This window comes from Pseudomonas brassicacearum subsp. neoaurantiaca (assembly GCF_013608025.1).
GTDB lineage: Bacteria > Pseudomonadota > Gammaproteobacteria > Pseudomonadales > Pseudomonadaceae > Aquipseudomonas.
This window is the reverse complement of sequence record NZ_VDLV01000001.1, coordinates 1-113,880: the sequence shown is the minus strand read 5'-3', so window position 1 is coordinate 113,880 and position 113,880 is coordinate 1. Positions and strand designations below refer to the sequence as shown.

The window sequence follows — 113,880 nt, the reverse complement described above, 5'->3', positions numbered from 1 at the left end:
CGATCAACGGGCCAAAGCCTCCGATGCCGACCCAATCGGCCAGTTCCTGGACGGTCCATTGCTTGTCCGGGTCGGCGGTCGAGAACGTCTCCACGGCCGACTGAATGGCGTTGGTATGGATGTGCTTGAGCACCTGGTCGGGCCGGTACTGACCGAAATCGATGCCGGTCCAGCCGGAAATCAGCGCCAGCGCGCCCTCGTAGCTGCTGTAGGATTTCAGTTCCTGCCACTTGGCCTGCGCCTGGGCGTCGGTCTCGTCGACGATCACCGTTTGCAAGTTGAAAATCAGCACCTTGCGCGGATCACGCCCGGCCTCGGCGGCACGTCGGCGGATATCAGCCACGGTCTTTTTCAAGATGACCTTGGACGGCGCCGCGACGAATACACATTCCGCATGCCCTGCGGCGAAGTCCTTGCCGCGACTCGATGCTCCCGCTTGATAAAGCACCGGCGTGCGCTGCGGCGATGGCTCGCACAGGTGGATGCCCGGCACCTGGAAGTGCTTGCCCTGGTGACGGATCTCATGGACTTTGCTCGGGTCGCTGAAGATGCCGCGCTCACGATCGCGCACCACTGCGCCCTCCTCCCAACTGCCTTCGAACAGTTTGTAGAGCACCTCAAGGTATTCATCGGCGTAGTCGTAGCGCGCATCGTGATCGCTCAGCGCCTTCTGCCCGAGATTGCGCGCCCCGCTGTCGAGGTAGGAGGTGACAATGTTCCAGCCGATCCGCCCTTTGGTCAGGTGGTCCAGCGTGGACAGGCGGCGAGCGAAGGGATAGGGATGCTCGAAGGTCAACGAGGCGGTCAGACCGAAGCCGAGGTGCTCGGTCACCAAGGCCATCGGCGTGATCAGCGCCAATGGGTCGTTGACCGGGACTTGCGTCGCCTGACGGATAGCGGCATCGCCGTTGCCGCCGAGCACGTCATAGATTCCGATCACGTCGGCGATGAAGATGCCGTCGAACTTGCCGCGCTCAAGCAGCTTGGCCAGGTCGGTCCAGTAATCGAGGTCTTTGTACTGCCAGGCCCGGTCCTTGGGGTGTCGCCAGAGACCCGGAGATTGATGGCCGACGCAGTTCATCTCGAAGGCGTTCAAACGAATTTCACGTGGCATGGAAACTCCTGCTCGATGGATTCAGCACCACGTCCGGGCGCTGCTCATCGGGTCTCAGTGGTTAAAGGCTTGGCTGAAGGACGTGTCGATAATTCCAGCAGTGGCCAGCGGTGCCGGCAGGGCCTTGACCTTGAACAGGAAGTCCGCCGTGCTTTGCAGATCCGAGGCAGCCTGCTGGTCCACCGGACCGACGCTCATGTGAACCTGGCGCAACCAATGGCGTGAGACCTCCTGATCGAGGTTGGCTTTTTTCGCCCATAGGTCGGCGTATTGGTCGGTGTGGTTGTCGACCCAGGCGCGGGCCTGTTTCACGCGGCCAAGGAAATCGGCGATGGCTTCGCGCTTGCTGTCGATGGCCGGCGCCGAGGCGGCAATGGCGCTGAGGCCGGGCATCAGGTTCTTCGCCGTCAGGATCGGCCGGGCGCCGGAAAACAGGATCTGTTGCGAGATGTAGGGTTCCCACACCGGAAAGGCGTCGATGCTGCCCTGGGGCAAGGCGGCAGCCGCATCGATGGGCATCAGCTTGATGAACTCGACATGGTTATCAGGCAAGCCAGCCTGTTCCAAGGCGCGCAGCGTCAGTTGCTGGCTCCAGGCACCGGGCCAATAGGCGACCTTCTTGCCCTTGAGGTCGGCGATGGTCTTGACCGGTGAATCCTTGGGCACCAGGAGCGCAATGGTGTCCGGGTTCTGCCGCGAGACGCCGATCAGCTTCACCGGTGCCTGCTTGGCAGCGAGGAACAGAAAGCCCGAGTCGCCGAGAAAACCCAGGTCCAGGTCACCGGCATTCAGCGCCTCGGCCAGGGGCGCAGCGGCTTGGAAGTGTTTCCAGTCGACGCGATAAGGGGCGCCTTCCAGCACGCCCGACGCCTCCACCGAAGCCCTGACGTTGTAGTAGTTCTGGTCGCCGACGTGCAGCACCAACGGCTCGCCAGCTTGGACCAGAGGTGCGGCGAACAATGTGCCGATAAGCAGACGGCGCAGGGATTGGATGAACGTCATGACAGCATTTCCTGAATGATTTTTTAGAACATAACGCTCCTATCAATCCCTTTAGAAATTCTTTTAGGGCATAAGCTCATAGTCGTAATTCATCCAATGTTCATGGGGCAACAGCACCGCAACAGACTGTTGCCCGATCAACATTTTTTCTGATGCTTTTCACGGTTCAGCGCCCATTGCTGGGCCTTTCCGGACTGTGGCACAGAGCCTGCAATATTCCTTTCAAGCGCGATCTTCTCTCGCTGTCCGATCTTTCGGAAATAAGAACATTGCCTTCTCGCCGCCTTGTCTGGAGCTGTTCCATGAATCCCGCCCTCCGCTTCTCCCTGGCCCACGCCAGGCACCTGTTCAGCGCCTGCGCCCTGGCGCTGGGCCTGCCGTCCATGGTCCTGGCCGCCGAAAGTCCCCCGGCCGAAGTGCACCTGGACTACGCCTATTACTCGCCGGTCAGCCTGGTGCTCAAGCACTTCGGTTATCTGGAAAAAGCCCTGCCGCAGACCAAGGTGAGTTGGGTCTTGAGCCAAGGCAGTAACCGATCCCTGGAATACCTCAACAGCGGTGGCGTCGACTTCGCATCGTCCGCCAGCCTCGCCGCAGTGCTGAGCCGGGCCAACGGCAGCCCGATCAAGTCGGTGTACGTCTACAGTCGGGCCGAATGGACCGCCCTGGTGGTGCGCAAGGATTCGCCGTACCAGACGGTCGCCGACCTCAAGGGCAAGAAGATCGCCGCCACCAAGGGCACCGATCCCTACCTGTTCACCCTGCGCAGCCTGCAACAAGCCGGGCTGAAAAAAGACGATGTGGAACTCGTCCACCTGCAACACCCGGACGGCCGCACCGCGCTGGAAAAAGGCGACGTCGACGCTTGGGCCGGTCTCGACCCGCATATGGCGGCCAGCGAAGTCCAGGCCGGATCGCGCCTGCTGTATCGCAACCCCGCCTTCAACAGCTATGGCGTGGTCAGCGTCACGGAGAAATACGCGCAGGAGCATCCGCAGACCATCGACACCGTGCTCGCCGCCTACGAGCAGGCCCGGACATGGTCGGTGGAGCATCCGCAGGAGTTGGCCAAATTGCTGGCCGACGAATCCGGACTGCCGCTGGAGGTTGCCAAGCTGCAACTGTCACGCACCGACCTGGGCAGCCCGCAGTTGAGTGCCAAGGATGTACTGGCTTCCAAGGCCGCCGCGCCGATCCTGGTCTCCGAGGAACTGGTACGACGCGGGGTGAACGTCGATCAGGTGATCGATCAACTGCTCGACACCGGCCGCCAGCAAGCCGTGGCCCGTCAATAACCCCTAGGCCAGGCGACAACCGATCCGCGCCTGGCGCGGATTCGGCATTGCCGGAGAATCGCCATGAGCAGCAACAGCAAAGACCTCTCCAACCCGCACCTGGCCCTGCCCGCACCGGACAAAGCGCCGCTATTCGATTCCGATCACTGGCGGCTGCGCCTCAAGGGCTTGGCCCTGCCGGTGTTGATCATCGTGTTCCTGGAGATCATCGTGCGCATCGGTTGGCTGCCCGCCTACCAGATGCCGGCCCCCAGCGAGATCGCCCTGACCCTCGGCGACCTGGCCGAAGGCGCCTTGTGGAAGCACATCAGCGCCAGTCTGCTGCGGGTGCTGCTGGGCTTTGCCATCGGCGCCAGCCTGGCCTTGGTCTTCGCCGCGTGGGTTGGCTTGAGTCGGGAAGCCGAAGCCTATCTGGAGCCTACCTTCGCGGGCTTGCGCTCGATCCCAAGCCTGGCCTGGGTGCCGTTGCTCCTGTTGTGGCTGGGCATCGACGAAACCTCAAAAGTGGTGCTGATCGCCATCGGCGCGTTCTTCCCGGTATACCTCAATGGCGTGGCAGCGATTCGCAACATCGACCGCAAGTTGGTGGAAGTCGGCCACATGTACGGTTTCAACCGTCGCCGCCTGGTACGACGAATTCTCCTGCCCGCCGCCCTGCCCGGCCTGTTCACCGGATTGCGCAGCGGCATGAGCCTGGCCTGGATGTTCCTCGTGGCCGCCGAACTGATCGCCGCGACCAAAGGCCTGGGCTATCTGCTCAGCGACGGCCGCGAAATCTCGCGCCCGGATATCGTGCTGGCAGCGATCATCGTGCTCGCCGTGCTGGGCAAGCTCAGCGACGGCATCCTCGCCGGCCTGGAAAAACGCTTCCTGGCCTGGCGCGACACCTTTAACGGCACCGAGGACTGAACCATGCCCCACGCCCTGCTGGATATTCACGTGGCGCGCAAGACCTTCGCCACCACCACCGTACTCAACGATATCCACCTGCAACTGCAACCTCGGGAGACCGTGAGCCTGCTGGGCCCCAGCGGCTGCGGCAAAAGCACCTTGCTGCGCATCGTTGCGGGCCTGGAAAAAGACTTCGAAGGACAACTGCTCAGCCACACCGAACAGCTGGCCTTCGTGTTTCAGGAAGCGCGGTTGATGCCTTGGCTGACCGTGCAGCAGAACATCGGCTTCAGCGACGATGACCATTACGACAAAGCCTGGGTCGCGCAGTTGATCGAAGAAGTTGGCCTAAGCGGTTTTGCCGACGCCTTGCCCAAGGCGTTGTCCGGCGGCATGGCGCAACGTGTGGCGATTGCCCGCGGCCTGTATTCGCGACCAAGGGTGCTGCTGCTGGACGAACCCTTCAGCGCCGTGGACGCTTTCACCCGGATGAAACTGCAAGACCTGTTGCTGCAACTGGCCGAGCGTCACGCCATCGCCCTGCTGCTGGTGACGCACGACGTCGACGAGGCGCTGTACCTGAGCGATCGAGTCATGGTCATGGACAACCGCCCCAGCCGCATTCGCCAGGAACTGGCGGTGCAACTGCCGCACCCGCGAGATCGCCGCGACCCGTTGCTGGCTCGGCTCAAGGCATTGGCCCTGACTGAATTGCATCGGGCTCATGTGATTTGATCGGGGCACTTCGCTAAGCATTTAAAAGCATTAATAAATAAACAATCAGTATTTATGGTTATAAAGATAACCACGTACTCTCAGCACATCCCGCCCATCGGTCACGACAGTGAAGTGCCTTATGAAACCGACTGACAACGTTATCGACTTCGTCCAATTCCGCAAACGCAAACAGGCCCAGCAACGGGCCCGGGCCATGTGGGAAATGTACGCGCGTAATGCCGGTTACCAGGCGTTCCAGTGGGTCCAGGCATCCCAGCCAACCGCGACGTACCAGGCGTGAGCGCCCAGGAACCCTCGCGCTTTTTGGCGAGCACCGACGAACCCGAAGTGGATCTGAACAATCTGGAAGCCTTGGATGAGGATCCGATCTGCGAACGGGTTGCGCAAAACCTGCAACGCCTGCGCGGCAAGCGACACTTGTCCCTCGACGCCCTTGCTCGCCAGTGTGGGGTCAGCCGGGCCATGCTCGCCCAGATCGAATCCGGACGCAGCGTGCCGTCGATCAAGGTGCTGTGCAAGATCGCCAAAGGCTTGAAGGTATCGGTCGCCGCGTTCCTTGAGCACCGGGCATTCGAAGGCGTGGCGGTGCTGTCGGTCAGCCAGAGCAAACGCCTGGTCAGCGCCAGTGGTGCCTTCGTCAGTCGCGCCCTGTTCCCGTTCGACGTGGCACGCCAATCGGAGTTCTACGAACTGCGCCTGGGCCCCTTGGGCGAGGACCAGTCCGAAGGGCACGGGCCTGGTGTCCAGGAGAACCTGGTGGTGTCCCAAGGTGTGCTGGAAATCAGCGTCAACGACGAGCGCTACTTGCTTTCCACGGGCGATTCGATTCTGTTCTACGCCGACCAGCCGCACCGTTATCGCAACCCGGCTGATAGTGAAGCGGTGGCGTATCTGGTGGTCACCTATCCGGAACGCCTGGACTGAAAAAGCCCGGCATCAACGCCTGATGCTGTTCAAGGCAATCGACAAACCCGTGGCGAGGGAGCTTGCTCCCGCTGGGCTGCGAAGCGGCCCCAAAACCTGCCAGATGCGGAACATCAGAAACACCGCACCTGCCGATTTACGACTGCTTCGCAGCCGAGCGGGAGCAAGCTCCCTCGCCACAATAAATTCGTGCCCGCCTCAGGAGCGAACCCACTCGGTTGTCATCAGCAGGTGCAGCACATCATCGGCATGCCATTGCAGCTCATCATCATCGGCATGCCGCAGTCGCCCATCATCTTCATCATCAAGGCGCAGCAGTTTTTCATCATGTCCATGTTCATGCCGGCCATCGGCATGACTTTGCACATCATGCAATCCGCCATCACCGTGCATTCCATCACGCACTTCATCGACGGCATCGGCATGCCCATCATTGGCATTGGCATCATCATGCTCGCCATCGGCATGGCCATGCTCGCCGGGGACATGCACATCATGCTCATGTTGCCGCAGTGCATCATCATCGGCATGCCGCAGTTCATCATCATCTGCATCATTTCGGCGTTGTTCTTGAACATGGCCATGTCCATGCCGGCTGCGGGCATCATCTTGCACATCATGCCGTCGTCCATCATTTCGCAGGTCATGGTCGCCATCATCATCGGCATGCCCATCATCGGCATCATCGGCATGTTGGCGTTCATCGGCATTGGCATCTGCATGGCGTTCATCATGGTGGTATTCCCTATACGTTCGAGAGTTGGACAAGCTGATGGGGCGGATTCTAAGGATTGGCCCAAGCCCGACAAGATGGCGATCGAACAGCGGGAATCAACGTTCAAGCAGGCTTACCGGAGTGACGCGCGCCAAGCCCTCTGTCGCTGCATGCCCTTCGCTTTCATTGCAGACAGTTGTTGAACCACAGCGTCGATTCCCCGGTCATGGATATGCCATCCAACGCTATATAAATAACCGTAAGAAATAATCGATCTAGACTTGGACTCAAAGTGTTCAGTCACTAAAGAAATGATGCAGGGAAACAACCATGACGGAGCTGCAACATAGAGGCGATAACCTCCCAGCGTCTGATGACATGAGTTTCGCCGCCTGGACTCGTGTCTGGGCGGAGCTTGGCGTCAAAATGCGCACCGCAAGAGACCTATGAACAACTCATTCGACATTATTGCGAGCCACACCGTGTTTATCACAACCGCCAGCATCTGGCTGAATGCCTCCAAGTGCGACGACTCATCAACGCCGCCTGCCAAGCCCCCGCCGAAGTTGATCTCGCGCTATGGTTTCATGACGCGATCTACGACCCCCTTCGCTCCGACAACGAGCTGCGCAGTGCGCAGTGGTTGGACGACGTGGCACGTGATAACGGACTGGACGAGGAAACACGACGCAGGCTTTACGAGCTAGTCATGGTCACTCAGCACAACTGTGCCCCTGCGACGGCAGATGAAGCGGTGCTGGTGGACACGGATCTGGCGATCCTGGGGGCATCGTCCGAACGTTTTGAGGAATACGACCAGCAAATCCGCCTTGAATACCAATACGTGCCCCCGCCTGTGTACCGTCAGAAGCGGCGCCAGGTCCTGGAGCGTTTCCTGGCGCGCGAGCGTATCTATACGACCCCCTCGTATTTCGAGGCATTCGAGCAGCAGGCACGGGCAAATCTTGTACGGGCTATCCCCCGCCTGTCGTAACGCTGTGCTTTTAAGCCAAACGAAGGCCCCGTGGCGAGGGAGCTTGCTCCCGCTAGGCCGCGAAGCGGCCCCATAACTGCCAAATGCGGAGCTTCAGATACACCGCACCCGCCCAACTCATGTTTCCTGCAGGCCGGTATATGCTAACGTGCCATCCGCCCGGCTGGTCTGGCTTGCAAGGAATGCGTCATGGAGTTCGTGGTTCATAGCTATTGCCTGAAAGGTGCACGCCAAGAGCCTTTGCTGCCACCTGTCACCCTGACTCCGTCCTCGTTGACCTTGACGGTCGCCGAGTTGATTCGCCTGGCCGTTGCCGAGCAGATCGCCGCATTGTTGGCTCAGCACTCGCGGCAACAAGAGTCGGTGCGTGAACTGCTCGACCGCCAATACCTGAGCGAGCGGGACATTCTTCAGCAAGCCAGCGAAGGCGCGATAGCCATGCCTCAAGCCAGCGCGTCTCTGGATTTGGATGTCGGCGTTGAGGCCGAGCGAGCCTTGAAGGGCTTTGAAACCCGTGCGTTCCGCATTCTGCATAACGGCGTCATGCTCCAGAGGCTCGATGAGTCGATTGAATTGAGCGCGCCGTCCACACTCGCGTTTATCCGCCTGCTGCCGCTGATTGGCGGTTGATCCTCGTCGCTCGCTCCCTCGGATACCCTCATGCAATCACGCCGTCCTTTGCCCGAACAAGCCACGCGCCTCGCTGCACTGCGAGTATTCTGCGACAGAGCGCTGGATGAGTATCCCGAGCTCAGCCCATATGACCAATTCGCACCCGACTTCTGGGACGGCATCGACGTTCTGCGCATCGCCGAGGACTGGGTCAGGCAGCATCCCGAGGATGGACCCGAAGCGCTGGCTGACGGTCTTGTGTTCCCCACCGTTTGGGACGACCTGGAGGACCTTCGCGATCAGCAGCGCTACGGCCTGCAATATCGAATCTGCGATGCCTGGATCACCGCCCACCCGGACACTTATGCGCTAGGGCAGATTGGCGCGCGGCTGCAGCACATGCTGCAATTTGCCCTCGAAGACAGTGACTATCCATTACCCACTGACGAAGATGGCCCCGCCTATTACCGCAGAAGCCCGGACCAGGCCTGGGCCTTGCCTGACGTCCAAGCCTGTATCCATCGCTTGAGCAACTACCCGTCCACCCCAACCTGGCAGACCTTCGCCGGATGGTTGCTGGATGGCAGCTGGAATCGCGAGCAGCCCCCTTCAGCGCCTGGGGAAGAACAACGGAAAATCGCTGACGCCTATATCTACGTGCATCAGGAAATCAAGCGCATCGCCTTGGGCTTGGTGGAAGCAGGCCGCCTCGATTACCCCCGCTTCGTCCGCGGGGCCAATACCTGGGGCAGCGCCATGATGTTCTACGCAGCCGACGCCGGGTTGGACAGCGATGATGTGGACCCGGATCGGTACACCCACGAAGCATTCGGTGAGGAGGACTCAAGCGATGAGAGTCCCGAAGACGAGGACGTCGATGATGAGTCGTTCCAGAATGATGATCTCCCCAATGAGGAACGCGCACCCGTGCACCCCGAACTGGCAAGCTTCACCGTTCGTTATGTCGAGGAAGCCTTGGCTGGATTGCCCGATAACGCCGAGAAGCTGGCTGACATCTTCCGTTCGGTAGAGGTGTATGACACCCGATGGATGCTGCAGGCCCTGGCGGTCATCGAGCGATTGGGCGCGACGCCCGATGACTTTTTCGACCGTTTCGGCGATACCGCCGCGGTGCTCGAACGTTTCCTGCTCCTTCAGGAGTTGTCCGAGGACCAATCGGCAGCACTGCTCGCCGCGCTGACCGACTTTTCCAGAAATACCCTGCTGACCGCCCTGCCCTATGCAGGACACGCCAGCCGCGTGGTGCTCGACGCGCTCGGTTGGAGTGATCTGCAAGCCTTTCAGCGCGAATATTTGAGCATTGCCCTGGCACCTCGGTCCGGATGGGGCACCGACCTGCCCAATACGCTTGATGAAACGGTGGGCGTGGTGGACCGCTACCTGCTGGACAAGGCGCTGGCCGAGGCGGACCCGGAGCACTTGCGCGACTACCTCGTGGCACTCAAACATTCGCACTGGGCGTTTCCCGAGACGCGTGTGCTGCTCGACGCGTACCGAGGCATCGGTCGACCGGCATTGGAAAAGAAATTGGCCCGACATGCACAGTCGGCCATGCGCATCTATGGCGTGCTGCCTGTCATGGATTCGGATGATGTACGCCAGCGCTATCTGACGTTGAAAAAATTGCACAACGAGGTGCGCAAATACGGCGCTCAACGACAGGCCAACTCCCACGCAGCGGTGCAGGCGGGATTGGAAAACCTGGCGCGTGTCGCTGGCTACCCCTCGGCGATTCGCCTGGAATGGGCCATGGAATCGGAGATCGCCGAATCCGCCCTGACGGCTGTCACCATCGATGGCTATGACGTCACGATCGTCATCGACGGCTTGTCGCCGATATTGCACATCTGCAAAGCCGCAAAGACACTCAAGACCGCACCGCCTGCGATTCGCAAACACGAAGACTTCATCGCCCTCAAAACGCAGCAGACCCGGCTCAAGGAACAGATCGCACGCTTCTGCAGAACATTGGAAACGATGATGAGCAGCGGCGAAACCCTGGCGTTGGCGGAGCTGAAGCCGCTGTTGAAAATGCCTGCGGTTCGCCTGCTGCTGGAACAGCTTATCGTGCAGGTCGACGACACTGCGTTGGGCTGGCTCGATGCCGCAACGCTGACCGTGACAGACCTCGAAGGCCGCCGACGCGTGGCCGAGAAGCACCTGCGTATTGCTCACCCTTTTCACCTGTTCACGGCAGGACAACTGTCGGCCTGGCAGAAAGAAATAGTGACCCTTCGCCGCGTGCAGCCATTCAAACAAGCCTTTCGCGAGTTGTACCTGCTGACACCGGCTGAGCGAGAGACCGCTTTGTGGTCCAACCGATTTGCCGGCCACCGCCTCAAAGGCAAAGTAGCCGCCCGGTTGTTGCAGGTCCGCAATTGGTCGACCTCAAGCGTCGAGGACATCTATTACGAGAGCAAAGAGCATGGCATTTACGCCCGGTTCAATTTTCTGGATACCGGCCACTACCTCTCCGAAACAGAGCACTTTACCTTCGACAGGATCGCGTTCCACCGCGACCGCAAAGCGATCCCCCTTGAGCAGGTACCGCCGCTGCTGTTCTCGGAAGTCATGCGCGACGCCGATTTGCTGGTCTCCGTGGCCTACGCTGCGGACGGCTACACCACCAGCAACGAAACCTTGCAACGACGCGCCGAACTGGTCGGCGAATTGATCCAGGGGCTTGGGTTGCAAAACGTCAGATGTGACGGGCATTTCCTGCACGTCACCGGCCAGCGCGCCAACTACCGCATTCATTTGGGCAGCGCAGCCATCCATATCGAACCCGGCAACTACCTGTGCATCGTGCCCGTAGACGTCAGCGCCGAAGCGTTCTACCTGCCGTTCGCCGATACCGACAGGAAAATGGCCGAGGTACTGAGCAAGATGTTCCTGTTGCTGGACGATAGGGACATCACTGATAGCCAGATATTGGAGCAGATACAGCGCGGCGGTTGATGCCGGTCTTCGGCAGTGCGGCAGTAAACTTCAAACCGCCGCAGCCGCAACCATTCTGGAACGCCAGGCGAAAGCCAACACCATCAACAACCCCAGACCCGCCATTGCCGCGCCAGCCAGGGAAATCGCCGGATACCCCAGCCCCGCGTTGATCACCGCGCCGCCCAGCGCCGCGCCAATCGCGTTGCCGAAGTTGAAGGCGCCGATGTTCACCGCCGAGGCCAGGTTAGGCGCGTCCTTGGCGGCTTCCATCACGCGCATCTGCAAGGGCGGCACCAAGGCGAAACTGGCGATACCCCAGATCAGGATGGCGATCGCCGCCGGGAGCGGCCAGCGCATCAGTGCGGTAAACGCCAGCAGGACGAGAATCAGCACGCTCAGCGAAACGATCAGGGTGCGGTCTATCGAGCGATCCGCGGCCTTGCCGCCCCACATATTGCCCAGCGTCAGCCCCACGCCGAACAGCACCAGCATCGCCGTGATGAAAGTGGCGGAGGCATGGGTCTCGCTGCTCAGGATCGGGGCGATATAGGTGAAGACGGTGAACATCGCACCCGAGCCGACCACGGTCAGGGCCAACGCGCCCAACACCGGGCCACGGCCCAGTACTCGAATTTCGGCCAGCACGCCGATGCTTTGCGGCGCCGGCACGTTGGGCAAGGCGAACCACAGCGCAGCCATCGCCACTACGCCCAGACCGGTAATTCCCCAGAATGCCGTACGCCAGCCGAACAGTTCGCCAAACCAGGCGGCCAGCGGCACGCCGCCGATCGTCGCAAGGGTCAGGCCCATGAACATGGCTGCGACCGCCCCGGCGCGTTTCTGCGGGGCGACCACGCTGGCCGCGACGATGGAGCCTACGCCAAAGAACGCGCCGTGGTTCAGCGAGGTCACGACCCTGGCGACCATGAGGCTGTAGTAGTCGGTTGCCAGCGCTGACATCAGGTTTCCCAGGGTGAAAATCGCCATGAGTCCGATCAGCAGGTAGCGCCGGGGAATCCTGCCGGTGGTCAGGGTCATCAGCGGCGCGCCGAGCAGTACGCCCAGGGCGTAGGCACTGACCAGCAGGCCGGCGGCGGGAATGGAAACGCCGAGATCCGCAGCGATCCCCGGCAACATGCCCATGGGAGCGAACTCGGTTACGCCGATGCCAAAGGCACCTATGGCGAGTGCGACAAGTGGTGGATTGATACGCATTGGAAGACTCCTCATCTATGCGGCAAATGCTACGATGCGGTCCTCTTTGGCGGTAGATAGCCTTTCCTGCAAACACCTTTGCGTACGGAGCACAAATGGACGTCAACGGCAGATCGGGTGAAATGGCTGTGTTCGCCACAGTGGCGCAGGAAGGCAGCTTGTCAGCCACCGCGCGTGCGTTGGGGCTGACGCCCTCGGCGGTCAGCCGGATCATCGCGCGAACCGAACAACGTCTCGGCACCCGCTTGCTGTTGCGCACCACACGAGCGATCACGTTCACCGTCGAGGGCGAGGCTTACCTGCGCGGCGCCCGGCGTATCCTGGCCGACATGGCCGAGGTCGAAGAAGCCGTTGCCGACCAAGGCGTACCCAAAGGCCGTTTGCGGGTCAGCGCCGCCCTCGGCCATGGACGACAGACAATCGTGCCTTTGGTGGCCGCCTTCAGCGCCCGCTACCCGAACATCGTCGTCGACCTCACCCTTGGCGACGAAGTGGTCGACATTCTCGGCGGCCAGGCCGACGTGGCGGTGCGCTTTGGTCATCTGCCCGACAGCCCGCTGACCGCGCGCCGGATCGGCGACACCGGCCAAGTGGTGGTGGCTTCGCCCGACTATCTGGAGCGCCACGGCACACCCCAGGAACCGGAAGACCTGCTGCGCCACAACTGCCTGCGCTTCAATTTCCGTCGCGCCGAACCCAACTGGCCGTTCATTCGCGACGGCAGGGAATTCTCCCTGAAGGTCAGCGGCAACATCGAATGCAGCAGCGGCGAGGCGCTGGCACAACTGGCACGACTCGGCGCGGGTATCGCCCGTATCGGCGAGTTCACCGTAACCAAGGATCTGCAGCGCGGCGACCTGGTGCCGCTGTTGGATACCTGGAACCCTGGGGACCGGGAGCCGATCCATGCGGTTTTCGTTGGAGGGTCGGCAATGCCGGCGCGGGTGCGGGTGTTCGTGGATTTTTTGCTGGAACATCATCGGATGTGAGCGCCGATCATTTTTTTGAAAATCAATGATCGCAATGCAGGCTATTGACCCGACTGTCCGCCAGTTTGAACACCACGCGTTGGGGATGGTTGATCGAAACCAGATACTCCACCGGCTGTCCTTGGCGGTCAAAGATCACACCTCGGTAGACCAGCGCGGCCGTGCCGGGCTCGACGTCGAGCAAGCGGGCCTCCTGGTCGCTCATCGTGGCGATGCTCAGCGTGCCCTCGTCACTTTCCATTTCGATCTGGTAGCGCGATAACAGCAACGCATACAACGAGGCCCCTTCGATCAGGTCTCCCGCCACGAGGTCCGGTGCGCGGGCTGCTGGGATGTAGCTGGTCTCTATGCAGAATGGCTTTTGATCCACCGTGCGCAGTCGCCTGATGGTCAGCAACAGATCGCCTTCCTGGATCTTCAGCAGTCTCGCCACGCGGGCACTGGCCTGGGTTTGTTCGAAGTAGAGCAATTTACTGCCCGGCCTGGCCCCCGCTTGTTCGACCACTTCGGCGATGCCTTTGCGCGCGACGGTATTGAGTGGCCGCTCGACGCCCGGACCGGTCACAAAGGTGCCGCGGTTGCCACGGCGCTCCAGTACCCCGCGATCGATCAGCGTTTGCAAGGCCTTTCGCAGCGTCATCCGGCTGATGCCCAGGTGCTCGGCCAGGTCCCGTTCCGCCGGAATCCGTTCACTCGGCCCGAACTCCGGGCGCTCCAGCATTTCCAGCAGGGCCTGGACGGCCTGCCAGGCCACCTGCTTGCGTTCGGGCGCCAGCAGGGCCACGTCGGAGGATTTGGAAGGACTAACTTTCATGGTCTACATCCTGGATTTATTTTTCTGTGCAACGGCGTGCCAACAGTACCCACTGAAACCATCGCAAACCCGCCAGCTTGATAAGCAGACCAAATAAACGGCCCATTGCCAACCTTGAGAACCGCGCTGGCAGCGCATTAGACCACGGAGAAAAAATCTTGTAATGGTATTTTTGGTGGTATAGCTTTTGGTCTACATGGTGATCATGAACCGCAACATGAACACCGCAACAAAGCCCCCAGGAGCTCACATGGCGATCCAGTTCAACCGGGAAGCATTCACCACTTCCTTGCAGCAATCCGTGCAAATCGTCGACGACGCGCAGCAATTCGGCCAGGAACTGGCCACGCGAATCGACCGCATCTACTTCGTCAGTTGCGGTGCGCCCAACCGCATCATGCTCGGCTTGCAATACTGGCTGGAGCGCTACAGCCACACACTGGAGGTACGCCGTTATTTCCCCGCCGACTTCATGGACATCGATCCGCCGCGCCTGGATGAACGCACCTTGGTGGTCCTCGCCTCCAAGTCCGGGACGACCCAGGAAACCATCGCCGCCGCGCGTTTTCTGCAGGACAAGCCCTGCCTCACCGTCGGCGTGACGCAAACCGCCGAGCTGCCGTTGGCCCAGGCTGTTCAACATTGCTTTTTGCTGGGACGTACCGATGAGGCGTACTTCGGTTGCTTCATGATCCTCCAGGCACTGGTTGGCGGGATCCTGGCCAAGCGTGAAGGCTGGCCACTGCTGGACAAGCTCACTCGCTCGCTCAAGGCCCTGCCGCAGGCCCTCGCCGACGCTGCGATCAATAACGACCGGCGCGCCACCGAAGAGGCGCGCCTGTATAAGGATGATCGCGTGATGTACTTCCTCGCGTCGGGCCCGATGTTCACCACCGCCTATGTATTCGGTGTCTGCGTGGTGATGGAAAGCCAGTGGTTGCATTGCCTGCCGGTGGAAGCTGCAGAGTTTTTCCACGGCCCGTTCGAAGCCATCGACGCCACCACCCCGCTGCTCCTGCTGGTGGGCGAAGACCCCAGCCGGGCGCAGATGGAACGTGTCGTGCGCTTCTGTCAGCGATACACCGAACGCGTCATGGTCTATGACGCCAAGGATTTCCCAATGGAAGGCATCGACCCGGAAATCCGCGCCATTGTCGCGCCCTACATCGTCGGTATCGCCGTGGAACGTATCGCCGCTCATCTCGCGGTCTGGCACCAGCAGCCGCTGACGACGCGCCGCTACATGTGGAAAACGGAGTACTGAGCATGGCCAGCCTGATCGCGGTCGGCGACAACACTGTGGATGTTTATCTGGACCGGAACATCGAGTATCCCGGTGGCAACGCACTCAACGTGTCGGTGTTTGCCGCCCGGCTGGGGGCTCGCAGCGCCTATCTGGGCTGCGTTGGTCATGACCGGCACGGCCAGTACCTGCTCGATTGCCTGCAACAGGAAGGCGTCGATGCATCCCATTGCAGAGTGCTGGTGGGAGCCAATGGCTGGGCCTGTGTCGACAGTATCGACGGGGAACGGGTATTTCTCGGCAGCGATTCGGGTGTCTGCCACCAACTGCGACTCGATGGTGGCGACTTGAACTATCTCGCGCAATTCCCGCTGGCCCATAGCAGCCTCTATAGCGGGCTTGAGAACCAACTGGCGCAGATCCGCCAGGCCAGTGGCTGCCTGTCATTCGACTTCTCGGACAACTGGATCGAGTTCGATTGGCAAGCGTTGATCCGGCACGTCGACATCGCCTTTTTCTCGGCGGCCCACCTGTCGCCCAGCGAAGCCCGTGAACTGGGAGATTCGATGCGGGCGCTGGGCCCGGCAACGGTGGTCATCACCCGCGGCGCCCAGGGCGCGCTCGCAGTCGATGCACAAGGAGTGCATGAGCAGGCTGCGCGGCCCTGCGCGTTCATCGACAGCATGGGTGCTGGCGACGGCTTTATCGCCGCGTTCCTGCTGGCATGGCAAGCGCGGCACAACCTTGCCGAGTGTCTTGCACGAGGTGTCGATTATGCCGGTCAGGTGTGCGGCTGGACCGGTGGCTTTGGCCACGGACAAGCCGTGGACGACCAACGCGCTCGACAACTGAAAAACGCCTTGAAGACTCAAGGCTGATGCGTGCTGCCCGGGCCCCGTCCCGGGACGCTTCTACCAACCTGTCGTGGATACCCTGTCGATGAAAAAATGTCTGATCGGTTTGATGCTCGTGGCCAGCCCGCTGATGACCTGGGGCGCCAGCGAAGAGCTGCGTTTCGGGGTCGACCCCACCTACCCACCGTTCGAGTCCAAGCGACCGGACGGCTCCCTGACAGGTTTCGATATCGAGTTGGGCGAAAGCCTGTGCAGCGAGTTGCAACGTCGTTGCGTCTGGGTCGAAAACGCCTTTGACGGCATGATCTCGGCCCTTAAAGGCAGGAAGTTCGACGGCATACTTTCTGCGCTCTCGATCACTGAAGCGCGCAAAGCCGAGATCGCCTTCTCCGACACCCTGTACGACACCCCGGCACGCCTGGTGGCCCCGCAAGGCAGCCAACTGCAACCGACGGCCGAATCCTTGCGCGGCAAGCGCATCGGCGTGCAGCAAGGCAGCGTGTTCGAAGCCTATGCAAAACGGATGTGGGGCCTCAAAGGCGTGGAAGTGGTGCCGTATCAAAGCAGTGACTTGACCTATTCGGACTTGATCAATGGTCGCCTGGACGCGGCGTTCGACGATGCCATCGCCGTTTCCGAAGGCCTGCTGAAGAAGCCTATCGGCAAAGGCTTCGACTATGCCGGCGAGGTGGTCAAGTCACCGGAGATCTTCGGTCCGGGCACTGGCATCGGATTGCGTAAAAACGATACCGCCCTCGCTGGGGAAATCAATCAGGCGCTCGAACGGATCCACCGTAACGGCACCTATGAGCGCATCGCCAGGAAATACTTCGACTTCGACATCTCGCCGAAATAATCCATCCGTGCGGAGCCCGAAAGCATGTTTCTCGAAGGGTACGGTTATCTGATTTTCCAGGGTGCGTGGCTGACCGTCCAGGTCGCCACCTGGGCCGCCTGCGTCGCCATCGTGCTTGGCCTGCTCGGCGCCTTGGCGAAACTCTCGCCGGTGGCGCCGCTGCGGCTGGTCGCGACGGTCTACACCACGCTGGTGCGCAGCGTTCCGGACCTGGTCCTGATGCTGTTGATCTATTACAGCGCGCAAATCGGAATCAACCAGATAGCCCAGGCGTTCGGCCGGGAATCGTTGCAGTTGAATCCCTATGGCACCGCGATCGGTACGCTGGGATTCATCTACGGTGCCTACTGCGCCGAAACCTTTCGCGGCGCCTTCAGGGCCATTCCGTTTGGCCAACTGGAAGCGGCTCGGGCCTATGGCATGAGCCATTGGCAAGTGCTGCGGCGGATCCGCTTGCCGCAAATGATGCGGTTCGCCTTGCCCGGCATCGGCAACATCTGGCAAGTGCTGTTGAAAAGCGCAGGCCTGATTTCGCTGCTGGGCCTCAATGACATGGTCCAGGTCGCCAAGCAAGCGGGTAACGCGACCTCACGGCAGATGTTCTTTTATCTGGTGATCGCGGCGATCTTCCTCGCCTTTGCGATCCTCTCCAGCCTGGCCCTCAAACACCTTGAACGACGCTACAGCATCGAACCGCAGCGGAGCGCGTAATGATCGAGATACTGAAAGAGTTCGGGCCGAACTTCCTCTGGTCCGACGGTTACCGCTGGAGTGGCCTGTCCGTCACCTTATGGCTGTTGGTGACATCGGCCATTATCGGTCTGGTCGGGGCGATACCCCTGGCGCTGGTTCGTACTTATGGCAATCGCTGGCTGACGTTGCCTGTCCAGTTCTACACCTTGGTATTTCGTGGCACGCCGCTATTCGTGCAGCTGCTGATCATCTACAGCGGCCTGGCCAGCCTGAGCCTGATCAGGGAGTCGCCGAGCCTGTGGTGGTTCTTTCGCGACGGCATGCATTGCGTGATCCTGGCGCTGGCCTTGAACACCTGCGCCTACACCGTCGAGATACTGGCCGGCGTGCTGCGCACCACCCCACGCGGTGAAATCGAGGCGGCGCTGGCCCTGGGCATGACCCGCCGCCAATTGTTCGTCCTGGTGCTGATCCCGAGCATGCTGCGCCGGGCACTGCCGGCCTACAGCAACGAAGTGATCTTCGTCCTGCACGCCACGGCCATTGCCTTCACCGCCACCGTTCCCGACATCCTTAAAATCGCTGCCGATGTGAACGCCGCCACCTTCAAGACCTTCCAGGCCTATGGCATTGCCGCCCTGCTCTACATGCTGTTGGCGTGCGCGCTGGTGGGTGTATTTCGATTGGCCGAGCGCCGTTTGTTGGCTTATCAGCATTGAACAGTCTGGGGGGCTGGCTTGCGTCCCGGGCATCACCTACGGAGCATTCTCAGGCGCCCCCGCGTTCTTCTTCAAACTTTCAGGACTGCCCGCGCACAGGCCACCCATCACCAAGTCCATCAATCTGTCGAGACGAGTACGCCATTGGCTCTGGGAATCGATTTGCCATATGCCGGCAGTGGCGAGAAAAAGGTCGTCGTGGGTGACGCCGCCACGAATCGTCCCGGCCTCCTCATTAGCCCTCAGCAGTAGCTCGGCTGCCGCCTGGACTGGCGCATATCCAGATTTCTCCGGAAATTCGTAGGCAGAAGCGGCCTGTCGTATCGCAGTCGCGAGCCCGGCCTTGGTCATCGCATATTCAGCGAGGCAACTCACATCGCTGCCCAGGCGAATAGCCAGCGGCTACGCCCCCTCGCCGCTCGGCGCTCCCAGTTCCTCTACGCTGATTTCACGCATGCGGAATTTCTGCACCTTGCCACTGACGGTCAAGGGGAAATCGTCAACGAACTTGAAATGGCGTGGCGTCTTGAAATGAGCGATCCGGCCTTTGCAGTATTCGCGCAACTCGTCGGCGCTGGCCTGATGTCCCTCATGCAACCTGATCCAAGCCACGATCTCTTCTCCGTAGACGTTGTCCGGCACACCGATCACCTGCACGTCGGCCACCGAAGGATGGGTGAAGAAAAACTCCTCGATTTCGCGCGGATAGACGTTTTCACCGCCGCGAATGATCATGTCCTTATTGCGGCCGATGATCCTCAGATAACCCTCCTCGTCCATGATTGCCAAGTCGCCGGTGTGCATCCAGCGTGCATTGTCGATGGCTTCCGCGGTCGCTTGCGGGTTGTTCCAGTAGCCCAGCATTACGCTGTAGCCTCGGGTACACAATTCACCGACCTGACCGCGAGGAACGATCCGGTTTTGCTCGTCGACAACTTTGTTTTCCAGATGCGGCTGCGTGCGGCCGACACGGGTGACACGGTGCTCGATATCATCGTCCGGCCCGGTCTGGGTGGAGACCGGGCTGGTTTCGGTCATGCCGTAGGCAATCTGCATTTCCTTGAGATGCAGTTCCTCAATCACCCGCTTCATGACTTCAATCGGGCAGGTGGAGCCGGCCATGATGCCCGTCCGCAGGTGACTCAAGTCCAACGACTGACGTTCCGGGTGATCGAGCATGGCAATGAACATCGTCGGTACGCCATACATGCCGGTCGCTTTCTCCTGTGCAGCGGCCCGCAGGGTCTCCAAAGGATCGAAGGCTGCACTGGGATAGATCATTGTCGTTCCGTGGGTGAGACAACCCAGATTGCCCATGACCATGCCGAAGCAGTGATACAGCGGCACCGGTATCACTAACCTGTCGTGCTCGCTGAGCTTTAGACTTTCACCGACCATAAAACCGTTATTCAGGATGTTGTAGTGGCTGAGGGTGGCCCCTTTGGGAAATCCGGTGGTACCCGAGGTGTACTGGATGTTCACAGGGTCATCGAACTGCAACTGGTCGCCGCATTCGCGCAGTTGCTGCGGCGCCACCCGTTCAGCCAAATCCAATAGCCCCTCCCAGGACAACATGCCGCCCACCGGCTCGTCGCCGAGGCTGATCACACCGCGCAACTCGGGCAAGCGACCACTTTCAAGTGCGCCAACGCCGCAGCGCTGGAGTTCGGGCAGCAGCTCTTGAAGCATTGCGTGGTAGTTGGAGGTCTTGAACGAATCGGCACAGATCAGCCAGCGGCACCCCGATTGCTTGAGCGTGTACTCAAGTTCGCTCGACCGGTAGGCCGGGTTGATGTTCACCAACACCGCCCCCACCTTGGCGGCCGCAAATTGGGTGATGCACCATTGCGCGCAGTTCGGCGACCAGATGCCCAGCCGCTCGCCCGTCTTGAGCCCCAGCGCGAGCAGCCCTCGTGCGCAACCGTCCACCTCCTCGGCCAATTGCGCCCAGGTGTAACGTAGACCCTGATGCCGCACCACCAGCGCTTCGCGCTCGGAGAACCGCTCGACCGCTCGATCAAAGGCGGCGCCAATAGTCATCGCCAACAAGGGCGTTGTCTGCGGCCCGCAGGTGTAGCTTGGTAAACTCATATCGAATCCTTTTGTACGATCCGGTGCGCCGTGGGTTGCATCACCACGGCGCCCTGACTGAATGACAGCTGCCCTTCCCGGCTTTCCTCAACGCATGAATATCTGCGCCGTGGTAATTGCCATATCACCGCCGGGCAATCTGATGCTGCCGATCTGCTTCAAACTGTCGGCATCGAACACCGCTACGTCGTTGAAGGTCCCCGCCAGGTAGATCTTGCTGCCGGCCTTGTTGAACGAAATGCAGTAGTAGGAGTGATCCAGGGTCGCGGCCTGGAGCAGCTTTTTCTGCTTGATGTCGTACTTGGCCAGGCGGTTGAGCACGCCGAACATCAGGTTCGGGTCCTTGGGTGAGCGCATGCCACTGAAGTAGATTTCTGTCAGCGGACCGAAGTCGATGGTTTCGGTCTTGCCGGTTTTAAGGTCGATGCTGAACAGCCCATAGAGGTACTCGGCTGTGGCCGGGTCCTGCTGCTTGTCCTTGAATTTCGCAGCGGTGTAGAGCAGCGAAAAATCATGACGGTAGGTCTGCTGGTTCCAGACATAGAGCACGTCCGGTGCGCTGTAGTTTTCACGTTTCCAATGGCGACTGGGGATCAGCACGTCGAACTTGCCGGTGTTCACGTCGACCTTGTAGACATCCGCCCCGGCCACATACAGCGCGCCATCGTCCCCACTTTGCATGATGGTCAACTGGCGCGGTGCCGGAAAACTGCGTACGGGTCTGGCGTCCATACCGGCATCGGTTGCGTAGACATCGAGCCGGGGTTGCTGCACCTCGTAGCGATCGTTGAGCATCAACGTCGGGTTGGCGATGGCGAAGAGTTCCTTGCCGTCGTGGCTGAGGGTAAAGGCGAACATCGACTTCGCTTTCTCGCCGGGTTTCTGAGTGATGCTGGCGTGGAAGACCTGCTTGCAGCTGTCGAGCTCAACGCCGTAGATATCTGCGTAATGGTTGTTCAACACGTAAGCGGTCTTGCGATCCGGCGACAGCTGCACAGTGCCGGGACCGAAGGCATCGGGCATCTTGCAGGTCTTGAACAGGCTGTCGGTGGCCAGGTCGATCACGTGCAGGTTGTTCGGATAATTGGTGGTCACCATGTATTCGTGACCGCTTTGGAGCGCGGTGTTTTCATCGGCCAGGACATTGAGCGACATGGCGCCCAGGACACCGAACGCGGCCAGGCCGCAGGCTTTGATGCATTGCATGCTGGAATCCTTCTTCGTGACCGATCATTTGTCTTTTGGAAAGACAGTGCCAAGGTTGCGCCAGTTTTCGTTGGACGCCTGGGCATCCTTGTTCCAGTCCGGATAGGTGCTCATCATGTCCGGCACCTGGGCCGGCCACCAGCAGGGGTCGGAGCAGCCATACAGGTCCGCTTCCATGGGCTGGCAGAGCGACGACACACCGCCAAACGCATCGATTTCCCAACCTGGGTCGGTCGTCGAGGCGCAGCCGGCGACGGAACTCATCGCCACCACTTCTTCGATACGGTTTTCGGCCGCGGCCTGATCGAGTTTCTGGGCTTTGTTGTTGATTGCCTTGAGATGTTTCATATCAGTGAGCCTTGCGCGGAGTGATGTAGCTGCTGATAAACGCAGGGTTGTGAGCCATGATCCGGGTGTAGACCTCGATGCCGAAGTCGACCCAGTCACGCATCAGTTCGCAGTAGTGATAGGTCGGATGAGTCGGGTCGCCGTATCGGGCGTAGCTCTCGTGGTAGCAGCCGCCGGAGCAGAGATTGCGGATCTGGCAGTCTTCGCAACCGGTGTTGGTGCGGTCCAGGCGCTGGGACAGGAAGTCGTTCAACTCGACCTGTTTCACCCCGCTGTGGACGTTGCCGAACGTCGGCAAGCTCGAACCGGTAAAACGGTGGCACAGGTTCAATTCGCCCTTGTGATCCACCGCCAGCATCTTCAGGCCCGCGCCGCAAGGCAGGGCCTTTTTGTGGCCTTCATGAATGTCGGTGATCAACTGGTGCAGGTTGGAAAAACCAATGTTGCGGTGTTCGAGCGCCGCCTCCAGATAACGCCGACCGAGCTTTTTCATGTTGGCGAAGACTTCGATCAGCTCGTCGCTGGACAGGTTGAAGCTGCTGATATCGCCAGACGTCACCGGAGCGAAACCGACTTCGGCAAAGCCCAGTTCGTTGAACAGGTGGTCCCAGATCGTTTCAACGTCGGTGACGCCCGTGGTCAGGGTTACCCGCGCACCAACCGGGCGGCTGTTGTAGCGCGACAGCAGCATCTCGGCCTTGCGCCGCACCACGTCATACGTGCCCTGCCCGCCCACGGTGATGCGGTTGCGGTCGTGCACGGTTTTCGGCCCGTCGATACTGACCGAGAGCCCAAAACGATGGGCGTTGAGGTAGTCCACGGTGTCTTCGGTGAGCAGCGTGGCGTTGGTGGTCATGACAAATTCGACGAATTTTCCCGCCTCGGCAAAACGCTTTTCGCAATAGTCGACCATGTACTCAATCAGCTTGCGATTGCTCAGCGGCTCGCCCCCAAAAAACACCACGGTGAAACGCTCTTCATCCGGGGATTCGCGCAATAGCATTTCTACCGAAGCGACCGCCGTTTCGACGTCCATTTTCTTACCGGCCGAGGGCTTGTCCAAGTCCTCTTTGTAGCAGTAGGTGCAGCTCAGATTGCAGCCCGTGTTGACGTTGAGCACCACGGTATTGATCGCGGTGCGCTCGACGCGTTTGGCAGCGATGTCAGGCGTCAGCGGCGAGCCGTCACTGACCAACTCCAGGGAGATCAGCTCACGCAGGGTCTCGGTGATTTCTTCGCCGTTGAAGCGTTCGGCCAAGCGCTGGATCAGGTCGTCCGACGAACAACCGGGACCGCGCAAGGTATCGATGATGGTGCCGGTCAGCTCATCGCTGGCGAACAGCGAACTGCTGGGGATATGGAACAGCATGCGGTCGGCGTCGACATGCACTTCGTGCAGATTGCGCTCGACCAGATTCAAGATAGCGCCCATTGCAAACCTCCTGTACAAGCCCGTATTCAGGGCTTGCGGTCATTCCGAAAAGTGTCTGGAACCGTTAAAAACAGCCAACTTATGGAATGGGTGGATTGTTCCAGCGTTGCACGGTGACGATCATGTGGCCTTCGCCGGTCAGGGATTTCCCTGCATCATCGACGGCGGCGATCACCTTGAGGTTGCCGGCATTGTTGGTGGACATCTTGCGTTGCGGGTTCGGCCCGGCATCGCCTGGGGTGAATACGCCGCTATCGGCCTGCATGGTGCCGGCAAACTTGACGTCTTCATCCTCGTTGGCGCGGTCGTCGAAAGCCTCGACCTTCCACTGCGCCGGGAATACGCCGATGCGATAGGGCTTGCCGCCAGCCCCTTTGCCCCACGCCTCGGCATCGAAACGGCCCTGGACTTTCGGCGTCGATCCACCGCCCTCGCCGATCCGCGCCACCGAAAACTCGGGCACGACTTTGACTTCAGCGATCTTGCTGTAGACGGACAGGGTCGGGCCTTTCAGCGCGCCAACCGTGACATTGCGCAGGCCCGGTTGCGCATTGGCTGCGGCCTTGAGCTTGACCCGTAGGCGCTCGGGGGTTTGCTCCAGCACCTTGACCACTTCCACGCCTTTGCCAAAGTTTGGTTTGCCAGTGAGACCGCTGCCGATCAGGGTGACTTCGGCTTCGCTGCCCGCCTTCAGATAACCCGGCTGCACCGCCAGCAAACGATTGGAACCCTGTTTGGCGGCGACGAAGTCCAGGCCCCGCTCGTCGTGCTCGGCCTCGAACATCCGGCCCTGCATGGCGTTGCCTTGGGCCGCGAATACCTGGCGCATGGTCACACCATCGATGGTCACGTTGCCGCGCCATTCGTATCCGCTGTAGAGAATCGCGCTACCGTCACCCTCGAATGGACTGCCGTCGGCGTATTGGCCTTTGACGTTGACCTTGAACGTATCGCTGCCATCGGCAGTCACGCTCATGACGCCAGCCAGTTCGCCTTTGCCCGGCAGGTGCCCGCTGAAGCTCCAGTCGCCGACCAGCGCCTCGGCTTTCGGTGCGCTGGCCAGCCATTTTTTCCAGGCCGGATTATCCAGCGCATAACGCTTGGCCAGCAGCGGCACCATCTCTTTGCGGGCCAGGTCGAACCAATCGCGGTCACGGGACAGGGCCTGGTATTCCAGCGACGGCCATTGGCCGAGGTGAAAATTCACCAGGCGCTCCCATTGCTGAGCAGGTCGACGTTGCAGCGCAACCCGCGCCCCCGAGTGGCAACGGCCGCACATCTGGCTGGTCTGATCATCAAATTTTTCAACGGTATTGAGCCGGCGCTCCAGCGCATAACGCACGCCGTCTGTTTCGCTCGGTGCCAGGCCCTGGGTGTCGGCCAGGTATTTGACCAGGGCTCGGCGGTCGTCATCGCTGATCTGCAAACCGTGCATGGTCTGCATCCGGGCGATGCTCATCAGCCAGCCCTCCGGGGTTTTGCGTTGGTGGCTGATACGGCTCAAGGCGTTATCGGCTTCGGGGGTGTGACAGCCCTGACAGGTTTCCTTGAGGATGGTCTGGGCGTCGCGAGCTGCCAGGCTATGAGGCGAATGCAGCGCCACACAGGCCGCCACGGCCAGCAGACTGACGCTCAGGCCTGATCGGAGTTTTCTCTTCATCAACGTCGAACCTCGCACGGTGCTTTCTTATTTTTGTGGCTTATCGTTTTTATGGTTTCTGCCGTCGGCGACAAGCCGCTGACGGAGGCAAGAGAAACGTCTGCGATGAGCAATACACGGAGCGTGCCAGCTAAACGAACATCATTTAAATCAAATAGTTATGTGAATATCGTGGCTTTTTCGCGCATCAAAACGAGAGGGCCTGCGTCTAATATCGCGACAGCTGTTGCAGTCTGAGACAAGCATAGATGCCTCCGGCTGGAACACTTCATAGCCCTCGACGATGTTTCGGTACAAACGGGAATGACTCGTCGTCTCATGCATTGTCGCGATTTGCGACAAAACCCTGGTTGCCAACCTTCCTCTTTCATCGCTGAAACCCCACCAACAAAGGGCTCTCCGCCCGTTCCTGATACTTGGCACAGCCATTGCCAACCTTGGAGAAATCCACGTCCTCACGCACAACAAGAGGTCTCATCATGCCCCTACCTTTTCTGCTCCCCGCCACCTCGGCCTTCGTCCAACGCGCCCCACGCATGCTCATCGGCGGCGACTGGGTCGAGGCCGCGGACGGCCAGACCATGCCGCTGCACAACCCAGCCACTGGCGAAGTGTTGTGCGTGGTGCCAAGGGCCACGCCCGAGGACGTTGATCGCGCGGTGCTCGCCGCCCGCCAGGCCTTCGACGACTCCGCCTGGACCCGCACCCGCCCTCGGGAGCGGCAGAATCTGTTATGGAAACTTGCCGACTTGATGCAGCGCGACGCCGAGCTGCTGGCGCAACTGGAATGCCTGAACAACGGCAAGAGCGCGGCGGTGGCGCAAGTGATGGACGTGCAACTGTCCATCGACTTCCTGCGCTACATGGCCGGTTGGGCCACCAAGATCGAAGGCTCCAGCGTCGACGTGTCGCTGCCGTTGATGCCCAACGATCAATTCCACAGTTTCATTCGCCGCGAAGCGGTGGGCGTGGTCGGCGCCATCGTCGCCTGGAATTTCCCTCTGTTGCTGGCCTGCTGGAAACTCGGCCCTGCCCTGGCCACCGGGTGCACCGTCGTGCTCAAACCCGCCGACGAAACGCCGCTGACCGCGCTGAAGCTCGCCGAACTGGTGCTGGAAGCCGGTTACCCCGAGGGCGTGTTCAACGTGGTCACCGGCACCGGTATCACGGCGGGCTCCGCCCTGACTCACAACCCGTTGGTGGACAAGCTGACGTTCACCGGTTCCACCGCCGTGGGCAAGCAGATCGGCAAGATCGCCATGGAATCCATGACCCGGGTGACCCTGGAGCTGGGCGGTAAATCGCCGACCATCGTCATGGCTGATGCCGACCTGAAGACCGCTGCCGCGGGTGCCGCCAGTGCGATCTTCTTCAACCAAGGCCAGGTCTGCTGCGCCGGCTCCCGGCTGTATGTGCAGCGCAAGCATTTCGACAATGTGGTGGCGGACATCGCTGACATCGCCAACGCGATGAAGCTCGGCAACGGCCTGGACCCTAGCGTCGAAATGGGCCCGTTGATCTCCGCCCGTCAACAGGAACGGGTTTATGGCTACATCGAAAAAGGTCGGGAAAGCGGCGCGACCATCGCCTGCGGCGGTGAGCAATTCGGGCCGGGGTTCTTCGTCAAACCCACGGTGATTGTCGACGTCGACCAGCAACATGCATTGGTACAAGAGGAAATCTTCGGCCCGGTGCTGGTAGCAATTCCGTTCGATGACGAAGCCGATGCGTTGCGCATGGCCAATGACAGCCCTTATGGCCTTGGGGCGAGCATCTGGTCGAATGATTTGGCGGCGGTGCACCGGATGATTCCGCGGATCAAGTCGGGTTCGGTGTGGGTCAACTGCCACAGCGCCCTGGACCCGGCGTTGCCGTTCGGCGGTTACAAGATGTCTGGGGTCGGGCGGGAGATGGGGTATGCGGCGATCGAGCATTACACCGAGTTGAAGTCGGTGTTGATCAAGTTGTGATTGGCGGCGTGCTTTAGACCGCTATCGCGAGCAAGCTCGCTCCCACATTGGCTTTATGTTCGACGCAAAACCACTGTGGGAGTGAGCTGCTCGCGATAACGCCAGCCCAGACAAGCAAATGTCAGGGCTTGAACCCCTGCCCCAGCAACCAGCTCCGAACCATCCTTCCCTGCTCCGCCGACAACCCCTCCAACACCCGCTCCGCCGGCTCGCTGCGCAACCGTCGTACCAATGGCGCCAGCTCAACCCCTTGCACATGCCAGATCCCCAGCGGCTGATCCGCCGTGATCACCACCTCGGCCTCATCCACAAATCCATCCTTGAGCACCGGCGCAGACTCGATTCTCAGCGCGGAAAAATCCGCCTCGGCGTGGGTGACCTCGGCATCCGGCCACAGCCGCCGCGCCTGCCAGAACGGCTGGTCCGGCCAACGCTGCTCATCGGCATAAAAGTCCCGGCCAATGCGCGCAAAGCGCAAAAACAACTGCTTGACCCGCCGCTGATGAAAACGCTGTGCCAGCAAGCTCCGCTCAGGTTTGCGCAACAGCGTGTTGATCACCGCAGGCGCCTGCAAGGCCGAAGACAATGACTGGAAGATGCCATTACCCGACAGCGGGTCCACTGCCATGGCCGCATCCCCCACCCGGATCCAGTTATCGCCACAGATCTGCGAAGACAAAATCGCCGTGCTGCTGCGGGCATGCAGGTGCAGATTGGTTGGCGGTTCATCCCCGAAAAACGCCCGGGCCACTGCCGATTGCTGGCGGCGCTGACGGCAGTAATCAAGTAACAGCGCCTTCCCCGGCAACTCGGCACTGGCCACGTCCATTGTCCATTGCCAATAACACTGGCCGTCGGCCCGACGCGCCATCCAGGCCCAACCGTCTTCAAGGCTTTCCACAGCGCTGGCGGTGATACCCGGCGCACCTTGCCAGCGATTGAGCAAACTGACTGTCTCTGGCCCCCTCAGGCCTTTGCCAAGGGCGGGCGCCTGGCGTCCACGAGCCTCCACCAGGAAATCCGCGAGCAACGCTTCGCGCCCTTGCAGTTCGATTCGATGCCCCGAGGCTTGCGACTGCACCGTCAGCACCCGGCTTTCGATCAACTCGACGCCGGCCAGCCGCAAATCCTCGCGCAAGCCTCGATCGAAGCTAGGACGATCCAGCAAGAATTCGACGTTCTGCGCGTGCTGCTGACCGTTCCAGGACACCTGCCGCTGGGAAGGCTGCGCCGCATCCGTCAACGCTTGTTGCAACCCAGCACCGCGCAAGGCATCCAGCACTCGTATAGACACCCCTTCGAGCGCCGCAAAGCGCCGCCACTCACTGACCAACGTGACGGGGTACCCGAGCCGCCGCAGCCCCAGGGCCACCGCAGCCCCCGCAGGCCCGGCGCCGAGAATCACAATCGGCTTCATGGGCCGACACGCCGTTCAGGGCCTTGATAACAGGCGTTCTTTTGCAGCCACTCGACAACGTGTTCGTTGCTCGCCTCGGGATTTTCAACGAGGAAACTTGCAATGTGCCCGCTCAACGCCGCACAGCCGAGGCTCGCGCCCGACTGCCCCGGGTGGGTGCCGTGAACACATGCGGCGAAATCTGCCTGGGCGCTGTTGAGCCACGACCATTGCTGCTCGGTGCAACGCGCATCACCCGTCGCTCGCAACACCTGCGGATAATTCGCCGGAAACACCCCTTCACCCTGGGCCGGGCTGGACGCACACAACAAAATGCCCTGCGCCACCGCTGCGGCGCAGGCTTCACGCAACAGGCTACGATCGTGCCGCAAACCGAGGCTCAGGTTGATCAGCCGCACCTCTTGCGCCACCAGCCAATCGATGGCGGTGGCGATCTGCAAGGCGCTGGTGATACCACGCTGGTCGAATACCTGAGCCACGCAGAAAACCGCCACCGGCGCCCGTTGGCTGATGGCCTCGATCACGGCACCGCCGTGGCCCAGCGGATCATCGCGTAAATCGCTTTCGGCCAGGCCATCCTCCAGCAGCGAGAACCGTCTGCCGGCAATCACCCGCATCCGTTGCGCTGGCGAATGACCGCTGTCCACCACGCCAATCCGCAGTTCAGGCCTCATGTTGCACCGTGTCTGAAGTGAGCACGCCATCGAGCAGTTCAAAGCGCAGGTCGGCATCGGCCAGGGTCGAGGGACGGTGGCTGATCAGGATCCGCGTGCGCCCGGCGAACAGGTGGTCGATGGCCTCGATCACTTCGCGTTCGGTGGCTTCGTCGACCGCCGAGGTGGCTTCGTCCAGCACCAGGATCAACGGGTCCTGCAGCAGCGCCCGGGCAATGGCAATTCGCTGCTTCTGCCCACCGGACAGTTGCTGGCCACGCTCGCCCAAAGGGCTGTCGAGGCCTTCGGGCAGTGACTCGATCAGGCTGTCGAGCTGCGCGAGCCGCGCCACTTCGGCAATGGCTTGGCGGCTGGCGTCCGGCACGGCGTAGGCCAGGTTGTCGGCGAGGCTGCCACGAAACAGGACGATGTCCTGGCTGACCACGGCAATGCGCCGGCGCAGTTGGAACAGGTCCAGTTCTCGCAGATCGACCTCTCCCAGCAAGACCCGACCGGACTGCGGATCATGGTGCCGTTGCAGCAGATCGATCAGGGTCGATTTACCGACACCCGAACCGCCGCTCAGGGCGACTTTCAAACCGTAAGGAATTCGCGCTTCAATGCCACGCAAGGTGGTCGGGCGACCGGGGTGGCCGAAGTGCACGTTGTCGAAACGCAGTTCGCCAGAAGCCGGCATTGGCTGTGGCGTAACCGGTGTGAAAACAGTTGGCTCTTCACCGCGCAATTCCATGACCCGCCCGAGGCTCACGGTCATCCGCTGAATCGCGACATAGAGCCCGAGCAAGCTTTGGACCGGCCCCACCGCCATGCCCAAATACGTCGAAAACGCAATCAACGCGCCCAATTGCCAAGTCCCTTGCACCACCCAGTACCCGCCAATCAAGAACGCACAGGCACGGGACAACGATGTCAGCGTGCCGGGCACCGCCTGCGTGAAAAACTCGGTGACTTGCAGGCGCAAGAGTTGACTCATATAGCCTTGGCCCAACGTCTCCAGCCTTCGCGCTTCACGCTGTTGCTGACCCGCGGACTGAATGAACTTCATCACTGGCAAGGTCTCGACCATGAATGAGGACATATCCGCCGAACGCTCGCGCAACTGCCGCACATCGAGCTCGACCTTGCGCCGCATCCAGCGTAGCCAGAGCACGTCGAGTGGAATCAGCACCAAGGCCAGCAGCGAAAGTTTCCAGGACAGGGTCACCAACATCGCCACGGCGACCACCAGGCCGATCACGCTCGATACCGCAGAGAACAGCGAGTCCACGGCAAAGCGCTGGATTTCCGCGATGTCGCCATCGAGACGCGACATCAAATCGCCGATTCGCCGCTGCCCATAGAAGCCTGGCGAGAGCGTCTGCAAATGCCGATAAAGGTCATCGCGCAGGGCAAACAGAATCCGTCCGGACAATCGCGTGTGTAGATATCGATTAATGCCCGACAGTGCCGTACCCACCAACCCGGCGGCAATCATCAACCCGGCGACCAGCACCAGCATCGCGAAGTTGCGCGCCAGCAGGCCGTCATCGATCAGCAACTTGGTTAGCCAAGGTTGCACCAATACCAGCGACGAGGCGCAGACCGACAGCCCAAGCAGCCCGACAATCGCCAACCGGTGCGGGCGCACGAAGCTGTAGAGCCAGCGCAACGCCGTTTGCAAATTCGCAGAGTCCTGGCTGTCGATCAGCCGAACGATCAAACGCAGCATCACGAGCGCAGCTGTTTAAGCTTGCGATACAGGGTCGCGCGGCTGATGCCCAGGGCGTCGGCGGCGGCTGAAACATTGCCTTGGTGCGTGTCCAGGGATTGACGAATCAATTCCAGTTCCTGCTCTCGAATACTGCCACTCGCAGGGCGCTCGCCGGCGGTCAGTTCGTCGAGCATGCTGTCGGGCAAATGGTCGAGGGTTAGCACGGTATCCCCCGGTTCACGCATGGCCAGTGCGGTGCGCAAGACCATTTCCAGTTGGCGAATGTTGCCCGGCCAGTGATACCCGCCTAGCAAGCGGATCAAATCCTCGTGCAGGACTACTGTCGGCGCATCGAGCTTGGCCAGCAAACGGTCGATCAGGCCATTGAAGTCGTCGCGCTCGCGCAGGGCCGGGAGCATCACGCTGATGCCGTTGACCCGGTAGAACAGATCCTCGCGAAAGTGTTTGTCTTCCACCAGGCGCTTGAGGTCGCGGTGCGTGGCGCAGATCAGTGCGATGTCGATGTCCTGCTCTTCGCCTGCGCCCAGCGGCGCGACTTTGCGATCCTGCAATACCCTGAGTAAACGAGCCTGCAAGGCCAGCGGCATGTCGCCGATTTCATCGAGAAACAACGTGCCGCTATGGGCCTGCTGCAGGCGCCCGACCATGCCGCCCCGGCGCGAACCGGTAAAAGCACCTTCGCGGTAGCCAAACAGTTCCGACTCGATCAAGCCTTCGGGGATTGCCGCGCAATTCACCGCGATGAAAGGCTTATCGCAGCGGGTTCCGGCCATATGCAGGGCTCGGGCAATAACTTCCTTGCCGGTGCCCGTTTCGCCCAGCAGCAGCACCGGCAGATCATTGGCCAGGCCTTGGCGGGCCATGCGCAGTGCCCGGGCATAGCGGGCATTGTTGCCGGCCAAGGACTCGAGATCGGGTTGCGGCGTTGCGGTTTTAGTGGGGGTGCGCGGTGCGGTACTGACGCTGAGCGAGCGCTGCGGCGCCCGCAGGGCTTTGTAGAAAAGTTCACCTTTGGCGGTTTGCAGGCTGCCGATGCCGCCCTGATTCAGACGCGATAACAATTGCAGGCCATCGACACCCAGAAACGCTTCACAGGGCCGACCCACGAGTGCCGAACGCTCGGCGTGGAGCAACTGACAAGCTTGGGCGCTGGCCGCGAGAATCTGCCCCCCGAGACTCACCGCGAGCAAGCCCTGCCAAGGGGATTCGAGGTATTGCCGACGGCTGTGGAAAGCGAGGACGATCTGGTCCGGGTAATAGGCATTGAACACACGACTTTCGATCTGGTTGACGGCCATCGTCAGCAGTGCGGTGCCATCGCGCAAGTGACCGAGCGGGCCTTCGCGAGTCAGGTCAAGGACGCCGAGGATGTCGCCCTGGGGACAATGGATGGGGACCGAAGTACAGGAAAAATCGGTCAGCCGGTCGAGGTAGTGTTCCCCGCAATCGATCATCGTCGGACGCGCTTCCACCAGTGCGGTACCCAGCGCATTGGTACCGCGTGCCGCTTCGCTCCAGCAAGCGCCCAGCGCGATATCTTGAAGGTTGCTACTTTTGAAACGGTCGGCGCGCCCTTCGGCGGCAAGGATGGTGGCGTCGGAATTGGCAAGGATGACAAGCCCTTCCTTGCCCTGGCGCTCAGCCAGGTAATCTATGGCCGGCATCGCCGCATCGATCAACAACCGATTGCTTTCCAACAGCACCTCAAGGCTCGCGTTCGACCCCAGCGCCAGTTCTTGCGTGGCGTTGAAATGCACGCCATGGCTGAGACTGCGCCGCCACGACGCATCGATTTCCGCCCGTAATACGCCATCGGGAACGGTGCCTTCGAGGTGCAGCTTTTCTCGGGCCAGCCGGGCTTCACGATGCAGTTTGGGATGAGTTGTTTTTATCAGCGTCATCAAGCGCTCCGGATCGGTCCGCCCTGCGCTCTTGCAAGCCAGCGCCTTGTCGCCATCTTTACGTTAACGTCAGGGTATTGGCAAGTGCCTTACGGCGTTTGAGCTTGGTCCGAGGGCACTGGTTCGGTGTCCATCACTTACCCAGCGCAGCATCAACGGGAATATCCAGGATAAAAGTCGCCCCCTGTCCAACCCCGTCGCTGCGCACGGTCAAGCTGCCGCCCATTTCCTGCGCGGCGAGTGCGCAGCTGTGCAGGCCGAAACCGTGGCCGTCCTTGCGAGTCGTGAAGCCATGGGAAAAGAGGCGCGCCATGTGCTCAGGCGCAATTCCCTTGCCGTTGTCGGCCACCGTGATACGCAATGCTGTCTCGTCAGCGAGGGATGCGCTGAACGTGACGCATGGGCTGCGATCGATCACGCCGTCCAGCGCCTGCCTGGCATTGCGGATCAGGTTCACCAGGATCAGCAGCACTCGGTGCCGGTCCAGCGACAGCAGAGGCAGGTCGGCAATGTCTTTGACCACCGTCACCTCCTGGCGCGACCGCGAACCGGCACTCATGCGCAAGGCGTCATCGATCAGCTCCGGGACCGGCACGGTCTCGACAACGCTGACCGCAACGGCATAGGACTGCTGGGCAGCGACAATGGTCTTGATGTGGTCAATGCCCTTGGTGAGCTGTCCGAGCTCTTCGATGATGCTTTGTTGCTCTTCCGCCACGACTTGCGCCAGCTTGAGCAGGTAATCGGGCAACATCTTCCCCTTGTGGTCGTGGGTCAGGAAATCACTCAGGTCATGGACGTGTTCCTTCATCAACTGAGCAACCTTGCCGAGTCCCTGGGACTTGGAGCTGCGCATCTGGCTGCTGACCAGTTCTGCCGATACGTTCACGCTGTTGAGCACATTGCCGACGTTGTGCAGCACCGTCGTGGCGATTTCGGCCATGCCCGCCTGACGGGACTTGGCATGCAGTTCGTTTTGTACCTGGCTCATGCGCAGCGCCGCGCGTACGCGAGCCTGGAGTTCCAGCGGCGAGAAAGGCTTGGCGATATAGTCATCTGCGCCACTCTCCAGCCCGGACACACAGGCCTCGCTACCGCCGCGAGCCGTCACCAGGATCACCGGCAGATGGGCAAAACCGGCGCCGGCCTTGATCCGGGCTGTCAGGCCAAAGCCGTCGAGTTTCGGCATCATCACATCCGAGACGACGACATCGATGGGCCGACGTTGCAGGATCTCCCAGGCCTGTTCCCCATCAGTTGCGGTGGCGACGATGTAGTCGTTGCGCAGAAGCTCACTGAGATACGCAAGCATTTCAGGACTGTCGTCCGCCACCAGCACTTTGGATCGCGCGGCGTGTTCCGGGTGCTGTTCGTCGTCTGTGCTTTGCGCCGAAGCCAAGTCGTTGCGATAACCCTGGCGGCCATCGTCGAAACGCAGGTGGCGCTGCTCGGTTGTGCTTGCTGTGTTCGCCGACGATCGCTCGTACACATCGCTGGCTTCGGTCGGTACGGTGTTTTGCCCATCCCCTATCGGGAGTCGAACGAAGAAGCGTGAGCCCCGCCCGGGCTCGCTGCTGACGCCGACTTCCCCGCCCATCAGTTCGACCAGATCCTTGACCAGGGCGAGACCGATGCCCGTGCCGCTGTAATGGCGCGTGGCGGAATTGTCGATCTGGGAAAAACGCTGGAACAACAGCGGCAACTTGTCAGGCGCGATACCAATCCCCGAATCCTGCACCGCAAACTCGAATCGCTCGCCATCCATCGGCGTCGCCGCCAGATGCACCGTGCCGCCAGCGGGCGTGAACTTGATGGCGTTGCTCACCAGGTTGAGCAGGATCTTCTCGAAGTGTCGCGGGTCGAGGAACACCGTGCCGAGCGCGGGATCGATGCTGCAGGTCAAGCTGCAGCCTTTACCCTCGGCCACCATGGCGGCATCCTCGGCCAGCACACCCACCACCGCGTTCAAGTCGATAGGAATTGGACACAACTCGTACTTGCCCGCTTCGGCCTTGGAAAAATCGAGAATGTCGTTCACCCGGTTCATCAAGCGCAGCGCGTTGCGTTGGGCGCGCTCGATTTGCACGCGCCAGTCCTGCGGCGGGCTGGCTGCCGCCGAGAGCTGCTCCAAGGGGGCGAGAATCAGGGTCAGGGGCGTGCGCAATTCATGGCTGACCGTGGCAACGAAATCGCTTTTCGCCTGGTTAGCCGACTCGGCCTGGTTGCGCGCCTGGATCAGTTCGATGGCCTGCGCCTCCAGCTCCTCAGTCTGTTGGTGCAACGTATCGGTCCGTTCGGCGACCATTCTTTCCAACGAGGCCTGGACTTGCTGTCGTTCGGCCTCGGCCTCGGCCTCCAGCACCCGAATACGCAGGGCATTCTCCTGGAACACCCGTACGGCGCGGGTCATGACGCCAATTTCGTCGCCGCGTCCGGCACTGGCGATCTCGGCGTTCAGGTCGCCCGCCGCCAGCCGACGCATGACCGAGGCCAGGGCCACGATGGGTTGCGCGATAAATCGCGAGGTGCTCCAGGCAATGGCACCGGCGAGCAGGATGGCAACGGCACCGGCCAGGATCGTCGCCAGCATGCCGCGATCATTGTGGACCAAGGCGTCGGCGCGCGCTTCGCCGGCAAAGCGCGCCACCAACAGGCCAGCGCTCCGTGCCTCGTTGCGAACCTGGTCGCGTGCGCCACTCAGGGCATTGCTCGCCTGCTGGAACCGGGCGAAGGCTGCCCGGTAGCCGGCAATCTGATCGTTGACCGTCAGGGGTGCAGCCTTGGCTTGCAGCCCGACGGACGAAGGCAGAACACGCGCGAGACGGGAGAGCTCATCCAGGATCGCGCCGACAGCGCTGGCGATTTCGGTCGACGGTGAGAGCCGAAACGACAAGGTCTGCGCCTCCAGCGTCGCCACACGCTCGGCGAAACGCTTGGACAACGCGGCTGCATTGTTCAGCAACCCGGTGGCCGCTTGAATGTCGCTCGCGTCATGGGCGACACGCCCATCCACTTCACCCAACATCGCCTCGAGGCGCTCGGCCAGATTGCCGATGGCGGCGAGATACCGCAAAGCCTCGCCTCCGCGGAGTTTGGGCGCCTCACCAAGTTTCTCTACCGTCGCACTGAGTGCAGTGATCGCAGCCACCAATTGGCCCAGGACCTCTACTTCCTGTGGCGTCCCCATTACCTCGCGTAATTGTTCCACCACAGGCTGCAGTGCCGCGCAGGCATCGCGCGCCGCGCTGGCGGCTGCCGCATCACCCGTCACCAGCATCTGCGCCACATGCGCGGTGATGATCTGTTCGCCGTTGCGCAGGACATCCAGGATGCGGTGGGCGCTATCAATGTTGCTCACCCGCGCTGTGTGCTCGGCGGCGCGGGAGTCCAGCCCCTTCAGCCCATCGGCGATGCCCTGTTCGACAAGGATCGTCGCCTCTCGCATGCGACCGTAGTGGGCCGTCATGTTCTCCGTTTCACCGTCCATGGTCAGGGTTGCCGCGCGCAAGACGGCGATCGCCGCGGTGAGCCTTTCCAGACCGCCCTTGAGCGATTGCGCCTCTGCCTGCGGAATAGCGCTGAGACCGGCGATCGCCGTCGCCACCATGCCTTCGGCCTGGGACAGGCTTTCCTGGTCGCGGGAGGCGATGAAATTTTCTACCCGCTCGGTCGCCCCGTTGACCGACGCCAGGATTTCCGCCGAATGGCTGGCGGAATCCACCGCCCCTACCATGCCTCGCAGGCCGTAGAGGTTCACGAGCGATACCGTGAGCATCAGGAACACCAGCGCTGCGACCGCCAGCCCGATCCTGACGGCGATGGGCCTGTCAGTGGCGAGTCTGAATGTCACCATGGCCTCTCGCCTCTTGCTTCACCGCCCGCCACTACTGCTTCGCCACCTCCGGCAAAGGCGCCGGCGGCGGCGCCGTATTGTTGATGGCCGCATCGATCATCGCCGCAACGGAAGCCTGGCTATACAAAGGATTGGCAGCGCCGCCCACCGGCATCGTGGCGAGCCAGGCATCCAGGTCTTTCGCATCGATGCGTACCAGCGGCACCTCGACGAACTTCGGTACCGGCTTACCCGCCAGGATCTGCTGGGCCACCCAGAACCCCACCTGGGAGACGCTTGGCGAGGCGGAAACAGAAACGGTCTCGTAGCCATTGGCATCGCGTTCCTGTTTCCACAGGGCAAGTTCGTCCTGACGGTTGCCCATCACGATGATCGGCAAAGGGCGCCCCGCCGCCTTGAACGCCATGGCCGCGCCATAACCATCGCCGCCCTGCGTCGCGACCGCATCGATGCTGGGCAGCGACGGCAGCGCGAGCGCCACCTCCTTGCGTGCGACGGACGCCGTCCAGTTCCCGTAGACGGCCTTGGCGAACTTCAGGCCCGGATAGTCGCTGGCAGCCTTGCGAATGCCGTCGCTGATGTTTTTATCGGTGGCATCGCCGGCAATGCCGCGGATTTCCAGCAACGTTCCATTCCCCTTGAGGCGCTTGGCGATGTAATCGATTTCCACCCGGCCCATGGCGGCCCAGTTGTAGTCGACGGTATAGACACAGCCTTCGGTGACCAGGCTGGCCATGACGACCACTACGATACCGGCGTCGCAAGCAGCGCGGATCACCCCGTCGAGCGCCGTGTCGGACGCGGCCAGGATGACGATGGCGTCCACGCCTTCGACGATCATGTCCTGGATATGGGCGGCTTGTTCCGACGCGGAGTTGTTGGCGCTGACCACCGGAGCCTCCCGGATCAAGCCATCCTTTTGCGCCTGGAGCGCAATCTCCTGCCAGTTGCGCACCATCACCTTGCGAAAATCGCTGCCTGCGTAGGAGTTGCTGAAGGCAATGCTATGGTTTGCGGTAGGGCCGCTGGCGATGCCGCTTTCGGCCGCCTGGGCTGGATGGGTGGCGGCCATCGCCAGCCCGATCGTGCAGGCGGCGAGGCGCCACAAGACTTCGTGGATCGGTTTAGTGTTCATGCCGCACTCCTTGCTTGGGATCTACTAACCGTAATCCACCTGCATCTGCCATGAGCATAGTCTCGACGCGCTCGCTTCGCGCGGGGCATGCCCGATTTAGTCCAACGGTGCGCGCCACACCTGGCCTCCCTACTCCGATCACATGCTGCCCTTCAGCATTGTTCTGCGCTCGTTCTTCCACCATTTGGATACATCTGCACTTGCATCCAGAAACTGCGGCTACACTCGATCCTGCTAGCCAAGAAGGATCGACGGCAGCCGTGAGTTTTCGTTGGTCCGTTGATATTTATCTTCGAGACAAGGAGCAGTCATGACGTCGCTAGACTCACTTCAGCAAAGACAAATCAATCTTACCCACGCGTACGTGGTGAACAATGCGGCGCTGTCTTCGCCGGATTGGAAAAACATGAAGAACCCTTCGCCGAGCCAGGTCAAAGACAACATTCTTACCCGCCTTAATGGCTCCAAATTTGGCGGCGGCTATGGCGTAGCCTGGGGACCTGCCCTGGTCCCGGATGGCGAGCATGTGGCTCACATCACGGTGGTGCTCATCGGCGGGCAGAACGAAAACGACATCGTCGTGGTGACGAGTGGGACCCTTGCCGATTCCATCAAGGATCAGATAGATGATCTTGATATTTCTCCAATGGTGCCGCTGCAGAACCTCATCAAGAACTGCCCGGTACCGGCTCACGTGGCGCAAGGGACTTTGGACGGTGTAAACGCGATATTGGGTCAGGAATCAAAAATCGGTAGCCAGGGCAAACTCTGCGATTTTCTGGCAAAACAGCGCAGTGGGGCAACGATCCGGTTGGTCGGGCATAGCCTCGGCGGTGCCTTGATGTCGGTTCTTGCACTTTATTTGAAAGATAAATTTTCGAACTTTGATTTCCACTGCGAAACGATTGCTGCACCGACGGCCGGCGACGGTGTTTTTGCGAGCTATTTCAATCAGCAGATGGCCGGCAATGCGCTACGCATCTACAACACGCTGGATGTCGTTCCGATGGCATGGTGCGCAACCTCCCTCAACTTCTCCTTGACGCTCTATGAGCCCACCAACGTCATCGATGAAAAGATGAAGGAAATGGTTTGCTCCAATATCGATACCGTCACCCGTAATAACTTGAACTACACGCAATGGGGCATGGGCGGTGCAAACATGGAGCTGAGGCTCTGTGGGAAACTTCAATCCCCGTGCCCTAGCTATGAAGCGCAATCCGGCTATCAGCACATCTACGAATACATGACGCTGCTGGGGCTGCAACTGGGTGATATTCCGATGCCGGCGCCGTCTGGCAGCTAGGGCGCTTTCATCGATCAGGGAAGAAATCGGGACAGGCACGATTATGAGACGGTCCGATTACAGATAAGTCCAAATCGTAGTCTGTCCCCGGTTTCCCGTCCCCGGTTTCCCACATGTTGCCCAGCGCCCTGGCACAACGCGCCCGGCTAGGCGCTGGCATCACCCGTATCGGCGAGTTCACCGTAACCGAGGATTTGCAACGCGGCGATCTGGTACCGCTGTCGGATGCCTGGCCCCCCGGGGACCGGGAGCCGATCCATGCGGTTTTCGTTGGGGGATCGGCGATGCCGGCGCGGGTACGGGTGTTTGTGGACTTTCTGCTGGAGCAGCATCGATTGAGAGCGTTGCCCGACGTTTTTTAACACTCGACAGACTGTCTGTCGGACATACCGACTTCATTAGAAGGAGTCGTTGTGCTGACTGTATTTTGGATCTCGGCCCGGTAGTTGCGTCGTGGCAGGCAGCAAACGGCCCAGCATTGTAAAAACACAACTACGCTCAGAAGCCCCGCATCGAATTTTTATATTATTAGAAACCCCTCTGATATTTTGCAAACGCTCAGCCACAAGCAGCCGTTCGCCGGCGACTAACAGTTCAGCGCCGACTCACTACATCAATGGGAGCGCGGCCAATCTGTTTGCAGAATATTCATTCCTGATGACCTGCATAAGGGTATCAATTCCAGCGACCCCATAGGCTCGCATTATTCCGTAGTTTGGATCAAATACGGTAAACGTATCCCCCGCCGAGCCCCCAGGCTCTGATACAACGCCTATCGCATGCGCGCCGCTGCCGACTGAGGTCCACAGCCATCCATCCCATTCAATATGTACAAGGCACATTGATCTAACTGATTGGTTCAGTGCACTACGCACCGCCCCGCCCGGGGTGCCTGCTGCCTGTGGACCAAGCCAGGTAACATTTACTGCGCCGGTATTGACGGACAGGACCCCCTGAGTCACCTGCAAAAGATGAACGTTCGCCATCTCGAGCGCGTTAAGGCTGCCTATTTTATCGGTATCTTCCTGAGACTTGGCAATGGTCCCCAAATTTCCAACATGGGACTTTATCAATGACTTGAAATTGTCCGCCACTGAGATTTTCTTATGGAGGTGTATATCATATAACCAGTAAATGACCAGCGCCCTGCAATACCCATCGCTAACACCAGGCAAATTATCAATATAGTCACCCTGCGACCATTCACTCCCTTCGAGAACATGATCCTTTATGCTCATAGCCGTGCTCCATATTGTGAGGCAGCTTTCAATTGATGGCCGATAAAATAGCGCTTCCAGCGTAAACGAGTATAGGCGCATTTTTTAGTGCCGCTTGAATCGTGCCGAGTCTTTCGTAACGGCCGAAAAAATAATCAAGACAAGAAAGAAGACCTGCACGCAATTTGAACGAACTGGTTCCCCAGACATGCCCGAGTGGGTCCTTTTGGCCGAACCTGCCTGTCGCGAAAAGCTGCAATCGATCTAAAGTCCCCCTTGATGGAAAGGCAGCGACAGGTCGTCCAAGAACCTCTCTTCGTCTCGTCAAGTGGCGACCTGACTGAGCGATGTCTATTGTCTTTGTCGACAAAAAGCTATCAGAGGTTATGGACATGACTCAGAGCACTTCGCCCGCCACTTCAACCGTGCGGAACACCGGCACGGTAGCCACGACCCTATGGGGCTCGGACACCGTCGCAGGTATCGCGGTCGATCCCGACGGTACTATTTGGATGGGCGCTTATAGTCGCCTGGGACTGGGAGGCGAAGAGGATTCAGGCTTTACCGGCAGCCTGGTCCGGTTCAATGCCGAGGGTCGCCTGGACCGCAACTTCAGTGGAGACGGCAAGTCCCTCCTGCCTGTGTCGCTCGATATCGAGGATGGCGGTAATGGTGCGGTGCAGCCGGGAGGGGGCTATCTGGCGGCGCAGTACGTGAAAGTCGGCGACGCCTGGGTGTCGGGCATCAGTCGTACCTTGGCCGACGGCAGTCTCGACGGGGGTTTCGGGAACGGCGGCACCGCGACAGTGCCTTTCTACTGGAATGAGGATCTTGGCCAGCAAGCGTCGTTCTCCGTGCAACGCGACGGCAGTTTCTTCGCAAGCGCCGGGTATCCCTCCGGGGAGATCCATATTGCCCGTTTCGACGCGATGGGAACCCTGGTCTCGTCCTTCGGGGAGACTGGGGTCCTGCACTTGCCAGCGTCCGTCGGCATCCACCCCAGCGGCGCGCTCGACGTTTCGCTACAGGAAGACGGCAAGGTATTGGTCACGGGGCAAGATACCCTGACCCGCCTCAACCCGGACGGTACGCTCGACAGCACCTTTGCCAACGGGGGCAGCCTGGTCCTGGATGTTCATGCAGACGCCCTCGTCATTCAGGATGACGGCAAAATCCTGCTGGCGGGCGCCTCGGGTGGCGTGGCGAGCGTTATCCGACTCAACGCCGACGGCTCGCTCGATACCGATTTCGGTGATCAGGGTCAGGTGCGTTGGGGCTCGGAAAGCGCGCCTTTCGCCGTCGCCGACATGATCGTGCGGGCCGACGGCAAGCTATTGATTGGCGGAAGCCAAGGCACGAGCGCAGACGGCTATCTGGCCGCCTTGGTTCAGTTGAACCCCAACGGCAGCCTGGACCACAGCTTCGGCAATCCCGACGACGGCTATTACCACCTTGACGGTGGCCGCGATGATGACTTCTTGTTGGGCACCGCTTCGTTCGACGATGCGATCCTCGGCGGGGCCGGTAACGATCTGATCGACGGCCAGCAAGGTCGTGACTTGCTGTCGGGCGGTACCGGGGCCGATACCTTCCGTTACGAGTCAGTCTCGGACAGTTTCCGAACCACAACCACGGCCCATAGCGATCGAATCACCGATTTCGACCCCGGCACCGATACGCTCGACCTCTCCTCCCTGGGCTTCCTCGGGCTGGGCAATGGACATGACGGAACCCTGGCGATACGCGTCAATGAAAGCGGGACGCGGACCTACCTCAAGAGCTTCGAGGTCAACGCGCAAGGGGAACGCTTCGAAGTGGTCTTCGACGGCAATCTGGGCCAAGCGCTGGATGAAACCAACATCCTGTTCCAGCAAGCCAAGTTGATGGGCACCGAAGGAGCCGATCTTTTACAAGGCAACGCTCGAGGCGAAATCATCGAAGGGTTCGCGGGTGACGATCACATTTATGGAGCGCTAGGAAACGATGCATTGGTTGGCGGAGAAGGCAGGGACTTATTGATGGGTGGCGGCAACAACGATGTGTTCCGCTTCGACCTATTGAGCGACAGTTACCGTACCGCCACCGAAAACCACACTGATCGCCTGATGGACTATACCGCCGGTGAAGACACGATCGATGTGTCCGCCCTGGGCTTTACCCGGCTGGGAAATGGCTACAACGGCACGTTGGACGTGGTTTTCAATGAAGCCAAGAACCTGACGTACTTGAAGAGCTACGAAGCCGACGCCTCCGGGGCGCGATTCGAATTGAGCCTGGTAGGCGATCACTCCGGTTACCGTAACCTGGACATCACCTTCGCGCCCTCGGAAGAGGAAGTTTTTCAATTGGTCGGCGTGGCTGACTTCCAGGTGTAGCGCGGCCAACGAACGAGAAAGGAGCAAAAACCCAACAGTCCGAGCAAGGCTGCCAAAGAGACGCACGTCAAAAAGCAGCAGAGTTGAACCGTCGAAACGACTGACAACCACTGCTTGGAGACCTGACATGACTCAATTCAATCCAACCCCTGATGAAGTTGCAGGCAAAGTAATCCTGGTGACCGGTGCCGCCAGTGGCATCGGTAAAGCCATTACCGAGCTGCTCCATGCGCGCGGTGCCAAGGTGATTGCCGAGGACATCGACCCGTCTGTAAACGACCTGGAGCGAGACGGCATCGTGCCCTTCGTCGCGGACATCACCGTGGATGGCTCCGCTGAAAAAGCCGTCGCCCTGGCAGTTGAGACGTTTGGCAAGCTGGACGTGCTGGTCAATAACGCTGGCCGGATTCTCTACAAACCGATCGTGGAGATGACGCGCGAAGACTGGACGTGGCAGATGGAAACCAACGTCACCGGCGCCTTCCTGCATTCTCGCGAAGCGATGAAGGCAATGATGAAAAACAAATCCGGGGCAATCGTGAACATCGCCTCCTACGCCTCGTATTTTGCCTTCCCCGGCATCGCCGCCTACACCGCCTCCAAAGGCGCCCTCGCCCAACTGACGCGCACCCAGGCGCTTGAAGCAATCGAGCACGGCATCCGGGTAAACGCCATCGGCGTCGGCGACGTGGTGACCAACCTGCTGAATCATTTCATGGACGACGGCCGCGGTTTCCTGGAAGAGCACGGTAAATCGGCACCCATCGGCCGGGCAGCGGCGCCAGAGGAAATTGCCGAAATCGTCTCCTTCCTCGCCTCCGAACGCGCCAGCTTCATCGTCGGCTCGGTGGTCATGGCTGATGGCGGCATGAGCATTCCCGTCGGCTGATGATTGTCTCGATCCGCGCGGTGCGGCGTTGCCTGCACCGCGCTTTTTATGGAATCCGCGATTACCAGCTCATCGGGAACGGGTTCACTTGCGATAGTGGCTCGGCGTCACGCCCACTTGACGTTTGAACACTTGGGAAAAATGGCTTGGGCTGCTGTAGCCCACGTCCATGCCGATATCGATAATGCTGCGATCCGTCTCTAACAGGAGCTGCCGGGCACGGGCCATTCTCAGTCGGATGAAAAACTGCGAAGGCGAATGCCCCGTCGCTTTCTTGAACAGCCGGCTGAAGTGGAATTCGCTCATGTCGGCGGCTTCGGCTAACGCCTGCAAGCTGAACTCTTTTTGCAGATTGCCTTCCATGTCCGCCAATACGCGCCGCAATTTATAAGCGGGCAAGGCATTGCGACGGGCGAGATCGTCCGCCGAATTGTCCAGGTACTCACGGGCAAGGTGAACGGCCAGGCATTGCGCGAGGCCTTGCAGAAAGAGCGCGCTGCTGCCATGGCGAACGGTCAGTTCCGCGCGGAACTGTTCCAGCAGCATGGACAGCACCTCATCACGACCACCCGACACCTCACGCAAGCGGACAGCGCCAGGGCCGCCGAGCGTCTCCTCGATGGCTTTTTCCAGCAACGCGATGCCCAGGTAGATATGCATCACGACAAAAGCGTCTGCGCCAGACACGCTCCAGCGCATTTCGTAGGGCTCAGCCGATGTGGTCAAAAAGAAATCGCCCTTGGACACCACGCTGGTTTGCCACTCGCCGCCCAGGCTGCGCTCCTGTACCGCCGCGGTTCCCGACATGATCCATACCAGCAAGGGCTCAGCGACGGCCGGGACGATAAAGCTTTCTTCCTGGGGCTCGCGGTTGAATATCTGCACCAACACGTCGCGGCCGGCCAAATCATCCGAAGCCGCCAAGCGCTCGCCGCGAATGTATGCCTCCAGTCCTTGGGGCGAGGTTCGCTCTATTGATTTCATGCTCATCAACGCCCCTTTATCGATACCCCTCGGTCAGCGCGCCTGACGTTGAAAATCTATTCCTAAGCGACACCTTTCATACGCCAGTACACCGTCGCTGCCATCACCAGCACGACAATCACGACCACAAGACCTTGGTGTTGCAGCGTGTGCCAAGGCAGCCGCCCGACCCGAAGTTTAACGGCGCGCCATGCTCGGGCCCAGATGGAAACCTTTCCGCCGCTCAGCGCTTGGTTGGTGAAATAGAGGACACCAAGGAACACAGCGACCGCGCTTCCCCACCGCAACCATGCAGGGCCGCCCGACCATATGTACGCCAAGAAGGCGGGCGCTGCGCTGGGAAGGATGTGGCGCAGCAACAGCAGCCCGGCGCCCTGTCGGTACCAACGGCGCGGGACCAACCACTGACTGAGCAGCACGTCCAACCGGGCCGCTGCCACGGCCACCAGCGCCCATATTCCGTAGGCCTTCATGCCGACCCAGTTCACTGCGATCATCAGCACCGGCATGACAACCGCCGAGCTCAGCCCATCCTTTCTTATCAGACCGGTGAACACCGACGTGATCAGCACCATAGACAGCGCCACCCACAGAAACAGGTAGATGCCTCGATAGCTTGTCGGGGGTAGCCAATCCCGCCAGTTGTCGACAGGTTGCAATCCAAGCTGCTCGGGCACCTCTGGATACTGATATTCGATCGTTTGAGCGAGCTGGGCAAAACGTTGCCAGTCACTGCCGTCAAAGCCATCGGCCAATTCACGGCGGTCACCGTCCGCCAAGGGTTTCAGCAGCAGAGCGGCCGGCCGCCCGTGGAATTTATCGGTGTCAAACCTGACAAGGTCCGCCCGCACAGACTCGGCAAAGGCTTGCGCCTCGCACCGTCTGATCAGGCGGTCCCAGCGCCAATATTCACAAGGCAGCGTGGCCTGGGCTTCATCCCACCCCATGACCTTGCACACCCCATCGAAAAAGGCAGGCGACCAACCTTCCGCGGACTCGAGCCAGTCCAGAACGCTCTGCTCGAACTGCTGACGGCGCTCGAACGGCAACAGCCAGTCACTTGCCAGCCAAACGCGAAGCCCGTCCATGACCTGGCGGTCCCGGCCTTCGGCCAACCATTGCTGCATCTGGTCAAGGGACGGTTGCGGCGGGCTGATAGGCGTTGGGGCGTCGATATCGTCCAAAGAAATGGCGAGCGCAGGCGCCTGCACAACAGTGGGAGATGAGTCCGGGGTTGGCTCGCCGATGTCTAGCGAAACATAGCTGTCCTCATCATCAGCCTGCGCGCGCCACTGTGCCTCGGCCAGCGTCGCCTCGTACGCTTGGCGCAGGCGCTGGAACTCATCAGGGTTTTCGTCAGGACGATGAACTTTGAGCAGCCGTGCATAGGCGCGCTTGATACTGCGTTCGTCCGCGTCCGGGGCAAGGCCCAGCATTTGCCAATGACTCATGACTTACCTCTCCATCTCGAAGTGGGCAAGGCGCTGGCTGATATCGCCACGGGCTTCGCGGATCCGGTGTTCATCCTGGGTGTCGAGCATTTGCTGGAAGTGGTTTGCCAGCGCGGCAATATGATCTCGTCCGTCGCCAAGGCTTTCCTGATACAGGCGGTCCAGCCGAGCCAGCAGCAACGTATTGACCTGCTGGTCCCGCGGATGCACTTTCAATGCTTCAAGGGCGGCCAGCCGTCGGGCGATGTCTTCCGGGGCCAGCACGCCAGGGTTGTTCTCGATGACCAGCCGACGAGTTTCGCCATTGATCGGCAGATGCACCTGGGCTTCGAGCAGGCCGTTGTTATCGTAAGTGAAGCGCACGTCCAGGGTGATCTCCCCGGCCTTGCGCGGCGGCACCGGGATTTCCAGCTCACCGAGAAAAATATTGTTGGCCACCAAGCGACTTTCGCCCTGGTAGATACCCAGCCTGACCACTTTCTGGTTGTCGCTGAGGGTCGACACGTTACGGGAGCGACTCACCGGCACCACCGTGTTGCGCTCGATGATGGGCAAGTAGTGACCGCTTTGGTATTGGTTGCCCAGCTGTACCGAGGTTTCGATGCCCAGCGTGTAGGGGCAGACATCGGTCAGCACCACTTCTTCCAGCGAAGCATGGCGTGCTTTCAGTGCCGCCTGGATAGCCGCGCCCTGCGCCACGACTTCGTCCGGATTGAGCTGCATCGCCGGGATCCGCCCAAACAGCGTCGCCACCAACTTGCGCACCAGCGGCATGCGCGTGGTGCCGCCTACCAACAATATTTCGTCCAGGTCCGCGACTTTGATCCGGGCATCACGCAGCGCGCGTTCGATCGGCGCACGCAGGCGATCCATTAACGGCTGGGCGATGTTCGCCAGATCGCTCTGGGTCACCTCCAGACTCCACTCACGTGTCTGCTCGCGCAGCACAAAGCGCGCAACCGGCGCCTGGCCCAAGGCATGGCGAACACGCTGCGCCTCGCGCCGCAATCGCTGCGCCATGCCAGGCTGTGAAGTATCAGGGAGGTCGGCGGCACCGATACTGGCGATGAAGTGCTCGACGAGTCGATCATCGAAATCTTCGCCACCGAGGAAGTTGTCGCCGGCACTGGCGCGCACTTCCATGACCCCTTCAAACAGCTCCAGGATGGAAACGTCGAAGGTGCCGCCACCCAGGTCGAACACCAGGAAAGTGGCCTCATCCCGCTGTTGTAGCCCGTAGGCCAACGCTGCGGCGGTGGGTTCGTTGATCAGTTTTTCGACCTTCAGGCCCGCCAGTTCTCCCGCAATACGCGTGGCCTTGCGCTGGGCGTCGCTGAAATACGCCGGCACGCTGATCACCGCTTCGAGCACAGGCACGCCCAAGGCACGCTCGGCGTCAGCCTTCAGACTGCGCAGCAGCATCGCCGAAAGCTCCTCGGCGCGGTAGGCCCGCCCGCCCAGCAACGTTTCACGGGCACTGCCCATGTAGCGCTTGAACAATGAAGCGGTGAGGTGCGGATGGGTGTGCAGCCTTTCCCGAGCGATATCGCCGGCGATCAACTGGCCATCGTCGTCGAGGCCAACGACGCTCGGGGTAAGAAGATTGCCAAGGGCATTGGGCAATAGCCGGGCATGTTCGCCGTCCCAGGCCGCCACGAGGCTGTTGGTGGTGCCCAGATCGATACCTATGATCACTGTCACTTTTCCTTAATTGACGCGGTCGGCAAGCAAAACATCGCATTTCGGCTCAGTCAATACTGATGCGGACGCGGTTCGCGGATTCATGATCGGGGGTATCGGCGGCGGAGGCGATGGCTTTAGGTATTGGTGCTAAGAGGCAACGCGCCTGTTGGATTTCGATAAATCACGGCTTGATATTTTTCAGCTCATTGAGCAAAGCCAGCAACTGCTCCATTTTTTCCGCGCCAAACTGCTCCTCGATTCGCAGGTAATTACTTTCCATGCCCTCGCTCATCGAGACGAAGCACTGTTCGCCTTGCTCCGTCAGGGACACGAAAACCCGTCGCTGATCCTGGCTGGACTTTTGCCGGCGCACCAGGCCGTCCCGCTCCAGGCGGCTCAAAACCCCGGTCATGCTCGGTTTGAGAATGCACGCCTGCTGGGCCAGTTGATGGCTTTCCAGCTCGCCTTGCTGGCGCAGTATCCGGATGACCCGCCACTGCTGCTCGGTCAGGTCGTGCTTGTTCAGGGCGGGGCGAAAGAAAGCCATTGCTGCTTCACGGGCTTGCAGAAGGGTCAGGGTCAGCGAAGGTCTGGGATTGGCCATACGGCACCATTTGGATGGGCGAGTCGGCAGCTTAGTGTCGGCATTCAGCGCACGCAAGCCTATGAAAAGTACAAGCGGTTCCGCCTAAAAGCCATTCTGTCGCACCGTCGCAGTCGTCATGCTGATCCGAACAAGATCAACAAGACCAAGGCGAAACATATCAATGCCTGGCTCAACGCAATTCCAGTTGCCGCTGGCGATATTCCCCCGGAGTGAGCTGCGCGTAACGCTGGAAAAAACGGCTGAAATAGGCCGGGTCCTTGAACCCGAGCTGGTAGCAGATTTCATTGGCGGAGCTGCCGGTGAACAGCAGCAGTCGCTTGGCCTCTTGCATCAGGCGTTCCAAAACCAGGCGTTTGGACGGCAGGTCGGCAATGCGTCGGCACACGTCGTTAAGCCGCGCCTCTGTTACGCCGATGCCTTGCGCATATTGCGACAAAGGCCAGTGCTGCAAGTAGTGCGCTTCAATCAGCTCGTTGAAGCGGTGGAAGATTTTCAAATCTTCGTGTCGCGCAGGCGTGGCTTTCAACGAGTGGGAACACAGCCGCAACAGGCTGATCATGATCAAGCGCGTCAAGCTGTCCAAGGCGGCACTGTGCCCTGGGTGCTGGGCGCCCACCTCTTCGCTCAACTCATCGAACAGGAAATCAAGCCGGCGGATCTCGTCCGCATTGTGTGGCCCCAAGTTCGCCAGCGCGACGCACGCTGCCGGCAATTGCGCGCCGGCTGGCGCGAGGCTGGGGTCGGTATCGATCAGTTGCCAGACCAACTGTTGGCGCACCGTCAACACATGGCCGTCACTGTCGGCCTCGGTCACAAAGGCGTGCGGCACGGTGGGCGGCGTGAGAAAGAACATCGGGCCGGATTCGACGTATTGCTGGTCATCCAGGTACACGCGCACCGTACCGCTTTTCACGTAGTGCACCTGGAAAAACCGGTCATGCCGATGAACCGGCATGTTGCGCCCGAAAAAGCCTGCGAGGTTTGCCAACCGGTCGTAATGCACCTGCGCGTCGCTGTAGCGCTGGTCGTACACCTGGCCAATGTTGATGTTCGGAATGGGTTGACGGTCAGTCATCGCGCGCTACTCGTTTTTATTTTGATTGCCGTGGTGCTCATCCTGCACCGGATCGCTCAGCGCAACCACTGCGATGAAAGTGTGCCACGCTTGACGATAGTTAACATCTTAATTATAACTGTTAACACATTAACGAAATCCGGAGCCGCCCCATGGCTCTGCCAGGAGAAAGCATGAGCCGTGCCTTGCATGACGTTGCGACCGGCACCCTTTTCGGGGTCGCGTTGAACTTCCAGGGTTTGTTGAAGCAGCGCCTCGCCGAATTCGAACAGCCGCCGTATCAGAAACCGCCCGTCAAACCGGTGCTGTTCATCAAGACGCCCAACACGCGCAATCAGCACGGCGCCGACGTGGTGCATCCGGGCCAGGGCGAACGCTTGCAAGCGGGGCCGGCCTTGGGTGTGGTGATGGGGAAAAGTGCCAGCCGTGTGAGCGCGGCCGAAGCACTCGATTACGTGGCCGGCTACACCATCGTCAACGAATTCAGCCTGCCGGAAGACAGCTACTACCGCCCTGCCGTCAAAGCCAAATGCCGTGATGGTTTCTGTGCCATCGGGCCCGAGCTGATCCCCACGGCACAGCTCAAGGATCCGCACAGCCTGGCGATCACGCTGTACGTCAACGGCCAGATTCGCCAGCAGAACACTACCGCCAACTTCGTGCGCACCATTCCGTTGCTGATCGCTGAGATCAGCGAATTCATGACGCTGCATGCCGGCGATGTACTGATCACCGGCACCCCGGAAGGTCGCGTCGATGTGCAGCCGGGCGACATGCTGGAAGTTGAAATCAGCGGTCTGGGCCGCCTCGCCAACCACGTCGTGGCCGAGTAACAGGAGCCTCCATGAAACACGCCCGTATCCAGTTTGAAGGCGAAGTCCACCTCGCCCATGTCGAAGACAACAACGCTGTACGCCTGGCCGATGGCCGACTGCTGGCCGAGGATCAGGTGCAATGGCTGCCACCAGCCATCGGCAGTATGTTCGCCTTGGGCCTGAACTACGCCGACCACGCCGCTGAACTGGCGTTCAAGCCACCGACCGAGCCGCTGGCCTTCATCAAATCCCCGGGGACCTACACCGGCCATAACCAGGTGACCTGGCGCCCGGATAACGTCGCCTACATGCACTACGAGTGCGAACTGGTGGCCGTCATCGGCAAGCCGGCACGCAACGTCAAGCGCGAAGACGCCTTGGATTACCTCGCCGGCTACACGGTGTGCAACGACTACGCCATTCGTGACTACCTGGAAAACTACTACCGCCCAAATCTGCGGGTGAAAAACCGCGACGCCACCACGCCGGTCGGCCCATGGATCGTCGACGTGGCCGATGTGCCGGACCCCAGCAACCTGACACTGCGCACCTGGATCAACGGTGAACTGCGCCAGGAAGGCAGCACCAAGGACATGATTTTCGACATCCCCTACCTGATCGAATACCTGTCCAGCTTCATGACGTTGCAGCCCGGCGACATGATCGCCACCGGCACGCCCGAAGGACTGGCCGATGTCGTGCCCGGTGATGAAGTGGTGGTGGAAGTCGAAGGCGTGGGTCGCCTGGTCAATCGAATTGTCAGCGAAGCGGCGTTTTTCAGCGCCCGTAAAGAGGCTTGAGCAGCATGATCAAACACTGGATCAACGGCCGTGAGGTCGAAAGCAAAGACGTGTTCGTCAACTACAACCCGGCCACCGGTGAGGCGATCGGCGAAGTCGCCAGCGGTGGTGCAGAAGAAGTGGCGCAAGCCGTGGCGGCGGCCAAGGAGGCCTTTCCGAAGTGGGCCGGCACACCGGCGAAAGAACGTGCACGCTTGATGCGCAAGCTCGGTGAGCTGATCGAACAGAACGTGCCGCGCCTGGCCGAACTGGAAACCCTCGACACTGGCCTGCCGATCCACCAGACCAAAAACGTATTGATTCCACGCGCCTCGCACAACTTCGATTTCTTCGCCGAAGTCTGCACGCGCATGGATGGGCACAGCTATCCGGTCGATGACCAGATGCTCAATTACACGCTGTACCAACCCGTGGGTGTCTGCGCACTGGTCTCGCCGTGGAACGTGCCGTTCATGACTGCGACCTGGAAGACCGCGCCGTGCCTGGCCCTGGGCAATACCGCCGTTCTGAAGATGTCCGAGCTGTCGCCACTGACTGCCAACGAGCTGGGGCGCCTGGCCGTCGAAGCCGGCATCCCCAATGGCGTGTTGAATGTCATCCAGGGCTACGGCGCCACAGCGGGCGATGCGTTGGTGCGCCACCCCGATGTTCGTGCGATTTCCTTCACCGGCGGCACCGCCACCGGCAAGAAGATCATGCAGACCGCCGGCCTGAAAAAGTACTCCATGGAACTGGGCGGCAAGTCCCCGGTGCTGATCTTCGAGGATGCCGATCTGGAGCGCGCCCTTGACGCCGCGCTGTTCACGATTTTCTCGCTCAACGGCGAACGCTGCACCGCTGGCAGCCGGATCTTTATTCAAGAGAGCGTCTACCCGCAGTTCGTCGCCGAGTTCGCCGCGCGCGCCAAACGCTTGATTGTCGGCGACCCGCAAGACCCGAAGACCCAGGTCGGCTCGATGATCACCCAGGCCCACTACGACAAGGTCACCGGCTACATCAGGATAGGCCTGGAAGAAGGTGCCACCCTCCTCGCCGGCGGCCTGGAGCGCCCTGCCAACTTGCCGGCGCACCTGAGCAAAGGCCAGTTTATCCAGCCAACGGTGTTCGCCGATGTGAACAACCGGATGCGCATCGCCCAGGAAGAAATCTTCGGCCCGGTGGTTTGCCTGATTCCGTTCAAGGACGAAGCCGAAGCCCTGCAACTGGCCAACGACACCGAATACGGGTTGGCGTCCTACATCTGGACCCAGGACATCGGCAAGGCGCATCGTCTGGCCCATGGCATCGAAGCCGGCATGGTGTTCATCAACAGTCAGAACGTGCGTGACCTGCGCCAGCCGTTCGGCGGAGTGAAGGGCTCAGGCACGGGCCGTGAAGGCGGCCAGTACAGCTTCGAGGTGTTCGCCGAGATCAAGAACGTGTGCATCTCGATGGGCAGTCATCACATACCGCGGTGGGGGGTGTGACCTAGAAAAGTCTGGTGATCAACCTTGTGGCGAGGGGATTTATCCCCGCTGGGCTGCGCAGCAGCCCCAATATTTGAGAAATCGGTGTGCCAGGCCTACCGAGGGGGCCGCTTCGCGCCCCAACGGGGATAAATCCCCTCGCCACAAAAGCCCCAGCACCAGCAAGACCTGATTCACCCGCCGTCCCGAGATCCAACAAGAACAATTTTTCAGGAGAATCATCATGGGCGAAGTCGTCCTGGCTGCGAAAATCTGCCACGTTCCATCGATGTATCTGTCGGAGCTGCCGGGCAAACACCACGGCTGCCGTGAAGCGGCGATCGCCGGCCACAAGGAAATCGGCCGCCGCGCGCGCGAACTGGGCGCCGACACCGCTGTGGTGTTCGATGTGCACTGGTTGGTCAACAGCGCCTATCACGTCAACAGCGGCGAGCACTTCAAGGGCACCTACACCAGCAACGAGCTGCCGCACTTCATCAAGAATATGGAGTACGAATACCCTGGCTGCCCGGAGCTGGGCGAGCTGATCGCCGCCGAAGCCAACGCCGCCGACGTGCGCACCCTGGCCCACAACATCCCCAGCCTGGAGTTGGAATACGGCACCCTGGTGCCGATGCGCTATATGCACATGGGCGTGCCGGAAGATCAAAAATTCAAAGTGGTGTCGATTGCCGCCTGGTGTGCCTGGCATCGCCTGCAGGACAGCTTCACCTTCGGTGCAGCGGTGCGCCGTGCCATCGAAAAAAGCGACCGCAAAGTCGTGGTATTGGCCTCGGGTTCACTCTCGCATCGTTTCTCCGACGACCGCAATGCCGAAGCCAACATCCATAACTGGACGCGTGAATTCGACAAACAGGTCGACCTTCACGTCGTGGAGCTGTGGCGCCAAGGTCGCTGGAAAGAGTTCTGCGCCATGCTCCCCGACTACGCCGAGCACTGTTTTGGCGAAGGCAAGATGCATGACACCGCGATGCTCCTGGGTTTGCTCGGCGGGCCGGACTACACCAAGCCGGCGGAAATCATCACTGCGCCTTTCGGCAGCTCGGGCACCGGGCAGATCAACGCCATCTTCCCTGTCTAGCCACCAACCACAAGCGCCCATCAACTTGCCGCTCGAAGCTTGCGGCTCAAACTGCCGACGCAGGAGGCCCCATGCCCCACTTTATCGCTGAGTACACCGACAACATCGAACAGCAGGCGGACCTGCCCGGCCTGTTTGAAAAGGTCCACGCCACCTTGGGCGACAGTGGCGTGTTCCCGCTGGGAGGCATCCGCAGCCGCGGCGTACGCCTGGATACCTGGCGCATGGCCGATGGCAAACATGACTACGCCTTCGTGCACATGACCCTGAAGGTCGGCCATGGCCGCGACCTGGCGACACGGCAGAAAGTCGCCGAAAAACTATTCGACGTGATCACCGGGCACTTCGCCGACCTGCAGGCCCAACGCCTGCTGGCCTTGTCATTTGAAATGATCGAACTGCACGAGCAGCTCAACTTCAAGCAAAACAACGTGCACGCCTTCCTCAAGGCACAGGTGGGCTGACGCGCCCTGCCCGTTCGTTCAATCGGCCCCTCAGACAAAAAGTATAAAACCATGAGCACAGCCAATACCGCCAACACCCTTGCCAGCATTGCCCACGACCGCACCCACGGCACCATCACCTGGCGGCTGATGCCGCTGTTGTTGATCTGTTACCTGTTCGCTCACCTCGACCGCATCAACATCGGCTTCGCCAAGATGCAGATGAGCGCCGACCTCAATTTCAGCGACACCGTCTATGGCTTCGGCGCCGGCCTGTTCTTCGTCGCGTACGCGTTGTTCGGCGTGCCGAGCAACATGGCCCTGGACCGTGTCGGCCCGCGACGCTGGATCGCAGCGCTGATGGTGGTGTGGGGCGCGTTGTCGACGTGCATGTTCCTGATCGACAGCGCGATGGGCTTCTATCTGCTGCGCTTCTTGCTCGGGATGGCCGAGGCAGGTTTCTTTCCGGGCATCCTGGTGTTCCTGAACCGTTGGTACCCGGCCGGCCGGCGTGCACAAGTCACCGCCCTGTTTGCAATCGCGGTGCCCATGGCCGGAGTGATCGGCGGGCCGCTCTCGGGCGGCATCCTTGAGCATTTTCATGACTTGGGCGGCCTGCGTGGCTGGCAATGGATGTTCGTCATCGAGGGCACGCCGGTCATCCTCCTTGGGCTGGTGGTACTGAAATGCCTGCCAGACAGCTTCGAGACCGTCACTTGGCTGACGCCTGCGCAAAAGCAACAACTGCGCGAGCAACTGCACACCGAAGAACAGCGCAAATCCATCACTTCGTTCTCCGCGATTCTCAACAACCCGCAAGTGTGGTTGCTGGTGGCGGTGTATTTCGCGGTGATGCTGGCGGTCAACACCCTGGCGTTCTGGATGCCGACACTGATCCACGGCGCCGGGGTCGGGAGCGACGGCAAAGTCGGCCTGCTCAGTGCGCTGCCGTACCTGGCCGGGTGCTTTTTCATGATCGGCTGCGGACGTTCATCCGATCGACACCGCGAACGCCGCTGGCACCTGTGTGTGCCGTTGCTGATGGCGGCTGGCGGCATCGCCATCGCCGGGCTCGCCCCCGCCAACCCGGCCTTGGTACTCGGCGGTTTGATTGTCGCGGGCATGGGCGCCAGTGCCGCGTTGCCGATGTTCTGGCAGTTGCCGCCAGCGTTCCTGTCCAACAGCACCCAAGCCGCCGGCATTGCCTTGATCAGTTCGTTTGGCAGCATCGCTTCGTTCTTCGCGCCCTACCTGATCGGCTGGGTGCGCGATACCACCCACAGCGCCAGCCTGGCCCTCTACGCCCTGGCCTTGCTTATTGCACTCGGTGGCGTGCTGGTGCTGCGCACCCAGGCCGCCATCGTCAATCCTCACTAAGAGAATCTTGTCATGCTCGATCAACTGCTTATCCAGCAAGCCGCCGCGCGCCTCGACCAGGCCGAACGCTCACGGGAACAGGTGCGCCAGTTTTCCCTAGAGCATCCGGCGATGACCCTCGATGACGCCTACGCCATCCAGCGTGCGTGGGTCGCTCAGAAAATCAAGGACGGACGCAAGCTGGTCGGGCACAAGATCGGCCTGACCTCGCGCGCCATGCAGGTGTCCTCGAATATCACCGAGCCCGATTACGGCGCGCTGCTCGACGACATGTTCTTCGATGAAGGCACCGATATCCCCTTCGAGCGCTTTATCGTGCCGCGGGTGGAAGTCGAGTTGGCGTTCATCCTGGGCAAACCGTTGAAAGGCCCGAACGTGACGGTGTTCGATGTGCTGGACGCCACCGAATGGGTGATCCCGGCGCTGGAGATCATCGATGCGCGGATCCAGCAGATCGACCCGCAGACCAAGGCGACGCGCAAGGTGTTCGACACCATTTCCGACAACGCCGCCAATGCCGGCGTGGTCATGGGCGGGCGCGCCGTGCGCCCTACCGAGGTCGACCTGCGCAAGGTGCCGGCCGTGCTTTACCGCAACGGCGTGATCGAAGAGTCCGGCGTCTCCGCCGCCGTGCTCAATCACCCGGCCAAAGGCGTGGCCTGGCTCGCCAACAAGCTGGCCGCCTACGACGTCACCCTGCAGCCTGGGCAAATCATCCTGGGCGGCTCGTTTACCCGCCCCGTGGCGGCCAACCCCGGCGATACCTTCCATGTCGACTACGACATGCTGGGCTCGATTGCCTGTCGTTTTGTGTAAGCGGAGGACCGCTCGATGGATATGCCTGTGAACACCTTCAAACAGCGCCTGCGCAGCGGTGAGGCCCAGATCGGCCTCTGGCTGGGACTGGCCGATGCCTACTGCGCGGAACTGGCCGCCAACGCCGGATTCGATTGGCTGCTGATCGACGGCGAACACGCACCCAACGATCTGCGTGGCATGCTCGGCCAGCTCCAGGCCGTGGCGCCCTACCCGAGCCAACCGGTGATTCGCCCGGTCATCGGCGACACGGCGCTAATCAAGCAAGTGCTCGATATTGGCGCGCAGACGTTGTTGATCCCCATGGTCGAGAGCGCCGCCCAGGCGCAAGAACTGGTCAAAGCCGTCCACTACCCACCCAAGGGCGTGCGTGGCGTCGGCAGCGCGCTGGCACGCGCGTCGCGTTGGAACAGCATCGCCGGCTACCTCGACCATGCCGATGAGCAGATTTGCTTGCTGGTGCAAATCGAGAACCGTGAAGGCTTGGCCAACCTGGATGCCATCGCGGCCGTAGAAGGCGTCGACGGGGTGTTCATCGGGCCGGCGGATCTCAGCGCCTCGATGGGCCATCGCGGCAATCCGGGCCATCCTGAAGTGCAGGCGGCAATCGAAGACGCCATCGCCCGCATCCGCAAAGCCGGCAAGGCCGCCGGCATTCTCAGCGCCGACCAGGCCTTGGCCAGGCGCTACATCGAGCTGGGTGCGGCGTTCGTCGCGGTCGGCGTGGACACCACGGTGCTGATGCGCGGGTTGCAAAGCCTGGCGGCGGCGTTCAAGGATTCAGCGGCGCCTGCAAGTACGGCCGGTGCTATCTACTGACCGCTGTTGCGGTGCTCGCTGATGTACAGAGATCAAAATGTGGGAGCGAGCCTGCTCGCGAATGCGGTGTGTCAGCTGGCAAATGTACGCACTGAAACGCCCTCTTCGCGAGCAGGCTCGCTCCCACAGTTGGACCGCGGAGCGTCAGCTAATCGACTCAGCGCTTGAGGGTCTTTAGCTCATTGAGCAAGGCCAGAAGCGTCTGCAACTTCTCCTCGCCAAAGCCCGCCTGCAAGCGCTGATAATTGGCCTCCATGCTTTGGCTCATCGAGGCAAAACAGTCCTTCCCCTTCTCGGCCAGCCGCACCAGCACGCGCCGCTGGTCCTGGTGCGCCTTGCGCCGCTCCACCATTCCCGCCGCCTCCATGCGCGCCAGTACGCCGGTCATGCTCGGCTTGAGGATGCAAGCAAGCTCCGCCAGGCGATTGATCTCCAGTTCTTCATGTTGGCTCAGGATACGAATGACCCGCCACTGCTGCTCGGTCAACCCGTGCTGATTGAGCGAAGGACGAAAAAATCCCATGGCGGCTTCACGCGCATGGAGCAAGCTGAGGGTCAAGGATGGGCGCAATTTGGGCATGAGGGTCGGCGTCGTATTAGTTAACAGATTAACGACATTCTAGCATTGGCCGCGGCCCCTCGTGTTCAGCGTTAGCGCCAGGCCGGATTCACGAGCGACCTTGGCAGCCACGGTCAAGGACAGCGGCATACATAATCAAGACACCTACCGCTCGGAAGGCACTTAATAGCACCCAACAGGCACAGAGCTTCTTATCGGCTCTGCAGTGATCACCCTTCACTTTTCCAGGCTGCGCCATGATCAATATCGAAACGCCTACCTACTATTCAGCGACCAAGAAATACAACCTCAGCTTCCCGACCCTCGAACAGGACGTGGAAGCTGACGTGGTGGTGATTGGTGGCGGTTTCTCCGGCATCAACACCGCGCTGGAACTCGCTGAAAAAGGTATCACCAACATCGTGGTGCTCGAAGCGCGCTACCTGGGTTTTGGCGGTACCGGGCGCAACGGCGGGCAGATCATGGCGGGAATCGGCCATGACCTAGAGAAGATCAAGCAGCAAGTCGGCGACGACGGTCTACGCCAGATCTTCGAAATCAGCGAGCTGGGCGCCGGCATCATCAAGGACCGCATCGCCAAATATTCCATTGATGCCGACTTCTGCCACGGCTATGGGTACATGGGCTTCAATGCTCGCCAGGAAAAAACCTTGCGTGCCTGGGAAAAGGACTTCAAGTCGATCAACACCAAGGACGAAATCCGCTTCATGGCGGGGTCCGAGGTCAAGCAGATCATCGGCTCCGACGCCTACAGCAGCGCATTGCTGCACATGGGTGGCGGGCACGTGCACTCACTCAACCTGCTGCTGGGCGAAGCCAAGGCGCTGGCCGGCCATGGTGTGCGCATCTTCGAGCACAGCCCGGCCCTGGAAGTGAGTTACGGCGAGCGCATCACCGTGCGTACCGGCCGCGGCTCGGTCAAGGCCGCCAAGCTGCTCTGGGCTTGCGACAGTTTCCTCAACAAGCTTGAACCGGAATTGCACAAGACCACCGTCAACACCTACGCCTTCCAGTTGATGACCGAACCGCTGTCGGACGAGCTGATCAACCGCATCAGCCCGATACGCGGCGCCTACAGCGATATCCGGCCGGTGATCGACTACTACCGCGTCACCAACGAAAACCGCCTGCTGTTCGGGGCCGCCACGCCGTTTGTCGAGCACATCCCGCTGGACCTCAAGGCTTGGAACCGCAACCTGATGCTGAAGATCTTCCCGTACCTCAAGGACGTGAAGATCGATCTGGCCTGGGGCGGGCCCATGGCGACCGGGGCCAACCTGTTCCCGCAGATCGGCACACTGAGTGGCCGCCCCAACGCTTTTTACGTACAGGGCTATGCCGGTTTCGGAGTCACGCCCAGCCACATCATCTGCAAGGTGTTGGCCGAAGGCATGAGCGAAGGTTCTTCGCGCTACGACCTGATCAGCTCGGTCAAGCATGCGCAGATCCTCGGCAAGGACCATATCCGCCCACTGCTGCTCACCGCCGGCAAAAGCCTTCATCAACTCTCGGGCTATTTCAACGGTCGCCGTTGAGCCCTGACTGTTTCATTCACTGGAGAACTGCCATGCCCGTTACCCCACTCAAGAAAGACATCCAACTATCCGAGCTCGACGCCTGGGGCACGGTTGCCGACCTGGGCTCGGAGATCCTCGAAGGCGAGGTCAAGGCCTTCGGCAAGATGACCTTCGGCGCCCCGACCGACCCCGTCAGCAGTGCCTATTTCGGCACTACCCAGGGCAGGTTTCGCATGGTCTACCCATTCGCCGAACAAGCCACGGTGGTCACCGGCGAAGTGGTGCTGACCGACGAAAGCACCGGCCAAAGTACCCGCTACAAGGCAGGCGACAGCTGGTTCGTGAGCAAAGGCACGCCGGTGCTGTGGGAGGTGGTCAGCGACAGCTTCGTGAAGCACTATTTTGCGGTAGTCTGATCGCTCCTGGCTGCCGGTTTACACCGGCAGCGTTTTCCCGGCGCAGGTAACCGACCATGCACGCCATCCCCGCACAGGAAGTCGCCGGCCGCTGCCTGCAGGCTTTCACCCAACTCGTGCCCGCCAGCCAGGCAGCGTTTTATTGTGTCGACCGCCAGCTGCAAGCCCGCGACTTCAGGCTGCACGGCATGAGCGGCGAGATGCACCGCGATTACCTGGACAACTACCGCCAATTCGACCCGTTGCAGCCGCGCAATTGCCTCTCGACGGGGCTGGCCGTGGTGCCGCTGGGGTTGGCGATGGCGCGGCAGCCGCTGCGTGATAGTCGCCGCTACCGAGACTTCCTGCAGCGCTACGGCGTGGTCGATGTGGTGGAGATTGTCGCTCATCGCGCCGACCAGCCCCAGGCGGCCATTTCGTTGCTGCGCACCGCTGACCAAGGGGCCTTCACCCTGGACCAACTGGCGCAGCTGAATGCCTTGCAGGCACTGTTGCAAATGGCAGTCGCCAACATGCAGCCCGCTGACGACGGGTTGGCCGGACTCACTCCCAAGGAGCGCCAGATCGCCTGGTTGCTGCGCCAGGGCGCGAGCAACAAGCAACTGGCCGTTGAGCTGGGTGTCGGCCTGCCCACGATCAAGACCCACCTGATTCATCTGTTCCGCAAGGCAGGCGTCAGCAGCCGCACCGAGCTGGTGGCCGCGCTGTTTCTTTAAGCCCGCTCAACCATTTGGTTGATAGGCGAGCTCCGTCCGCGGCCGCATGCTCCGGGTTGTCCATTCAACCCACCGGAGCCATGCAATGACCACACAATCCGACTGGATCACCGTCGGCGCCCTCGCCGATGGTTTCGCCCCAGAAGCGTTTATCCTGCCCAACCTGGCCGACCTCAACGGCAAGACCTTCACCCTGTACTTCTCCAACGGCTGGCAGATCGAGCATCGTTTTGAAACCGCCACGCTGCACTGGAACGCCGCCGACGGCCACTCCAGCGGTTCGGCCGCGTACCGCGCCACGTCGGTGCGTCCGGGCCTGTACCTGGTGGACTTCATCAAGCATGAAGCCGGGCAAGCCTGGTCGATCAGCCTGGTGCTGGACACCGGCACGTCGTCGTTCACCGCGGTGATCGGCAGCATGCCGAGTCGCGAACAAACCGAGCAAGGCCTCTACAGCCGCGCCCTGGCCGGCAAGGACCTGACCTCGGTTGAGGTGCAATTCCTCCACGGCAGCTTGAATCAACCCTGGCAAGCCGACCATTGCCCCCATGCGCCGACCCAGGAACTGACCGGGTTGCGCAACCTGTATCGCTACAGCCCCAGCGAAGTCTACGAGCACATCTACCTGAACGATCAATTCTATGCCTGGCAGTGCCTCAAGGGTGTCGAACAAGGCCTTTGCGACACCGATCGCTGCCACTACTACAAGATTGCCGACCAGCTGTACCTGTTCGTCTGGCGCGAAAAGATCATCCCGACCCTCGGCCTGGTACTGATCGATCTGCAGCAACACCGCAGCGACGGCAAGATCTTCGGCTATGCCGGTTCGTCCTTCGATGAGCTGTCGAACTTTCCGGTCAGTTCCTACTGCCAGGTCCTCAATCGCACGGAGTATCCCGATGCCTGATCCACGTACCGTGGTCATCACCGGTGCCGGCACGGGCATCGGTGCCGCCTGCGCCCGGCTGTACGCCGCGGAAGGTGCCAACCTGGTGCTGATCGGCCGGCGTCGCGAGCCACTGGAGCAGGTCGCCGAGACAACCGGTGGCCTGGTGCTGGTCGGCGATGCGGCTTGCCCGCAGACCTGGGAAAACTTCGTTGCCCAGATTCGCACGCGTTTTGGCCGACTCGATGTGCTGTTCGCCTGTGCCGGCGGGCATGGCGTGGGCAGCGCCAGCCAAACCAGCCCATCCACCTGGGAAGCGGCGTTGCGCAGCAATCTGGACAGCGCGTTCTACAGCGCTCGTGCCTGCCTGCCACTGCTGATCGAAAGTGCTGGATGCATCGTGCTGCTGGGCTCCATCGCCTCGCTGGCCGCCGGGCCTGAAGTGTGCGGCTACACCACCGCCAAGCATGCACTGCTCGGTCTCAACCGCTCTCTGGCGCGGGATTACGGGCCGCGTGGCGTGCGGGTAAATGCGGTGTGCCCGGGCTGGGTCACCACGCCGATGGCCGACGAGGAAATGCAACCCTTGATGAGCTTCCACGGCGATACGCTGCAGCAAGCTTATGCCCGTGTGTGCGCCGACGTACCGTTGCGCCGTCCCGCCAGCGCCGAAGAAATCGCCAAGGTATGCCGCTTCCTGGCCAGCCCCGACGCCTCGATTATCACCGGTGCGAGCCTGGTAGCCGACGGCGGTTCGAGCATCGTCGATGTGCCAACCCTGGCCTACGCCCACATGGAGAACATCGATGCGCGATGACTTCGATTTCACTGGGAAAACCGTGCTGGTCACCGGCGGCGCGCAAGGTATCGGGCGGGCCATCGTCGAAGCGTTCGCATGGCGTGGCGCGCGCGTGATGATTGTTGACCTGCGCCTGGCGCAAGCCCAGGCATTGGCCGACGAATTGGGCGCGCGCGGGTGTCAGGTGAACGCCATCGAACTCGATCTGGCCGATGCGGCTGCGGTGTTCGACGGGGTCAAGGGCATCGAGCGAAATTGGGGGCGCCTGGATATCCTGGTGCACAACGCCGGGTATTTTCCGTTGACGGCCTTCGAGCAGATCACCCCCGCCCTGCTCGACCGCACGTTCGCGGTCAATCTCTCGGCCCTGTTCTGGTTGACCCAGGCGGCCCTGCCGATGTTCCAGCGCCAAGGTGGCGGCTGTGTGCTGGTCACGTCTTCGGTCACCGGGCCTCGGGTCGCCTATCCAGGGCTCAGCCACTACGCCGCGTCAAAGGCCGGAGTCAACGGCTTCATCCGCAGTGCGGCGTTGGAGCTGGCTGGCGACCGGATTCGGGTCAACGGTGTGGAACCGGGGATGATTGCCACGCCGGCCATGGACAATCTGGGCGATGATCAGGTCAATGCCGATATCGCCCGACGTGTGCCACTGGGACGACTCGGAGCTCCGGAAGATATCGCAGGGGCCATGCTATTCCTGGCATCGGACCTGGCGGCCTACATCACCGGGCAGACCATCATTGTGGACGGCGGGTCGACGTTGCCTGAGGTGAAGTAATTATGTGGGCGCAAGGCGTATCAGTTGCATCCCCTTCAAGCATCGCCAGCGAGTCACCCAACACCCGCGTCAACGCTGCAAGCCGTTTGACGTAGCCCTGCGGCGTCGAATAGATCAACTCCACATGCAGGCTGTCGACAATGCCCAGGTAGGCATCGCAATACACCTCAAGGGCCTCGGCGCGTGTTGTTGTATACCGAGCTTGCGCCGCGCACTGGAAGTCATGGCGAATGCGCGCCAGGTAACCCTCGAATCCCGTGGTAATGACGCTGCGAATATCCGTCGGCGGAAAGTACGCCGTGCGCAGCAGAAAGCGCAGGTGTGCCGATGTCTCATAGCGTCCGCTCAGCCGCTCAAGATGCAGGTGCCCCGGCACACCCGTGTGGCCGGCCTCATCCTTGAAGCAGCGCTCGATATAACGATGCTCATGGTCCAGGGCGATCCCGAAAACCGTCAGGAACAACGCGTCCTTGCTGTCGAAGTGCGCATACAACGACGCCTTGCGCATGCCCGCCCGGACCGCGATTTCGTTGAGCGACGAGGCGTCGTACCCGTGATCGGCAAAGTGCTCGACCGCGACTGCGCAAATGTTGCTGGCCGAGAGGCTGAGCGGTTTCATGGGCCAATGAATACCTACGCCGCCCCCATCGCCTGTTGCAGATGGGTAGAACGAAAGTCCTTGGGCGACAGCTCGAATTGCTTCTTGAACGAGCGGCTGAAATGGGCCGAATCGGTGAAACCCCACTTGTAGGCGATCGAGGTGATCGACTCGCTCTTGAGGAACGGGTTGGTCAGGTCATCCGCGCTGCGCTTGAGCCGCGCACGCTGGATGTAGCGACAAACGCTGTCGTCCTGCTCTTCGAATAAACGGTACAGATGCCGAACGGAAATGTTCAAGCGGCTGGCCAGGCCTACGGGACTCAATCCTGGCTGGGTCAGCGACTCGTCGATGACTTTCTGTACATAGCTGCGCAGGTTGCTGCCCTGCAAGGACGCGGCGCTTTCAGCGGGCGCGTCTTGCATCTCAAAGGCTGAACCGAGCAAGGAGATGAACGCCGCTTGCAGGGCCTGCGCCTCCTGATCCGAATCCTGGCCGCCAAGCCCTTCCCTGCACAGCTGGTCCATCAACACGTGGAGCATCCGACCACAGGCCTTGCTCGAAGAGATCTTGCCGAAGGTTTTCGAGGCACCGCCCAATTGCTTGCACACTTCGTTGCGTGAGAGTGACAGGGACGCATGTTCGATCAGTCCGAACGGGCTGATCTCGATCGAGCCCGTGGAATCCATCAGCAGCATGTCGCCGGGGGCGAGCTGTACCATTTGGCCGTTCTGGGTGATCTGACAATAGCCACTGCGTTGGCTGACAAGGAAACAGTGCTGGTCCATGTCGTGGTCGGCATTGGGTCGTTCGCGCTTGATCAGCCCGGCATTGGTGCGCAGGTTGGCGAGTGACAGGCCACCCTGCTCGAGCTTGGACACCTCACCGATGAACAGTGAGCGGTTAAACGCCAGTTCCGTGTCGAAATGGCCGCAGGCCGCTCGCAAATCCCGAGTCCAGGTTTCCAATCCATGGTGCGCAGATTGATAGGTGCTCATGGCAACTCCACAGTGGCTTCTTGTTTTTGTTGGCCAATAGTTAACATGTTATCTATATAGGCGCAACAAGGACGTGATCCCGACTGTGGAAGCAGTAATGATGCCAGTTGATCACAACCCGCTCAGCACCCGCTGCATGCCGGCCAGCACCGTGAACAAGCCCTCCCGCTGGGCCGGGCTCAGGGCGATGTAACGCCGAAACGCCGGCATGCGATTGACCACCTCGCTGCCGCCCATGTGCTCCAACCGAACGCGCCATTGCTGGCCGTCCAACTCGATACGCAGGTGCTTGAAATCCAGCGCCATCAGCGCTTGATGCAATGCTGGGTCATTCACCAGCGCGGCTTCAAGCCTGGCCCCCAGGGCGGTTTCACCCGCGCGTTGTCGACACGCCAGTCCGGTGCGCCGGATCGAACCGCGGTGGTGCAGGTCGAAGCGTGCGCTGCCCTGCGTTGAAGCGGGCAACTGGATCATGAACTCCGTCATGACCAGGTGCATCAATAATTGCGCTTCAGTGCGCTCGACAATGGCCACCTGAAGGTCGACAGCATCCCATCTGAACGTCGCACTGGCCGGCCCGGTCGACACAAGGCTCGCCAGGCCAAGGTTGCGTCGCAGGTACTCAAGCGTGACCCCGGGTCGGTAACCGGCCGGTGCGCGCCTGGCACTGAACAGCTCAGACAGCTTTTGCAGCATGCTCGAAATGCCCGTTGTGAGGGTTGCCCGGCTCATGGGAAAACTCCTGTGCCAACACGTCTTCTACCGACGCTGGCTTGAATGGATTGACCTTCTGCACCACCAACGTCCAGAACAGCGCGTAGCTGGCGGTAATGCCGAGCATCACGCCAAACGGCACATAGATATCGGCAGGGTTCATGCCCGGTGGGGTGATGAACCACATGCCCAGCAGGATGCCGACGCTGGACAGAATCTGCGGCAACGGGAAGAACGGCGAGCGATAGGCCCGAGGCAGATCAGGACGACGAATCCGCAGGATCACCACCGACAGCGTCACCAACAGGTAGGAGAAACTCCAGGCGCACACGGCCGCCAACACCAAGTGCATGATGTTGTCGGTGTTACCGCCCAACCACAGCGCGTAGAGGCACGGAATCGCCATCGCCACCAGGATGCACAGCAACGGTGTCTTGAAGCGTGGGTGCAGATAGGTGAAGACCTTGGGTAACGCACCATCCACCGCCATACCGTACAAAATCCGCGGTACACCGGCCATCAGCGTATTGATGGTCGCGGCGCCGGCAAACAGAAAGCCGATGCCCAGCCAGAGCGGGCCGATCTCTCCCATGACCTGCTCGGCAAACCGCGGAATCGCCATCGGGGTGTCGAGCAGGTGCACGCCGGAGGTGGCGTCGAGCAACACGTTTTCGACCTGGCGCTTCATCGCGGCGCCATAGATGAACATGCAGGTGGCCACGCTCAACAAACCGAGGATCATCGCCTTGGGCATGACCTTGGCCGAATTGCGCAGGTCCGGCGCCAACGGCGTGACGAACTCGCAGCCGACGAACATGAACATGGCCATGCCCACCAGCGACAGGATGGTGATCAGGTCGGTGCCCACCAGCGACACGCCGAACCAGCCTTCCAATTGCACCGCTGGAGCCGCAATCAGACCCAGCACGGCGAACACCATCAAAGTGGTCCACATGCCGAACGTCAGGATGATTTCGGCCCTGCCGAAGGCGCTGACACCGAACGCATTGAGGACGCCGAACACCACGACGAACCCGACCCCAAGCAACCAGGAGCCGCCAGCCGATTCCGCCAGGGTATTGAGGTGCTCGAAGTTCACCAGGGCCATGACCCCGGACAGGATGGTTTCAGCGGTACCGGCAAACACATGCACGATCAGGTACGCCGACAACGTGCCGGTGATGGCAAAAAAACGACCCATGCCGCAATTGATGTAGTCATAGACCGAGCCGGTGGTCGGCAAGATCGCAGCGGCCTCGGCGAACGTGGTGGCTTGGGCCAGCATCATGACCACCGCGATCAGCATGGCGACCGCGAAGGCGCTGCCGCCGATACCGAAGCCCATGGTCGCGGTGAGAATCACCGGGCTGGCCATGATCAGGCCGATGGTGCTGGCCAGCGCGGTCGGAAAGCCGACGCTGCCTCGTTTCAAGTGCTGCGTGAGCCGGTCATTGATCGACATGGTTCGGATCCTCGAAAGCGGATTTCTGAGTGGATGCATCGAGCCGTACAAGGCGCTGGCGTTGACGCCCTCCCCAGCCAGTCCCTGATCAAAACGACATCGAGCGAAAATCACTGTGCGCCTCGAACACGCTGGACGTCTTGCCCATGTCTGCCGTGGCTCTTGTTGCTGTCTGCCAATACATAGGCCTTGGCTGGCAGGATCAATTACTTGGCACGCAGGTGAAAGACTTGCCCCGCTCCCGGTCATCTTAATGCGCCCTCGTAACTATCCATGCTGGGGAATATGACAATGGAGCAAACATTGAAAACCCACTCGCTGTCCAAGGCTGTCGGCCTGGGCATCGTGCTTCTTTTCGGCCAATCGTCGGCCCGGGCCTATGAGCTTTATGCCGATGAGGACGCCCACCTCAACGCCGATTTCCTGGCGGTCTACGGGATGTTCAACAGCCGCCACAACTACGATGGCACACCCGGCGGTTCAACGTGGCGCGAAGGGTTCATCAAGTATGGGATAAGTGGCGATCAGGGCCTGGCCGGGTACGGCACGGGCTATGGCGCACTCAATTGGGTCAGCTCCGGCACCTGGGGCGATGGCGATGCCGCCGGCAACACCGACGGTTCGGAACGCACCACAAAAATCGAAGACGCCTACCTGGGCTGGCGCTCGGCCGACCTGTTTCCGACCCTGGGCAAGGACGGCGTGGATTTTTCCGTCGGCCGCCAAGTGGTCAAGCTTGGCCGCGGCTTCCTGATCAACGACGACGGCCCGAACCTGGGCAAGGGCCCGGCCGACGGCGCATTGAATCGCGGAGGCGCCTACTACCTCGCCGCGCGGCACGCCTTCGACCGCACCGCCGTACTGCGCCTCGGTGGCCAGGACGGCCTGCATGGTTCGATGCTGTGGCTCAAATCCGACAACCGTGCCCAGGCAGAAACCGAGCTGGCGGCGGGCACCCTGGATTACACAGCCGCCGCCGGGACCCTGGGGTTGACGTGGATCCATGGCATCGGTGTCACCGACCAGTGGGCCAGCGACTTCCAGAAACAACGTGAGGGTCTGGATACGTATAGCCTGCGCGGCGAAGGCAGCGCGGGTATCGAGAATGCCAGCTTCGCCTTCGAATACGCCTGGCAGGACAAGGACGCCGGACCGGAAAAAGCCTGGTACGGCGAAGCCGGCTACACCTTTGCCGACGTTGCCTGGGCGCCGAAGCTGACCTACCGCTACACCCGCTACTCGCAAAAATGGGACCCGCTGTTCACCGGACTCAGCACCGGCTACGGCACTTGGTTCCAAGGCGAGGTGGCCTCCAACTACGCCGGCCCGTTCAACAGCAACACCGGCATCCACCACGTGGGACTCAAGGCGACGCCCTTGGAGAACCTGACGGTCGGCGCGCTGTACTTCGACTTCAACACCCTGCGCACGCGCGATGCGCTGAACCTGGACGCTCGGGAACTGGACCTGTACGCCGAATGGGCGGTCAACAGCCACCTGATCATCAGCCCGCTGGTAGGCATCTACCAACCGAAAAAGGACTCGGACAGCGGCGGTAACCAAGTAGGTGGCAACGGCACCAACCTCTACAGCCAACTGACCGTGGCGGTGCCCTTCTGATCCGCTCAGGAGCTGCCTCGCGCAGCTCCTGAAGCGTTCTAATGTTTTTGCTGGAACAACATTGTCTGGATCTGATCGTTCCGGCCCTGATGAATTTCGTGACGAAAAAAAACCGAGGCCTTTAATGGCCTCGGTTTTTTACGATCAGCAGTGACGGATCAATTGCTTCAGGACCGTCTTGAACGTTTCGATCTGGGCTTCACTGAACTCGGCGAACACCCTTTCCTGCTGTTCGCCCGCGATCGCCCAAAGGGCTTCGGTCTGCTCGATACCAGCAGCGGTCAAGCGCACACCCTCGGCATCGTCGTTCACCCATCCCTTGCGCTTGAGGTTGGCCACGGCTTCCTCGATTTCCCGCACCGGCATGGCCACTTCCCGCAACAAGTCGCTGGGGCTGAGCCTGGCGTCGTTCTCCAACACCATCAGCATCCGCGCCTCATTGGTGCGCAGGCCGGTGGACAATTGGCGGGGCTGGTAGCTGGACTGGTAGGCGCGCACGGCCTGGGTCATCAAGTAATACAGGTTGTGGCTCAAGCGCCCCTGGAAATGGCTGCTGGGCGGTTGACTGTCGTCACGCTTGGTCATGCGGGTATGGGGCAGCACCATGGAATAGGCGCCCTGATGATAGAGCAGCGGCGCTCGACCGAAATCATCGAAAGCCACCACCTTGCCGATCATGATCCAGTGATCGCCACCGTCCACTTGCTGGTATTTCTCGCAGTGAAACCGCGCCGCACAGTCGGCGAACACCGGCGCCCCGCCTTCCCCGGATTGATACTCGATTTCCGCGAAGCGATCGTCCTTGGGCCGGGCGAAATTGTTCGACAGGTCAATCTGGTCCGCCGCCAGCACGTTGACCGCGAAGTGGCTGGCCTGCTCGAACACCGCATGGCTGTTGGAGCGTTTGTCGATGCTCCACAGCACCAGCGGCGGGTCGAGAGACACCGAATTGAAGCTGTTGGCGGTGACCCCCACTTTTTGGCCGGAGGCCGTGGCGGCGGTGACCACGGTCACCCCCGTGGCAAAGTTGCCCAGGGCGCGACGAAAGGCCCGTGGGTCGAAGGTCGACTCAATCGCGACGCAGGCATTGTTATCGGACATGCAAGACTCCCGGACGGCTTGAAGCGCCGCCCTGATTGTTGTTATCAGGAACCGCTTCAGGCCAGGCTTGGATCAGGCTCAAGACCCATCAGCTCACGGCCGAGGATTTGCGCACAGACGTCGTAGTCGGTGTAGGCATGGGCGCCGGTCATGTGCGAATCGCGGAACAAGCGCTGCATTTCGTTGTGTTCGAACCAGGCATTGCCGCCCGCGACTTCGAACAGGCGATCCACCGCCTGGATACACATCTTGGTGGCGTACGCTTGATTGGTACGCCAGAACGCCAGGGTTTCGCGGCTTGGGTAGCGTTGCTGCTCACTGTGCTCGGCATGCTCAGCCCAGGTCTTTTCCAGAAAGGCGCGCGCGGCGGCGACCTGGTGAGTCGACTCGGCCAAGCGCATCAATGCCGGCGTTGCCGCACCGACCGCCGCACCGGTGTAGGCACGCACCCGCGTCTTGGTCTTTTCGCGGAACACCTCAAGCATCCGCTCGGCGACGCCCAGGCTCACGGTGGAGAAGCCGCTGGCAAAATAAGGACGATACGGTGAATAGAACACCTTGCTGTCGGGATACAGGCCGAAGCCTGCGGACTTGCCCTCCATCATGTCCTTGGCCTTTTGGATACGGTGCTCCGGCACCCAGGCCTTGTCGATGATCAGGGTCTTGGTGCCACTGCCTTTCATGCCGGCGGCAAACCAGTCGTCGCGGATCTGATAGTCACTGCGCGGCAGTACCGCAAAGCAGTAATCCTGGGTGCCCTCGGCATTCGGCCGACGGAAACCGACAATCGCCCATTCAGCGTGGTCACATCCGCTACTCCAGCCCATCTCGCCGCTGAACAGCACACCGCCCTCGACTTCCTCGGTACGACCAAAGGGCGCGATGCTGCTGCTCGCCGTGGCATTCGGATCAATGCCCCAGACTTCCTGCTGCAGTTTGGCCGGGAACAATGCCAATTGATGGCTGTGGGTGCACAACAGGCTCATGGCCCAGGCCGTGCTGGCGCAGGCCCCGGCGAGCAAGGCGATGCAGTCGGCAAACTGTGGCAGCGACAACTCCATGCCGCCGAACGCTTTGGGCTGGAACACGCGATGCAGGCCGATGCCCTTGAGCAAGGCAATATTCTCGGCGGGGACTTGGCGGTCTCGCTCGGCCTGGAAGGCATTGGCCGCAATAACCGGCAGGATGGACTTGAGGTCTTCAAGGAGCGGGTTTGGCTTTTTCATGGATGGCCCTGCTTATTATTGGATGTCCGGCGGACCTTGAGAAACGAGGCCGGGCGCCGGATGCAGGGCCAGTATGGAGCGAGCCTTGCATGGAGAAAATGCACGTTCCAGAGTCAAGATTGTACTTTTCACAGATGTGGCAGCCACGATCATGGCAGCCGGCAGGCACAGTCAAGCCTGGGATTGTCCGGTGGATTAGCCTCGGAGTTTTCTTTATTCAGAGCAGGAAAACCCATGAGCGATATTCCACTGCTGCCTCAGGTCGAAGCTTTTCTCAGCCGACAACACGCGCTGTTTATCGACGGTGGCTACGTTCAAAGCCATAGCAACAAAACGCTGCAGGTGATCAACCCGGCGACCGGCCAAGTCATCGCCGAGGTCGTAGACGCCGACCCGGCCGATATCGACGCGGCGGTGGCGTCAGCGCGCCGTGGCTTCAAACAGTGGAGCCAGGTCGCACCGGCGACACGCGGCAATGTGCTGTTCAAACTGGCCGAGCTGCTTGAACAACACCGCGAAGAACTGGCGCAGATCGAAACCTGCCAATCGGGCAAGATCATCCAGATTTCCCGGGCCTTCGAAGTCGACCAGGCCGCACACTTCCTTCGCTACTACGCCGGCTGGGCCAGCAAGATCAGCGGCCAGACCATCACCCCGTCACTGCCATCGTTCGCCAGTGAACGCTATACCGCCTTCACCCTGCGTGAACCGGTTGGGGTGGTCGTGGGTATCGTGCCGTGGAATTTCTCGACCATGATCGCCATTTGGAAACTCGCCTCGGCATTGGTGACGGGGTGCAGCATTATCATCAAACCCAGTGAATTCACCCCGCTGACCCTACTGCGGATCGCCGAACTGGCCATTGAAGCCGGCTTGCCTGCGGGTGCGTTGAACGTGCTGACCGGTGGCGGTCTGGTAGGCAAAGGCCTGGTCGAGCATCCGGGCACGGACAAGGTTTCGTTTACCGGATCGGTGCCAACCGGCATCGCTGTCGGCCGGAGTGCCATGGGCGCCGGCCTGACCCGCGCCACGCTGGAGCTTGGCGGAAAAAACTCTGCGGGTTTCCTCCGTGACGTCGATCTGGACAAGGCGGTCAACGGCATCATCGAGGCCGGGTTCCTTCATTCCGGACAAATCTGCGCCGCCGCCGAGCGGTTCTTCGTCCATCGGTCGCAGATCGATCCGGTGATGGAAAAACTCGCGCAACGCTTGAACACCCTCAACATCGGCTCGCCCCTGGATGAGCGCACCGAATTCGGCCCCGTCACCCATCGCCAGCATCAACTCAAGATCGGTGAGTATTTCGCCAAGGCGCGAGCAGAAAACAACACCATCATTCACGGCGGCAACCTGATCGACCGTCCGGGCTGCTATGTCGAGCCGACGGTGATTCTCGCTAACGCGGTCACTGACACATTGCTCTGCGAAGAAACCTTCGGCCCGATTGCGACTTTTTTCCCTTACGACACCGAAGACGAACTGCTGGAGCTGATGAACAACACGCCTTATGGCTTGAGCGCCAGCCTCTGGACCAATGACCTGGGCAAGGCGCTGCACATGGTACCCGCCATCAACGCCGGAACCGTCTGGGTGAACATGCACACGTTGCTCGACCCGGCGGTGCCATTCGGAGGCAACAAATCCTCGGGCGTGGGGCGCGAGTTTGGCAGTGCGTTCATCGATGACTACACCGAACTCAAGTCGGTGATGATCCGCTACTGAAACGCAAACGCCAGGGTTGGGTGAAGGCAGGACCGCCTGGCTTTGGTGGCTGAGCGGTCATGGCGCAGCATCAGGACCACTCGGTGATGCACGGCGCCTCACCAAGGCGCCAGCTTCAGTTTCTCCGGCATCTTGCGTATCTGGCCGTCTCCATGGCTTCGCGCAATTGGATTCCCATCCCCGTCGAAAGCCTGCACGGCCAGTACCGCCGCCACCGGGTCTACGTCGACTCGGCAGAAATTGTCATCCTGGCAGAAGCCCCACGCCCTGTAGTGCAAGGTGCCCTGGGCCGGGCTGATGGCGAAGCCATCCTGAGTATTCGCAGCGCGTGAATCGTGGACGTAGCCAGCCGGATCGCCATCGGCAAAAGCAAACGGCCAATAAAATGCGGAGGAGACGATGGAGTAAGACTTAAGCGCCGCAGCGGGGGCCGAGAACTCCAGTTGCGCCACGCTGGAGCAATGGATGTCACCGGACAGGAAGATCACGTTCTGCACGTTCCCGTCCACCATTGTTTGCAGAATCCGCCGGCGCGTGTTGGGAAAACACGGCCATGAATCATCCTTCTCCTTGTGTTCATCGCTGAGCAAGGTATCCACTCCGTTCGGCAGGAAGACACTGGAAGTTACGATGAACTTCGGCACGTTGCCGAGGGTTTGCTGCATGTGCATCAGCCATGCGCACACCCGGTCCAGTTGGCTCGGCTCGTTGGGATCAAGGGAGGGTCGGCCCAGCAGGTGATTGTCGGCCAGACCCGGCAGATCGGCGAGAAAACGCTGGGTGCGGGTGTCGAGGACGAAGAACGGGTAGCCGGCGCAAACGAAGTCGTAGAACAGGTTCAGCGTGCGCATCCGCTTGAGCGAGGCTGGCGCCCCGTATGCCGGATCATTTACGTAGCTGTCGGTAAAACGCGGCCCGTGGCTCCACTGGTAGCTCATGTACGCACCAATGGCCAGGTTGAAGAGTATCCGTTTGCCGTTGCTCTGGTGCAGGCGATCCTGTGACCAGTTGTCCTCAATTTCGTGGTCATCCAGGATCATGTAGGTCGGCACGCGACCCAACAGCTTGCGCATGTTCCGCGACCCGAACGCAATATGGTAGCGCTCCTGGAACTCCTCATAGGTATCCGCCAGGCCGATCGGCACCAGGCGATTGAACATGTCCGCATAGATCTGGTCGCCGGCCATGAGTGACAAGTTGACCGGCCTTTCCTCGTGCTGCTTGAGCATGGGGCGAAAGATACGGTCGGCTTCCTTGCGCTTCCATAACAACCCTGGATAACGGCACGAGCCCAGCAGAAAACTGAATGGAGATGCGGCTTGGCCTGGCGCCGGCTGCGTGGTGAACGTGGCTTCGGCAAACGCTTCGCCCAAACCATTTTCGAGATTTAACTTGTCCGCCCATACGGACGGGGCTGGGAGCTTGGACGCAATCTCCTCGCTGGATACATTGCTGTCATTGGGATAGGCGTCATCCTGATTCAGCGACGCCATGCGCACGGTGTAGGTGGTGGCGGGATCGAGCGCGTAAGGCTGCAGTTTCTTTTCCTCTGCCGCATCTTTCCAGAGGGACTTGTCTATGCCGAGATTCAACGTGCCGGTACGGTCATATTCGCGGGGCAGGCGGAAATAGAAGATATCGCCTGGCTTAACCTTGCCGTTTTTTCCTACGACACCGAGTACACCGATGGAACGGACCTCTTCATCGAGCTCTTTTCGATCGAGGCAATCCGAGGCGGCAATCCACAGCCGGCACGAACGATGGGTAGTGTGTCCCACGATGGGACCGAGTGCGGGCGCGCGAAGCGTACTCATGGAGGGGCATCCTTTCAGGCTGGTAATCCCGACTCAGTCAGCCATTACACGCTAGTTGATGTTCCGCAGCACCGCTATATCGCGCTGGCCTCTAAATAGAAATAACGCCTCCGATTTAAATAGCGTTATCACAGTATTTTGAAAACGCCACGAAGAAGAACAAGGCCCCCGTTGATACCGTACTGAAACCCTGGGTGGAAAGTCAGAATGCGAACTGAATGCCTGCCTATGTGGATGCTCCCACCGGACACATCATCGGCGTGGCTACCGAACCTGAACTTTCATTTTTATTACCCATAGCCCCAGGAAAGTCAGCGCGGCAAAGCCGGCTCCCATCAGGAAGGTAGCCTGGTAACCCACTAAATCCCACAGAATGCCCGCCGTGACGCTCGCCATCAGCAAGGTCAACCCAGTCAACAGATTGAACATGCCAAATGCCGTGCCACGCAGTTCCGTCGGCGCGCAATCGGCGATCAGGGCAGCGAATATTCCCTGGGTAAACCCCATGTGCAGACCCCAAAGAACCACCCCGGCGGCCAGGCCCGTGATGCCCGGAACGAATGCCAGCGTCAGGTCGGCGAGGATCAGTAATATCAGCCCTATGCCGAGCACCGACAGGCGGTTGATACGGTCCGATAACGCGCCAGCAGGATAGGCTGACAGCGAGTACGCCACGGCCATCAAGACAAGTACCGCAGGCGCCCACATCGGCGCCAGTCCAACGGCATGGCCACGCAGGATCAGGAAGGCTTCGCTGAAGCGTGCCAGGGTGAACACCGCAGCTACGCCCACCACCCACCAATAGCCGGCGCCCAGTCGTGCCAACTCCCGTCGGCTCAACGGCATACGAACCCGTTGCGTTCCGGGTGACTGTTCGGGCTCATGCACAAACAAAAGCAGCACCGCGACGGCGAGGAAGGCCGGAAGCACGGCCACCCAAAAAACAGTCTGGAAGCGGTTCGCAGTCAGCCACATCAAACCAATCGCAAGCAGTGGCCCCAGGAATGCACCCACGGTATCCAGTGTCTGGCGCAGGCCGAAAGCTGCGCCCCTTATCGCCGGTGGGGTGATGTCAGCTATCAATGCATCGCGCGGGGCACCGCGAATCCCTTTGCCAATGCGATCGATAAAGCGGGCCCCGGTCAGCCAGTCCAACGAGCCGGCCAGGGGAAAGATCGGTTTCGACAGTGCCCCCAATCCGTAACCCAGCGCCGCAAGCAGTTTGCGCTTGCCCAACCGATCGCTGAGTGCCCCGGAGAATACTTTGGTGATCGAGGCAGTAGCCTCGGCTATTCCTTCGATGAGGCCCACCGCCAGGACGGAGGTACCCAATACCGTCACCATGTAGAGCGGCAATAAGGCATGGATCATCTCTGAGGAGATATCCATCAACATCGAGACGAATCCCAGTGCCCATATACCGCCTGGCATGGTGCGCCAGGCATTGCCGGTCGAAGCCTTGGGGATTGGCGCAGTTGTAGAAACACCGCCCGACTTGTCAGTGGTTTTCATCATGAGCCTCGGAAAACGACCTGGAGCGTGGGGTCAGACGGGGCGGTATTCGACTGTCAGATGGCTGATTTCGTGAACCGACTTGAGGCGTTCACGAATGCTATCGGCGTCCACACTGCTATCACCCATTACGCTGACGATGGCCGCATGGGCTTGCGGTCCAATCTGCCACACGTGCAAGTCCGTAATGGTGGCATCCCCGTTTTTTTCGACCAGCTCGCGGATTTCCTCGGCAACGTGGGCGTCTGTCTGGTCCAGCAGTACAGCCGCGGTAACACCCATCAACGACCATGCCCAACGCGCGATAACGATGGCACCGACGATGCCCATGGCCGGGTCCAGCCACACCCAACCGAGATAGCGTCCGGCGAGCAGCGCAACGATGGCCAGCACCGACGTCAATGCGTCTGCGATGACATGGAAGTACGCCGATTTCAGATTATTGTCAGGCCCGTGGTGGTGATGGTCGTGATCACCATGATCGTGTCGATGACTATGTCCATGGCCCAGCAGCAGGGCGCTGACGATGTTGACAATCAAACCGACAATCGCGATGAGCGTCGCGGAGCCGAACTGTACGTCTGTTGGCTGCAAGAGCCGCATGACAGACTCAGCGCCAATCCCCAGGGAGACCATGCCGAGTATCAACGCCGAGGCAAACCCGCCCAAGTCGCCAACCTTCCCGGTACCGAAACTGTACCGCTGACTGGACGCGTGGCGTTTCGCATATCCGTAAGCGGCGGCCGCGATGCCCAATGCCCCGGCGTGGGTTGCCATATGAAAACCATCGGCCAATAACGCCATCGAGCCCGTGATATAGCCGGCGATGATTTCGCCAACCATCATCACGACAGTCAGCGCCACGACCCAAAGCGTACGCTTGGCGTTTTCGTCGTGTGCCGAGCCAAGGAACATGTGGTGGTGGGTGTAGTTGAGGTGAGAGTTGCTCATGGGGGTGTGCCTGGATGCGTTCACTTGGAATAACGGCGAATGGCTTCGAGCAGCTCTTCGACGCCTTTGTTGCGCTCTGTTTCGCTGAGCGCAGGGTTCGCGACATGCTCCCATGCGTGCTCTTCGATGATTTCTTCCATCAGACCGCTGATGGCTCCACGAGTGGCGGCCACGAGGTGAAGTGTCTTGGCGCAATCGAGATCCGATTCCAAGGCCCGCTCAACGGCCTGGATTTGTCCGGCGATACGTTTCACGCGCTTGAGAAGATCGTCTTTGTTTGCTGCGATATGACCCATTGGATACCTCTGCTATGCGTTGCGCAGATAGGTATACCCCCTACCCCTATCCGCCGACAAGCAAAAAGCACCTTGAAGGACAACTCGGGTGGCGATCGACTCGTGCATCTATCGGTTCTTCACAGATGGAAAGACATATTCCATACGCTACGAGCGCATTGGTCTCTTAGCAGCCCCAATGCGCGAATTGTTCAAGCACGCTCTCCCACCGGCGCGCTTACGTTACACTCGCCACCTAAGCATCAGCCAGGGAGGCAAGCATGAGCGTTCGCGGCAAAGACCGACAAATCGACAATATCGAGCTGAATGTAGGCGACATCGCCCGCAGCAAAGCCTTCTACGGCAGCGCATTCGGTTGGACATTCGTCGACTACGGCCCCACCTACACTGAATTCACTGACGGCCGCCTCACCGGTGGTTTCACGACGGGCGAGCCCGTTCGACCGGGTGGACCTTTAATCATTTTGTACGCCGACAACCTCGCTGAAACACAACGGCGGCTCAAAGCCCTGGGCGCTGTTTTAACCCGGGAGATATTTTCTTTCCCAGGTGGCAGCAGGTTCCACTTCACGGATCCAGATGGCTATGAACTGGCCGTGTGGACAGAGCAGCAATAAAACAAACCCTTCAAAGGAGTTGAATTGCCATGACCCCACTGGATAACGCTTTTCACAGCCTCCACCAGAATGGACTGTTGGTTCTGGCCAATGTGGCCGACGCGGGTGGTGCGCGTATGGTCGAACGCCTGGGTGGCAAGGCCGTAGCCACCAGCAGCGCGGCCATGGCCTGGTCCCACGGGTACCAGGATGGCAACAAGCTGCCTCTTGACCTGCTGAGTACCACCGTCAAATCGATGGCCAGGGTGCTCAGCGTACCGCTCACAGTGGATATCGAAGGCGGCTACTCGGATGATCTGAAGCAGGTCGGCCAGGTGATCAATGCCGTCATTGCCGCCGGAGCGGTCGGGATAAATATCGAAGACGGCCTGGGCTCGCCAGAGCTGCTAGTTCGCAAGGTTGACGTGGCGAGGACGGTGGCAGACCGGGCGGGCGTCAAGCTGTTCGTCAACGTACGGACCGACGTTTACCTCAAGAACCTTTTCCCCGCCGAACAGCGTCTGGAAGAACTACTGAAACGCGCCGCGCTGTATGCCGCCGCCGGGGCAGATGGTCTGTTTGCCGCCGGCGTGATCGATGCGGACGAAATCGCCACCGTCTGCCGGGAAACCAGACTGCCAGTGAACCTGCTGTCCCGGGACGGGTTGCCCTCCCTCGACGAATTGAAGCGCCTAGGAGTCCGACGGCTAAGTGCTGGTTCCAGCATCGCCGAATTTCTGCATGGCGCCATGGGCGCGTTGGTCAGCAGTTTCCTCGACAATGGCCAACTCGACACCCACGCCTTGAAAGCCCATACATACGGCGAATTGAACGCATTGATGGCGGCGAAAACCGAGTGATGTCGGGGCCCCGAACGGGGCCGAACACCATTGATGCCATGGACATGCCTATACGCCAGGGACTTCCATATTTATCTTCCGCCAGAAGGCCTCAGCGAAGCTGTAAGCCGAGAAAGCAATCAATCCGAAGGCCATTATCATCAAAACCATCCACCCAGCTGGTAAATTCTGGAGCGCCTCAAGGGCTTCCTTCATACCGGGTGGATCCATGGCTTGATAGGCAGAGCCACTAACGGCCAACAGCAATGCAATCTCTATAAAGACGACGCCACGTGCAATCAGGCCAAACCGAGACACTGGGCGGACGTACCGCATGACGTCTTCGTCGGCCTCGAAATACTTTTCAAACGACGCCTTCCATCCCTTGATAATGTGAGCGATTCCAACGCCAAGCGGAATAAGAGCAATCAGATACACCAATACATTGGAATGCTGCCAGGACAATAGATGCGCCAGCCAATCTCTGGTGTGTTCCCCTGAGTTACCCGAGCTACCTATTCCGCTTACAAGTAGGCCTAGCGCAAAAAATGCCAGGGCACCATTGACCAAACCTCCCGCAAACAGACCGGTGCGAATTATCAGACCCTTGAGATGTTTGCCGTGATGGTCGACATCACGCGTAGCTTGCAGAACACGCCATGCCGCAAATGCGAGCAGACCCGCCACGACGATTCCCACTAAAAAATAGCCAAACGGCTGGCCTAATAGGGCTTCCAAGCTTTTTTGACTGTCTTTCGGCTTTGTCGAATCTTGTGCCGCAAGCAATGCAAAGATACCGATGATCAGGTAAATCACTCCTCGAGCAGCGTACCCTCCGCGTGCAAGGACAATAAGGCTATGGCGCGCTGACATTGGCTGTTTTCCCGAAAGTAATACAGGAACAGACTCGTCTGACTGGAAGGGGTTCTATCGTTAAATTCAAGGCCGCAGCCCTGACCGACTCAGAGTCGCTCGTTGATGACCGAGGCGACAGGCAGCTCCCAAGCCAAAAGCGGCCGGTTAGCATTTACGAAAATCGAGAAGCTATTGCTTATCGCTGTTATGCAATCTGCTCGACCGCCGTCAGGCTGACCTGAGTGCACACCGGTTCACAGCGCGAGCCATTGCCAGCAAGCGTTGGGGTTCACAAAGTCCTAAGCCCCGTAATCCATTTTAATTTACCATTCGCAGGCGGTCTGCTCCGGCGCCGCCCAGCCCACTCCTGCACTCCGAATTTCAACTGGAAGGATCCCCGTTTCATGTCCAATACTTTGTTCCGCACACTCGCCTTGTCCAGCGTGTTAGCCCTCGTCAGCTGCACCACTGCAAAGCCAACCGTATCGACGCCTGTCACCTCCAAGGCCATCGAAGCCTTCGTCGACATCTGTCTGAAGACCGCCCCCTCATTCGCCGGCTCTGCTGAAGCGGCCAAGCGGTTCGGCATCAACGACCTCCAGGACATGGGCTTCACGCGCATCGGCTTCACCGCGGACAAAAACCTCGCTGTGCAACTTTCCGAAAAGGAATGCGTCGTCACCACCCCGAAGCAACCCGACGACAGCCTGACCCGCCAACTACTGAGTGCCGCGCAGACTTACTCGCAAACGCCGGTAGCAGATCGTGTGCCATCGAAGGTGCGTATCCAGGACAACAACTTTATTCTTCAACATGACCGAAACGGCGGTGAAGCTTATGTGCTGTTGCGGAATAGGTAATTAGCACTCTTACCGGACATCACGGGCATTTTGGCGACGGTCTGTATCTGGCGGGCAAACTCGAGGAAATAAACCTCACGTGCCTCACCCTGCATGGCGGCGACTTCGTAACGGCCGCCAGATAATTCCACCAGGTCCCCCCCCAGGCCGCCGTTGGCAGCCCCACCAGCGAGACGCCCAATGGAAAGGCTCTGCCTAAACGCTGCCGAAGCCCCTACCGCTGACAGATCCAGAAGCCCGCTGGACCGCAGCTGAAGGTGGCCCAGCGCTCGGGCGCGATCCCAATGAGTGGGCTATGGTTCAAGCGGCCGCTCGTCTTGACGTGCGTGAATAGCAAAACAAAAAGAAGGATAGGTTATGCACTCATCCGCTATTTTTCGTGGGACTGCGCCTGGTCGCTCGCTGCTTCTCTCACTTGGTCTGCTCGCTGCGGCTATCACCTCGGGCGCATGGGCTGAGGATTATCCCCACGCCCAGGAACCGATTGGCACCGTGGAGCAGATCTATGACGGCGCCATGCTCCCCGATCTGGCAGTCAGTACCTACCGCAACATCGACCGGCTCTTCCCCACCCACAGGATTAAAGCCGGCGATCATCCGTATGCGCTGCCGAAATCAGATAAACAGTTGCCCAACGTGCGCTTCACTGTCGGAGATAAAAAGTACGACCTGTATGACTTCGTCGCACTGGACAGCATTACGGCGATGCTCGTGCTCAAGGACGGCAAGATCGTGTTCGAGACCTATCAGCGTGGCAACACCGAGAAAACCCGATGGATGTCGATGTCGATAGCCAAGTCCATCACCTCCACACTGGCGGCTGCAGCGATCAAGGACGGCCTCATCAAGGGCATTGATGCGCAGGTGGTGGATTACGTTCCCGAGCTCAAGGGCAGCGCCTACGAAGGCGTGACCGTGCGCGACGTGCTGATGATGTCTTCGGGCGTAAAGTGGAACGAGACCTACACCGATCCGGCGTCCGATCGTCGCGCGCTACTCAAGGCGCAGATATCGCAGAAACCGCGTTCGGCCATGGCTTTGATGGCAAGTTTGCCGAGAGCTGCCGAGCCCGGCACGGCCAACACTTACAGCACTGGCGAAACGCAGGTGCTCGGCGAGATCGTCCGTGGCGCTGTGAAGATGCCGCTGGCCGATTATCTATCGCAGAAGATCTGGCAGCCGTTCGGTATGGAGAGTGATGCCCGGTGGTGGCTCGATTCGCCTGACGGGGTGGAAATCGGTGGCAGCGGCATCAGCGCCACGCTACGCGATTATGGACGCTTCGGGCAGTTTTTCATGAACGGCGGCAAGATCAATGGCACATCGATTCTGCCTGAAGGCTGGGTCAAGGAAGCAACGCTGCCGACCACACTCAAAGGCGGTAAGTCCCTGGACTACGGTTACATGTGGTGGACGGCGTGGACCGAGCCATCGGTGAAAGACGGCGCCTATTCGGCGGTCGGTATCCAGGGCCAGAACATCTATATCAACCCTGCCAATAACGTGGTGATTGTCACCTTTGGTGCCCAGCCCAAGCCGGTTGACAAAGAGCCGATCGACCCGATGGTATTCTTCGATGCCGTGGTAGCTGCGTTGAAGTAAATTCGCGCCTTGGAGAACGTTAATCTGCGGCGCGGAGGACAACTGTGGGGGTGATGACAGTGCCCGAAATATATCGGGCACTGCTTCTTATAGATGGGAACCTGCTTACCAGCTGTAACTCACTTTGGCGGTAATTTCGCGACCCGGGTTGTAGAAGTTCGCTGTGCCGGAACCGACCACATGCTGCTCATCCAGCAGGTTGCTGACGTTCACCGCAAGGTCAGTGCCCTTGGCAATCTCGTAGTTGAAGGCGGCGTCGAACAGTGTGGTGCCATCGCTTTTGCCGGAGTTGGCTGCATCGAAGTAATAAGAGCCGACGTAGCGCGCACCCAAGCCAACGCTGACATCAGTGCCGGGCACGTCGTAATAGCTCCAGAGCGAAGCGGAATGCTTGGGTGCCGTGGAGAACTCATTACCCTTCAGCGAGCTGCCGTCGTACAACGAACCGCGCAGTACCTCGGACTCCATATAGGAATAGCCACCGATCAGGCTGAGGTTCTGTGTCACCTGCGCCTTGGCCTCCAGGTCGAGGCCACGCGCCCGCGATTCGCCCACCGTCTGTTGCTCGATGATGCCGCTCGGCAGCACCACGGCGATGGTGACGTTTTCCTGGGTCAAGTCATAAACAGCTGCGGAGAACAGTGCGTCCATCCCCATCGGCGCGTACTTCACGCCCACTTCGTACTGCGTGCCCGTCTGCGGTGTTACGCCAACCTGAGGCGGTGAGACGGATTCCACCATGCTCACATAGGTGGACACCTCATCGTTGACGATATAGGTCAACGCACCTCGGTAGGAGGTTTCGGAGAAGTTGTCTTTCTCAGTCGATTGCAAGCCTTTGCTGGTCAGGTCCATCGAATCGTTGCGCATACCCGCGGTGACGATGAAACGCTCGTAGAACGACAGGTTTTGCTGAAGGAATACGGCCTTGGTGGTCGCGTCTCGCTTGTTGACGGCATACGGCGCGATTGAGCGTGAAACGCCAGTAAACACCGGATTTGCAATATCAATCGGGGTCGTCAGGGCGTAGACCGAGCTTTCCTTGGTGGTCGAATCGAGGTACTCCACGCCCACCAGGCTGCTGCTGTCGATGTTCTCGAAGCGGGCATCGTATTGCAGCATCAGATTGCCGTTGAACTGGTCGGCCTCAGTGTCCGTTCCAAACAGATACCGGTCGACGGCAGTACCGACACGTGCGGCGCTGTCGCTGAGGTAAACGTAGCCAAAATCATCGGTCAATTTGCTGTAGCGCAGATTACTGCGCAATACGAAGCCGTTATCGAAATCATGGGTGACGTTACCGCTGAGGCTGGTGCGCTCGACATCATGGAAATTGTAGCTGGGCTCACCATAAAACTTGCTGCGGTCGTATTCCTTGTCCAGCGGATAGCCGCCACTGTTGGGTGAACTTTCAGTTTTCAGATAGTCCAGAATTACGGTGGCTGACGTGTAATCCGTCGGCGCCCAGGTGAGGCCACCCATCACCAACCGGTTGTCGTCCTGTGAGTGATCGTACTCGCGGTCGCTGTTTTGGCCTTTGGCAGTAAAACGGCCAGCCAAGGTTTTCTCGTCGTTCAGCGCGTCCCCCGCATCGATGCCTGTCTCGACATGGTCAAACGAACCGTAGGTCACATAGCCTTGGCCAAACTGCTCGAAACGCGGCTGTTTGGTCACGAAATTCACCGAACCGCCCGGGTCCGCTGGGCCAAACAGCGTGGAGTTGGCGCCACGCAGAATCTCTATGCGTTCATAAGCGAATGGATCTTCGCGTACGCCGCGCATCGAACTCAGGGTCAAGCCGTCACGGTAGGTGGTGGCCTGGAAACCCCGGATCTGGAAATAGTCGTTGCGGTCATCCGTACCATAGAAGTCACTGACCACGCCCGGCGTGTATTGCAGCGCCTCTTCCGTGGTGCTGACGCTGCGTTGTTCCATTTCCTTGTTGGTAACAACCGACACCGATGCCGGTGTATTGAGAATGCTGGTTGCCACCTTGCCGCCAACCCAGAGCTCCTTGGCGACCACCGAGTTGGCATCGTCGTCGGCACTGACCCTGACCTTGGCATTGATGATGAGAGGTGCAAGGCGGTATTCCTCGACGTCCGTTGCGTCGAGCTCCAGCGGGCCGGCGGGCTTTGGTTGAGGGATCAGTAGATAGGCATTCGGGCCTTGCTGTTCGATTTGCAATTCGCTCCCCTGCAGCAACGATGACAGCGCTGCCGACGTAACGAGCGTGCCATTCACGCCAGCAGTGCTGCGGTTCGCTACACTCGACGCGTCGAAGGAAAGACTGATGCCAGCCTCGCGCGCAAAGCGGTCAAGCGCCGGCGCCAGTGGGCCGGCAGCGATGTTCCACTGTTTGGCTTGATTGTTGTGGCCAGCGCTTGACGTTTGCGCCAGCGACGGCAATGCATAGCTGCTAACGATCAAACCCAAAATCGCACCTTGCAAGGCACGATTTAGTGGATGGCGCTGTGAAACAGGGGACGAACTCATTTTCTCGCTCCAAGAAAGGACATCGGCAGACTGGCCTGTATTCCGGCCTTCCTTAGAGGTCGAACGAGAATGAGAAACTACCTCATTATTTTTCAGCTGATACAAAGTTTGGATGGGTTCAGGTGGCAGCGGTCACGGTCACCCAATAACGGGTTCGATAATCAATGTGCAAGTGCAATGACTGCGCGATCAATGCCAGCACCTGGTCGTTGTCGGCGAGCTGGAAGGTGCCGGAAACGCGACGATCAGCGACTTCTTCGGCGCAGCGCAGTACTCCGGGGCGATAACGCGACAACTCCGCGATGAAATCATCGAGGCGCATATTGCGCGCACTGATCACCCCGTCACCCCAACTCCATAGATCAAGGCCGTTGTCCCTGAACATTCGGGTGCCGCTTGATGTGAACAGCAGCTGATTTCCAGCCTGGACGCTGCGGCTCGCAGGACTCTGACTGGAGCCGGGGAACACCGTGACTGATCCTTCCCGAGCCGCGACCAGAGTGCCATCGTCAAGCTCGCGTGCCAGAAAGCGGGAACTCTGAGCGCGCATGATCCCGTTACGTGATTGCACCCAGAACGGTCGTGCTCGAGGCGAGTGTTGATCCGCGCCGACATTCACGATGATTTCACCACGTCGAAGGATTATCAGGCGTCGCTGGGCGTCGAAATCGCTGTCGACGGCGCTATCGCTATTGAGCTGGATAAGGCTGCCATCATCGAGTTGGAAGCGTCGTTGCTCGCCGGTACTGCTGCGCTGCTGCGCAAGCATGGCGGGTACGGGTGTATAGTCCCGGCCGAGCCAGGCTGCCGTGCTGACAGTAGCCAATAGACCCAGTAACTTCAGGCTTTCCCGCCGCCGCATTCCATGATGGGTACCATTAAGGGTTTGTCGGGCCAGTTGAGCTGGCACGCCTGCAAATTCGTCCCCAAGCGTTTCCACACGCTGCCACGCCAACACATGCTCAGGGCACTGCTGCAGCCAGTGCTCAAACGTGCGCTGTGTTTGCTCATCGGGCTGATTGAAGCGAAGGCGCACTTGCCAGTGGATCGCTTGGTCGACAACGGCCGGATCCAGCGCCTGCGACTCACGCCTCGACATAACGCAAGCGATAGCAGTGTTGCAGGGCTATGGCCAGGTCGCGTTCCACCGTCGCACGGGAAACCCCCAGTTTTTCGGCTATTTGCGCGCAGGTCAAGCCGTCGAGCCGGGCAAATAAAAACGCCTGGCGAACTCTCGGCTTAAGCATATCGAGCATGCGGTCTATGCGCTCAAGCGCATCAAGAATCATCAGCCGGCTTTCTTCCGAGGGAACCTCGTGTTGAGGCAGCAACGTGATGCTTTCCAAGTAGGCACGTTCGAGTTCGCGACGACGATACTGATCAATCATCAACCCGCGGGCGATACTGCTCAAATAGGCGCGTGGTTCGCGCAAGGGGTTGGACTGACGGGATTTGAGCAGACGTACAAAGGTGTCCTGCGCCAGATCTGCTGCGTTATCGCGACATCCAATGCGTCGGATCAGCCAGCCTTGTAACCACGAGTGGTGGGTGCGATAGAGCAGCCCTAGATCTGCAGTACCTAGTGTTTCATCGCTGCGCATCGGAATACCGGCAAGTACATGATTGATAATTAATCGCATTCTACTCGCGCGATACGCCTCAGGTAAATACGTGGCGCTCAGTGTCCGCTTTTGGGTAAACGCTATGAGTTACACCCCCCGCCCTTCCAGCGATTGAGCGATGCCGTTGGGGGCGATGTAGTGGGACGATTTGTGGCCGGCTCCAGCTCTAGCTGCTTCCATTTTGTCGTTTGCCTGAAATTTCAGTGACGCCTTTCAACTTTCCGTTTCGGATTCTACGAAATGTCGGCATTCACTTTTCCAACCAACTCAAGAGGTGGAGCAGCCGCAAACACGAAGCCTTAGACATAAAAGTGCTTGACTACCGGTGGATGGTGCGGAGCTCTTCTTGGTTCAGGATGAAGAAATCCTACTTGATCAGAAGACAAGCGGATTTCTCTGGGCACTACGACTTGCGGACGATAGAAACTGTTTACGACTAAATCCATTTGGTCGTCTGACATTGCAAACAGATCAGCTTGTGCCTCTGTGCTCAGTAGCGCGACATCTGCTACTACATTCAAGGTGAGTCCTTCCAGCATCTCAGCTCCCATGTAAAACAGATCTGACGGCGTCTCTTCCCTGAGTTTTTCGTTGTCCATGAACAGGTTGGCATCACTTCTTCGAGCGCCGCGGGGGCCCTTCAAAAAGGCCTGCATCTTATCGACAGTCGAACTGTTGCCACGCTCACCAACGGCAGCGAGATCTTTGAGTTCCATGTGCGTGAACTCACCAGCCTCGGACAGGTTGTCAAGCCCCGTGTGATAGCGAAAACCGCCGAATCGACTGTTGGTCTTTTGTGGATCACTGCCGACGCCGAGCGAGAAGAAAACGAAGTCGTCGGTAGCAAAGCTCTCCACATCGAGTTGAGGGGTATTGCCCCGGCTCTCAGCTGGCAAGCGGTTTTCTTGTCTCAGCGCTTGTCTGGATTTGAGGTGGACGCCACCTTGTGTATCCATCAAATTCCTGTTGGAAAAGTGAACGATATGGAACGCCTGAGATTGCAGTCGTGCCTGGAAACCGGCATGGGCTTCAATGGGATCATGGTCCGCGACCAATTGCCTCACGCGTTTGATATTACTGCGGGACAGTCCTTGGAAAGCTTCAACGCTTGGCCCCCCGTCCTTCAATGCTTGCCACGCATCTCCATGTTGTTGCATCCGCGTGTACGCATTTCGGGTAGATACAGAAGGGACACCTGCAAGGCCCAAATTGTCCATCAAGGTAATCGGGTTATTGCGCACAAACCGGTACAGATTAGAGCCATCGACATCACCCGCCGGATCGGGGTTGATCCAGCGCTGCAGCCACGGGGCGTAATACCTGAAGCCGTAGTACAAGAGCCCCGAGGCATCACGCTCCTGGCCTGAGTAGCGGATCACCTTGTACTTCGCTTCCGTGGCGCTGCGCGCCGCCCGCCAGGCCGTGCCGCCGTATGGGTAATAGCCCTCCTGGCTCATGATGGCGGCGGTGTGATCGAGCTCCAGCACCGCGCCGCCCAGGTGATCGTCCAATTGGTAGCGCAACTGGTCGTTCGGGATGTCCTGCGGCCGGCCCGCAAGCCAGCGCAGCGCCCGCACCCGGGCGCGTCCGGCCGAGGCCGTCACCACCTCCAGCACTTCCCCCGTGGCCGTGTCGGTCCTCAGTTCCAGCCCCGGCAGGTAGCGCACCTCGGCGGTGTGAGTGATGGCCCGCGCCTGGCGTACGGTGATCTTGCGCACCCGCCGGTTGCCCCCGTCGTAGCCATAACGCTCCTGGTCCGCCGGCCCGTCCTCGCGCGCCAGCTGGGTCGCCTGGCGCAGCTGGTTGCGCAGGTCCCAGGCCAGCGGTTGTCCCTCCAGGGTCTGCAGGTTGCCGTTGACATCGAAGCCGGCACTGGGGTTCGGTTCTGGCGTGTCCTGTGGCCAGGGCAGGCAGCGGTTGCTGGTCGGGGCGATCGCCAGACGCCGTGTCCACTGCTGCTGGCCCTGGTGCGTCAGTTGGGTGAGGTTGCCGGCGGCATCGTAGGCATAACGTTCGCTGTAGGGCGTGAGCAGGCTTGGGTCCCCGCCTCCGGGCAGCGGGATGAGCCCCGGCAACCCGGGGCCATTGTTGACGCCGGCGCTTTCGCGGCCTGTCGCCTCGATCAACTGGTACAGGCTGTCGTAGGCAGAGGTGCTGACCCCGTCGGTCCTGCGGTTGGCGAAGTAGGCGGGGGCCACGGTGCCGTCCTCGATGCGCAGCACATTGCCCACCGGGTCGTAGCCGTAACTGAGCGCCTGCAGCGGAGCGCCGTCGGGGCGGTTGGCTCCTAGCCGCAGCAGACGCCCATCGACCGGGTCGTAGCTGGCCGTGCTGCGCACGCCGTTGCCGGCGGTCTGGGCCTCGACCTGGCCGATCGCGTTGTAGGCTAGCTCGTGCACCAGACACTGCTCGGCCCCCCCCGAGAGGGTCAGCCCGCTTTCCTTGAGCTGGCCCGCGACCGTGTAGGCCTGGCGCAGCTTGTGGCCACGCGCATCGCTCTGCTGAATCACCGCGCCCAGCGCGTCGTGGGTCCAGACCGTGGTGTAGACCTCAGGCTCGAGCAGCGCATTACGCCCGGCCTCGTCTGCGGGCCAGTGCGGAGTGTCCAATGTCTTCAGAAAGGTGCGGCTCTCGGCCAGCGCCTGGCCCCGCAAGCCGTAGCTCGGCCAGCGCCTTGTGCCCGCGGGGTCGTCGTGGCGCAGTAGCTGGCCGCAGCGATTGCTGGCGGCTTCTGCGGGCCCGCCATAGGCCAGGCGCTCCACGCAGTGCTCGGCCTCGCCGACCGCCTGTTCGTACACCGTCACCGGGTGCAGCAGATCATCATACTCGGTGCGGACATGGCTACCCCGTCCGTCCCAGGCCTCCAGCATCTGCCCGGCTTCGCCCAGCAGCGCCACCCGCCAGCCGGCGTCCACGCTCTGTGTGGCCAGCGCCGCCCCTGCTAGGCTGTGGGTCGCAGTCTGATTGGCTGGCACCGGCTCGCCAGCCTCGTGCATCGCCCATAGCCGCGCGTCCCACTGCGCCTCCCGTCGCCCGGCCGCATCGAATGCCTGGCGCTCCACCCGCGCCTCGGCGTCCTCTCCTAACGCCGTGCGGCAGTAGCGCACCGTGCGCGAAGGCAGGCCCCGCGGATCGACGGCGCTCAAGGTCGGGGTGTGGCGGTGTAGCAAACCAGCCATAGCCATGTTCAGCTCCATTCTGATGGTCGTCCGGCCCTACGCCAGCCCGGCTTCCCTTTCCACTGCCGTTACAATTCCCATCCTCAGCAACGGTGCACCAAGCGTAGTCGCAGTGACGAAATCGCGCGAGGCCTTATCCGCGTTCACGCGATGCGAACTCACACTCCACAAGGGAATGGTTTGGGATCTGCCTGTTCGTACCGATTGACCTCCAGGCGAGGGAGATTCCGCTTGTCATACAGCATGCCTAGCCACAATGCCAGGCTTGCAGCGGCAGCCAGAAACAAAGTCATTTCTATAACGCCTTTTCGAACCAAGGACATCACTGTCCGGCACACAGTTGCCGATCCCAGTCGGTCTCCCCCCTTGGCTCATCAAGCTTTGAACAAACATCAACTCACGTCGAACGCCTCTCCACCCAACGCCGATACTGACGCGTGCGAAATGCCAGGGCGAGCTGCTGCAGGATCAGCGCGCGCAACGGCGACACGCTCGGATCGGGCTGTTTGGCCCGACTCAGTTTGTGCAATTGAAACTTCACAACCGCCATGTTCGCCAAGGCCGCAAGGGTCTTGTTTTTCCAAGTGATCGGCGGCAATTGCGGGGCGTTGTCTTTGCCCAGCAGCCAGTCACGCGGCAGGTGAGGATCGATGGCCAACGCCGTACCGATGCCCACCATGTCAACACCGCTTTGCACGACGTTTTCGGCAACCGGACGTCGACGTATGCCACCGGTAACCATCACGGGCATTTTGGCGACGGTCTGGATCTCACGGGCAAATTCGAGAAAATAAGCCTCGCGGGCCAAGGTACGCCCATCACGCGCCTCACCTTGCATGGCTGGGACTTCGTAACTGCCACCAGATAATTCCACCAGGTCCACCCCCAGGTCGTTGAGCAGCCCGACCACTCTTTTGGCGTCATCGGCCGTGAACCCTCCGCGCTGGAAATCGGCGGAATTGAGTTTGACCGCTACGGCGAATTCCGCCGAAACCACAGCCCTAACCGCCTTGACGACTTCGAGCAACAACCGCGCCCGGTTCTCCAGAGAGCCGCCCCACTCGTCCGTCCTTTGATTGGTCAGCGGCGAAAGGAACTGACTCAACAAATAACCATGGGCGGCGTGGATTTCCACGCCGGTGAATCCGGCTTGTTCGCCAAGGCGTGCAGTGTTCGCGAAGCGCTGGATGACCTCTTCAATCAAACCAGGGGGCATGGCGTGAGGCGTGGCGAAACGCTTGGACATGTTGCCCAGTGCCAACGGCACGGCTGACGGCGCCCAGGTTTTCTGCCCAAGGTTGGCCTGCATCTGCCGACCTGGGTGGTTGATCTGCAACCAGAACTGCGCACCGCCGGATCGGCCAATACGCGCCCAGCGCTTGAACTTGTCCAGTGGCTGATCATCCTGCAACACCACGCCACCCGGTCCGGTCATGGCGCGGCCATCGACCATCACGTTGCCAGTGATGAGCAAGCCGGCACCGCCGTCGGCCCACGCCTGGTAAAGACGCATCAATTCTTCGGAGGGCGCCTGGTCGGCGTCCGCCATGTTTTCTTCCATGGCGGCTTTGGCGATTCGGTTCTTGATGGTCGAACCGTTGGGGAGCATCAGGGGGTCGAACACATTCATGGAGCGGTCCTCAGCTGGGTATGAGGCACCTTAAGATTGAAGTCCACTTTAAGGTCAATCGCTTTTTTGCAGCCATTTCGGCAGGTTGTAACCGACGACACCGCGTACCCGTGCAAGCTCAGAGCGCACTTTATGCGCCGAAACCACTCGCCAGCCTGATCGGCGGACGCTGAAAACTTTTACGCCCGTCAGGCCCCAGAAGCCTGACGGGCATTTTTTCTCTTGGAGGATGCCGTCGCACGCTTGCCTGCAGGATGGACAACGCCTTCTTCGCGCAGTCGATTGATCAGCAACTGCGCGTTGTCAGCACACGCCATGCCTTCGGGCTTACCCTCGATGCCCTTGATGACGAGCAAAAGTTGCGCCTTGTTCTGCGCCAGCCGTTGCTGCAGTACGCCGATCTCCTCGACCTTTTGCTTGAGTCCACTGAGCAACTCATCGTGTTGCCAACCGCTGGCATTCATCGGCATCAGTTGGCGGATTTCCTCCAATGAGAAACCGGCCGCCTGTGCGCCGGTAATGAGTTCCAGAACCCACTCGGTTTCAGGCGCGTAATCCCGATAGCCATTGGATTTGCGCCCGACGGACTTGATCAGGCCGCTGGCTTCGTAGAACCGGATGCGTGACGGCGCCAACCCGCTGATTTTCGCCAGTTCGCCTATTCTCATAACAGCCTCTGAAAAATCCGTTGCCCTTGAAGTCGACTTTAAGCCTAAACCCAACTTCAAGGTCAAGCCGCTACGATGCGACGTGATGACCCGACCTCCCCCCGATCCACTGTGGGAGCGAGCTTGCTCGCGATGGCGTCAGTGACCGAAAAACCTCGACCAGAAGCGATCAATGCCCGGCTGTCTCGCCTCTGTGATATTCACTGAAGCTCGCTGCATTTTGCTCCAGCGGCAATGCGAGTCCATTCGCAATGTAGGAGACCGTCCGGTAAAAGCCCGCGAGCATCAGAACCTCCAGGATTTGATCGTCGTCGAAGTGTTTTCTGAGGTTCAAGAATGCTTCATCGCTCAACGTCGCTCGATCATGAAGCGCATCGACCGCGGTCAATAGAGCGGCCTCTTCGTCCTTCCACTGCCCTGGGCGAAGGGGATATTCCAATGTGCCGGCAATCTCTTCCTTGGAGAGCCCGGCGGCCTGTGCGAAGGCCATCACATGCACGCCCCACTCGTATTCACACCCTGTGCGAGCACACACCCTATCGATGACCAGTTCTCTCTGGCGAAGTGTCAGCAACGCGCCATCCAGCAGCGAGCCGCCCTTGAATTTACGCCACGCGCGATCACTGCTTGCGATGGTCGAGAATAGAACCAGTGGCGGTACTCCTACGCCCATTATCTTGTCGAAATCCGCCCTGACGTCGGCTGGGTAGGGTTCATTGAGTGCTTTGATTCGTGGCATCGCGTATCCTCTGCTATCAAATGTGTAGCAAGAATAGTCGCTACTGAATGTGTAGCAAACAAGGGTAATAACGATGGGTGATAACCAGGGCTGCGCTTCATCAATACTCAGGGGACGCCGGCCAATCATGGCGCTCCTGGACTTGCTCGGACAAAAATGGGCGCTGAGGGTCCTGTGGGAACTGCGCGATGGCGCGTTGAGTTCCAGGGCTTTGAGAAGTGCGGCGGGAGACATCTCTCCCACCGTGCTGCAAAGCAGAATCCACGAGCTGCGCGACGCGGGCATTGTCGAGCGAGTCGACGGCGGCTACAGCCTCACGCCACTTGGCTTGGAGCTATCCGAGGCATTCATGCCACTCTACCGGTTTGCGGGCAAATGGGCGGACTGCCTGGAAACTCGACTCATCGAACAACCCGGTTCATTGCATCAATGAGGTCTGCCTTACCGCCAGCAAGCGAAGGCGCTGAAGCAGCCACCTTATCGTGCGGGAATCCAAGGGGCATGGCGCTGGCAGCGTCCAGCTGTGCCAGTTGATCCGCCGTCAGTTGAACCTCGACGGACGCCAGGTTATCGGCCATCTGCTCCGGCGTGCGTGGACCAATAATCGGCAGTGTTCCCTTGGCCAGCACCCAGGCGATTGCGACCTGACCCGGTGTATGGCCGGTCTCTTCGGCGATCGCTAACACGGCATCCATCGTCGAGGTCTTGCGCTCGCTGTCCTCATCGTGGATCACCGTCCCCAACCCCTGAGCACGACCGGTTTCTCCTTTGCGGTATTTACCGGTCAGCAAACCACCGCCGAGCGGCGACCATCCGACGGTTCCCAGATTGAATGCCGCGGCCATCGGCAATAGTTCGCGTTCGGCCGAGCGCTCCACCAGGCTGTGCTCCAATTGCACCGCCGATATCGCCGACCAACCACGAAGCTCGGCCAGGGTGGCCGCCGTTGCCACACGCCAAGCCGGGAAGTTCGACAGTCCGCTATAGAGCACTTTGCCAGAGCGGATCAGGTCGTCCAGGCACCGCACAATTTCGTCGATAGGCGTTACGCCATCAGGCATATGCACCCACAAAAGATCAATGTGATCCGTCTTGAGGCGCTTGAGGCTGGCTTCCACCGAGCTGCGCATGGCTTTGCGGCTGTTGCCGGCGCGCAGGACGCCGGCACCGGGTGAATCACCCAGCGAGAATTTGGTCGCCAGCACCACTTCATCGCGCTCGGTCGCCATGAAATCGCCGAGCATGGATTCCGATTGGCCAAATTGATATTGATCGGCCGTATCGATGAAATTGCCCCCTGCTTCACGGTAACCGTCGTAGATTTTGCGGGCTTCGTCCAAGTCGGCCCCATAACCCCATCCTTTACCGAAATTGCCAGTACCCAGCGCGAGCGAAGAGACCCGCAGGCCGGTATTGCCGAAGATGCGATAACGCATGGCGGACTCCTTCAAGGCAGGAGGCTTCGGCGACCTGCGCTGGGTTGAGGGTGAATGAGCGCGCATGGAGTCTAGACGGCTTATCGAGGACTTGCTGCGATGGGCTGGCTACTGGTGGTGAATGGCTACAATCGGCCAAGAGCGGACGTAATGGCCTTTGTGTAGTATCTGCCTTTCTTTCCGCCTATATGAGATGCCTGATGTCTGGCCGCCAATCCCCATCTCCAGCAAGAGCTGCCCGAGACCTGCAAAATGCACGCTCGCTTTTGGGAAAGCACTTGAGCGAGCTGCTGCACGACCAATACTATTTCAACGACGAGAGACATTTGGGAGACATAGGTTCTCTGGAGTGGCGTTTTGGCGAGCGAGAAGTTTTGTCTATGTATCTCTTGAGTGATGGCGAGAGAGTAGGCGCGGACCGACTGCCGACTGATGCGCCCGCTTCCTTCGAGATAGAACCGAACGCGACCTGTTCCTGGAAGCGGGAAAACCTGCTTTCAGGTTTATCAGCAACCCACCTCGAGAACAAAAAAATTTGCGCAGTTGAGGGAATACTTGACTCTCTCTACGGGCAAGAGCCTTGGCTGGCTGGATTCAGAGTTACGTTCGAGACCGGTGACTCCTTGATCTACCTTAATCAAGGCGACGATGCCGTCGTATTGATTAATGCGCTACCGCCAGTAAGTGTTGGCCTTGAAACCCGCTTCGTTACCTTAATTTAATGACAGCTTTGGGTCGATTTCTACCCTTCGTGACAGGTAGAAATCGGCCAGAAGCAGCCAGTTGCGATCGGCTGCAAACGGTCAGCAACTTGCTGCTTGGCCATGGCAGAACTCAACTGCGCGATGACGATCTCCAACCCAGAAAGTTAGAAAATTCAAATAAAACCAGCATCCAAAGAACCATAGAGAGCAAAAAACACACAACGCTCGCCCCAATTATCAAAAATCTACTTTCCCACATCGCCTTAAACACATGATATGAGAAGTTAAAATCATTGTTTGGCAACGTTTGAAAAATAGGAAGTAACAAAAGCACTAGTATGAACACAATAGTCGCAATTCTTGACAAATAGCTTTTGCTCTCAACAGCCTGAAAAGCATGCATATGAAGACGGGTCAACGACATCACAATAGCAGCAACCCAAGACAACACAACCGCCATAGAAAAACTAACCATTACAACCAACCTATAACTTGACCCTTCACTAATGCTCCCAATATCCTTGTATCCAACCAAGATCATCTGCTGGACTAGCAACCACCTTCCTTCCTTAGCCGTATCTGGCACAACGGCGCTGACCATAACCAGTAAAAGCATAAGCAATACAACCACCAGCTTTGCCTGCCCGATACTGAAAACTGGAAAAAAAATACTTTCCCTGCTGCGCCCATAGCTATCATCGGACATAACCTAACCTCAGTTGATACCTGTGTGTTGTGATCGAGATATCAGATGCTAATGCGAGCGTAGACAAGAAAATTCCGGCAAGTAAAAAACGCTTAGATCAAAATGCTATCACGCATGTCGGGACGAAGAACTGTCGCTGTCAAAATTGTAGGGTTCATGAGTTGCACCTCTGGGAGTATCAAGGGTTTGCATCGCAAATAAGTGAGCAAACTTGCAAGAGAGACTCCACGAATGACCGCTTCGGGTCGGTAGCTGCCCTACGCCACAGACAGCTATCGGCCAAAAACTACCAGTCCCGAAACTGTTTTCAACTCAAAGCGGACTTTCAGATGGAGCCCGCTACGTAGCCTGGTTTAAGGTGAGTGTAAATTTGAATGGATTTCTCAAAGGAAGGACACGAAACCTATGGAAATCGCGTTTTCCCTAATCAGCGAGCGCTTGAACAATCGTCGATTCACAGTAGCGAACAACACCAAAGGGTTATCAGGTGCCGGCACGATATTTCAATACTTTGTCGAAGACGGTGCCATTACCAGCCGCTACCAAGGCGGACGGATCCGGACAGGAAACCAGGTGGGTCGCGTGACGGGCCCCGATACCATTGAACTTCTTTATCACTGCTTAACTACTAATGGTGAGCTTCTTGCGGGTTGGTCGCGCGGTACGGTGGGCGCCGACCCAGCTGGGCGCACGACTCTCCACTTCGTTTGGGGTTGGTTGTCCGGAGCGACTGGAGGCGGCGAGTCTGATTACGTCGAGCTTGTCGAGTAGCCAAAGGGCTTTACTCTGATTGGCAGATACTCATTGACTGGCTGCGAAGAGTGAACCTTGACGTGCTCGTCCATTCTCAGATTTAGGCACCAAACTGGCGGAGCGCTGGCGGGCGGCAGCTCAACCCTCCCCTCAATTGTAGCCTCCGCTATAGGTGACAGGCCCACCCGCTTTCACGCAAAAACCGTTCAATCAGCCTGTCGCGCACCCACTCACATATGCAAAGAAATGAAATCCACGAAACAGCGCAGCTTGGGCGTGATAAAGCGGTTCGGCGGCCACAGCACGCTGAAGTGAATGGTGCGGGTCACCTCCTGGGTCAGCACGGCCTGCAGTGCTCCGGATTCAAGGGCCTCCTTGACAGCGAATTCCGGCAGGCAGGCGATGCCCCGCCCTTCCATAGCGGCGTTGAAAAGCATGTCGATGTTGTTGCAGACCAGCACGGCTCGCAGGTCCTGAGTGCCGTTGTGGGACTTATCCGGTAGCGGCCAGCGCTCAAGCTTTCCGGTGGAAGGCACTCGGTATAACAGGCAGTCATGGTTTCTCAAGTCGCTGGCGTCCACCGGCGTACCCTGGGCCTGGAAATAGGCCGGGGCGCCCACCATGGCCTGCAAACCGAACAGTATTGGGATTGGGACTTTCCTACGAGCGACACGGCTGGCAGCAACCAGTCCGAGGCCCAGATGATCGAGTCCCTGCGCCATACCATTGAAGAGTCGGTACGTCTGCGACTGCACGCTGACGTACCGGTGGGCGTATGCCTGAGCGGCGGCCTCGATTCATCGGCCATGTTGGGGATCGCAACCGAGCTGACCGGCAAACCTCTAGAGGCGTTCCACCTGTCTTTCGAAGGCGCAGAAGGTTTTGACGAACGCCAGTACGCAGAAATAGCCGCCCAGCACAATCGGGCCAACCTGCATGTGTTGTCGGTCGACTCGTCCGACATGGCCGATAACTTCGAAAACGCCCTCTGGCATGCGGAGATGCCTTTCGCCAATGCCCACAGCGTCGCCAAATACCTGCTGTGCAAGTTTGTTCAGAAACAAGGCATGCGTGCTGTACTTACCGGTGAAGGCGCCGACGAGGTTTTCGGCGGTTATCCTCATTACCGACGCGATATGGTGCTCTACAACCATGAACATCAGGACCCGGGCGTCATCGCTGCATTGGCCAAACGCCTGCATGAAAGCGAAAACCGTTACCTGGAAGGCGGCACCGGCGGCGTTGACTGGGTACACAAGGAGCTAGGTCACGGGGTGTCGTGGCTCGAAACCCAGTCGGCGCTGTTTAGCCCGCTTGCGCAACTGTACAGCGATGACTTCCGTGAGCGTTTCTGTGACGTGGATGCCTATCGCCAGTTTTATGACCGTTTGAGCCCTAGAGCTCTCAATGGTTGGGAACCCGTGAACCGCTCGCTGTACATGGTCGCCAAATCCAGTCTGCCAAACGTGGTACTGACCTCCCTGGGTGATCGCATGGAAATGGCTGGCAGCCTGGAAGGTCGTCCGCCTCTGCTCGATCACCGAGTGATCGAAGCTGCGTGCCGTCTCCCAGTCTCGATGAAAGTCCGTGGCGCCACTGAGAAATACGCACTGCGTGAGGCTATGCGGCCATACGTTCCTCAAGCCGTGTATGACCGTAAGAAACAGTACTTCCGTGCACCACCTGCCGCCCAGAGCCCGCAGTCGAAACTGTATGAAATGATGCACGACGTACTCAACGGCCCGGCACTGAGCCAAGTTCCATTCTTCGACCCGGTCAAGGTTCGTGGCCTGCTGGCCATACTGCCTTCGCTATCACCGGCACAGCGTGCATCGGCAGATAACCTTCTGATGGAAATCACAGGGCTTTGCCTGATGCAGAAGCGGTTCGCATTGAACTGATTGAAATGCGGCATACCGTTATCACGGTATGCCGCTTAACGTGAGGCTAGTGACATGCAGAAAAAACATTTGGTGCTGGCGATATTGGTCACCCTGGTGTGGGGAGTTAATTTTCCAATTACCAAGCTGGGATTACGCTCGATCGATCCCTTTGTGTTAACGGGTATACGCTTTGCGCTCGCCGCCCTACCTTTGGTGTTCTTCATCAAGCGCCCCGCCATCCCGTTCCGCTATGTTGCCGCCTACGGCTTCATTTTTGGATTGGGTATGTGGGGCGTGATCAATTATGGCATTCAGGTCGGCGTCAGCCCCGGTATTGCTTCGCTGATCATCCAGCTCAGCGTGTTCTTCACCATGGGTTGGGGGGCGTTACTGTTCAAAGAGAAGCTTCGCGGTGCTCAGCTTCTCGGTGCGCTGCTGGCATTGGTTGGGTTGGGAGGCATCATTTCTATCCAGCAAGGGGAGCACGCGATACTTGGAGTATGCTGATTGTGCTAAGTGCCATCGCATGGAGCATCGGCAACGTCATTATCAAGAAATCCGGTGTCAAAGAAATCTGTTCATTTATGGTCTGGGCCAGTCTGTTTCCACCCATCCCGCTCTTCTTCATCGCCTGGCTCATGCAAGGTGCCGCGCCCTTTGAGAACCTGCAAAGCAGTCTCGACCTGACGGCTGTGCTATCGATTATTTCCAGGTTTATCTGGCCACACACTTTGCCTATTGGGGATGGAACTCGCTGTTGAAACTTTATCCTGTTTCAACAGTGGCACCGCTATCGTTGCTGATCCCGGTATTCGGCATCGGCAGTTCAATGCTGATTATCGGCGAACACATCTCGACACCGAACTTGATTTCAATTGCGATCATCATTTTGGGATTGGCAGTCGGCCTCTATCGTAAATCCCCTGGCACAATCAATGCCGCCCCGGCTGCGCAGTCAGGTCAATGAATTATTCACAGAAAGTCACAGTGCTGCCGGCAGCCGCAACATCTTATCGATCATGCGTGAAGACGTTGAGAAACGGAGCATCGACGGGCAGGGCTGGGAGAGGAACGTAACTGTTTTCGCGCTGATATTGTTAAGCGTTGGCTGTAGCGTTCGCGGGCTGGGCGAGGTTGGGCTGATCGTGGGTACCATCTTGGTTGCCCAGAGCTGGAGCTAATTATGGCGACGCAAAACGTTGTGCTCACCCCTCACCAGGAACATGCCGATAGCGCATATTGTGAGTCTCCTGAGTGGTGAGCTTAGACTACCGCCCTATCTCGCGGGACTTTGGTCGCCCGAACGCCCTCATGGGTCGGACAAAGGCGCATGGCACATGGTGTTTTACCGCGTGGTAAACGTCGGCGTGATTGAGGTCGTCCAACTTCTTCATGCCGCCACGGAAATGCAGCTGCCCACCAACCGTTGCTGACTGCTTTTAGGGAAGCGCGGCAAAAAAACAAAAAAAAGACTTTGCTTTGGACGAAAAAAATGGACCCCTTTTCAGAGATCCATTTTTAAATACTTGGAGCGGGAAACGAGACTCGAACTCGCGACCCCGACCTTGGCAAGGTCGTGCTCTACCAACTGAGCTATTCCCGCGTCTTGGTGTGGCGCATTCTATAGATTCCAAACACGCCGTCAACCCTTTGATTCAAAAAAGTTTTATTTCGGATCTACATCAGTCCGCAGGTGCGGCCAGGCGGCGCGCAGGTATTGGACCATCGACCACAGCGTCAGGCCAGCGGACACCAGCAGCAAGGCGTAGCCCAACAAGACCCAGAAGCTGAAATCCGAGGGATTCGCCAGCAAAATCACCAGGGCCAGCATTTGCGCGGCGGTTTTCCATTTGCCGAGGTTCGAGACGGCGACCTGGGCGCGGGCGCCCAGCTCGGCCATCCATTCGCGCAGGGCCGATACGACGATTTCGCGTCCGATGATCACCGCCGCCGGCAGGGTCAGCCAGAGGTTGCCGTGTTCTTGCACCAGCAGCACCAGGGCCACCGCGACCATCAGCTTGTCGGCCACCGGGTCGAGGAACGCGCCGAACGGCGTGCTTTGCTCCAGGCGGCGGGCCAGGTAGCCGTCGAGCCAATCCGTCGCGGCGGCGAAGGCGAATACCGAGGCGGAGGCCAAGTAGCTCCAGTGGTACGGCAAATAGAACAGCAAAATGAAGATCGGGATGAGTAGGACGCGTAGAACGGTAATCAGGTTTGGGATATTCATCGGCACAACTGGCTACGAGGTTGACGGGCATTCTACTCGCTATGCAGGTTTGCATAAATCGACTCTGCGAGCTTTTTACTGATACCGGGTGCTTTGGCTATTTCCTCGATGCTGGCACGAGACAGCTCCTGCAAGCCACCAAAATGTTTCAACAGATCACGCCGGCGCGTCGGCCCCACCCCTGCCACGCCTTCCAGCGTGGAAGTACGGCGGGTCTTGCCGCGACGGGCACGGTGGCCGGTGATAGCGAAACGGTGGGCTTCGTCGCGGATCTGCTGGATCAGGTGCAAGGCCGGCGAATCCCCTTTCAGGGTGAATTCATGGGCCGCGTCGTTCAGGTACAGGGTCTCGAAACCGGCCTTGCGCGTCGCGCCCTTGGCCACACCGAGCAGGATCAAGTCCGGGACCGCCAATTCGTTGAGCACGTCGCGGGCCATGGATAACTGGCCCTTGCCACCGTCCACCAGCAGGACGTCCGGCAGCTTGCCCTCCCCGTCCTTTATCTTGCCGAAGCGCCGCATCAGCGCCTGGTGCATGGCCGCGTAGTCATCGCCGGGGGTGACGCCTTCGATGTTGTAACGCCGGTAATCGGACTTGATCGGGCCTTCCGGGCCGAACACCACGCAGGAGGCAACGGTTGCCTCGCCGCTGGAATGGCTGATGTCGTAGCACTCAAGCCGCTGCGGTGGCTCGTCCAGATTCAGGACGTCAGCCAAGGCATCGAACCGTGCCGCAACGTGCTGGCGGTTGGCCAAACGCGCACCGAGGGCCTGCTCCGCGTTGGTCACGGCCAATTGTTGCCACCGCGCACGGGTTCCGCGCACACGATGGCTGATGGTCAGTTCGCGACCACGAAGCTTGTCGATGGCTTCGATCAGGGCCGGGAAGTCCTCATGGACCACGTTGACGATCAGTTCGCTGGGCAGGTCGCGTTCTGGGCTGCTGATGTAGTACTGGCCCAGGAAAGCGGCCATGACTTCGGACACGTCTTCCTCGATCCCTACTTGAGGGAAGAAGTTCTTGCTACCCAAAACCCGGCCGCCCCGCACGTTGATCAAATGCACACAGGCGCCGCCCGGGTTGATGAACGCTGCCACGATATCGACGTCGCCGCTGCCGCCTTCCATGCTTTGCTGATCCTGAACCCGGCGCAATAGTCCGATCTGGTCGCGGAGCTCCGCGGCGCGCTCGAATTCAAGGTTGACGGCGGCTTCTTCCATGGCGGCCGACAGTTCATCGGTCAGCGCATTGCTGCGTCCTTCCAGGAACATCACCGAGTGACGCACGTCCTCGGCATAGACTTCGGGCTCGACGAGCCCGACACATGGCGCCTTGCAGCGTTTGATCTGGTATTGCAGGCACGGTCGGGTACGGTTCTTGTAATAGCTGTCTTCACATTGGCGGACGAAGAAGGTCTTCTGCAGCAGACTCAGGCTTTCACGAATCGCGCCCGCACTAGGGTAAGGACCAAAGTACCGTCCCTTGGCCTTCTTGGCCCCGCGATGAATGCTCAGGCGTGGAAATGCGCCGTCGGACAAAAACACATACGGGTAGGATTTGTCGTCGCGCAGCAGGATGTTATAAGGCGGGCGCCACTCTTTGATCAGCGTCTGCTCGAGCAGCAACGCCTCGGTTTCGTTGGCCGTGATCGTCGTTTCGATTTGCGCGATGCGCCCCACCAGGGCGGCGGTCTTCGGAGCGAGGCCGGTCTTGCGGAAATAGCTGGCCAGGCGCTTCTTGAGGTTCTTGGCCTTGCCTACATAAAGCAGGCGCGCATCGCTGTCGAACATGCGGTACACGCCAGGGCGGCCGCTGCAGGTCGACAGGAAGGCACTTGGATCAAACTGTTCAGTCATTATCAGGCGCTGGCATCGACCATGCCATGACGCACCGCCAGCAGCGTCAACTCGACGTCACTGCTGATCGAAAGCTTTTCGAAGATACGGTAACGGTAGGTATTGACGGTCTTGGGCGACAGGCAGAGTTTGTCGGAGATGATCTGGACTTTCTGGCAGCCGACAATCATCAAGGCAATCTGGATTTCCCGCTCGGAGAGCGCATCGAAAGGCGAATCGTTGGTCGGCTGGAATGACTTGATCGCCAATTGCTGGGCGATCTGCGGGCTGATGTAGCGCTGCCCGGCAAACACCAGGCGGATCGCCTGGACCATCTCGTTCAGGCCGGCGCCCTTGGTGAGGTAGCCCGCCGCGCCTGCCTGCAACAACCGGGTCGGGAATGGATCTTCCTCACACACCGTCACCGCAACGACCTTGATATCAGGATGGCTGCGCAGCAATTTACGCGTGGCTTCAAGGCCGCCGATGCCCGGCATCTTGACGTCCATCAGCACCACGTCGGGTTTCAATTCACGCGCCTTGATCAGGGATTCTTCCCCGGACTCGGCCTGGCCAACTACCTGCAGGCCGTCGATGTCAGCCAGCATCCGTGTAATGCCCGTACGGACGAGATCATGGTCATCGACCACTAACACCCTAATCAAGCAGACACCTCACGATTTTGGTCTTGTATGGGTTGCCCCACACCTTAGCAAAAAAGCACTCGGCAGACCTAGCGCAAACGGGCAGATAAAAGTTACAACACATCTTCTCAACCCGACACTCAAAGCCTCAAGCACCTACGTCTCGCTGCATCCTCAGGAAACACTCGTCTTCGCCGACCACCACCAGCCCCATGCGCTCATAAAGGGCCCTGGCCGGATTATCCTTAAAGACCGTCAGGCGCAATGCCGGTCGATGTTCAAGTGCCACCATTGCCCAGACCTGTCCGATCGCCCAGGTTCCGGCGCCCTGCCGACGAAATGCCTGATCTATTTGAAGCTCTCGGATATACAAGGCGCGAGCGTCGCGGCTAAGGCTGACGAAACCCAGCGCCTGGTCATCACGGTGGATGATCCAGTTCTGGCGGATAACCCAGGCAAGGTCGAACGCCTCGTCCTGCCACAGCAAATCATGGCGCAGATAGTAGGGAAGCATGTTGCGGCAAGTCAGTTGCCGGGCAAATTCGATGTCGCCGACCTCAGCCGCACGCCATTGGAAATTCATGGAAACCTCATCAAAGCGACACGACCTGCCCAGCCCAGCCATTGTCACGCCGACGGACGATAACCAACTGTTCGCCAACACCTGGCGCCGCCACGATCAGCGAACCGTCCGGCCCCCAGATCGCGCTGCGACCGGCTGACTCCCAGCCCCCGGTGGCGCCACCATGATTGGCCATCAGGACCGTCATGGCGTGTTGCCGCGCGTAACCTTGTAGCAGCGCCGTATCCGGTACGTAGCCACCGTCGGTGATCAACACGCCCGCCGCATACACCGTGGCGCCCCGCTCCGCGGCTGCGGCGGCATGGCTGGCGTGGGAAAAATCGGCACATACCGCCCAGGCGACGCGATCCGTCCCCATGTCCATCAACGAACCGCCATGACCAGGCGCAAAGGCCACCTCTTCGCCAGGGTGCAGGTGCTGTTTGCTATAAACCCCAAGGGAGCCATCCGCCCCCAGGACCAATGCGCCGATTATCACGGGCGCGCCTGCCGACAGGCGAATCGGCATGCCGACCACCGTGGTCAAACGCAACGCCTGCGCCAGGTCGCGCAGCGGCTGCAATATCGCGTCGTCAGGCAATATCGCCAACTGCGCGGCCAGACCTCGCTCATAACCGGTGAGTGACAACTCGGGAAACACCAGCATTTGCACGTGCTGCTCGGCAGCGGCCTGCATGAAAGATTCATGACGCGAAAGATTGGCACTGACGTCCCCGGCAATGGAGATGGCCTGTGCAGCAGCAAAGACTGAAGCGTTCATGGGTCGTCCGAAAGGGTCAGCACAACGCTGGAGTTTGTCATAAAGTCCGCCGTACTCAAGCGAGGCGAATGTTTTTAAACGGTCAATAGAATTTTCTTATTGAACGGCTGCGTCGCGCTCTAGTAAGCTCGGGACCATTCATCGGAGACAGACCATGTTCAACGCCCTCTCACCAGTTCAACCTGCCAGCGCCCTGCGCTCGGTTGCGGCTGCCTGGGCGAACAACGTGCAGACTCCGGTCAGCTTTTATTTTGGGTATTGGTTTAGCCACTGGCGCGCCTGATACCCAAACGGCGCCCATGACAAACGGGTCGCCTTCCAGAGTTTTCCAAACCCCCGGTCGGCCTCCCGACCGGGGGTTTTGTTTTTTCAGGCCCCAGACATTCGCAGCACCAGACAACTTGAGGATTGAGCCATGAACTACGCCACTTATTACCGTTACGACAGTTTTTCCGCCTGGCGATTTACCAGCCACCGCTCGGGACAGCCTGCCGCCTCCGATCGGTCACCTACCGGTGGCATGCCTACGTTGCGGGCCATTGTGGCCAATTGTCGAACACCCCAATAGGGCCGGCGCGCGGGACTGAACCCGCTGCCCGCCCAGGAAGCCAGATCATGAATTCGTCCGTCTCCGCTTTGCCGCTGTCCACGCTCAACCCTGCCAATGAAGCCCTGACCCTGCGCTTGCCAAGCGCGTTGCAGCTCAAGCATCAATTGCCACTTGATGTGGCGTTGAGTCACCAAGTCGGTGTCCATCGCCAAGCGATCCGCGCAATCCTCAATGGCGAGGATTCCCGCCTGTTGGTCATCGTCGGCCCTTGCTCCATCCACGACCCGAAATCCGCCCTCGAATACGCCGCCAACCTCGCCCGTCTTGCCCATGAGGTGAGCGACAGCATGCTGCTGGTGATGCGTGCCTACGTCGAAAAGCCGCGCACCACTGTCGGTTGGAAAGGCCTGGCCTACGACCCTCACCTCGACGGCAGTGACGACATGGCCGCCGGCCTCGGCCTGTCCCGGGAATTGATGCGTGAAATGCTGCGACTCGGGCTGCCCGTCGCCACGGAGTTGTTGCAGCCCATGGCTGCCGGTTACTTCGACGACCTGCTGAGCTGGGTGGCCATCGGCGCCCGTACCACCGAATCGCAGATTCACCGGGAGATGGCCAGCGGCCTGGGCATGCCGGTAGGTTTCAAGAATGGTACGGATGGCGGCGTCGGCATCGCCTGTGACGCCATGCGCTCCGCCGCCCATCCTCATCGGCATTTCGGCGTCGATAGCCAGGGACATCCGGCGATCATCCAGACCCCGGGCAACCCCGACACTCATCTGGTGCTGCGCGGCGGCCATCGCGGTCCGAACTATGATCGCCAGAGCGTGGCCCAGATACACGACGACCTGGCTCGCCTCAAGATCCCGACCCGCATCATGGTCGATTGCAGCCACGCCAACAGCGGCAAGGACCCACTGCGCCAACCCCAGGTATTCAACGAAGTATTGGAACAACGGGTGCATGGCAATCACGCCCTCATCGGCATGATGCTCGAAAGCCATCTGTTCGAGGGCTGCCAGCCATTGGGCCCGGCGATGCGCTACGGGGTGTCAGTCACCGATGGGTGCCTTGGCTGGGAATCCACCGAGCAACTGTTGCGCCAGGCTCACTGCAGGTTGCAAGCGCTGGCGTGAACGCCTTGAACAATCGGCAAGCCCTCATTCGGCGTGGGGCTTGCCACCGCCAGGCAGCCCGGAACGAACCTGAAGGGTCACGGTCGCAGACCGCTGGCTGACATCATCCAGGCGCTCGATCTGATAAAAGAAACAGACCGCACGGTCGCGTTGATCGCGCCAATAAGCGGCGGGCACCTTGAAGACCACCGTCTGGCCTGCCGTCGCCTCGGTAATCGAACATTCGCGGACGGTGAAATAAGTGCCATCGCACTGAAACCAGACCAGTTCCCCCGCCTCCAATCCAACCCCGTCGATGACCACTGTCGCCGCGTCATCAAGCGCATCGACATCAAGCCAACCGTCATGGGCCTCCAGGATGACCGGCGCCTTCAGCGCAGGGCGTACCAGCGGACCTATACGGATCGACAACGATTCCGCCCGGCGCACCAGAAGCCCTCGCCTGACGACATAGGTCAAGCTCAGCGAGCCCCCGAGATGGGGAGCGATATTGGAGTGTTCAATCCAGAACGACACTTCACGTCCCACCGCATAGGCTTCGATATCGAGTTCATCGCGCCATAACGGCTTCGAATCACGGCTGGCAATGAGGAGGATTCGATCGCCTGCCGCCATCCTTGAATACGGCCGCACAGTGACCTGCGTGCCCTCAGGCACTCGCCCTGGATCGAGACTCCCACCCACTGCATCGTTGGCGATGGGCGGCAACAAATGCGTCGGTACATCGCCAATCACCAACGGCAAGGGGTCCGAAACCAGTCCGGCCGGCAGTTGCTTGCTGGTTACCCGATATGAGAGTTCCAACGAGCCACCCTCCAACTCGGCAAGGTGAGGTTCGCGCACGACAAAAACGACATCGCGCCCTACCTGTCGTCTCGTGACAAACCGGCGGACTTCATGGCGGTACGGTTCGCCGTCGTTATTGAGGCCATGCCAACGCAACAGCAGTTCATCGCCACAAGCCATCATCGGGTACGGCACGACCGTGACGACAACCTTGCTCCAGGCGGGATCGATCGCGCCGCCTTGGGCCTTTGCCAGTAAAGGTGCCGGCAGCTTGTGCGGCGAACGCCTTGTTTTGGGAACAGATGATTCAACGGTCATATCCTGGCTCCAGTCCTTGGACAAAGGCACCGTCTGATGTGACGGCGCCGGATGAAGCCATTGAAATTCCTTGTGCCCAGCCGGGCAATCAGACAACACGACGCGCAGCGTGGTCCCAGGCAACTGAGGTTGTAGCCTCGAAGCGCGCCCGCTATCAGACCCATCTCTACGTCCTAGGCCTCATCCCGCCTCGCAAGAAACTTCTCATGTTCTTTATTCCGGTTTCCGCAGCTAGCAGCGGTCTTGTCCTACACCGCCCGCTCACCGCGTCGATTAGAGTGGCGCTGGCAACACAACATGAACCTCTTCGAAAAAGGTATGAACATGCAACGGAATGCAACTACGCGCTTTCCCATCTTATTGGTCCATGGTTTGTTCGGGTTCGACAGAGTTGGGCAATCCGAACTTTTCCAGGGCATCAAAGAAGCCCTACGTACGGCCGGCGCCCGAGTGTTCATCCCGTACGTATCCGTCACGCACTGCAATGAGGCCCGTGGCGAGCAGCTATTGGCGCAGATTGACCGGGTCCTTGATGGAACCGGCGCCGCCAGGGTCAACCTGATCGGTCACGGCCAAGGCGCGCTGGCCGCCCGCTACGCTGCGGCGCTGGCACCGGACATTGTCGCCTCGGTCACTTCGGTCAACGGGCCCAATCAAGGTTCGGAACTCGCCGATTTCCTGCGCAAGGCGTTGACCCCAGGTCGTCTGCCGGAGCATGTCGCGAGTCGAGTCGCGACGCTTTTTGCCGACTTCATTTCAGCGCTCAGCGGCCAGGCACAGCTCCCGCGACACGCCATTGCGGCGCTGGCAGCGCTGACCACCGAAGGCGTGGGCGCGTTCAATGACAAGTATCCTCAAGGCCTGCCCCGTAACTGGGGAGGCAACGGTGCGCAAGAGGTTAACGGTGTGCGCTATTACTCGTGGAGCGGCACGGTGCGAGACACCGGTGATAACGCCGCGGATCCCATGCGCGGTTTCTGCCGCGCCTTCTCCGAATATTTCATCACCGAGGCTGGGCAGAACGACGGCATCGTCGGACGCTTCAGCTCACACCTGGGCAAGGTCATCCGCTCCGACTACCCGATGGACCACTTGGACGCGATCAACCAATCGGTCGGCGGCGAACGGTGCAAGGGAACCGATCCGGTGGACCTCTACCTGAAGCACGCCGAGCGCCTGCGAATCGTCGGGCTTTGACGCATTTTTGACAACAAACCCGTACCAATTCCGGTAGGCTGACCACTTTTAAAGACATTGAAAGGATTTTTCCCATGGCCAAAGCCACTGCCCGCCACATCCTGGTTTCCAGCGAAGACAAGTGCAACGAACTCAAGGCCCAGATCGAAGGCGGCGCCGATTTCGCTGAAATCGCCAAGGCCAACTCCACCTGCCCATCCAGCCGTCAGGGCGGCGACCTGGGTTCGTTCGGTCCAGGCCAGATGGTCAAGGAATTCGACACCGTGGTCTTTAGCGCACCCATCAATGTGGTCCAAGGCCCGGTCAAGACCCAGTTCGGCTATCACCTGCTGGAAGTGACCAGCCGCCAGGACTGATCCCGGTTTATCTACATGACGGCCCGCCTTTTGGTGGGCCGTCATGTTTGGGTAATGCGAGGGGCTGGCGATCGGCACGTCGCTCGCGTACAAATCGTGGTCATCGATCACTCGGCGTTAAGGCTGACAATGCGACTGGCGTTTCCCTCCTGGCTGTTCTCCGCCGTGCTCCTGCTGACAGGCGCCGCAACGGTGAATGCCACTCCCCAACATGCCCTGACCGTTTATGGCGAACCGGCCAAGTACGCCGAAGGCTTCGGTCATTTCGCCTATGCCAATCCGCAGGCCCCGAAGGGTGGCACCATGCGCCGCTCAGCCATGGAGATCGGCCATTTCGACCATGTACTGCCTTATATCGACAAAGGCATCGGCGTCAGCCAGGTCGATGGCATGCTCTATTCGCCGCTGGCTCAGCGCTCGCTGGACGAGCCCTATACCGTCTACGGGCTGGTTGCCGAGAAAATGGAACGCGCCGAGGACGGCCTGTCGATACGTTTCTACCTTAATCCCAAGGCACGTTTTGCCGATGGCAAGCCCATCACCGCGCAAGATGTGCGCTACAGCTTCAATCTGCTGATGACCCAGGGCAGCCTGCGCTATCGCACCCAATTCGCTGCCGTCAAAGGGGTCGAGGTGGAATCGGAACGCACCGTTCGCTTCGACTTCAAGAACAACGAAAGCCGCACCCTCCCCCTGGACATCGCCACCCTGCCGGTTTTCCCCGAGCACTGGTGGAAAACCCGCGACTTCGCCAACGGCGGCGGCTACGAGCCGCCTCTTGGCAGCGGTCCTTACCGGGTGAGCAAGGTCGACTCGGGCCGCAGCATCACCTTCGAGCGCAACGCCGACTGGTGGGGCAAGGATCTGCCAGTCAGCCGCGGCCTTTACAATTTCGACCACTTCAGCATCGAGTACTTCGGTGATACCGACGTGGCCCGACAGGTCCTGCGCGGCGGCGCGTACGACTACAACCGTGAGTTCTCCGCCACCGGCTACTCCATTGGCTACGACAGCCCGGCCCTGCGCGACGGTCGCCTGCAAAAGGCCCATCTCGCCACCGAAGCACCTCAGCCGGCCCAGGGCTTCGTGTTCAATCTGCAACGACCACAGTTCCAGGACCGCCGCGTACGCCAGGCGCTGGCGATGCTCTGGGATTTCGAGTGGAGCAATCGCCAGATGATGCGCAACCTCTACGTGCGTCAACAGAGCTATTTCTCCAACACCGACCTCGCCGCCCGGCAACTGCCCGACGCAGGCGAACTGGCGATCCTGGAGCCATTGCGCGGCAAGGTGCCCGACGAAGTCTTCACCCAGGTTTTCGAGGCGCCGAAAACCGACGGCACCGGCATCATCCGTGACAAGCAACTGCAAGCCCTGGCCCTGTTGGAACAGGCCGGCTGGAAACCTGATGGTGATCGCCTGGTGAATGCCGAGGGTGAGGCCCTGAGCTTCACTTTCCTGGTGACCCAGAACGGGATCGATCGCCTCCTGCTTCCCTATAAGCGGACCCTGGCGCAGATCGGCATCGACATGAATATCCGGCGCATCGACTCGTCCCAGTACGTCAACCGCCTGATGAGCCGCGACTACGACATGATCATCACCGGTTACCCCGTAAGCACTTCGCCGGGCACGGAGCTGTACAACTACTTTGGCTCGGCGGCGGCCACCGACCCCGGCGCGAACAACTACATGGTCTTGCAGAATCCCGCCGTGGACGCGCTCATCGATGGGCTGGTCAGGGCCACTACCCAAAGCGACATGCTCCGCCATGCCCATGCGCTGGACCGCGTCCTGCAGTGGAACTACTACTGGATTCCCAACTATTACCCGCCCGGCAGCTCCACCGTGTGGTGGAATCGCTTCGGTATGCCGAAAGTCCAAGCGAGCAATGACGAAGCCATCGAGAGCTGGTGGGAAGTCAGCACCACGCCGCTGACCAACGAGCAGATGACCGCCGAACGCATCAAGCGCGGCTCACCTGGAGGGCATCACTGATGTGGGCTTACATTGCGCGGCGCCTGCTGCTGATCATTCCCACGCTGGTGATTATCCTGCTGGTGAACTTCGTCATCGTCCAGGCAGCACCGGGCGGACCGGTGGAACAGGCGATCGCTCATCTGCAGGGCATCGGCGGCGCCAGCGTCGGCAGTTCGGGCAATGCCATGACCGGCAGCTCCCGCGCCAGCCGTGGGCTAGACCCGCAACTGATCAAGGACATCGAGAAACAGTACGGCTTCGACAAGCCCGCCCACGAACGTTTGTGGTTGATGCTCACCAGCTACGCTCGCCTGGACTTCGGCAAGAGCTTTTTCCGCGGCGCCACGGTCACCGACCTGATCCTGGAAAAGATGCCAGTGACGATTTCCCTTGGGCTCTGGGCGACGCTGATCACCTACCTGGTGTCGATCCCCCTGGGCATTCGCAAAGCCGTGCATCACGGTTCGGCCTTCGATGTGTGGAGCAGCACCGCGATCATCATCGGCTACGCCATGCCGGCGTTCCTCTTCGCGATGTTCCTGATCGTCGTGTTCGCTGGCGGCACCTCGCTCAATTGGTTCCCGGTGCGCGGTCTGGTCTCGGACAACTTCGAGTCCTTGTCGACGTTGGGCAAGGTCGCCGATTACTTCTGGCACTTGGTGCTGCCGGTCACGTCGCTGGTGATCGGCGGCTTCGCCACCCTGACGATCCTCACCAAGAACTCGTTCCTCAACGAGATCACCCGCCAATACGTAGTCACCGCGCGGGCCAAGGGCATGAGCGAACGCCGAGTGCTGTACGGCCACGTGTTCCGCAACGCGATGCTGCTGGTGGTGTCGGGCATTCCCCAGGCATTCATCAGCGTGTTCTTCGCCGGCTCGTTGCTGATCGAGGTGATCTTCTCCCTCGACGGCCTGGGGCGCATGAGCTATGAAGCCGCCGTGTCCCGGGACTATCCGGTGGTGTTTGGCTCGCTGTTCATCTTCACGCTGTTCGGCCTGCTGATCAAACTCATCGGCGACCTCTGCTACACCCTGGTGGACCCGCGCATCGACTTCGCCGCGAGGAACGCCTGATGTTCAAGCTTTCCCCGTTGGGTCGCCGCCGTTTCGAGCGCTTCAAGAAGAACCGTCGTGGCTGGTGGTCACTGTGGTTGTTCATCGGCCTGTTCATCCTGACGTTGGGCGGTGAACTGATCGCCAACGACAAGCCCCTGATGGTGAGCTACGAGGACTCGCTGTACTTCCCGGTGTTCAAGCGCCACACCGAACAGGAATTTGGCGGCCAGTTGCCGTTCCAGGCCGACTATCGCAGCAGTTATGTCCAGGACCTGATTCACAGGGGCGGCGGCTGGCTGCTGTTCCCGCCCATTCCATTCAGCGATGACACGCCCAACTACGACCTCAATCAACCGGCGCCAAGCCCGCCGTCGAGCGTCAATTGGCTGGGCACCGACGACCAGGCCCGGGACGTCATGGCGCGGGTCATCTTTGGTGCGCGGGTGTCGATCCTGTTCGCCCTGGCCTTGACCGCCATCAGCGCGTTGATTGGTATCGCGGCCGGGGCCTTGCAGGGTTATTACGGCGGCTGGGTGGACCTGCTCGGGCAACGCCTGCTGGAAGTCTGGTCGGGGCTGCCGGTGCTCTATTTGCTGATCATCCTGTCCGGTTTCGTCGAGCCGAACTTCTGGTGGCTGTTGGGGATCATGGCGCTGTTTTCCTGGTTGGCCCTGGTGGATGTGGTACGCGCCGAGTTCCTGCGCGGGCGCAATCTCGAATACGTCAAAGCCGCCAGGGCCCTGGGCCTGAGCGACCGCAAGGTCATCGTGCGGCACATCCTGCCCAATGCGATGAACGCCACGCTGAGCTACCTACCCTTTATTCTCACCGGGGCGATTTCCACACTGACAGCCCTGGACTTCCTCGGTTTCGGCATGCCGGCCGGCAGCGCATCCCTGGGAGAGCTGATCGCCCAGGGCAAGCAGAACCTGCAAGCGCCGTGGCTGGGGCTGACGGCGTTTTTCACCTTGGCGCTGATTCTTTCTCTATTGGTGTTTATCGGTGAAGCGTTGCGAGACGCGTTCGACCCTCGGTCTTGACCCACTATCATGAGCGGAACCTTGAGATGAGCGACAACCTGATCGAAATTCGCGAACTGAGTGTGGCCTTCAATGACCAGAAGGTGGTGCGCAACCTGTGCCTGGACATTCGTCCCGGCGAGTGCCTGGCGCTGGTGGGCGAGTCGGGCTCCGGCAAGTCGGTCACCGCGCATTCGATCCTGCAACTGCTGCCGGAAAACGGCACGCGCACCACCGGCAGCATTCGCTATCGCGGCGAAGAGCTAGTGGGCGCCGAGGCCAAGACGCTGCGCGAGTTGCGCGGCAACCGGATCGCCATGATCTTCCAGGAGCCGATGACGTCGCTAAACCCGCTGCACAGCGTTGAAAAGCAGATCGGCGAAACCTTGATGCTGCATCGTGGCCTGGGCGGCAAGGCCGCGCGCCAGCGAATCCTGGAACTGCTGGCCCTGGTTGGCATCCAGAAACCCGCCGAACGACTCAAGGCTTATCCGCATCAACTTTCCGGCGGCCAGCGCCAGCGCGTCATGATCGCCATGGCCCTGGCTTGCGAACCGGAACTGTTGATTGCCGACGAACCGACCACCGCCCTGGACGTAACCGTGCAGCGCAAGATCCTGCTGCTGCTCAAGTCTCTGCAGCAACGGCTTGGCATGTCCCTGCTGCTGATCAGCCACGACCTCAACCTGGTGCGCAGCATCGCTCAACGGGTGTGCGTGATGAAGGCCGGGGAAATCGTCGAGCAGGCGCCGTGCGAGACGCTGTTCAGCGCACCGAAACACCCCTATAGCTGCGAGCTGCTGCACGCCGAACCGGAAGGCGAAGCCCTGCCTAGGGATGAACGCGAAGAAGTCCTGCAGGTCGAGGATCTGCGGGTCAGCTTCCCGCTCGGCGGCGGATTGTTCCGGCGCAAGGAGTACCTGCGCGCCGTGGACGGCATCAGCCTGAGCATCCAGCGCGGCAAGACCCTGGGCATCGTCGGCGAGTCCGGCTCCGGCAAATCCACGCTCGGCCAGGCGATCCTGCGGCTGATCGAATCCGAAGGCAGCATCCGCTTCCAGGGCCACGCGCTGGATCATCTGTCGCACAAAGAGCTGCGGCCCTGGCGCAAACAGATGCAAATCGTTTTCCAGGACCCATTCGGCAGCCTCAGCCCGCGCATGTCGGTGCAACAAATCATCAGCGAAGGACTGGAAGTCCACAGCCCGTCCAGCGCCGCGCAATGCGAAGCCCAGGTGATCCAGGCGCTCAAGGAAGTCGGCCTCGATCCGCAGAGCCGGCATCGCTATCCCCATGAGTTTTCCGGCGGCCAGCGTCAGCGCATCGCAATCGCCCGGGCGCTGGTGCTCAAGCCAGCATTGATCCTGCTGGACGAACCCACCTCCGCCCTCGACCGCACCGTGCAGAAACAAGTGGTCGCCCTGCTCCGCGACCTTCAGCAAAAGCACGGCCTGACTTACCTGTTCATCAGCCACGACCTGGCGGTGGTGCGCGCCCTGGCCCACGACATGCTGGTGATCAAGGACGGCAAAGTAGTCGAGCAAGGCGCCAGTCATGACGTGTTCGATTCACCCCAGCATCCGTATACCAAGGAGTTGTTGGCGGCTGCGCATCCTGGGTCAGCCTGACGCGATCAGGCATCGCCTCGCTGATCCATGGCGTGGGCAAACTCGCCAATCACCTCGACCACCTGCTGCGCGCCGCGATGAATGTCCAGGATCACCGTGCCCGCCTGATTCGCCAGCTTCACGCCCTGCTCTGCCTTGAGCGTACTGGACTGCATACTGATCACCGCCTGCCGGGCCAGCTCGCGGTTCTTGCCGACCACATCGGAGATGGCCACGGTGGCTTGGCTGGTGCGTCGGGCCAGGTTGCGCACCTCATCGGCGACCACCGCGAAACCACGCCCCTGCTCCCCGGCCCGGG

General features: G+C 60.0%; 101 protein-coding genes, 1 tRNA gene and 5 pseudogenes (1 of these 107 only partly in view). 52 read left to right on the top strand and 55 right to left on the bottom strand.

What is annotated here, in order from left to right; translation table 11 throughout:
* Together FHK92_RS00520 and FHK92_RS00515 are read right to left on the bottom strand one after the other, a co-directional pair.
* On the bottom strand, positions 1-1,114 hold the 5' portion of the coding sequence (locus tag FHK92_RS00520) for an LLM class flavin-dependent oxidoreductase (protein WP_181286295.1). Its footprint begins 305 nt before the window's first position; the window shows 1,114 of its 1,419 coding nt (coding positions 1-1,114); the start codon lies at positions 1,112-1,114; its stop codon lies beyond the left edge, outside the window.
* A 54-nt stretch (positions 1,115-1,168) separates the two neighbouring features.
* Entirely contained in the window at positions 1,169-2,116 is a 948-nt protein-coding gene (locus tag FHK92_RS00515) for an ABC transporter substrate-binding protein (RefSeq protein WP_181286294.1), read from the bottom strand.
* 302 nt (positions 2,117-2,418) lie between these two features.
* Here FHK92_RS00515 and FHK92_RS00510 point away from each other — a divergent pair, with 302 nt between their 5' ends.
* The 5 genes from FHK92_RS00510 (at position 2,419) to FHK92_RS00490 (ending at position 5,964) form a co-directional block, all read left to right on the top strand.
* Positions 2,419-3,411 carry an aliphatic sulfonate ABC transporter substrate-binding protein gene (locus tag FHK92_RS00510; RefSeq protein ID WP_181286293.1) on the top strand — a complete coding sequence of 331 codons (993 nt, stop codon included), beginning with the start codon at positions 2,419-2,421 and terminating at the stop codon, positions 3,409-3,411.
* 63 nt (positions 3,412-3,474) lie between these two features.
* A complete protein-coding gene (locus tag FHK92_RS00505; protein ID WP_181286292.1) occupies positions 3,475-4,320 on the top strand; it encodes an ABC transporter permease in 846 nt (281 codons plus the stop codon).
* A 3-nt stretch (positions 4,321-4,323) separates the two neighbouring features.
* The gene (locus FHK92_RS00500) at positions 4,324-5,037 is read left to right on the top strand and encodes an ABC transporter ATP-binding protein (protein WP_181286291.1); all 714 of its coding nucleotides are present in this window, start codon (positions 4,324-4,326) and stop codon (positions 5,035-5,037) included.
* Positions 5,038-5,158: 121 nt separating this feature from the next.
* Positions 5,159-5,320 (top strand): hypothetical protein, encoded by a 162-nt coding sequence (locus FHK92_RS00495; protein WP_181286290.1) that lies wholly within the window; start codon positions 5,159-5,161, stop codon positions 5,318-5,320.
* Positions 5,321-5,373: 53 nt separating this feature from the next.
* Entirely contained in the window at positions 5,374-5,964 is a 591-nt protein-coding gene (locus FHK92_RS00490; protein WP_170866797.1) for a helix-turn-helix domain-containing protein, read from the top strand.
* Positions 5,965-6,188: 224 nt separating this feature from the next.
* On the opposite strand, the gene FHK92_RS00485 is transcribed toward FHK92_RS00490, so the two are convergent.
* Complete coding sequence (locus tag FHK92_RS00485; RefSeq protein WP_181286289.1) at positions 6,189-6,698, bottom strand: hypothetical protein; 510 nt, start codon at positions 6,696-6,698, stop codon at positions 6,189-6,191.
* A 504-nt stretch (positions 6,699-7,202) separates the two neighbouring features.
* Between FHK92_RS00485 and FHK92_RS00480 the strand changes: the two genes are divergently transcribed.
* The 3 genes from FHK92_RS00480 (at position 7,203) to FHK92_RS00470 (ending at position 11,264) form a co-directional block, all read left to right on the top strand.
* Positions 7,203-7,673 carry an HD domain-containing protein gene (locus FHK92_RS00480; protein WP_258232527.1) on the top strand — a complete coding sequence of 157 codons (471 nt, stop codon included), beginning with the start codon at positions 7,203-7,205 and terminating at the stop codon, positions 7,671-7,673.
* 189 nt (positions 7,674-7,862) lie between these two features.
* On the top strand, positions 7,863-8,303 hold the full coding sequence (locus FHK92_RS00475) for a hypothetical protein (protein ID WP_181286288.1): 441 nt from the start codon (positions 7,863-7,865) through the stop codon (positions 8,301-8,303).
* Between the two features lie 30 nt (positions 8,304-8,333).
* Positions 8,334-11,264, top strand: coding sequence for a DUF4132 domain-containing protein (locus FHK92_RS00470; protein ID WP_181286287.1), 2,931 nt, complete (start codon positions 8,334-8,336; stop codon positions 11,262-11,264).
* A 30-nt stretch (positions 11,265-11,294) separates the two neighbouring features.
* Here FHK92_RS00470 and FHK92_RS00465 read toward each other — a convergent pair whose 3' ends face one another.
* Positions 11,295-12,461: an MFS transporter gene (locus tag FHK92_RS00465; protein ID WP_181286286.1), complete on the bottom strand. Its 1,167-nt coding sequence runs from the start codon at positions 12,459-12,461 to the stop codon at positions 11,295-11,297.
* 95 nt (positions 12,462-12,556) lie between these two features.
* On the opposite strand from FHK92_RS00465, the gene FHK92_RS00460 reads away from it, so the two are divergent.
* A complete protein-coding gene (locus FHK92_RS00460) occupies positions 12,557-13,450 on the top strand; it encodes a LysR family transcriptional regulator (protein WP_181286285.1) in 894 nt (297 codons plus the stop codon).
* A gap of 22 nt (positions 13,451-13,472) precedes the next feature.
* On the opposite strand, the gene FHK92_RS00455 is transcribed toward FHK92_RS00460, so the two are convergent.
* Positions 13,473-14,264: a GntR family transcriptional regulator gene (locus FHK92_RS00455; protein ID WP_181286284.1), complete on the bottom strand. Its 792-nt coding sequence runs from the start codon at positions 14,262-14,264 to the stop codon at positions 13,473-13,475.
* Between the two features lie 250 nt (positions 14,265-14,514).
* On the opposite strand from FHK92_RS00455, the gene FHK92_RS00450 reads away from it, so the two are divergent.
* The 5 genes from FHK92_RS00450 (at position 14,515) to hisM (ending at position 18,629) form a co-directional block, all read left to right on the top strand.
* Positions 14,515-15,528 (top strand): SIS domain-containing protein, encoded by a 1,014-nt coding sequence (locus tag FHK92_RS00450; RefSeq protein WP_181286283.1) that lies wholly within the window; start codon positions 14,515-14,517, stop codon positions 15,526-15,528.
* A 2-nt stretch (positions 15,529-15,530) separates the two neighbouring features.
* Positions 15,531-16,385, top strand: coding sequence for a PfkB family carbohydrate kinase (locus tag FHK92_RS00445; protein WP_181286282.1), 855 nt, complete (start codon positions 15,531-15,533; stop codon positions 16,383-16,385).
* Positions 16,386-16,446: 61 nt separating this feature from the next.
* Positions 16,447-17,217, top strand: a complete 771-nt coding sequence (locus FHK92_RS00440) for an ABC transporter substrate-binding protein (protein WP_181286281.1) — start codon at positions 16,447-16,449, stop codon at positions 17,215-17,217.
* A gap of 24 nt (positions 17,218-17,241) precedes the next feature.
* Positions 17,242-17,928, top strand: a complete 687-nt coding sequence (locus FHK92_RS00435) for an ABC transporter permease (protein WP_181286280.1) — start codon at positions 17,242-17,244, stop codon at positions 17,926-17,928.
* A complete protein-coding gene (hisM, locus tag FHK92_RS00430; RefSeq protein ID WP_181286279.1) occupies positions 17,928-18,629 on the top strand; it encodes a histidine ABC transporter permease HisM in 702 nt (233 codons plus the stop codon). The genes FHK92_RS00435 and hisM overlap by 1 nt, the downstream gene beginning before the upstream one ends.
* 36 nt (positions 18,630-18,665) lie before the next feature.
* On the opposite strand, the pseudogene FHK92_RS00425 reads toward hisM, so the two are convergent.
* From FHK92_RS00425 to peaA, 6 genes and pseudogenes are all read right to left on the bottom strand, one after another.
* Positions 18,666-19,004 (bottom strand): annotated as a pseudogene (locus FHK92_RS00425) (SbtR family transcriptional regulator); the annotation flags it as partial.
* A gap of 27 nt (positions 19,005-19,031) precedes the next feature.
* Positions 19,032-20,720: an AMP-binding protein gene (locus FHK92_RS00420; protein ID WP_181286278.1), complete on the bottom strand. Its 1,689-nt coding sequence runs from the start codon at positions 20,718-20,720 to the stop codon at positions 19,032-19,034.
* A gap of 87 nt (positions 20,721-20,807) precedes the next feature.
* Complete coding sequence (gene peaD, locus FHK92_RS00415) at positions 20,808-21,926, bottom strand: quinohemoprotein amine dehydrogenase subunit beta (RefSeq protein ID WP_181286277.1); 1,119 nt, start codon at positions 21,924-21,926, stop codon at positions 20,808-20,810.
* A gap of 24 nt (positions 21,927-21,950) precedes the next feature.
* Positions 21,951-22,274 (bottom strand): quinohemoprotein amine dehydrogenase subunit gamma, encoded by a 324-nt coding sequence (gene qhpC, locus FHK92_RS00410; protein WP_007933151.1) that lies wholly within the window; start codon positions 22,272-22,274, stop codon positions 21,951-21,953.
* Position 22,275: 1 nt separating this feature from the next.
* Positions 22,276-23,706, bottom strand: coding sequence for a quinohemoprotein amine dehydrogenase maturation protein (gene peaB, locus FHK92_RS00405; RefSeq protein WP_181286276.1), 1,431 nt, complete (start codon positions 23,704-23,706; stop codon positions 22,276-22,278).
* Between the two features lie 79 nt (positions 23,707-23,785).
* Positions 23,786-25,366 carry a quinohemoprotein amine dehydrogenase subunit alpha gene (gene peaA, locus FHK92_RS00400; RefSeq protein WP_181286275.1) on the bottom strand — a complete coding sequence of 527 codons (1,581 nt, stop codon included), beginning with the start codon at positions 25,364-25,366 and terminating at the stop codon, positions 23,786-23,788.
* A gap of 479 nt (positions 25,367-25,845) precedes the next feature.
* Between peaA and FHK92_RS00395 the strand changes: the two genes are divergently transcribed.
* Positions 25,846-27,336 carry an aldehyde dehydrogenase family protein gene (locus FHK92_RS00395; protein ID WP_181286274.1) on the top strand — a complete coding sequence of 497 codons (1,491 nt, stop codon included), beginning with the start codon at positions 25,846-25,848 and terminating at the stop codon, positions 27,334-27,336.
* A 121-nt stretch (positions 27,337-27,457) separates the two neighbouring features.
* Here the strand turns inward: FHK92_RS00395 and qhpG are convergent, their stop codons facing one another.
* From qhpG to FHK92_RS00365, 6 genes are all read right to left on the bottom strand, one after another.
* On the bottom strand, positions 27,458-28,753 hold the full coding sequence (qhpG, locus tag FHK92_RS00390) for a flavin-dependent monooxygenase QhpG (RefSeq protein ID WP_181286273.1): 1,296 nt from the start codon (positions 28,751-28,753) through the stop codon (positions 27,458-27,460).
* Complete coding sequence (qhpE, locus tag FHK92_RS00385; RefSeq protein ID WP_181286272.1) at positions 28,750-29,427, bottom strand: subtilisin-like serine protease QhpE; 678 nt, start codon at positions 29,425-29,427, stop codon at positions 28,750-28,752. The genes qhpG and qhpE overlap by 4 nt, the downstream gene beginning before the upstream one ends.
* Entirely contained in the window at positions 29,417-31,135 is a 1,719-nt protein-coding gene (locus FHK92_RS00380; protein WP_181286271.1) for an ABC transporter ATP-binding protein, read from the bottom strand. Before FHK92_RS00380 ends, qhpE begins: the two co-directional genes overlap by 11 nt.
* Positions 31,135-33,039, bottom strand: coding sequence for a sigma-54-dependent Fis family transcriptional regulator (locus FHK92_RS00375; RefSeq protein WP_181286270.1), 1,905 nt, complete (start codon positions 33,037-33,039; stop codon positions 31,135-31,137). Before FHK92_RS00375 ends, FHK92_RS00380 begins: the two co-directional genes overlap by 1 nt.
* Before the next feature lie 133 nt (positions 33,040-33,172).
* Positions 33,173-36,892 carry an ATP-binding protein gene (locus tag FHK92_RS00370; RefSeq protein ID WP_181286269.1) on the bottom strand — a complete coding sequence of 1,240 codons (3,720 nt, stop codon included), beginning with the start codon at positions 36,890-36,892 and terminating at the stop codon, positions 33,173-33,175.
* 31 nt (positions 36,893-36,923) lie between these two features.
* Positions 36,924-38,027 carry an ABC transporter substrate-binding protein gene (locus FHK92_RS00365; protein WP_181286268.1) on the bottom strand — a complete coding sequence of 368 codons (1,104 nt, stop codon included), beginning with the start codon at positions 38,025-38,027 and terminating at the stop codon, positions 36,924-36,926.
* 310 nt (positions 38,028-38,337) lie between these two features.
* On the opposite strand from FHK92_RS00365, the gene FHK92_RS00360 reads away from it, so the two are divergent.
* Both FHK92_RS00360 and FHK92_RS00355 read left to right on the top strand, forming a co-directional pair.
* Positions 38,338-39,333 carry a lipase family protein gene (locus FHK92_RS00360; RefSeq protein WP_181286267.1) on the top strand — a complete coding sequence of 332 codons (996 nt, stop codon included), beginning with the start codon at positions 38,338-38,340 and terminating at the stop codon, positions 39,331-39,333.
* 125 nt (positions 39,334-39,458) lie between these two features.
* Positions 39,459-39,695: pseudogene (locus FHK92_RS00355) on the top strand (LysR substrate-binding domain-containing protein); the annotation flags it as partial.
* 246 nt (positions 39,696-39,941) lie between these two features.
* Here FHK92_RS00355 and FHK92_RS00350 read toward each other — a convergent pair.
* Positions 39,942-40,571, bottom strand: a complete 630-nt coding sequence (locus FHK92_RS00350) for a hypothetical protein (protein ID WP_181286266.1) — start codon at positions 40,569-40,571, stop codon at positions 39,942-39,944.
* 371 nt (positions 40,572-40,942) lie between these two features.
* Between FHK92_RS00350 and FHK92_RS00345 the strand changes: the two genes are divergently transcribed.
* On the top strand, positions 40,943-42,925 hold the full coding sequence (locus FHK92_RS00345) for a M10 family metallopeptidase C-terminal domain-containing protein (protein ID WP_181286265.1): 1,983 nt from the start codon (positions 40,943-40,945) through the stop codon (positions 42,923-42,925).
* Between the two features lie 127 nt (positions 42,926-43,052).
* The gene (locus FHK92_RS00340; RefSeq protein WP_181286264.1) at positions 43,053-43,814 is read left to right on the top strand and encodes an SDR family NAD(P)-dependent oxidoreductase; all 762 of its coding nucleotides are present in this window, start codon (positions 43,053-43,055) and stop codon (positions 43,812-43,814) included.
* Positions 43,815-43,898: 84 nt separating this feature from the next.
* Here FHK92_RS00340 and FHK92_RS00335 read toward each other — a convergent pair whose 3' ends face one another.
* The 5 genes from FHK92_RS00335 to hpaA form a co-directional block, all read right to left on the bottom strand.
* Positions 43,899-44,798, bottom strand: coding sequence for an AraC family transcriptional regulator (locus FHK92_RS00335; protein WP_181286475.1), 900 nt, complete (start codon positions 44,796-44,798; stop codon positions 43,899-43,901).
* 62 nt (positions 44,799-44,860) lie between these two features.
* Positions 44,861-46,249 (bottom strand): J domain-containing protein, encoded by a 1,389-nt coding sequence (locus tag FHK92_RS00330; protein ID WP_181286263.1) that lies wholly within the window; start codon positions 46,247-46,249, stop codon positions 44,861-44,863.
* Positions 46,250-46,252: 3 nt separating this feature from the next.
* A complete protein-coding gene (locus tag FHK92_RS00325) occupies positions 46,253-47,944 on the bottom strand; it encodes an Hsp70 family protein (RefSeq protein WP_181286262.1) in 1,692 nt (563 codons plus the stop codon).
* A gap of 169 nt (positions 47,945-48,113) precedes the next feature.
* Positions 48,114-48,536 carry a homoprotocatechuate degradation operon regulator HpaR gene (gene hpaR, locus FHK92_RS00320; RefSeq protein ID WP_181286261.1) on the bottom strand — a complete coding sequence of 141 codons (423 nt, stop codon included), beginning with the start codon at positions 48,534-48,536 and terminating at the stop codon, positions 48,114-48,116.
* A 172-nt stretch (positions 48,537-48,708) separates the two neighbouring features.
* Positions 48,709-49,614 (bottom strand): 4-hydroxyphenylacetate catabolism regulatory protein HpaA, encoded by a 906-nt coding sequence (gene hpaA, locus FHK92_RS00315; protein ID WP_181286260.1) that lies wholly within the window; start codon positions 49,612-49,614, stop codon positions 48,709-48,711.
* A gap of 173 nt (positions 49,615-49,787) precedes the next feature.
* Between hpaA and FHK92_RS00310 the strand changes: the two genes are divergently transcribed.
* The 8 genes from FHK92_RS00310 (at position 49,788) to hpaI (ending at position 57,231) form a co-directional block, all read left to right on the top strand.
* Complete coding sequence (locus FHK92_RS00310) at positions 49,788-50,447, top strand: fumarylacetoacetate hydrolase family protein (RefSeq protein ID WP_181286259.1); 660 nt, start codon at positions 49,788-49,790, stop codon at positions 50,445-50,447.
* An 11-nt stretch (positions 50,448-50,458) separates the two neighbouring features.
* The gene (locus tag FHK92_RS00305; RefSeq protein ID WP_181286258.1) at positions 50,459-51,229 is read left to right on the top strand and encodes a fumarylacetoacetate hydrolase family protein; all 771 of its coding nucleotides are present in this window, start codon (positions 50,459-50,461) and stop codon (positions 51,227-51,229) included.
* Between the two features lie 5 nt (positions 51,230-51,234).
* A complete protein-coding gene (gene hpaE, locus FHK92_RS00300; protein WP_181286257.1) occupies positions 51,235-52,695 on the top strand; it encodes a 5-carboxymethyl-2-hydroxymuconate semialdehyde dehydrogenase in 1,461 nt (486 codons plus the stop codon).
* A gap of 223 nt (positions 52,696-52,918) precedes the next feature.
* Entirely contained in the window at positions 52,919-53,776 is an 858-nt protein-coding gene (gene hpaD, locus FHK92_RS00295) for a 3,4-dihydroxyphenylacetate 2,3-dioxygenase (RefSeq protein WP_181286256.1), read from the top strand.
* Between the two features lie 71 nt (positions 53,777-53,847).
* Positions 53,848-54,240 (top strand): 5-carboxymethyl-2-hydroxymuconate Delta-isomerase, encoded by a 393-nt coding sequence (locus FHK92_RS00290; protein WP_181286255.1) that lies wholly within the window; start codon positions 53,848-53,850, stop codon positions 54,238-54,240.
* A 51-nt stretch (positions 54,241-54,291) separates the two neighbouring features.
* Positions 54,292-55,596 carry an MFS transporter gene (locus tag FHK92_RS00285; protein WP_181286254.1) on the top strand — a complete coding sequence of 435 codons (1,305 nt, stop codon included), beginning with the start codon at positions 54,292-54,294 and terminating at the stop codon, positions 55,594-55,596.
* 12 nt (positions 55,597-55,608) lie between these two features.
* Positions 55,609-56,412 (top strand): 2-oxo-hept-4-ene-1,7-dioate hydratase, encoded by an 804-nt coding sequence (gene hpaH, locus FHK92_RS00280; RefSeq protein WP_181286253.1) that lies wholly within the window; start codon positions 55,609-55,611, stop codon positions 56,410-56,412.
* Positions 56,413-56,427: 15 nt separating this feature from the next.
* The gene (gene hpaI / locus FHK92_RS00275) at positions 56,428-57,231 is read left to right on the top strand and encodes a 4-hydroxy-2-oxoheptanedioate aldolase (RefSeq protein ID WP_181286252.1); all 804 of its coding nucleotides are present in this window, start codon (positions 56,428-56,430) and stop codon (positions 57,229-57,231) included.
* Positions 57,232-57,388: 157 nt separating this feature from the next.
* On the opposite strand, the gene hpaR (FHK92_RS00270) is transcribed toward hpaI, so the two are convergent.
* Positions 57,389-57,811, bottom strand: a complete 423-nt coding sequence (gene hpaR / locus FHK92_RS00270) for a homoprotocatechuate degradation operon regulator HpaR (protein ID WP_181286251.1) — start codon at positions 57,809-57,811, stop codon at positions 57,389-57,391.
* Positions 57,812-58,047: 236 nt separating this feature from the next.
* Between hpaR (FHK92_RS00270) and FHK92_RS00265 the strand changes: the two genes are divergently transcribed.
* The 6 genes from FHK92_RS00265 (at position 58,048) to FHK92_RS00240 (ending at position 62,923) form a co-directional block, all read left to right on the top strand.
* On the top strand, positions 58,048-59,346 hold the full coding sequence (locus tag FHK92_RS00265; RefSeq protein WP_181286250.1) for an NAD(P)/FAD-dependent oxidoreductase: 1,299 nt from the start codon (positions 58,048-58,050) through the stop codon (positions 59,344-59,346).
* 32 nt (positions 59,347-59,378) lie between these two features.
* Positions 59,379-59,744: a cupin domain-containing protein gene (locus tag FHK92_RS00260; RefSeq protein WP_181286249.1), complete on the top strand. Its 366-nt coding sequence runs from the start codon at positions 59,379-59,381 to the stop codon at positions 59,742-59,744.
* A 56-nt stretch (positions 59,745-59,800) separates the two neighbouring features.
* Entirely contained in the window at positions 59,801-60,460 is a 660-nt protein-coding gene (locus FHK92_RS00255) for a response regulator transcription factor (protein WP_181286248.1), read from the top strand.
* An 85-nt stretch (positions 60,461-60,545) separates the two neighbouring features.
* Positions 60,546-61,367: a molybdenum cofactor biosynthesis F family protein gene (locus tag FHK92_RS00250; protein WP_181286247.1), complete on the top strand. Its 822-nt coding sequence runs from the start codon at positions 60,546-60,548 to the stop codon at positions 61,365-61,367.
* Positions 61,360-62,163 carry an SDR family NAD(P)-dependent oxidoreductase gene (locus tag FHK92_RS00245; protein ID WP_181286246.1) on the top strand — a complete coding sequence of 268 codons (804 nt, stop codon included), beginning with the start codon at positions 61,360-61,362 and terminating at the stop codon, positions 62,161-62,163. The genes FHK92_RS00250 and FHK92_RS00245 overlap by 8 nt, the downstream gene beginning before the upstream one ends.
* Positions 62,153-62,923 (top strand): SDR family oxidoreductase, encoded by a 771-nt coding sequence (locus FHK92_RS00240; protein WP_181286245.1) that lies wholly within the window; start codon positions 62,153-62,155, stop codon positions 62,921-62,923. Before FHK92_RS00245 ends, FHK92_RS00240 begins: the two co-directional genes overlap by 11 nt.
* Here the strand turns inward: FHK92_RS00240 and FHK92_RS00235 are convergent.
* The 4 genes from FHK92_RS00235 to FHK92_RS00220 form a co-directional block, all read right to left on the bottom strand.
* Positions 62,883-63,542, bottom strand: a complete 660-nt coding sequence (locus tag FHK92_RS00235; protein ID WP_181286244.1) for a TetR/AcrR family transcriptional regulator — start codon at positions 63,540-63,542, stop codon at positions 62,883-62,885. The genes FHK92_RS00240 and FHK92_RS00235 overlap by 41 nt on opposite strands.
* Positions 63,543-63,556: 14 nt before the next feature.
* On the bottom strand, positions 63,557-64,519 hold the full coding sequence (gene feaR, locus FHK92_RS00230; RefSeq protein ID WP_181286243.1) for a transcriptional regulator FeaR: 963 nt from the start codon (positions 64,517-64,519) through the stop codon (positions 63,557-63,559).
* 111 nt (positions 64,520-64,630) lie between these two features.
* Positions 64,631-65,215 carry a DUF3156 family protein gene (locus FHK92_RS00225; protein ID WP_181286474.1) on the bottom strand — a complete coding sequence of 195 codons (585 nt, stop codon included), beginning with the start codon at positions 65,213-65,215 and terminating at the stop codon, positions 64,631-64,633.
* Positions 65,196-66,695, bottom strand: a complete 1,500-nt coding sequence (locus tag FHK92_RS00220) for an APC family permease (RefSeq protein ID WP_181286242.1) — start codon at positions 66,693-66,695, stop codon at positions 65,196-65,198. The genes FHK92_RS00225 and FHK92_RS00220 overlap by 20 nt, the downstream gene beginning before the upstream one ends.
* A 291-nt stretch (positions 66,696-66,986) precedes the next feature.
* On the opposite strand from FHK92_RS00220, the gene FHK92_RS00215 reads away from it, so the two are divergent.
* Positions 66,987-68,315, top strand: coding sequence for a hypothetical protein (locus tag FHK92_RS00215; protein WP_181286241.1), 1,329 nt, complete (start codon positions 66,987-66,989; stop codon positions 68,313-68,315).
* Positions 68,316-68,459: 144 nt separating this feature from the next.
* On the opposite strand, the gene FHK92_RS00210 is transcribed toward FHK92_RS00215, so the two are convergent.
* Together FHK92_RS00210 and FHK92_RS00205 are read right to left on the bottom strand one after the other, a co-directional pair.
* Complete coding sequence (locus tag FHK92_RS00210) at positions 68,460-69,416, bottom strand: p-hydroxyphenylacetate 3-hydroxylase reductase component (protein WP_181286240.1); 957 nt, start codon at positions 69,414-69,416, stop codon at positions 68,460-68,462.
* Between the two features lie 56 nt (positions 69,417-69,472).
* Entirely contained in the window at positions 69,473-70,642 is a 1,170-nt protein-coding gene (locus FHK92_RS00205) for a p-hydroxyphenylacetate 3-hydroxylase oxygenase component (protein ID WP_181286239.1), read from the bottom strand.
* A gap of 234 nt (positions 70,643-70,876) precedes the next feature.
* Here FHK92_RS00205 and FHK92_RS00200 point away from each other — a divergent pair, with 234 nt between their 5' ends.
* A complete protein-coding gene (locus FHK92_RS00200) occupies positions 70,877-72,364 on the top strand; it encodes an aldehyde dehydrogenase family protein (RefSeq protein WP_181286238.1) in 1,488 nt (495 codons plus the stop codon).
* A gap of 98 nt (positions 72,365-72,462) precedes the next feature.
* On the opposite strand, the gene FHK92_RS00195 is transcribed toward FHK92_RS00200, so the two are convergent.
* The 4 genes from FHK92_RS00195 to FHK92_RS00180 all read right to left on the bottom strand — a co-directional run bounded on the left by FHK92_RS00195 (position 72,463) and on the right by FHK92_RS00180 (position 76,937).
* Positions 72,463-74,178 (bottom strand): alkaline phosphatase D family protein, encoded by a 1,716-nt coding sequence (locus tag FHK92_RS00195; protein WP_181286237.1) that lies wholly within the window; start codon positions 74,176-74,178, stop codon positions 72,463-72,465.
* 264 nt (positions 74,179-74,442) lie between these two features.
* Entirely contained in the window at positions 74,443-75,690 is a 1,248-nt protein-coding gene (locus FHK92_RS00190) for an MFS transporter (RefSeq protein ID WP_181286236.1), read from the bottom strand.
* A 33-nt stretch (positions 75,691-75,723) separates the two neighbouring features.
* Positions 75,724-76,641: a CDF family Co(II)/Ni(II) efflux transporter DmeF gene (gene dmeF / locus FHK92_RS00185; protein WP_181286235.1), complete on the bottom strand. Its 918-nt coding sequence runs from the start codon at positions 76,639-76,641 to the stop codon at positions 75,724-75,726.
* A gap of 20 nt (positions 76,642-76,661) precedes the next feature.
* The gene (locus FHK92_RS00180) at positions 76,662-76,937 is read right to left on the bottom strand and encodes a metal/formaldehyde-sensitive transcriptional repressor (protein ID WP_181286234.1); all 276 of its coding nucleotides are present in this window, start codon (positions 76,935-76,937) and stop codon (positions 76,662-76,664) included.
* Positions 76,938-77,197: 260 nt separating this feature from the next.
* Here FHK92_RS00180 and FHK92_RS00175 point away from each other — a divergent pair, with 260 nt between their 5' ends.
* Both FHK92_RS00175 and FHK92_RS00170 read left to right on the top strand, forming a co-directional pair.
* Positions 77,198-77,554: a VOC family protein gene (locus tag FHK92_RS00175; protein WP_181286233.1), complete on the top strand. Its 357-nt coding sequence runs from the start codon at positions 77,198-77,200 to the stop codon at positions 77,552-77,554.
* Positions 77,555-77,583: 29 nt separating this feature from the next.
* Positions 77,584-78,393, top strand: coding sequence for an isocitrate lyase/PEP mutase family protein (locus FHK92_RS00170; protein WP_181286232.1), 810 nt, complete (start codon positions 77,584-77,586; stop codon positions 78,391-78,393).
* Positions 78,394-78,441: 48 nt separating this feature from the next.
* Here FHK92_RS00170 and FHK92_RS00165 read toward each other — a convergent pair whose 3' ends face one another.
* Positions 78,442-79,245 carry a DUF1206 domain-containing protein gene (locus tag FHK92_RS00165; protein WP_030141799.1) on the bottom strand — a complete coding sequence of 268 codons (804 nt, stop codon included), beginning with the start codon at positions 79,243-79,245 and terminating at the stop codon, positions 78,442-78,444.
* A gap of 386 nt (positions 79,246-79,631) precedes the next feature.
* Here FHK92_RS00165 and FHK92_RS00160 point away from each other — a divergent pair, with 386 nt between their 5' ends.
* The gene (locus FHK92_RS00160) at positions 79,632-80,087 is read left to right on the top strand and encodes a hypothetical protein (RefSeq protein ID WP_030141800.1); all 456 of its coding nucleotides are present in this window, start codon (positions 79,632-79,634) and stop codon (positions 80,085-80,087) included.
* 17 nt (positions 80,088-80,104) lie between these two features.
* Here the strand turns inward: FHK92_RS00160 and FHK92_RS27680 are convergent.
* A pseudogene (locus FHK92_RS27680) lies at positions 80,105-80,233 on the bottom strand (2,4-dienoyl-CoA reductase); the annotation flags it as partial.
* 211 nt (positions 80,234-80,444) lie between these two features.
* Between FHK92_RS27680 and FHK92_RS00155 the strand changes: the two are divergent.
* Positions 80,445-81,689, top strand: coding sequence for a serine hydrolase domain-containing protein (locus tag FHK92_RS00155; protein WP_181286231.1), 1,245 nt, complete (start codon positions 80,445-80,447; stop codon positions 81,687-81,689).
* Between the two features lie 105 nt (positions 81,690-81,794).
* Here FHK92_RS00155 and FHK92_RS00150 read toward each other — a convergent pair whose 3' ends face one another.
* From FHK92_RS00150 to FHK92_RS00120, 7 genes are all read right to left on the bottom strand, one after another.
* Positions 81,795-84,185, bottom strand: a complete 2,391-nt coding sequence (locus FHK92_RS00150) for a TonB-dependent siderophore receptor (RefSeq protein WP_181286473.1) — start codon at positions 84,183-84,185, stop codon at positions 81,795-81,797.
* 118 nt (positions 84,186-84,303) lie between these two features.
* On the bottom strand, positions 84,304-85,284 hold the full coding sequence (locus FHK92_RS00145; protein WP_181286230.1) for a FecR domain-containing protein: 981 nt from the start codon (positions 85,282-85,284) through the stop codon (positions 84,304-84,306).
* Positions 85,271-85,786: a sigma-70 family RNA polymerase sigma factor gene (locus FHK92_RS00140; protein WP_181286472.1), complete on the bottom strand. Its 516-nt coding sequence runs from the start codon at positions 85,784-85,786 to the stop codon at positions 85,271-85,273. The genes FHK92_RS00145 and FHK92_RS00140 overlap by 14 nt, the downstream gene beginning before the upstream one ends.
* Positions 85,787-86,106: 320 nt before the next feature.
* Positions 86,107-89,004: an RHS repeat-associated core domain-containing protein gene (locus FHK92_RS00135; protein ID WP_181286229.1), complete on the bottom strand. Its 2,898-nt coding sequence runs from the start codon at positions 89,002-89,004 to the stop codon at positions 86,107-86,109.
* 379 nt (positions 89,005-89,383) lie between these two features.
* Positions 89,384-90,616 (bottom strand): NADH:flavin oxidoreductase/NADH oxidase family protein, encoded by a 1,233-nt coding sequence (locus FHK92_RS00130; RefSeq protein ID WP_181286228.1) that lies wholly within the window; start codon positions 90,614-90,616, stop codon positions 89,384-89,386.
* Positions 90,617-90,804: 188 nt separating this feature from the next.
* Complete coding sequence (locus FHK92_RS00125; RefSeq protein WP_181286227.1) at positions 90,805-91,284, bottom strand: MerR family transcriptional regulator; 480 nt, start codon at positions 91,282-91,284, stop codon at positions 90,805-90,807.
* A 169-nt stretch (positions 91,285-91,453) separates the two neighbouring features.
* Positions 91,454-92,023 carry a carboxymuconolactone decarboxylase family protein gene (locus FHK92_RS00120; protein ID WP_181286226.1) on the bottom strand — a complete coding sequence of 190 codons (570 nt, stop codon included), beginning with the start codon at positions 92,021-92,023 and terminating at the stop codon, positions 91,454-91,456.
* A 73-nt stretch (positions 92,024-92,096) separates the two neighbouring features.
* Here FHK92_RS00120 and FHK92_RS00115 point away from each other — a divergent pair, with 73 nt between their 5' ends.
* Positions 92,097-92,456, top strand: coding sequence for a winged helix-turn-helix transcriptional regulator (locus FHK92_RS00115; RefSeq protein WP_258232525.1), 360 nt, complete (start codon positions 92,097-92,099; stop codon positions 92,454-92,456).
* On the opposite strand, the gene FHK92_RS00110 is transcribed toward FHK92_RS00115, so the two are convergent.
* Complete coding sequence (locus FHK92_RS00110) at positions 92,425-93,459, bottom strand: aldo/keto reductase (protein WP_181286225.1); 1,035 nt, start codon at positions 93,457-93,459, stop codon at positions 92,425-92,427. The two genes, FHK92_RS00115 and FHK92_RS00110, sit on opposite strands and share 32 nt — an antisense overlap.
* A 200-nt stretch (positions 93,460-93,659) precedes the next feature.
* On the opposite strand from FHK92_RS00110, the gene FHK92_RS00105 reads away from it, so the two are divergent.
* Positions 93,660-94,181, top strand: coding sequence for a hypothetical protein (locus FHK92_RS00105; protein ID WP_181286224.1), 522 nt, complete (start codon positions 93,660-93,662; stop codon positions 94,179-94,181).
* Between the two features lie 112 nt (positions 94,182-94,293).
* Here FHK92_RS00105 and FHK92_RS00100 read toward each other — a convergent pair whose 3' ends face one another.
* Positions 94,294-94,869: a hypothetical protein gene (locus FHK92_RS00100; protein WP_181286223.1), complete on the bottom strand. Its 576-nt coding sequence runs from the start codon at positions 94,867-94,869 to the stop codon at positions 94,294-94,296.
* A 405-nt stretch (positions 94,870-95,274) separates the two neighbouring features.
* Between FHK92_RS00100 and FHK92_RS00095 the strand changes: the two genes are divergently transcribed.
* Positions 95,275-95,640: a hypothetical protein gene (locus tag FHK92_RS00095; protein WP_181286222.1), complete on the top strand. Its 366-nt coding sequence runs from the start codon at positions 95,275-95,277 to the stop codon at positions 95,638-95,640.
* A 212-nt stretch (positions 95,641-95,852) separates the two neighbouring features.
* Here the strand turns inward: FHK92_RS00095 and FHK92_RS00090 are convergent, their stop codons facing one another.
* Positions 95,853-96,245 (bottom strand): LysR substrate-binding domain-containing protein, encoded by a 393-nt coding sequence (locus FHK92_RS00090; protein ID WP_258232524.1) that lies wholly within the window; start codon positions 96,243-96,245, stop codon positions 95,853-95,855.
* On the opposite strand from FHK92_RS00090, the gene FHK92_RS00085 reads away from it, so the two are divergent.
* Positions 96,177-97,523 (top strand): asparagine synthetase B family protein, encoded by a 1,347-nt coding sequence (locus FHK92_RS00085; RefSeq protein ID WP_258232523.1) that lies wholly within the window; start codon positions 96,177-96,179, stop codon positions 97,521-97,523. The genes FHK92_RS00090 and FHK92_RS00085 overlap by 69 nt on opposite strands.
* A gap of 54 nt (positions 97,524-97,577) precedes the next feature.
* A pseudogene (locus FHK92_RS00080) lies at positions 97,578-98,472 on the top strand (EamA family transporter).
* 560 nt (positions 98,473-99,032) lie between these two features.
* Here FHK92_RS00080 and FHK92_RS00075 read toward each other — a convergent pair.
* The 6 genes from FHK92_RS00075 to FHK92_RS00050 all read right to left on the bottom strand — a co-directional run bounded on the left by FHK92_RS00075 (position 99,033) and on the right by FHK92_RS00050 (position 103,554).
* Positions 99,033-99,108: transfer RNA gene (locus FHK92_RS00075), tRNA-Gly, on the bottom strand.
* Positions 99,109-99,171: 63 nt separating this feature from the next.
* The gene (pgsA, locus tag FHK92_RS00070) at positions 99,172-99,732 is read right to left on the bottom strand and encodes a CDP-diacylglycerol--glycerol-3-phosphate 3-phosphatidyltransferase (protein WP_181286221.1); all 561 of its coding nucleotides are present in this window, start codon (positions 99,730-99,732) and stop codon (positions 99,172-99,174) included.
* Between the two features lie 32 nt (positions 99,733-99,764).
* Positions 99,765-101,588 carry an excinuclease ABC subunit UvrC gene (gene uvrC, locus FHK92_RS00065; protein WP_181286220.1) on the bottom strand — a complete coding sequence of 608 codons (1,824 nt, stop codon included), beginning with the start codon at positions 101,586-101,588 and terminating at the stop codon, positions 99,765-99,767.
* Positions 101,589-101,590: 2 nt separating this feature from the next.
* Positions 101,591-102,232 carry a response regulator transcription factor GacA gene (gene gacA / locus FHK92_RS00060; protein WP_003200277.1) on the bottom strand — a complete coding sequence of 214 codons (642 nt, stop codon included), beginning with the start codon at positions 102,230-102,232 and terminating at the stop codon, positions 101,591-101,593.
* Positions 102,233-102,359: 127 nt separating this feature from the next.
* Positions 102,360-102,794, bottom strand: a complete 435-nt coding sequence (locus FHK92_RS00055; protein WP_181286219.1) for a GNAT family N-acetyltransferase — start codon at positions 102,792-102,794, stop codon at positions 102,360-102,362.
* Positions 102,795-102,804: 10 nt separating this feature from the next.
* The gene (locus FHK92_RS00050) at positions 102,805-103,554 is read right to left on the bottom strand and encodes a carbon-nitrogen hydrolase family protein (RefSeq protein ID WP_181286218.1); all 750 of its coding nucleotides are present in this window, start codon (positions 103,552-103,554) and stop codon (positions 102,805-102,807) included.
* A 154-nt stretch (positions 103,555-103,708) separates the two neighbouring features.
* Between FHK92_RS00050 and FHK92_RS27675 the strand changes: the two genes are divergently transcribed.
* Positions 103,709-103,837 carry a hypothetical protein gene (locus FHK92_RS27675; protein ID WP_258232522.1) on the top strand — a complete coding sequence of 43 codons (129 nt, stop codon included), beginning with the start codon at positions 103,709-103,711 and terminating at the stop codon, positions 103,835-103,837.
* Positions 103,838-104,169: 332 nt separating this feature from the next.
* On the top strand, positions 104,170-105,240 hold the full coding sequence (locus tag FHK92_RS00045; RefSeq protein WP_181286217.1) for a 3-deoxy-7-phosphoheptulonate synthase: 1,071 nt from the start codon (positions 104,170-104,172) through the stop codon (positions 105,238-105,240).
* A 24-nt stretch (positions 105,241-105,264) separates the two neighbouring features.
* On the opposite strand, the gene FHK92_RS00040 is transcribed toward FHK92_RS00045, so the two are convergent.
* Positions 105,265-106,344 carry a hypothetical protein gene (locus FHK92_RS00040; RefSeq protein ID WP_258232521.1) on the bottom strand — a complete coding sequence of 360 codons (1,080 nt, stop codon included), beginning with the start codon at positions 106,342-106,344 and terminating at the stop codon, positions 105,265-105,267.
* Positions 106,345-106,668: 324 nt separating this feature from the next.
* Here FHK92_RS00040 and FHK92_RS00035 point away from each other — a divergent pair, with 324 nt between their 5' ends.
* The 6 genes from FHK92_RS00035 to FHK92_RS00010 all read left to right on the top strand — a co-directional run bounded on the left by FHK92_RS00035 (position 106,669) and on the right by FHK92_RS00010 (position 113,582).
* Positions 106,669-107,541 carry an esterase/lipase family protein gene (locus tag FHK92_RS00035; protein ID WP_181286216.1) on the top strand — a complete coding sequence of 291 codons (873 nt, stop codon included), beginning with the start codon at positions 106,669-106,671 and terminating at the stop codon, positions 107,539-107,541.
* A 74-nt stretch (positions 107,542-107,615) separates the two neighbouring features.
* Complete coding sequence (locus FHK92_RS00030; RefSeq protein WP_181286215.1) at positions 107,616-107,897, top strand: peptidylprolyl isomerase; 282 nt, start codon at positions 107,616-107,618, stop codon at positions 107,895-107,897.
* Positions 107,898-108,026: 129 nt separating this feature from the next.
* Positions 108,027-109,895, top strand: a complete 1,869-nt coding sequence (locus FHK92_RS00025; protein ID WP_181286469.1) for an extracellular solute-binding protein — start codon at positions 108,027-108,029, stop codon at positions 109,893-109,895.
* The gene (locus tag FHK92_RS00020; protein ID WP_181286214.1) at positions 109,895-110,953 is read left to right on the top strand and encodes a microcin C ABC transporter permease YejB; all 1,059 of its coding nucleotides are present in this window, start codon (positions 109,895-109,897) and stop codon (positions 110,951-110,953) included. The genes FHK92_RS00025 and FHK92_RS00020 overlap by 1 nt, the downstream gene beginning before the upstream one ends.
* The gene (locus FHK92_RS00015) at positions 110,953-111,975 is read left to right on the top strand and encodes an ABC transporter permease (protein ID WP_181286213.1); all 1,023 of its coding nucleotides are present in this window, start codon (positions 110,953-110,955) and stop codon (positions 111,973-111,975) included. Before FHK92_RS00020 ends, FHK92_RS00015 begins: the two co-directional genes overlap by 1 nt.
* A gap of 26 nt (positions 111,976-112,001) precedes the next feature.
* Positions 112,002-113,582 carry an ABC transporter ATP-binding protein gene (locus FHK92_RS00010; protein ID WP_181286212.1) on the top strand — a complete coding sequence of 527 codons (1,581 nt, stop codon included), beginning with the start codon at positions 112,002-112,004 and terminating at the stop codon, positions 113,580-113,582.
* 5 nt (positions 113,583-113,587) lie between these two features.
* On the opposite strand, the gene FHK92_RS00005 is transcribed toward FHK92_RS00010, so the two are convergent.
* Both FHK92_RS00005 and FHK92_RS28075 read right to left on the bottom strand, forming a co-directional pair.
* Positions 113,588-113,833 carry a hypothetical protein gene (locus tag FHK92_RS00005; RefSeq protein WP_375154592.1) on the bottom strand — a complete coding sequence of 82 codons (246 nt, stop codon included), beginning with the start codon at positions 113,831-113,833 and terminating at the stop codon, positions 113,588-113,590.
* Positions 113,806-113,880, bottom strand: a pseudogene (locus FHK92_RS28075) (methyl-accepting chemotaxis protein); the annotation flags it as partial. The gene FHK92_RS00005 and the pseudogene FHK92_RS28075, both read right to left, overlap by 28 nt.

What these genes read in the sequence shown, in the direction of transcription:
- FHK92_RS00195 (WP_181286237.1), bottom strand. Translation starts at nt 74,178, where the DNA reads ATGAGTACGCTTCGCGCGCCCGCACTCGGTCCCATCGTGGGACACACT.
- uvrC (WP_181286220.1), bottom strand. Translation starts at nt 101,588, where the DNA reads ATGACTGAACAGTTTGATCCAAGTGCCTTCCTGTCGACCTGCAGCGGC.
- FHK92_RS00470 (WP_181286287.1), top strand. Translation starts at nt 8,334, where the DNA reads ATGCAATCACGCCGTCCTTTGCCCGAACAAGCCACGCGCCTCGCTGCA.
- qhpG (WP_181286273.1), bottom strand. Translation starts at nt 28,753, where the DNA reads ATGAAGCCGATTGTGATTCTCGGCGCCGGGCCTGCGGGGGCTGCGGTG.
- FHK92_RS00330 (WP_181286263.1), bottom strand. Translation starts at nt 46,249, where the DNA reads ATGAGTCATTGGCAAATGCTGGGCCTTGCCCCGGACGCGGACGAACGC.
- FHK92_RS00420 (WP_181286278.1), bottom strand. Translation starts at nt 20,720, where the DNA reads ATGAGTTTACCAAGCTACACCTGCGGGCCGCAGACAACGCCCTTGTTG.
- FHK92_RS00175 (WP_181286233.1), top strand. Translation starts at nt 77,198, where the DNA reads ATGAGCGTTCGCGGCAAAGACCGACAAATCGACAATATCGAGCTGAAT.
- FHK92_RS00010 (WP_181286212.1), top strand. Translation starts at nt 112,002, where the DNA reads ATGAGCGACAACCTGATCGAAATTCGCGAACTGAGTGTGGCCTTCAAT.
- qhpC (WP_007933151.1), bottom strand. Translation starts at nt 22,274, where the DNA reads ATGAAACATCTCAAGGCAATCAACAACAAAGCCCAGAAACTCGATCAG.
- FHK92_RS00245 (WP_181286246.1), top strand. Translation starts at nt 61,360, where the DNA reads ATGCCTGATCCACGTACCGTGGTCATCACCGGTGCCGGCACGGGCATC.
- FHK92_RS00285 (WP_181286254.1), top strand. Translation starts at nt 54,292, where the DNA reads ATGAGCACAGCCAATACCGCCAACACCCTTGCCAGCATTGCCCACGAC.
- FHK92_RS00115 (WP_258232525.1), top strand. Translation starts at nt 92,097, where the DNA reads ATGGGTGATAACCAGGGCTGCGCTTCATCAATACTCAGGGGACGCCGG.
- FHK92_RS00510 (WP_181286293.1), top strand. Translation starts at nt 2,419, where the DNA reads ATGAATCCCGCCCTCCGCTTCTCCCTGGCCCACGCCAGGCACCTGTTC.
- FHK92_RS00205 (WP_181286239.1), bottom strand. Translation starts at nt 70,642, where the DNA reads ATGAAAAAGCCAAACCCGCTCCTTGAAGACCTCAAGTCCATCCTGCCG.
- FHK92_RS00125 (WP_181286227.1), bottom strand. Translation starts at nt 91,284, where the DNA reads ATGAGAATAGGCGAACTGGCGAAAATCAGCGGGTTGGCGCCGTCACGC.
- FHK92_RS00135 (WP_181286229.1), bottom strand. Translation starts at nt 89,004, where the DNA reads ATGGAGCTGAACATGGCTATGGCTGGTTTGCTACACCGCCACACCCCG.
- FHK92_RS00130 (WP_181286228.1), bottom strand. Translation starts at nt 90,616, where the DNA reads ATGAATGTGTTCGACCCCCTGATGCTCCCCAACGGTTCGACCATCAAG.
- peaD (WP_181286277.1), bottom strand. Translation starts at nt 21,926, where the DNA reads ATGCAATGCATCAAAGCCTGCGGCCTGGCCGCGTTCGGTGTCCTGGGC.
- FHK92_RS00240 (WP_181286245.1), top strand. Translation starts at nt 62,153, where the DNA reads ATGCGCGATGACTTCGATTTCACTGGGAAAACCGTGCTGGTCACCGGC.
- FHK92_RS00335 (WP_181286475.1), bottom strand. Translation starts at nt 44,798, where the DNA reads ATGAAATCAATAGAGCGAACCTCGCCCCAAGGACTGGAGGCATACATT.
- FHK92_RS00515 (WP_181286294.1), bottom strand. Translation starts at nt 2,116, where the DNA reads ATGACGTTCATCCAATCCCTGCGCCGTCTGCTTATCGGCACATTGTTC.
- FHK92_RS00305 (WP_181286258.1), top strand. Translation starts at nt 50,459, where the DNA reads ATGAAACACGCCCGTATCCAGTTTGAAGGCGAAGTCCACCTCGCCCAT.
- hpaR (WP_181286261.1), bottom strand. Translation starts at nt 48,536, where the DNA reads ATGGCCAATCCCAGACCTTCGCTGACCCTGACCCTTCTGCAAGCCCGT.
- FHK92_RS00460 (WP_181286285.1), top strand. Translation starts at nt 12,557, where the DNA reads ATGGACGTCAACGGCAGATCGGGTGAAATGGCTGTGTTCGCCACAGTG.
- FHK92_RS00040 (WP_258232521.1), bottom strand. Translation starts at nt 106,344, where the DNA reads ATGACCGTTGAATCATCTGTTCCCAAAACAAGGCGTTCGCCGCACAAG.
- FHK92_RS00215 (WP_181286241.1), top strand. Translation starts at nt 66,987, where the DNA reads ATGGAGCAAACATTGAAAACCCACTCGCTGTCCAAGGCTGTCGGCCTG.
- FHK92_RS00100 (WP_181286223.1), bottom strand. Translation starts at nt 94,869, where the DNA reads ATGTCCGATGATAGCTATGGGCGCAGCAGGGAAAGTATTTTTTTTCCA.
- FHK92_RS00260 (WP_181286249.1), top strand. Translation starts at nt 59,379, where the DNA reads ATGCCCGTTACCCCACTCAAGAAAGACATCCAACTATCCGAGCTCGAC.
- hpaA (WP_181286260.1), bottom strand. Translation starts at nt 49,614, where the DNA reads ATGACTGACCGTCAACCCATTCCGAACATCAACATTGGCCAGGTGTAC.
- peaB (WP_181286276.1), bottom strand. Translation starts at nt 23,706, where the DNA reads ATGGGCGCTATCTTGAATCTGGTCGAGCGCAATCTGCACGAAGTGCAT.
- FHK92_RS00190 (WP_181286236.1), bottom strand. Translation starts at nt 75,690, where the DNA reads ATGAAAACCACTGACAAGTCGGGCGGTGTTTCTACAACTGCGCCAATC.
- FHK92_RS00370 (WP_181286269.1), bottom strand. Translation starts at nt 36,892, where the DNA reads ATGGTGACATTCAGACTCGCCACTGACAGGCCCATCGCCGTCAGGATC.
- FHK92_RS00440 (WP_181286281.1), top strand. Translation starts at nt 16,447, where the DNA reads ATGAAAAAATGTCTGATCGGTTTGATGCTCGTGGCCAGCCCGCTGATG.
- FHK92_RS00180 (WP_181286234.1), bottom strand. Translation starts at nt 76,937, where the DNA reads ATGGGTCATATCGCAGCAAACAAAGACGATCTTCTCAAGCGCGTGAAA.
- FHK92_RS00500 (WP_181286291.1), top strand. Translation starts at nt 4,324, where the DNA reads ATGCCCCACGCCCTGCTGGATATTCACGTGGCGCGCAAGACCTTCGCC.
- FHK92_RS00035 (WP_181286216.1), top strand. Translation starts at nt 106,669, where the DNA reads ATGCAACGGAATGCAACTACGCGCTTTCCCATCTTATTGGTCCATGGT.
- FHK92_RS00465 (WP_181286286.1), bottom strand. Translation starts at nt 12,461, where the DNA reads ATGCGTATCAATCCACCACTTGTCGCACTCGCCATAGGTGCCTTTGGC.
- FHK92_RS00120 (WP_181286226.1), bottom strand. Translation starts at nt 92,023, where the DNA reads ATGCCACGAATCAAAGCACTCAATGAACCCTACCCAGCCGACGTCAGG.
- FHK92_RS00210 (WP_181286240.1), bottom strand. Translation starts at nt 69,416, where the DNA reads ATGTCCGATAACAATGCCTGCGTCGCGATTGAGTCGACCTTCGACCCA.
- FHK92_RS00225 (WP_181286474.1), bottom strand. Translation starts at nt 65,215, where the DNA reads ATGCTGCAAAAGCTGTCTGAGCTGTTCAGTGCCAGGCGCGCACCGGCC.
- hisM (WP_181286279.1), top strand. Translation starts at nt 17,928, where the DNA reads ATGATCGAGATACTGAAAGAGTTCGGGCCGAACTTCCTCTGGTCCGAC.
- FHK92_RS00160 (WP_030141800.1), top strand. Translation starts at nt 79,632, where the DNA reads ATGTCCAATACTTTGTTCCGCACACTCGCCTTGTCCAGCGTGTTAGCC.
- hpaR (WP_181286251.1), bottom strand. Translation starts at nt 57,811, where the DNA reads ATGCCCAAATTGCGCCCATCCTTGACCCTCAGCTTGCTCCATGCGCGT.
- FHK92_RS00435 (WP_181286280.1), top strand. Translation starts at nt 17,242, where the DNA reads ATGTTTCTCGAAGGGTACGGTTATCTGATTTTCCAGGGTGCGTGGCTG.
- FHK92_RS00140 (WP_181286472.1), bottom strand. Translation starts at nt 85,786, where the DNA reads ATGCGCAGCGATGAAACACTAGGTACTGCAGATCTAGGGCTGCTCTAT.
- FHK92_RS00220 (WP_181286242.1), bottom strand. Translation starts at nt 66,695, where the DNA reads ATGTCGATCAATGACCGGCTCACGCAGCACTTGAAACGAGGCAGCGTC.
- FHK92_RS00155 (WP_181286231.1), top strand. Translation starts at nt 80,445, where the DNA reads ATGCACTCATCCGCTATTTTTCGTGGGACTGCGCCTGGTCGCTCGCTG.
- FHK92_RS00265 (WP_181286250.1), top strand. Translation starts at nt 58,048, where the DNA reads ATGATCAATATCGAAACGCCTACCTACTATTCAGCGACCAAGAAATAC.
- dmeF (WP_181286235.1), bottom strand. Translation starts at nt 76,641, where the DNA reads ATGAGCAACTCTCACCTCAACTACACCCACCACCACATGTTCCTTGGC.
- FHK92_RS00235 (WP_181286244.1), bottom strand. Translation starts at nt 63,542, where the DNA reads ATGAAACCGCTCAGCCTCTCGGCCAGCAACATTTGCGCAGTCGCGGTC.
- FHK92_RS00505 (WP_181286292.1), top strand. Translation starts at nt 3,475, where the DNA reads ATGAGCAGCAACAGCAAAGACCTCTCCAACCCGCACCTGGCCCTGCCC.
- FHK92_RS00170 (WP_181286232.1), top strand. Translation starts at nt 77,584, where the DNA reads ATGACCCCACTGGATAACGCTTTTCACAGCCTCCACCAGAATGGACTG.
- FHK92_RS00085 (WP_258232523.1), top strand. Translation starts at nt 96,177, where the DNA reads ATGGTTTCTCAAGTCGCTGGCGTCCACCGGCGTACCCTGGGCCTGGAA.
- feaR (WP_181286243.1), bottom strand. Translation starts at nt 64,519, where the DNA reads ATGAGCACCTATCAATCTGCGCACCATGGATTGGAAACCTGGACTCGG.
- FHK92_RS00090 (WP_258232524.1), bottom strand. Translation starts at nt 96,245, where the DNA reads ATGGTGGGCGCCCCGGCCTATTTCCAGGCCCAGGGTACGCCGGTGGAC.
- FHK92_RS00255 (WP_181286248.1), top strand. Translation starts at nt 59,801, where the DNA reads ATGCACGCCATCCCCGCACAGGAAGTCGCCGGCCGCTGCCTGCAGGCT.
- FHK92_RS00345 (WP_181286265.1), top strand. Translation starts at nt 40,943, where the DNA reads ATGACTCAGAGCACTTCGCCCGCCACTTCAACCGTGCGGAACACCGGC.
- FHK92_RS27675 (WP_258232522.1), top strand. Translation starts at nt 103,709, where the DNA reads ATGTTCAACGCCCTCTCACCAGTTCAACCTGCCAGCGCCCTGCGCTCG.
- FHK92_RS00380 (WP_181286271.1), bottom strand. Translation starts at nt 31,135, where the DNA reads ATGCTGCGTTTGATCGTTCGGCTGATCGACAGCCAGGACTCTGCGAAT.
- FHK92_RS00290 (WP_181286255.1), top strand. Translation starts at nt 53,848, where the DNA reads ATGCCCCACTTTATCGCTGAGTACACCGACAACATCGAACAGCAGGCG.
- FHK92_RS00030 (WP_181286215.1), top strand. Translation starts at nt 107,616, where the DNA reads ATGGCCAAAGCCACTGCCCGCCACATCCTGGTTTCCAGCGAAGACAAG.
- FHK92_RS00015 (WP_181286213.1), top strand. Translation starts at nt 110,953, where the DNA reads ATGTTCAAGCTTTCCCCGTTGGGTCGCCGCCGTTTCGAGCGCTTCAAG.
- FHK92_RS00340 (WP_181286264.1), top strand. Translation starts at nt 43,053, where the DNA reads ATGACTCAATTCAATCCAACCCCTGATGAAGTTGCAGGCAAAGTAATC.
- FHK92_RS00145 (WP_181286230.1), bottom strand. Translation starts at nt 85,284, where the DNA reads ATGTCGAGGCGTGAGTCGCAGGCGCTGGATCCGGCCGTTGTCGACCAA.
- FHK92_RS00250 (WP_181286247.1), top strand. Translation starts at nt 60,546, where the DNA reads ATGACCACACAATCCGACTGGATCACCGTCGGCGCCCTCGCCGATGGT.
- FHK92_RS00025 (WP_181286469.1), top strand. Translation starts at nt 108,027, where the DNA reads ATGCGACTGGCGTTTCCCTCCTGGCTGTTCTCCGCCGTGCTCCTGCTG.
- FHK92_RS00105 (WP_181286224.1), top strand. Translation starts at nt 93,660, where the DNA reads ATGTCTGGCCGCCAATCCCCATCTCCAGCAAGAGCTGCCCGAGACCTG.
- FHK92_RS00050 (WP_181286218.1), bottom strand. Translation starts at nt 103,554, where the DNA reads ATGAACGCTTCAGTCTTTGCTGCTGCACAGGCCATCTCCATTGCCGGG.
- hpaH (WP_181286253.1), top strand. Translation starts at nt 55,609, where the DNA reads ATGCTCGATCAACTGCTTATCCAGCAAGCCGCCGCGCGCCTCGACCAG.
- FHK92_RS00055 (WP_181286219.1), bottom strand. Translation starts at nt 102,794, where the DNA reads ATGAATTTCCAATGGCGTGCGGCTGAGGTCGGCGACATCGAATTTGCC.
- FHK92_RS00365 (WP_181286268.1), bottom strand. Translation starts at nt 38,027, where the DNA reads ATGAACACTAAACCGATCCACGAAGTCTTGTGGCGCCTCGCCGCCTGC.
- FHK92_RS00375 (WP_181286270.1), bottom strand. Translation starts at nt 33,039, where the DNA reads ATGACGCTGATAAAAACAACTCATCCCAAACTGCATCGTGAAGCCCGG.
- FHK92_RS00310 (WP_181286259.1), top strand. Translation starts at nt 49,788, where the DNA reads ATGAGCCGTGCCTTGCATGACGTTGCGACCGGCACCCTTTTCGGGGTC.
- qhpE (WP_181286272.1), bottom strand. Translation starts at nt 29,427, where the DNA reads ATGAGGCCTGAACTGCGGATTGGCGTGGTGGACAGCGGTCATTCGCCA.
- FHK92_RS00475 (WP_181286288.1), top strand. Translation starts at nt 7,863, where the DNA reads ATGGAGTTCGTGGTTCATAGCTATTGCCTGAAAGGTGCACGCCAAGAG.
- FHK92_RS00395 (WP_181286274.1), top strand. Translation starts at nt 25,846, where the DNA reads ATGCCCCTACCTTTTCTGCTCCCCGCCACCTCGGCCTTCGTCCAACGC.
- pgsA (WP_181286221.1), bottom strand. Translation starts at nt 99,732, where the DNA reads ATGAATATCCCAAACCTGATTACCGTTCTACGCGTCCTACTCATCCCG.
- FHK92_RS00150 (WP_181286473.1), bottom strand. Translation starts at nt 84,185, where the DNA reads ATGAGTTCGTCCCCTGTTTCACAGCGCCATCCACTAAATCGTGCCTTG.
- FHK92_RS00455 (WP_181286284.1), bottom strand. Translation starts at nt 14,264, where the DNA reads ATGAAAGTTAGTCCTTCCAAATCCTCCGACGTGGCCCTGCTGGCGCCC.
- FHK92_RS00110 (WP_181286225.1), bottom strand. Translation starts at nt 93,459, where the DNA reads ATGCGTTATCGCATCTTCGGCAATACCGGCCTGCGGGTCTCTTCGCTC.
- FHK92_RS00450 (WP_181286283.1), top strand. Translation starts at nt 14,515, where the DNA reads ATGGCGATCCAGTTCAACCGGGAAGCATTCACCACTTCCTTGCAGCAA.
- FHK92_RS00095 (WP_181286222.1), top strand. Translation starts at nt 95,275, where the DNA reads ATGGAAATCGCGTTTTCCCTAATCAGCGAGCGCTTGAACAATCGTCGA.
- FHK92_RS00165 (WP_030141799.1), bottom strand. Translation starts at nt 79,245, where the DNA reads ATGTCAGCGCGCCATAGCCTTATTGTCCTTGCACGCGGAGGGTACGCT.
- FHK92_RS00045 (WP_181286217.1), top strand. Translation starts at nt 104,170, where the DNA reads ATGAATTCGTCCGTCTCCGCTTTGCCGCTGTCCACGCTCAACCCTGCC.
- peaA (WP_181286275.1), bottom strand. Translation starts at nt 25,366, where the DNA reads ATGAAGAGAAAACTCCGATCAGGCCTGAGCGTCAGTCTGCTGGCCGTG.
- hpaI (WP_181286252.1), top strand. Translation starts at nt 56,428, where the DNA reads ATGGATATGCCTGTGAACACCTTCAAACAGCGCCTGCGCAGCGGTGAG.
- hpaE (WP_181286257.1), top strand. Translation starts at nt 51,235, where the DNA reads ATGATCAAACACTGGATCAACGGCCGTGAGGTCGAAAGCAAAGACGTG.
- hpaD (WP_181286256.1), top strand. Translation starts at nt 52,919, where the DNA reads ATGGGCGAAGTCGTCCTGGCTGCGAAAATCTGCCACGTTCCATCGATG.
- FHK92_RS00200 (WP_181286238.1), top strand. Translation starts at nt 70,877, where the DNA reads ATGAGCGATATTCCACTGCTGCCTCAGGTCGAAGCTTTTCTCAGCCGA.
- FHK92_RS00350 (WP_181286266.1), bottom strand. Translation starts at nt 40,571, where the DNA reads ATGAGCATAAAGGATCATGTTCTCGAAGGGAGTGAATGGTCGCAGGGT.
- FHK92_RS00485 (WP_181286289.1), bottom strand. Translation starts at nt 6,698, where the DNA reads ATGATGAACGCCATGCAGATGCCAATGCCGATGAACGCCAACATGCCG.
- FHK92_RS00020 (WP_181286214.1), top strand. Translation starts at nt 109,895, where the DNA reads ATGTGGGCTTACATTGCGCGGCGCCTGCTGCTGATCATTCCCACGCTG.
- FHK92_RS00495 (WP_181286290.1), top strand. Translation starts at nt 5,159, where the DNA reads ATGAAACCGACTGACAACGTTATCGACTTCGTCCAATTCCGCAAACGC.
- FHK92_RS00445 (WP_181286282.1), top strand. Translation starts at nt 15,531, where the DNA reads ATGGCCAGCCTGATCGCGGTCGGCGACAACACTGTGGATGTTTATCTG.
- FHK92_RS00360 (WP_181286267.1), top strand. Translation starts at nt 38,338, where the DNA reads ATGACGTCGCTAGACTCACTTCAGCAAAGACAAATCAATCTTACCCAC.